The organism is Streptomyces sp. NPDC008238 (assembly GCF_042956445.1).
Lineage (GTDB): Bacteria > Actinomycetota > Actinomycetes > Streptomycetales > Streptomycetaceae > Actinacidiphila.
The window spans coordinates 1-115,343 of the sequence record NZ_JBIBGK010000013.1; the positions used below are offsets into that span (position 1 = coordinate 1).

Genomic DNA, 115,343 nt, shown 5'->3' on the forward strand with positions numbered 1-115,343 from the left:
TCGGCACAGGTCGACCTGCTGGAGGAAGAGCTCGGGAAGTTGCTGGCGCCGATCGTGCCGGGTGAGGCGCAGGTGCCGTTCCTGTCGACGGTGACCGGCGAGTGGATGACCGGCCCGGAGATGGACGGCGGCTACTGGTTCCGGAACCTTCGCCAGACGGTGGAGCTGGAGCAGGCGGTACGCACCCTGCTGGAGCAGGGCTTCGGCGTGTTCATCGAGTCCAGCCCCCACCCTGTCCTCACCGTCGGGCTGCAGGAGACCGTGGAGGGCTCCGGTCGTGAGGCCGCGGTCCTGGGTTCGCTGCGCCGCAATGAAGGCGGTCTGGAGCGGTTCTGGCTGTCGCTGGGTGAGGCCTACGTGCACGGCGCGTCCGTGGACTGGCAGGCGGTCTTCGCCGGGACCGGCGCGCGCCACGTCGACCTCCCCACCTACGCCTTCCAGCGCGAGTACTACTGGCTGGAGAGCGGAACCCCCGAGGCTGTTGGGGCCGCCGCCCCCGCCGACAGCGTGGAGGCACGCTTCTGGGAGGCCGTCGAACGCAACGATGTGGCCGCCCTGACGGCCGAGTTGGACGTGGACGGCGACCAGGCGCTGACCGCGCTGCTTCCGGCGCTGTCCTCGTGGCGTCGGCAGAGCCGTGAGCAGTCCACCGTCGACGGCTGGCGCTACCGCGTCACGTGGAAGCCCCTGCCCGAGCCCGCCTCCCCTCGCCTGACCGGCACCTGGCTGCTCACCGTCCCCGAGACGCTCACCGGCACCGACGAGGAGTGGGCGGCCGCCGTCGAGCGCACGCTCATCGACCGCGGCGCTGACGTGCGGCGAATCGCCGTCGTCCAGAGCGACGACACGCGCGCCGAACTCGCCGTACGCATACGAGAGGCGCTCGCCGACGGGCCCGCCGTGTCCGGTGTCGTCTGCCTGTCGACGCCCTCGGGCACCGCGGCAGGCACTGTCGTGACCACGCTCGCCGTCGTCCAGGCGCTCGGTGACACCGAGGTGACCGCGCCGCTGTGGTGCGTGACCCGCGGCGCCGTCGCCGCCGGCCGCTCCGAGCGGCTGGAGCACCCGACGCAGGCACTGATCTGGGGTCTCGGCCGCGTGACCGCGCTGGAGCACGGCGAGCGCTGGGGCGGCCTGGTGGACCTCCCCGGCACGGACGACGTGGACGACCGGGCGCTCGCCCGGCTTGCCGGCGTCCTGGCGGGCGACGCGGCCGAGGACCAGGTCGCGGTACGCCCGGGCGGCCTGTTCGCGCGGCGTCTGGTGCGTGCGCGGCTCGCGGAGACCAGCACCGTCCGCGAGTGGCGACCGCAGGGCACGGTGCTGGTCACCGGCGGTACGGGCGCGCTCGGCGCGCACGTCGCTCGCTGGCTCGCGTCCAACGGCGCCAAGCACCTCGTGCTGACCAGCCGCCGGGGCATCGACGCCCCCGGCGCCGCGGAGCTGCGTGACGAACTGACCGCGCTCGGTGCCGAGGTGACCGTTGCCGCGTGCGACGTCGCCGACCGCGACGCCCTCGCCGCGCTCATCGGGGCCGTCCCCGCCGACCGCCCCCTCACCGCCGTCGTCCACACCGCCGCCGTCCTCGACGACGGTGTCATCGAGGCGCTGACCCCCGAGCAGGTGGAGGCGGTACTGCGCGTCAAGGTCGACGCGACCCTGCACCTGCACGAACTGACCCGTGACCTGGACCTGTCCGCCTTCGTGCTGTTCTCGTCCTTCGCCGCGACCTTCGGCGCGCCCGGGCAGGGCAACTACGCGCCGGGCAACGCCTTCCTCGACGCGTTCGCCGAGTACCGCCGGGCGGCCGGTCTGCCCGCGACCGCGATCGCCTGGGGCCCCTGGGGCGACGGCGGAATGGCGGAGGGCGCGGTAGGCGACCGCATGCGCCGCCACGGCGTCATCGAGATGGACCCGGAGCGGGCCGTCTCCGCGCTCCAGCACGCCCTGGACCGGGACGAGACGACGCTGACCGTCGCCGACATGGAGTGGAAGCGCTTCGTCCTCGCCTTCACCTCCGGCCGGTCCCGGCCGCTGCTGCACGACCTGCCCGAGGCGCGCGCCGCCGTCGAGAGCATCCGTGCCGACGCCACCGAGGGCGCGGGCGACGCCGGTGAGTTCTCCCTGCGGATCGCCGGTCAGCCCGCGGCCGAGCAGGAGCGGCTGCTCCTCGACCTCGTCCGCACCGCCGTCGCCGCCGTGCTCGGATACGCCGGCCCCGAAGCGGTCGAGGCGGGGCGCGCGTTCAAGGAGCTCGGCTTCGACTCGCTGACCTCCGTCGAGCTCCGCAACCGCCTGGTCGCCGCCAGCGGTCTCAAGCTCCCGCCCACCCTCGTCTTCGACTACCCGACGGCCACCGTCCTCGCCCGGTACCTGCGCGAGGAGATGTTCGGCCGGGACGGGGACAGGGCGTCCGCCGTCGTGACGCCGAGCGCCGCTGTCCTCGACGCCGAGCCCGTGGCGATCGTCGCGATGGCGTGCCGCTTCCCCGGCGGGGTGCGCACCCCCGAGGAGCTGTGGCAGCTGCTGGTCTCCGACGGCGATGCCCTCTCCCAGTTCCCCGCCGACCGCGGCTGGGACATCGAGGCGCTGTACGACCCCGACCCCGACGCGCAGGGCACCTCGTACACCCGCGAGGGCGGGTTCTTGTCCGGCGCGGCTGAGTTCGACCCCGGGTTCTTCGGGATCTCGCCGCGTGAGGCGCTGGCGATGGACCCGCAGCAGCGGCTGCTGCTGGAGACGTCCTGGGAGGCGTTCGAGCGGGCGGGCATCGACCCGCAGACGCTGCGCGGCAGCCAGGCCGGCGTCTTCGTCGGTACGAACGGCTCGGACTACGCCGAGCTCGCCCGCACCGCGACCGAAGGCCTCGAAGGGCACCTCGCCACCGGCAGCGCCGGCAGCGTCGTCTCCGGCCGCATCTCGTACACCTTCGGTCTCGAAGGCCCGGCGGTCACCGTCGACACCGCCTGCTCCGCCTCGCTCGTCGCCCTGCACCTCGCCGTCCAGGCGCTGCGGGCGGGCGAGTGCTCGGTGGCCCTGGCGGGCGGCGTGACGGTCATGTCGACGCCCGGCACCTTCATCGAGTTCAGCCGCCAGCGGGGACTGTCCACGGACGGCCGCTGCAAGGCGTTCTCCTCCGACGCCGACGGCTTCAGCCCCGCCGAGGGCGTCGGCATGCTGCTCGTGGAGCGGCTGTCGGACGCGCGGCGCAACGGCCACCCGGTGCTCGCGGTCGTCCGCGGCTCCGCCATCAACCAGGACGGCGCCAGCAACGGCCTCACCGCCCCCAACGGCCCGTCCCAGCAGCGCGTCATCCGCCAGGCCCTCGCCAACGCGCGCCTCACACCCTCCGACGTCGACGTCGTCGAGGCGCACGGCACCGGCACCACCCTCGGCGACCCCATCGAGGCGCAGGCGCTGCTCGCCACCTACGGCCAGGACCGCCCCGAGGGCCGGCCCCTGCTCCTCGGCTCGATCAAGTCGAACATCGGCCACGCCCAGGCCGCCGCCGGTGTCGCGGGCGTCATGAAGATCGTGCTCGCCATGGAACACGGCGAGCTGCCGCGCAGCCTCCACATCGCCGAGCCCACCCCGCACGTCGACTGGACCGCGGGCGAGGTCGACCTGCTGACCGAGGCACGGCCGTGGCCCGAGACCGGACGCCCCTGGCGCGCGGGAGTCTCGTCGTTCGGCTTCAGCGGGACCAACGCGCATGCCATCATCGAGCAGGCCCCCGACGCCGCTCAGGGGTCCGCGCAGGACACGACCCCGGAACCGGAGCGGACACCCCTACTGACCGGGGTGACCCCTGACGGTTCCCCGTCGGGCCCGTCCACCGCCCTGCCGTGGACCCTCAGCGCGCGGACTCCGAAGGCCCTGCGGGGTCAGGCCGAACGCCTGCTGAACCACCTCGCCACCCACCCTGACCTGCGACTTGTCGACGTGGCCGGTTCCCTGGCCACGACCCGCGGCGCTCTGGACCAGCGCGCGGTCCTCGTCGCCCGCGAGCGCGCCGACGTCGTCACTGCCCTGACCGCCCTGGCCGCCGGGGAGACCTCACCGGTCCTGGTGCAGGGGTCCGCGATCGGGGGAAGGACCGTGTTCGTCTTCCCCGGACAGGGGTCGCAATGGGTAGGCATGGCGGAAGGGCTGTTGGACGCTTCAGCGGTGTTCGCTGCCCGGATGGAGGAGTGCGCTCAGGCGCTGGAGCCGTTGACCGGCTGGTCGCTGCTCGATGTGCTGCGTGGTGTGGAGGGCGCTCCGTCGCTGGAGCGCGTGGACGTGGTGCAGCCTGCGCTGTTCGCGGTGATGGTGTCGCTGGCGGAGGTCTGGAAGGCGGCCGGCGTGCGTCCGGCCGCGGTGATCGGGCACTCGCAGGGCGAGATCGCGGCGGCCTGTGTCGCCGGGATCCTCTCGCTGGAGGACGCGGCCCGCGTCGTGGCTCTGCGCAGTCAGGCGATCGGCCGGGTGCTGGCCGGTCTCGGTGGCATGGTGTCGGTGGCGCTGCCGGCCGCGCAGGTCCGGGAGCGGATCGCGGCCTGGGGCGAGGAGCGGATCTCCGTTGCCGCGGTGAACGGCCCGTCCTCCGTGGTGGTTTCCGGCGAAGTGCAGGCGCTGGACGAGCTGCTGGCCTCCTGCGAGGCGGACGGCGTGCGGGCGCGGCGGATCGCGGTGGACTACGCCTCGCACTCCGCTCAGGTCGACCTCCTGCGGGACGAGCTGGCCGAGCTTCTGGCTCCGATCACCCCGGGTGACGCGCAGGTGCCGTTCCTGTCGACGGTGACCGGCGAGTGGATGACCGGGCCGGAGCTAGACGGCCGTTACTGGTTCCGGAACCTGCGGAAGACCGTCGAGCTGGAGCAGGCGGTCCGGACGCTGCTGGAGCAGGGCTTCGGAGTGTTCGTCGAGTCCAGCCCGCACCCCGTCCTCACCGTCGGGTTGCAGGAGACCGTCGAGGACGCGGGCCGTGAGGCCGCCGTCCTCGGCTCCCTGCGCCGCAACGAAGGCGGCTTGGAGCGGTTCTGGCTCTCCCTGGGTGAGGCCTACGTCCACGGCGCGTCCGTGGACTGGCAGGCGGTGTTCGCGGGGACCGGCGCGCTGCGCGTGGACCTGCCCACCTACGCCTTCCAGGCGCAGCGGTTCTGGCCCGAGATCGCGCCCGCGCCCGCGTTCGAGGCGCCGGTGGAGAGCGAGATCGACGCGCGCTTCTGGGCGGCCGTCGAACGCGAGGACCTCGACACGATCACCTCTGAACTCGCCATCGAGGCCGACCAGCCGCTGACCGCGCTGCTCCCGGCGCTGTCGTCGTGGCGCCGGCAGAGCCGTGAGCAGTCCACCGTCGACGGCTGGCGTTACCGGGTGACGTGGAAGCCGGTGTCCGAGCCCGCCTCCGCCCGCCTCACCGGGACCTGGCTGCTCGCCGTCCCCGGCACGCTCACCGGCGCGGACGAGGAGTGGGCGGCCGCCGTCGAGCGCACGCTCACCGACCGCGGAGCGCAGGTGCGCACCGTGCGGGTCGACCACGGCACGGCCGACCGCGAGCAGCTGACAGCGACCGTGAATGCCGCACTCGACGGCACCGCGCCCAGCGGTGTCCTCTCCCTCCTCGCCCTTGGCGGCGACAGCGCCCCGCTGCGCGAGCACGCCGGACTGCTGGCGACTGCCGCCCTGGTCCAGGCACTCGGCGACGCCGAGGTCACCGCGCCCCTGTGGTGCGTGACCCGCGGCGCGATCGCCACCGGCCGCTCCGAGCAGGTGACCGATCCCGCCCAGGCACTCATCTGGGGCTTCGGCCGGACGGCCGCCCTGGAGTACCCCGACCGCTGGGGCGGTCTCGTCGACCTGCCCGGCACGGACACCGCGGACGACCGTACGCTCACCCGCCTCGCGGGCCTGCTGGCCGGGGACGGCGCGGAGGACGAGGTCGCGGTCCGGGCCTCCGGCGTCTTCGCGCGCCGGCTCGCCCACGCGCCCGCCGCCGACGTGCCCGCCGGAAAGGCCTGGAGCCCGCACGGCACGGTGCTGGTGACCGGTGGCACGGGTGCGCTCGGCGCTCACGTCGCCCGCTGGCTCGCGAAGAACGGTGCCGAGCACCTCGTACTGACCAGCCGCCGGGGCATCGACGCCCCCGGTGCCGCCGAGCTGCGCGACGAACTGACCGCGCTGGGCGCCGAGGTGACCGTCGCCGCCTGCGACGTGGCCGACCGCGACGCCCTGGCCGCGCTCCTTGGCGCCGTCCCCGTGAACCGTCCCCTGACCGCCGTCGTCCACACCGCCGGTGTGCTCGACGACGGTGTCATCGACGCCCTCACGCCCCAGCGGTTCGCGACCGTCCTCGCCCCCAAGGCGGAGGCGGCGCTCGCCTTGCACGAGCTCACCCGCGACCTGGACCTGTCCGCGTTCGTGCTCTTCTCCGGGGTCGCCGGCACGCTCGGCGACGGCGGGCAGGGCAACTACGCGGCGGCCAACGCCTATCTGGACGCCCTCGCGGAGCAGCGGCACGCCGAAGGACTGGCCGCAACCTCCGTGGCATGGGGCCGGTGGGGCGACAGCGGACTGGCGGCGGGCGGCGCGATCGGCGAACGCCTCGACCGCGGCGGCGTGCCGGCGATGGCGCCCGGTTCCGCGATCCGCGCGCTCCAGCAGGCCCTCGACCTGGGCGACGTGACCGTCGCGGTCGCCGACATCCAGTGGGAGCGGTTCGCGCCCGGCCACACAGCTGTGCGGCCGAGCCCGTTCCTGGCCGACCTGCCCGCGGTGCGGCGGCTGGCGGAGGCGGCCCGTTCCGGCGGGGCGGACGGCGATCCGGCCGGTGCCGGGCTCTCCCCGGCGGAGGCCCTGCGCCGCCGCCTGGCGGTCATGCCCCGGGCCGAACAGGGCCTGGCCGTCGCCGAGCTGGTCCGTACCCACGCGGCCGCGGCCCTCGGCCACCCGACCACCGACGAGGTCGGCGCGCAGCGCGCGTTCAAGGAGCTCGGCTTCGACTCCCTCATCGCGCTGGAACTGCGCAACCGGCTGAACGCCGCGACCGGGCTGCGGCTCCCGGCCACCCTCGTCTTCGACCACCCGAACCCGGCCGTCCTGGCCGACTTCCTGCTCGGCGAGATCGTCCCGGACGGCGGCCCCGGCGCCGCCCCCGGCTTGGCGGAACTCGACAAGCTCGAGTCCGCGCTGTCCGTGCTCGACCCGGACGCCGCGGACACCCCGACCCGTACCGACATCGCGCTGCGTCTGCAGGCCCTCCTGGCGAAGTGGGGTGAACCGCACACCGATTCCCGTGGCGAGGCCGTCACAGAAAAGCTCCAAGAGGCCACGCCCGACGAGCTCTTCGCCTTCATCGACAAGGAGCTCGGGATTTAAGCAGGCCGACAGCAGGCAGCACGCAGCAGGCAGCAGCAGCGCGAAGGTGTGACGAGAAGCATGGGTGAGGTTCCAATGGCAGATCAGGACAAGATCCTCGGCTACCTGAAGCGGGTGACGGCCGATCTGCACCAGACCCGGCAACGGCTCCGCGAGGTCGAGTCGGCGGAACCGGAGCCGATCGCGATCGTCGGCATGAGCTGCCGGTTTCCCGGCGGCATCACGTCGCCGGAGGGCCTATGGGACCTGGTCGCCCAGGGCCGCGACGCCATCACCGACTTCCCGTCCGACCGCGGCTGGGACATCGACTCGCTGTACGACGCCGACCCCGACCAGGAAGGCACCAGCTACACCCGCGAGGGCGGATTCCTCAACGGCGTAGGGGAGTTCGACGCCGCGTTCTTCGGGATCAGCCCTCGCGAGACCCTCGGCATGGACCCCCAGCAGCGCCTGCTGCTGGAGACCGCCTGGGAGACCTTCGAGCGGGCCGGGGTCGACCCGGGCACCCTGCGCGGCAGCAAGGCCGGTGTGTTCATCGGCACCAACGGCCAGGACTATCCCGAAATGCTGCACGACGTCCCCAAGGGCGTCGAGGGATACCTGATGACCGGCAACGCGGCCAGCGTCATCTCCGGCCGCCTGTCGTACACCTTCGGCCTTGAGGGCCCGGCGGTCACCGTCGACACCGCCTGCTCCGCCTCGCTCGTCGCCCTGCACCTGGCGGTCCAGGCGCTGCGCAACGAGGAGTGCACGATCGCCCTCGCGGGCGGCGTCACCGTCATGTCGAGCCCGCGCGCCTTCATCCAGTTCAGCCGGCAGCGCGGCCTCGCCCCCGACGGCCGCTGCAAGCCGTTCGCCGACGGCGCCGACGGCACGGGCTGGGGCGAGGGCGTCGGCATGCTGCTCGTCGAGCGGCTCTCCGACGCCCGCCGCAACGGCCACCCCGTGCTGGCGATCGTCCGCGGCTCCGCCATCAACCAGGACGGCGCCAGCAACGGCCTCACCGCCCCCAACGGCCCGTCCCAGCAGCGCGTCATCCGCCAGGCGCTGACCAACGCCGGGCTCAGCCCCGCGCAGGTCGACGTCGTCGAGGCGCACGGCACCGGCACCACCCTCGGCGACCCCATCGAGGCGCAGGCGATCCTCGCCACCTACGGCCAGAACCGTCCCGACGGGCGCCCGCTGTGGCTGGGCTCGGTCAAGTCGAACATCGGCCACACGCAGGCCGCCGCCGGTGTCGCGGGCATCATCAAGATGGTGCAAGCGATCCGGCACGGCGTCCTGCCCAAGTCGCTCCACATCGACGCGCCCTCCACCAACGTCGACTGGACCTCCGGCGACGTCGCCCTGCTCACCGAGTCGGTGCCGTGGCCCGCGACCGGGCAGCCGCGCCGCGCCGGCATCTCCTCCTTCGGCGTCAGCGGCACCAACGCCCACACCGTCATCGAGGAGGCCCCGAGCGCCGACGAGCCGCAGGAGCCCTCCGCCGAGGACGCCGCCCCCGCGGCCGAGGCCGTGCAGGGCGCCGACGGCCCGGTGCCGCTGCTGCTGTCCGGCCACGGTGGGACCGCCCTGCGCGCGCAGGCGGAGCGCCTCGCCGCACACCTGCGCACCCACCCCGAACTGGCCGCCGACGCCGCGGGCCTGACCGACCTCGGCTTCTCGCTCGCCACGAGCCGCGCGGCCCTGGACCGCCGGGCCGTGCTGTTCTCCGCCGACCGCGACGCCCTGCTCGCCGGCCTCGACCTGCTCGCGGACGCCGACCGTGCCGAGGAGCCCGCGGAGGCCGTCCTCGGCACGGCGGGCGAGGGCAAGACCGCGTTCCTCTTCACCGGACAGGGCAGCCAGCGCCCCGGCATGGGCCGCGACCTGTACGCGACCCACCCCGGCTTCGCCCGCGCCCTGGACGAGGTCCGCGACGCACTCGACCGGCACCTCGACACCCCGCTGTACGACGTGCTGTTCGCGCCGCAGGACAGCCCGCGCGCCGCCCTGCTGGACCAGACCGCCCACGCCCAGACCGCGCTGTTCGCGGTCGAGGTCGCCCTCTTCCGGCAGCTCGAACAGTGGGGCGTGGCCCCCGACTTCCTCATCGGCCACTCCATCGGCGAACTGACCGCCGCCCACGTCTCCGGCGTCCTCACCCTGCCCGACGCGGCCCGCCTGGTCGCCGCCCGCGGCCGGCTGATGCAGGCGCTGCCCACCGGCGGCGCCATGATCGCCGTCGAGGCCGCCGAGGAGGAAGTGACGCCGCTGCTCACCGGCCGGGTGGGCATCGCCGCCGTCAACGGCCCGCGCTCCGTCGTCGTCTCCGGCGAGGAGGACGCCGCCGAGGCGGTCGCCGCGCAGCTGCGCGCCCAGGGCCGCAGGACCAAGCGCCTGACGGTCAGCCATGCCTTCCACTCCCCGCTGATGGACGGCATGCTGGAGGCGTTCCGCGACATCGCCGGGACCATTGACTACCGGCCGCCGGTCATCCCGATCGTCTCCAACCTCACCGGCGCCTCCGTCACCGCCGACGAGATCGGCACCGCCGACTACTGGGTCCGCCACGTTCGCGAGGCCGTCCGCTTCCACGACGGCGTGCGCCGGCTGGCCGCCCAGGGCGTCACCGCCTTCGTCGAGGTGGGACCCGGGGGGGTGCTGACCGCCCTCGCCCAGGAGTGCGTCGACGACCCGGACGCCCTCTTCGTGCCCGTGCTGCGCGCCGACCGCGCCGAACCGGCCGCCCTGGCCGGCGCGGTCGCGCAGGCCCACGTCCACGGTGTCGCCGTCGACTGGCGGGCCGTGTTCGCTGGCCGTAGCGCCGGCCGCGTGGACCTGCCCACGTACGCCTTCCAGCGCGAGCTGTTCTGGCCCGAGCAGCCCACCGCCTGGGCGGGCGACGTCACCGCCGTCGGTATCGGCTCCGCCGACCACCCGCTGCTGGGCGCCGCCATCGCTCTGGCCGGCGGCGACGGCCACCTCTTCACCGGCCGGCTCTCGCTCGCTACCCACCCTTGGCTCGCCGACCACACGGTGATGGACACCGTGCTGCTGCCCGGCACCGCCATGGTGGAACTCGCCCTCCAGGCCGGCGACCACACCGGCTGCCCCCTGCTGGACGAACTCACCCTCGAGGCGCCGCTGGCGCTGCCCCCGCACGGCGGCGTGCAGATCCAGCTCGCCGTCGGCGCGCCCGACGCCGAGGGCCGCCGCGCGCTGACCCTGCACTCGCGTCCCGAGGACGCGGCCGACGACACCTGGGGCGAGGGCGCCTGGACCCGCCACGCCACCGGTGTCCTCGCCCCCGCCGCGCCGGGCGCCACCCCGTCCGCCGGCGACCTCGCCGAGTGGCCGCCCGCGGGCGCCGACGAGGTCGTCGTCGACGGCCTGTACGACTACCTGACGGAGTCCGGCTTCGCCTACGGCCCCGTCTTCCAGGGCCTGACCGCCGCCTGGCAGCGAGGCGACGAGGTGTTCGCCGAGGTCCGCCTGCCGCAGCAGGCGCACGCCGAGGCCGGCCTGTTCGGCGTCCACCCCGCGCTGTTGGACGCGGCCCTGCACGCCGTCGGCATCGGCTCGCTGCTGGAGGACACCGAGCACGGCAGGCTCCCGTTCTCCTGGAGCGGTGTCGCCCTCCACGCCGTCGGCGCCCGCGCCCTGCGGGTCCGGCTCGCGCCCGCGGGCAACGACACCGTCTCGGTCACCCTCGCCGACGAGACCGGCGCCCCCGTCGCCTCCGTGGACGGGCTGCTGCTGCGGCCGGTCTCGCCCGAGCAGGTGCACGCCGCGCGCACGGCCTTCCACGAGTCGCTGTTCCGCGTCGAGTGGACGGGCGTCCCGGCGCCCGCCGCGACCACCGTCGCCGCCGGCCAGTGGGCCGTGCTGGGCGAGGCGGGCGGCGCGTTCACCGGCGCCCTGCCCACCGCGGCCGTCCATGCCGGCCTGGACGCGCTCGGTGCCGCCCTGGCGGCCGGCGGTCCCGTCCCGCAGGCCGTCGTCGTGCCCTTCGGCGACGGAGGGGAGACCTCCCTCGACGCCGACCTGCCGGGCGCGGTCCGCACCGCCCTGCACGACGCCCTCGCGCTCGCCCAGGCCTGGCTCGCCGACGACCGATTCGCCGCCTCCCGCCTGGTGTTCGTCACCCGCGGCGCCGTCGCCACCACGGCCGGGGCCGACGTCGCCGACCTCGCCCACGCCCCGCTGTGGGGCATGCTGCGCTCCGCCCAGTCCGAGCACCCCGACCGCTTCGTCCTGGCCGACCTGGACGGACGCGAGGAGTCCCTGCGCGCCCTGCCCGGCGCGCTCGCCCTCGCCGGCGCGGAACCCCAACTCGCCGTCCGCGAAGGCAAGGTCCTCGTCCCGCGTCTGACGCGGGTCGCCGCGACGCCCGAGCAGCAGGCGCCCGCCCTCGACCCCGACGGCACCGCCCTCGTCACCGGCGCCACCGGCACCCTCGGCGGGCTCGTCGCCCGCGACCTCGTCACCCGGCACGGCATACGCCGGCTGCTGCTGACCAGCCGCCGCGGCGAGGCCGCCCCCGGCGCCGCCGAACTCCTCGCCGACCTGCGCGAGCTGGGCGCCGAGGTCACCCTCGCCGCCTGCGACACCGCCGACCGCGACGCGCTGGCCGCGCTGCTGGCGACCGTGCCCGCCGACCGTCCGCTGACCGCCGTCGTGCACACCGCGGGCGTCCTCGACGACGGCATCCTCGAAGCGCTCACCCCCGAGCGCGTCGACCGCGTCCTGCCCGCCAAGGTCGACGCCGCCGTGCACCTGCACGAGCTGACCCGCGACAACGACCTCGCCGCGTTCGTCCTGTTCTCCGCCGCCGCCGGCACCCTCGGCGGCCCCGGCCAGGCCAACTACGCCGCCGCCAACGCCTTCCTCGACGCGCTCGCCCACCGCCGCCACGCCGAGGGGCTGCCCGCCACCGCGCTCGCCTGGGGCCTGTGGGCCGAACGCAGCGGCATGACCGCCGACCTCGCCGACACCGACCTGGAGCGGATCTCCCGCGCCGGCGTGGCCGCGCTCTCCTCCGAGCAGGGCCTGGCGCTGCTCGACACCGCCCGCGCCGTCGGCGAGCCCACCGCCGTCCCCATGCACCTGGACCTGGCGTCCCTGCGCCAGGCCGACGCGAGCATGGTGCCCGCACTGCTGCGCGCACTGGTCCGCCCCGCGGCCCGCCGCGCCGCCGACACCGCCGAGGCCGCCCCGGCCGGCGGGCTCGCCGGCCGGCTCCTGCCGCTGACCCCCGCCGAACGCGACCGCCTCCTGCTGGACACCGTCCGCGTCCAGGTCGCCGCCGTCCTCGGCTTCCCCGGCCCCGAGGCCGTCGACCCGGCACGCGCCTTCAAGGAACTCGGCTTCGACTCGCTGACCGCCGTCGAGCTGCGCAACCGCCTCGGCTCGGCGACCGGGGTGCGCCTGCCCGCCACCCTCGTCTTCGACTACCCGACCCCGAACGCGCTCGTCGCGTTCCTGCGCACCGAACTCCTCGGCGACGACGTCGACTCCGCCCCGGTCAAGGCCGTCACCGCCGTCACCGCGACCGACGACGAGCCGATCGCCATCGTCGGCATGAGCTGCCGCTACCCGGGCGGCGTCACCACCCCCGACGAGCTGTGGCAGCTCGTCGCCGGCTCGGTCGACGCCATCACCCCGTTCCCCACCGACCGCGGCTGGAACCTCGCCGCGCTCTACGACGCCGACCCCGGACGCGCGGGCACCAGCTACACCCGCGAGGGCGGATTCCTCCACGACGCCGCCGACTTCGACCCGGACTTCTTCGGCATCAACCCGCGCGAAGCCCTCGCCATGGACCCGCACCAGCGGCTGCTGCTGGAGACGTCCTGGGAGGCCTTCGAACGCGCCGGCATCGACCCCACCTCGATGCGCGGCAGCCGCACCGGCGTCTACGCCGGCGTGATGTACCACGACTACCTGACCCGGCTGGCCGCCCTGCCCGAGGGCCTGGAGGGCTACCTCGGCACCGGCACCGCGGGCAGCGTCGCCTCCGGCCGCGTCTCGTACACCCTCGGCCTGGAGGGCCCTGCGGTCACCGTCGACACCGCGTGCTCCTCCTCGCTGGTCGCCCTGCACCTGGCCGTCCAGGCGCTGCGCAGCGGCGAGTGCGACATGGCCCTCGCCGGCGGCGTCACGGTCATGTCGACCCCCGACACCTTCATCGACTTCAGCCGCCAGCGCGGCCTGTCCACCAACGGCCGCTGCAAGTCCTTCTCCGCCGACGCCGACGGCACCGGCTGGGCCGAGGGCGCCGGCATGCTCCTCCTCGAACGGCTCTCCGACGCCCGCCGCAACGGCCACCGCGTCCTCGCCGTCGTCCGCGGCACCGCCGTCAACCAGGACGGCGCCAGCAACGGCCTCACCGCGCCCAACGGCCCCTCCCAGCAGCGCGTCATCCGCGCCGCCCTGGCCGGCGCGGGCCTGACGACCGCCGACGTCGACGCCGTCGAGGCGCACGGCACCGGCACCACGCTCGGCGACCCCATCGAGGCGCAGGCGCTGCTCGCCACCTACGGCCAGGGCCGCGCCGCGGACCAGCCGCTGCGCCTGGGCTCCATCAAGTCCAACATCGGCCACACCCAGGCCGCCGCAGGCGCCGCCGGCATCATCAAGATGGTCCTCGCGATGCGGCACGGCGTCCTGCCGCAGTCCCTGCACATCGGCGAGCCGTCCCCGCACATCGACTGGTCCGCCGGCGCCGTCTCCCTGCTGACGGAGGCCGAGCCCTGGCCGGCGGCGGACCGCCCCCGCCGCGCGGGCATCTCCTCCTTCGGCGTCAGCGGCACCAACGCGCACGTCATCATCGAGGAGCCCCCGGCCGACGCCGCCGACGTCACCGCGCTCGCCCCGGCGGCCGTCCCCGCGACCGCCCCGCTGCCCTTCGTGCTGTCCGGCCGCACCCCCGCCGCGCTGCGCGCCCAGGCCGCCCGCCTGACCGCCCACCTCGCCGAGCGGCCCGACGCCGCTCCCGCCGACGTGGCGCTGTCGCTGGCCACCACCCGCACCGCCCTGGACCGCCGGGCCGCCGTCGTCGCCCACGACCGCGACGGGCTGCTCGCCGGCCTCGCCGCGCTCGCCGACGACCAGGACGGCGCCCACGTCGTCCGCCACACCGCCGCCGACGGCAGGACCGCGATTCTGTTCACCGGACAGGGCAGCCAGCGCCCCGGCATGGGCCGCGAACTGTACGACACGTACGCCGTGTTCGCCGCCGCGATGGACGCGGTGTGCGAGGAGTTCGCCCCGTACCTCGAACGCCCCCTGAAGGACGTGCTGTTCGCGTCCGACGGCGACGAACTCGACCGCACCGCGTACACCCAGCCCGCTCTGTTCGCGCTGGAGACCGCGCTCTACCGGCTCGTCGAGTCCTGGGGCGTCCGCCCCGACTACGTCTCCGGCCACTCCATCGGCGAGATCACCGCGGCCCACGTCGCCGGTGTCCTCACGCTCCCCGACGCGGCCCGGCTCGTCGCCGCCCGCGGGCGGCTCATGCAGGCCCTCCCCGAGGGCGGCGCGATGATCGCCCTGGCGGCCGCCGAGGACGAGGTGCTGCCGCTGCTGGCCGGCCACGAGGACCGGATCGGCATCGCCGCCGTCAACGCCGCCGACGCCGTCGTCATCTCCGGCGAGGAGACCCTCGCCGTGGAGATCGCCGCCGAGTTCGAGCGCCGCGGCCGCCGCACCCGGCGCCTGACCGTCAGCCACGCCTTCCACTCCCCGCTGATGGACGGCATGCTCGACGACTTCCGCGAGGTCGCCGAGTCGATCACCTACCATCGGGCGACCGTCCCCGTCGTCACCAACCTCACCGGGCGGCTCGCCGGCGACGAACTGCGCACCGCCGGCCACTGGGTCGCGCACGTCCGGGAGGCCGTCCGCTTCCTCGACGGCATCCGCACCCTGGACGCCGAACACGTCACCACCTACCTCGAACTCGGCCCCCAGGGCGTGCTGTCCGGCCTCGGCCGCGACTGCCTCCCCGAGACCGCCGACCCCGCCGACGCCCCCGTCTTCCTGGCCGCCCTGCGCCGCGACCGCGGCGAGGCCGACGCTCTGACCGAGGCGCTGGCCGCCGCCCACACCCGGGGCATCGCGATCGACTGGCAGGCGTACTTCGCCGGGACGGGCGCGCAGCGCGTGGACCTGCCCACGTACGCCTTCCAGCGGGAACGGTTCTGGCTGGAGACGCCGGCCGGATTCGTCGGCGACGTCGAGTCCGCCGGCCTGGGCGCCGCCCACCACCCGCTGCTCGGCGCCGCCGTCGCCCTCGCCGACGGCGAAGGGTTCCTGCTGACGGGCCGCCTCTCCCTCGACACCCACCCCTGGCTCGCCGACCACGCCGTCATGGGCTCCGTCCTCCTGCCCGGCACCGCCTTCGTCGAACTCGCCGTCCGCGCGGGCGACCAGGCCGGCTGCGACCTGCTGGAGGAACTCACCCTCGAAGCCCCCCTCGTCCTCGCGCCCGGCGCCGTCGTCCGCATGCAGCTCGCCGTCGGCGCCCCCGACACGACCGGCCGCCGCGCCCTGGACATCTGGTCCACCGACCACGACGCCCCCGCCGACGAGCCGTGGACCCGGCACGCCACCGGCGTGCTCACCACCGGAGCACCCGTCCCCGCCTTCGACCTCACCGCCTGGCCGCCACCGGGCGCCGAAGCCGTCGGCGTGGACGGGCTGTACGACCACCTCGGCCAGGGCGGCTTCGCCTACGGCCCGCTCTTCCAGGGTCTGCGCGCCGCGTGGGTGTCCGGCGACGACGTCTACGCCGAAGTCGCCCTGCCCGACGACCAGCAGGGCGCAGCCGCCCGCTTCGGCCTGCACCCGGCACTGCTCGACGCCGCCCTGCACGGCACCTTCGTCCAGCCCGCCCCCGACGGCGAACGCCCCGGCCGGCTGCCCTTCTCCTGGCGCCAGGTGTCCCTGCACGCCGCCGGCGCCTCCGCACTGCGCGTCCACCTCACCAGCGGCGGCGAGGACACCCTCTCCCTGCGCATCGCCGACACCACCGGCGCGCCCGTCGCCACCGTCGGCAGCCTCATGGTGCGGCCCGTCTCCGCGGACCGGATCGGCAGCGCGCGTTCCGCCCACCACGAGTCCCTGTACCGCGTCGACTGGGCCACCCTGCCCCTGCCCGCCGACGCCCCCGCCGCCGGCGCGCCGTGGGCCTGCGTCGGGCCCGTGGCGCTGGACGTCCCCGGCGTCGACACCACCGCCCACAGCGGCCTGGACGCCCTCACCGCCACCATCGAGGCGGCCGGCGCCCCCGCGCCCGCGTACGTTCTCGCCCACCTCGTCCGCGCCGCGGCCCCCGACGCCCTTGCGGACTCCGTGCACGCTGCCGCACACGAGGTGCTGGTCCTGGTGAAGAGCTGGCTCGCCGACGACCGCCTCGCCGCTTTGCGCCTGGTGCTCGTCACCCGGGGCGCCGTCGCCACCCAGAGCGACTGGGACGTCGCCGACCTGGCCCACGCGGCCGTGTGGGGCCTGGTCCGCACCGCGCAGTCCGAGAACCCCGACCGGTTCGTCCTCGTCGACCTCGACGGCGACCCCGCCTCCGCGCAGGCGCTGTCCGCTGCCCTCGCCACCGGCGAACCCCAACTCGCCGTCCGCCGCGGCACCGTCCACGCGCCCCGCCTCGCCCGGGTCCCCGCCACGACACCGCTGACCCCGCCCGCGGACACCACCGCCTGGCGCATGGACATCCAGGACAAGGGCACCCTGGACAACCTCACCCTGCTGCCCAGCCCCGAGTCCGAGGCGCCGCTGGCGCCGGGAGAGGTGCGGGTCGCCGTCCGAGCGGCCGGCCTGAACTTCCGTGACGTCCTCAACGCCCTCGGCATGTACCCGGGCGACCCGGGCCTCATGGGAAGCGAGGGCGCCGGCCTCGTCGTGGAGACCGGCCCCGGCGTCACCGATCTCGCCCCCGGCGACCGCGTCATGGGCATGCTGCCCGGCGCGTTCGGTCCGTTGGCCGTCGTCGACCGGCGGATGGTCGCCCCGATGCCGGACGGCTGGACCTTCGCCGAGGCGGCGTCGGTGCCGATCGTCTTCATGACGGCGTACTACGCGCTGCACGACCTCGCGGGACTGCGCGGTGGCGAGTCCGTTCTCATCCAGGCGGCGGCGGGTGGCGTCGGTATGGCCGCCGTCCAGCTGGCCCGCCACTGGGGCGCCGAGGTGTATGCCACCGCGAGCCCCGGCAAGTGGGACACCCTGCGCGGACTCGGCCTGGCCGACGACCGCATCGCCTCCTCCCGCACCCTCGACTTCGAGGACGCCTTCCGCACCGCCACCGGCGGACGCGGTGTCGATGTCGTCCTGGACTCCCTGGCGCGGGAGTTCGTGGATGCTTCGCTGCGGCTGCTGCCGCGCGGCGGACGCTTCGTGGAGATGGGCAAGACCGACGTCCGCTCGCCCGAGGACGTCGCCGCCGCTCACCCCGGCGTCACCTATCAGGCCTTCGACCTGACCGAGGCCGGCCTCGACCGCATCCAGGAGATGCTCACCGAACTGCTGGCCCTCTTCGACGCGGGCGCCCTGCGGCCGGTCCCGGTCTCCGCCTGGGACCTGCGCCAGGCCCCCGAGGCCTTCCGCTACCTCAGCCAGGCACGCCACGTCGGCAAGATCGTGCTGACCCTGCCCACCGCCTGGGACCCCGAGGGCACCGTCCTCATCACCGGCGGCACCGGCACCCTCGGCGCGCTCGTCGCCCGGCACGCCGTCACCGCGCGCGGCGCCCGCCACCTGCTGCTCACCAGCCGCCGCGGCGCATCCGCCGCCGGCGCCCGCGAACTCGCGGACGAACTGCGCGCCCTGGGCGCCGAGGTCACCGTCGCCGCCTGCGACACCGCAGACCGCGACGCACTGGCCGCCCTGCTCGACTCCGTACCGGCCGAGCACCCCCTGACCGCCGTCGTGCACACCGCGGGCGTCCTCGACGACGGCGTCATCGACTCCCTCACCCCGCAGCGCCTCGACACCGTCCTGCGTCCGAAGGTCGACGCGGCGCTCCACCTGCACGAGCTCACCCGCCGGTTCGACCTCGCCGACTTCGTCCTCTTCTCCTCCGCCGCCGGCACCTTCGGCGGCGCCGGCCAGGCCAACTACGCCGCCGCCAACGCCTTCCTCGACGCCCTCGCCCGCCACCGGCAGGCCCACGGCCTCGCCGGGACCTCCCTCGCGTGGGGCCTGTGGGCCGAGGCCAGCGGCATGACCGGCGAACTCGACACAGCCGACAAGGACCGCATGACCCGCTCCGGGGTCCTCGGCCTGTCCTCCGACGAGGGCCTGGCCCTCCTCGACACCGCCCGCGGCACCGGCGACGCCCTCCTCGTCCCCATGCACCTCGACCTCGCCCCGCTGCGCCGGGCCGACGCCAGCATGGTGCCCCACCTCCTGCGCGGCCTGGTCCGCACCACGACCCGCCGCGCCGCCGCCGGTGCACCCGCGGCCGGCGGCGGAACGCCGCTCGTCGACCGGCTCGTCCGCCTCCCCGAGGACGAACAAGACGCCCTCCTGCTCGACCTCGTCCGCGGCCAGGTCGCCGCCGTCCTCGGCCACGCCACCCCGGACGCCGTCGAACCCACCCGCGCCTTCAAGGACCTCGGCTTCGACTCGCTGACGGCCGTCGAGTTCCGCAACCGGCTCGGCGCGACCGCCGGCATCCGCCTGCCCGCCACCCTCGTCTTCGACTACCCGACGCCGACGGTGCTCGCCGGCTACCTCAAGGACGAACTCCTCGGCTCGCAGGCCGCGGCCGCAGCAGCCGCCGCCGTCCCCGGCCGGGCCGCGAACGCCGCCGAGGCCGACGACCCCATCGCGATCGTCGCCATGAGCTGCCGCTTCCCCGGCGACGTCCGCACCCCCGAGGACCTCTGGAGCCTGCTCGCCGACGGCCGCGACGGCATCGGCCACCTCCCCACCGACCGCGGCTGGGACCTCGACGGCCTCTACAACCCCGACCCCGACAGCCCCGGCACCTCCTACGCCCGCGAAGGCGGCTTCTTCTACGACGCCCACCACTTCGACCCCGCGTTCTTCGGGATCAACCCGCGCGAGGCCCTGGCCATGGACCCCCAGCAGCGGCTGCTGCTGGAGACGTCCTGGGAAGCGTTCGAGCGGGCCGGCATCGACCCGGGCGACCTGCGCGGCCGTCAGGTCGGCGTGTTCGTCGGCCAGATGCACAACGACTACGTCTCGCGGCTGAACACGGTCCCCGAAGGCGTCGAGGGCTACCTCGGCACGGGCGGCTCCAGCAGCATCGCCTCCGGCCGCGTCTCGTACACCTTCGGCTTCGAGGGCCCGGCCGTCACCGTCGACACCGCGTGCTCCTCGTCGCTGGTCGCCCTGCATCTCGCCGCGCAGGCCCTGCGCAACGGCGAGTGCACGATCGCCCTCGCGGGCGGCGTCACCATCATCACCACGCCCGACGTCTTCACCGAGTTCAGCCGCCAGCGCGGCCTCGCCGCCGACGGCCGCTGCAAGCCCTTCGCGGCCGCCGCGGACGGCACCGCGTGGGGCGAGGGCGCCGGCATGCTGCTCGTGGAGCGGCTGTCGGACGCCCGCCGCAACGGCCACCCGGTCCTGGCGGTGGTGCGCGGCTCGGCGGTCAACCAGGATGGTGCCAGCAACGGCCTCACGGCCCCGAACGGCCCGTCCCAGCAGCGGGTGATCCGCGCCGCGCTCGCGAACGCCGGCCTGACGGCCGCGGACGTCGACGCGGTCGAGGCGCACGGCACGGGCACGACCCTGGGCGACCCGATCGAGGCCCAGGCGCTCCTGGCCACCTACGGCCGCGACAAGACCGATGACCAGCCGCTGTGGCTGGGCTCCATCAAGTCCAACTTCGGCCACACCCAGGCCGCGGCCGGTGTCGCGGGCATCATCAAGATGGTCCTCGCGATGCAGCACGGCGTGCTGCCGGAGACCCTGCACGTGGACGCGCCCAGCCCTCACGTCGACTGGTCCGAAGGCGCGGTCTCCCTGCTGACCGAACAGATGGACTGGCCCAACACCGGCCGCCCGCGCCGCGCCGGCATCTCCTCGTTCGGCATGAGCGGCACCAACGCCCACGCCATCATCGAGCAGGCCCCCGACACGGTCCCGGCCTCGGTCCCGGCCGGGGACGCGCCCGCCGCGCGCACCCTCCCGTGGCTCCTGTCCGCCCGGACGCCGGAAGCGCTGCGCGCCCAGGCCGGCGCACTGCACGCCCACGTCGAGGCCCACCCCGACGCCCGCCCCGCCGACATCGGCCACTCCCTCGTCACCAGCCGCGCCCTGTTCGACCAGCGTGCGGCGGTCGTGGCAGCGGACCGGGACGAGCTGCTGCGCGGCCTGGCCGCGCTGGCGGCGGACGGCCCGTCGGGAATGGTGACGCGGGGCGCCGCCGGTGCCGGGAAGCTGGCGTTCCTGTTCACGGGGCAGGGGAGTCAGCGGCTGGGGATGGGTCGTGAGCTGTACGACGCCTATCCGGTGTTCGCGCAGGCGTTGGACGCGGTGCGTGAGCGGCTTGGGCTGGATGTGCTGTTCGGTGACGACGCGGAGGCGTTGGACCGGACGGAGTTCGCGCAGCCGGCGTTGTTCGCGGTGGAAGTTGCCTTGTTCCGGCTGCTGGAGTCCTGGGGTGTGAAGCCGGACTTCGTGTCCGGTCACTCCATCGGCGAGATCGCCGCCGCCCACGTCGCCGGGGCGCTGTCACTTGAGGACGCCTGCACGCTGGTCGGGGCTCGCGGAAGGCTGATGCAGGCGCTGCCTTCGGGTGGTGTGATGATCGCCCTCGAAGCGGCCGAGGACGAGGTTCTGCCGCTGCTGAACGAGCGGGTGAGCATCGCCGCCGTCAATGGCCCGCGGTCGGTAGTCATCGCGGGTGACGAGGATGCCGCGGTCGCGATCGTGGAGTCCTGCGGTGACCGGAAGTCGAAGCGGCTGACGGTCAGTCATGCATTCCACTCGCCGCACATGGACGGCATGCTGGACGCGTTCCGCGAGGTGGTCGAGGGGCTGTCGTTTGAGGCCCCGCGCCTTCCGGTCGTCTCGAACCTGACCGGTGCCGTCGTCACGGACGAGATGGCCTCGCCCGAGTTCTGGGTGCGGCACGTGCGTGAAGCCGTGCGCTTCCTGAACGGCGTCCGGGCCCTGGAGGCCGCCGGCGTCACCACGTATCTCGAACTCGGCCCGGACGGCGTCCTGTCGGCCATGGCGCAGGAGTGCCTGACCGGCGAGAACGCCGCCTTCGCCCCGGCTCTGAGGAACGGTCGTCCGGAGGCCGAGACGCTGCTCACGGCGGTCGCGACCGCCCACGTGCGCGGTGTTCCCGTCGACTGGCAGACGTACTTCGTCCCCGACCGCCCCCAGCGCGTCGACCTGCCGACCTACGCGTTCCAGCGCTCGGTCTACTGGCTGGACGCGGGTCGCTCGCAGGGCGACGTCGCGTCGGCCGGTCTCGGTGCGGCGGATCATCCGTTGCTGGGTGCGGCAGTTGAGCTGCCGGATTCGGACGGGGTGGTGTTCACCGGTCGTCTGTCGCTGAGCACGCACTCGTGGCTGGCCGATCACGCGGTCATGGGCTCGGTGTTGCTGCCGGGTACTGCCTTCGTCGAGTTGGCGGTACGTGCGGGTGAGCTGGTCGGGTGTGAGGTCCTGGAGGATCTGACGCTTGAGGCGCCGTTGGTGCTGCCGGAGCACGGTGGTGTGCAGCTGCGGCTGTCGGTGGGCGCCGGTGACGGTGAGGGCCGGCGGGCGCTGGTGCTGCATTCGCGGTTCGAGGGTGCGGCGGAGGATGCGTCGTGGGTGCGGCATGCCGCTGGTGTGCTGGCCGAGCGAGGCGCGGTGCCGGGCTTCGACCTGGCGGTGTGGCCGCCGGCCGGGGCCGAGCCGGTCGCGATGGACGGGCTGTACGAGGGCCTGGCGGATGCCGGTTTCGGTTATGGGCCGGTGTTCCGTGGGCTGCGGTCGGTGTGGCGTCTGGGTGAGGACGTGTTCGCCGAGGTGCGGCTGCCGGAGTCGGTGGAGGCCGAGGCGGGAGCGTTCGGAGTGCATCCCGCACTGCTGGACGCGGCGCTGCACGCGTTGGGCGTGAGCGGTACCGACAGCGCGGACGGTGAGGCGAAGCTGCCGTTCTCCTGGCAGGGCGTGACCGTGCACGCCGTCGGCGCGTCCGCGCTGCGCGTGAGGTTCACCTCCGTCCACGGCGACGAGGCCGCCCTGCAGATCGCCGACGCCACCGGTGCGCCGGTGGCGTCCGTGGCCGGCCTCGCTCTGCGCGGTGCGAGCCGCGACCAGCTGAGCACGGCCCAGGACGTCACCCGCGAGGCCCTGTTCCGCCTGGACTGGCCCGAGCTCCGGACCGCCGATGCCGCCGGTTCCGTGGCCGACGACTGGATGCTGCTGGGCGCCGGATCCCAGGCGTTCGCCGACCTGGCGGCGCTGCGCGGCGTGGCCGCCGAGGGTGGGACCGTCCCGGCGGTGCTGGTCGTACCGTGCGAGACGGACGAGCCGGCGAGGGACGTCGCGGATTCCGCGCACGGCGCCGCGCAGCGGGCGCTGGACCTCGTGCAGGAGTGGCTGGGCGACGAGCGCTTCGGCGACTCGCGTCTGGTGTTCCTGACGCGGGGCGCCGTCGCCGCCCTGCCGGGTGAGGACGTGGCGGACCTCGCGCACGCCTCGCTGTGGGGCCTGGTGCGGTCGGCGCAGTCGGAGAACCCGGGCCGGTTCGGCCTGATCGACGTCGACGAGGACAACGACTCGCTCGCCGGGGACGTACTGTCCAAGGCGCTGGCGACCGCCGAGGCCCAGCTCGCCGTACGCGGGGACACGCTCCGCGTGCCGCGGCTGGCCGCCGCGGTGGCGGGCGACGACATCGTGCGTGGGCTGGACGCACAGGGCACGGTGTTGGTGACGGGTGCCAGTGGTGAGCTGGGCGGCCTGTTCGCCCGCCATCTCGTGTCCGAGTACGGGGTGCGCAACCTGCTGCTGGTCAGCCGCCGTGGCGAGGATGCCCCGGGTGCTGCGGACCTGACCGCTGAACTGGCCGAGCTGGGTGCGTCGGTGTCGTGGGCGGCGTGCGACGTCGCCGAGCGCGATGCGCTGGCCGGGGCGCTGGAGGCGATTCCGGCGGAGCGTCCGCTCACGGCTGTGGTGCATACCGCGGGTGTCCTGGACGACGGTGTCGTCGCATCGCTCACGGCGGAGCGTCTGTCGGCGGTGCTGCGTCCGAAGGTGGACGCGGCGTGGAACCTGCACGAGCTGACACGGGACATGGATCTGGCTGCCTTCGTCCTGTTCTCTTCCGCCGCCGGTGTGTTCGGCGGCGCCGGCCAGGCGAACTACGCCGCCGCGAACGTCTTCCTGGACGCGCTCGCCGCGCACCGCAGGGCACAGGGTCTGGCCGCCACGTCGCTGGCCTGGGGCCTGTGGGACGGCGGCATGGGCGGGGACCTGGGGGAGACCGATCGCGGACGGATCAACCGGGGCGGCATCACCGTCCTGGCCCCTGAGACCGGCCTCGCTCTCTTCGACGCCTCACAGCGCACGACCGAGCCGCTGCTCGTTCCGCTGCCGCTGGACATGCCCGCCCTCCGTCTCCAGGCGCGCAGCGGGATGCTTCCCGACCTGCTGCGCGGGCTCGTCCGCGTCCCGGCCCGCCGGGCGGCCGCGCACGGTGCCGCGGCCGGCGCGTCCGCGTTGCGTGAGCGGGTGGTCGGACTCGCCGAGAACGAGCGCCTCGCCGCGCTGCTGGACGTGGTGCGGGGTGAGGTGGCGGGTGTTCTGGGTCATGGTTCGGTTGATGAGGTGCCGGCGGATCGTGCGTTCAAGGAGTTGGGCTTCGATTCGCTGACCGCGGTGGAGTTGCGGAACAGGTTGGGTTCGGTGGCGGGTGTGCGGCTGCCGGCGACGCTGGTCTTCGACTACCCGACGGCCGGGGCGCTGGCGGAGTTCTTGCTGGGTGAGGTGCTGGGTCTGGTCGAGCCGGCCGGTGCGGCGTCGGTGCCGGTGCGCGCCGGGGTGCTGGACGATGAGCCGATCGCGATCGTCGGCATGAGCTGCCGGTATCCGGGTGGGGTGGAGACCCCCGAGGATCTGTGGCGGCTGGTGCTGGGTGGCGGCGATGCCATCTCGCCGTTCCCGCAGGGTCGTGGGTGGGATCTGGACGCGTTGTTCGATCCGGACCCGGACGGCCGGGGGACGAGCTACACGCAGTCGGGCGGGTTCCTGCACGACGCCGGTCGCTTCGACCCCGCGTTCTTCGGGATCTCGCCGCGTGAGGCGGTGGCGATGGACCCGCAGCAGCGTCTGCTCCTGGAGACCTCGTGGGAGGCGTTCGAGCGGGCCGGCATCGACCCGGCCGCGATGCGCGGCAGCCGTACCGGCGTCTTCGCGGGCATCATGTACCACGACTACGCCACCCGGATCACCTCCGTGCCTGACGGCGTCGAGGGATACCTCGGCACGGGCAACTCCGGGAGCATCGCCTCGGGTCGTGTGTCGTACGCGTTCGGGCTCGAGGGCCCGGCGGTCACGGTCGACACGGCGTGTTCGTCGTCGCTGGTGGCGCTCCACTGGGCGATCCAGGCACTGCGCAACGGCGAGTGCACCATGGCGCTCGCCGGTGGTGTGACGGTCATGGCGACGCCGGGCACCTTCACCGAGTTCAGCCGGCAGCGTGGTCTGGCTCCCGACGGCCGGATCAAGTCCTTCGCTGCGGCGGCGGACGGTACGAGCTGGGCCGAAGGCGCGGGCATGCTGCTCGTGGAGCGGCTGTCCGACGCCCGCCGCAACGGCCACCCGGTGCTGGCGGTGGTCCGGGGTTCGGCGATCAACCAGGACGGTGCGAGCAACGGCCTGACGGCGCCGAACGGCCCGTCGCAGCAGCGGGTGATCCGCGCCGCGCTCGCGAGCGCGGGCCTGTCGGGTGACGAGATCGACGCGGTCGAGGCCCACGGCACGGGCACGACCCTGGGCGACCCGATCGAGGCCCAGGCCCTCCTGGCCACCTACGGCCAGGAGCACAGCGACGAGCAGCCGCTCTGGATCGGCTCCATCAAGTCCAACATGGGCCACACGCAGGCCGCGGCTGGTGTCGCGGGCATCATCAAGATGATCATGGCGATGCGCCACGGCGTGCTGCCGCAGACCCTGCACGTGGACGAGCCGACCCCGCACGTCGACTGGTCCGAGGGCGCTGTCTCCCTCCTGACCGACTCGGTTCCGTGGCCCGAGACCGGCCGCCCGCGCCGCGCCGGCATCTCGTCCTTCGGCATCAGCGGCACCAACGCCCACACGATCATCGAGCAGGCCCCCGACGACCTCGCTCCGATGACGAAGGCTCGGCCGACCCCCGCCGCGCCGGCAACCACCGCACTGCCCTACGTGCTGTCGGCGAAGACCGAGGAGGCAGTGCGCGACCAGGCGGCCCGCCTGCACACGCACCTCCTCGAAGAGGCCCCGGAGATCAGCACCGCCGATGTGGCCTACTCCCTGGCCACCAGGCGCGCCGCATTCCAGCAGCGTGCGGCGGTCGTGGCAGCGGACCGCGACGAGCTGCTGAGCGGCCTGGCCGCCCTGGCCGAGGGACACGCTGCAGCGGGCCTGGTGCGGGGTGCGTCCCCGACCTCGGGCAAGCTGGCGTTCCTGTTCACGGGGCAGGGGAGTCAGCGGCTGGGGATGGGTCGCGAGTTGTATGACGCCTATCCGGTGTTCGCGCGGGCGTTGGACGCGGTGCGTGAGCGGCTGGGTCTGGATGTGCTGTTCGGTGATGACGCCGAGGCGCTGGACCGGACGGAGTTCGCGCAGCCGGCGTTGTTCGCGGTGGAGGTCGCTCTCTTCCGGCTGCTGGAGTCGTGGGGTGTGAAGCCGGACTTCGTGTCCGGTCACTCCGTGGGTGAGATCGCTGCCGCGCATGTGGCGGGGGTGCTGTCGCTTGAGGACGCGTGCACGCTGGTCGAGGCTCGGGGAAGGCTGATGCAGGCGCTGCCTTCGGGTGGTGTGATGATCGCGTTGCAGGCGTCGGAGGACGAGGTCCTGCCGCTGCTGAACGAGCGGGTGAGCATCGGCGCTGTCAACGGCCCGCAGGCGGTGGTCATCGCGGGTGACGAGGATGCCGCGGTCGCGATCGTGGAGTCCTTCGGGGATCGGAAGTCGAAGCGCCTGACGGTCAGTCATGCATTCCACTCGCCGCACATGGACGGGATGCTGGACGCGTTCCGCGAGGTGGTCGAGGGGCTGTCGTTTGAGGCCCCGCGCCTTCCGGTCGTCTCCAACCTCACCGGTGCGGTCGTCACGGATGAGATGGCCTCGCCCGACTTCTGGGTGCGGCACGTGCGTGAGGCTGTGCGCTTCCTGGACGGTGTCCGCGCCCTGGAGGCCGCGGGCGTCACCACGTATCTCGAACTCGGCCCCGACGGTGTCCTGTCGGCGATGGCGCAGGAGTGCCTGACCGAGGACGGAGCCACCTTCGCCCCGGCACTGCGCGGCGGCCGGCCTGAGGTCGGCACTCTGACCGCTGCTCTGGCCCAGGCCTACACCGCCGGAGTCACCGTGGACTGGGAGGCGTACTTCGCGCCGACCGGCGGTCGACAGGTCGAACTGCCAACTTACGCCTTCCAGCGCGAGTGGTTCTGGCTCGAGTCGGGCGGCGCACAGGCCGGCCCCGGCGATGCCACAGGATTCGGTCTCGGTGCGGCGGATCATCCGTTGCTGGGTGCGGCGGTCGAGCTGCCGGATTCGGATGGGGTGGTGTTCACCGGTCGTCTGTCGCTGAGCACGCACCCGTGGCTGGCCGATCACGCGGTCATGGGCTCGGTGCTCCTGCCGGGTACCGCCTTCGTCGAGTTGGCGGTGCGTGCGGGTGAGCTGGTCGGGTGTGAGGTCCTGGAGGATCTGACGCTTGAGGCGCCGCTCGTGTTGCCGGAGCACGGTGGTGTGCAGCTGCGGCTGTCGGTGGGCGCCGGTGACGGTGAGGGCCGGCGGGCGCTGGTGCTGCATTCGCGGTTCGAGGGTGCGGCGGAGGATGCGTCGTGGGTGCGGCACGCCGCTGGTGTGCTGGCCGAGCGAGGCGCGGTGCCGGGCTTCGATCTGGCGGTGTGGCCGCCGGTCGGAGCTGAGCCGGTCGCGATGGACGGGCTGTACGAGGGCCTGGCGGATGCCGGCTTCGGTTACGGGCCGGTGTTCCGCGGTCTGCGGTCGGTGTGGCGTCTCGGCGACGATGTGTTCGCCGAGGTGCGGCTGCCGGAGTCGGTGGAGGTCGAGGCGGCTGCCTTCGGGCTGCATCCGGCGCTGCTCGACGCGGCGCTGCACGCGTTGGGCGTGAGCGGGACCGACAGCGCGGACGGTGAGGCGAAGCTGCCGTTCTCCTGGCAGGGCGTGACCGTGCACGCCGTCGGCGCGTCCGAGGTACGGGTGCGGTTGGCGCGTACGGGCCGTGATGTCGTCGCGCTGGAGCTGGCGGACGCCGAGGGTGTCCCGGTGGCGTCCGTGGCCGGTCTCGTGCTGCGGGCTTTCTCGCCGGAGCAGTTCACCGGGCCGGGTGCCGGTCAGGGCGATGCACTGTTCCGCGTCGAGTGGTCGCCGGTGTCGGCCGGCGGTTCGGTCGACGACTGGACGCTGGCGAGTGCCGGACTCGAGACCTTCGAGGCTGAGAGCGGCGCGGTTCCGGCGGTGCTGGTGGTGCCGTGTGTGGCCGACGAGTCGGTGCCGGATGTTGCCGGTGCCGTGCATGCGGAGACCGGCCGGGTGCTCGCCCTGGTGCAGGAGTGGCTGGGCGACGAGCGGTTCGCGGACTCGCGTCTGGTGTTCCTGACCCGGGGCGCGGTGGCCGCTGCACCCGGCGACGAGGTCGCGGATCTGGTGCACGCCCCGGTGTGGGGTCTGATCCGTTCGGCGCAGTCGGAGAATCCGGGCCGGTTCGGTCTGGTCGACCTCGACGGTGAGATCGCCCCGGAGATCGTGGCGGCGGCGCTGGCCACCGGTGAGCCGGAAGTCGCCGTCCGGGACGGCGCGTTCCTGGCGCCGCGCCTGGCGCGGGCCGTCGCGGATCCCGACGCCGAACCTCCGGTGGTGGATGGCACAGTGTTGGTGACGGGTGCCAGTGGTGCGCTGGGCGGGCTGTTCGCGCGTCACCTGGTGTCCGAGTACGGGGTGCGGGATCTGCTGCTGGTCAGCCGTCGCGGCGAGGACGCTCCGGGCGCCGCGGACCTGTCCGCCGAACTGGCGGGCCTGGGTGCGTCGGTGGCGTGGGCGGCGTGCGATGTGGCCGACCGGGACGGCCTGGCGGCGGTGCTCGATGCCATTCCGGCGGAGCGTCCGCTGTCGGCGGTGGTGCACACCGCTGGTGTCCTGGACGACGGTGTCATCGCGTCCCTGGACCAGGAGCGCCTGTCGGCGGTGCTGCGTCCGAAGGTGGACGCGGCGTGGAACCTGCACGAGCTGACGCAGGGCATGGACCTGGCGGCCTTCGTCCTCTTCTCCTCCGCCGCCGGTGTCTTCGGTGGCGCCGGTCAGGCGAACTACGCGGCCGCGAACGTCTTCCTCGACGCACTCGCCGCGCACCGCCGGGAGCAGGGCTTGGCCGCGACGTCGCTGGCCTGGGGCCTGTGGGACGGCGGCATGGCAGACGAGGTGGTGCGTTCCGGTCGGGGCGGCGTAGACGCTCTGACGGAGGACGAGGGCCTCGCCCTCTTCGACACCGCCCACGCCACCCAGGCCCCAGTCCTCGTGCCCATGAAGCTCGACCTGGCCGCGCTCCGCGCCCAGGCGGGCAGCGGGATGCTGCCGCCGCTGCTGAGCGGCCTGGTGCGCGTTCCCACTCGCCGCGCCGCGAAGGCCGGTTCGGCCGCGGCGGGCAAGCTCGCCCGGCAGCTCGCAGCGCTGCCCCAGGATGAGCGGGCCGAGGCCGTACTCGATGTGGTGCGGGGTGAGGTGGCGGGTGTTCTGGGTCATGGTTCGGTCGACCAGGTGCCCGCGGATCGTGCGTTCAAGGAGTTGGGCTTCGATTCGCTGACCGCGGTCGAGCTGCGGAACCGGTTGGGTTCGGTGGCGGGTGTGCGGCTGCCGGCGACGCTGGTCTTCGACTACCCGACGGCCGGGGCGCTCGCGGAGTTCTTGCTGGGCGAGGTCCTGGGTCTGGTCGAGCCGGTCGGTACGGCGTCGGTACCGGTGCGGGCCGGGGTGCTGGACGACGAGCCGATCGCGATCGTGGGGATGAGCTGCCGGTATCCGGGCGGGGTGGAGACCCCCGAGGATCTGTGGCGGCTGGTGCTGGGTGGCGGCGATGCGATCTCGCCGTTCCCGCAGGGTCGTGGCTGGGATCTGGACGCGCTGTTCGACCCGGACCCGGACGGCCGAGGCACCACCTACACCCAGTCCGGCGGCTTCCTGCACGACGCCGGCCGGTTCGACCCCGCGTTCTTCGGGATCTCGCCGCGTGAGGCCGTTGCGATGGACCCGCAGCAGCGTCTGCTCCTGGAGACCTCGTGGGAGGCGTTCGAGCGCGCGGGCATCGACCCGGCCGCGATGCGCGGCAGCCACACCGGTGTCTTCGCCGGTGTGATGTACCACGACTACTCGAGTCGTCTGACGGCTGTTCCCGAGGGGGTCGAGGGGTACCTCGGTACCGGTAATTCGGGGAGCATCGCGTCGGGTCGTGTGTCGTACGCGTTCGGGCTCGAGGGTCCGGCGGTCACGGTGGACACGGCGTGCTCGTCGTCTCTGGTGGCGCTGCACTGGGCGATCCAGGCGCTGCGCAACGGCGAGTGCACGATGGCGCTCGCCGGTGGTGTGACGGTCATGGCGTCACCCGGCACGTTCACCGAGTTCAGCCGTCAGCGTGGCCTGGCCCCCGACGGCCGGATCAAGTCCTTCGCGGCCGCTGCCGACGGCACCAGTTGGGCCGAGGGCGCGGGCATGCTGCTTGTGGAGCGGCTGTCGGACGCCCGCCGCAACGGCCACCCGGTCCTCGCGGTGGTCCGCGGTTCGGCGATCAACCAGGACGGCGCCAGCAACGGCCTCACCGCCCCCAACGGCCCCTCCCAGCAGCGCGTGATCCGGCAGGCCCTGGCCAATGCCCGGCTCACCGCCGCCGAGATCGACGCGGTCGAGGCGCACGGCACGGGCACGACGCTGGGTGACCCGATCGAGGCCCAGGCCCTGCTGGCCACCTACGGCCAGGAGCACGCCGACGAGCAGCCGCTGTGGCTCGGCTCCGTCAAGTCCAACATCGGTCACACGCAGGCCGCGGCAGGCGTGGCCGGCATCATCAAGATGATCATGGCGATGCGACACGGCGTGCTGCCGCGGACGCTGCACGTGGACGAGCCGACCCCGCACGTGGACTGGTCCGAGGGCGCGGTATCCCTCCTGACCGAGCAGACGGACTGGCCGGAGACCGGACGCCCGCGCCGCGCCGGCATCTCGTCCTTCGGCATCAGCGGCACCAACGCCCACACGATCATCGAGCAGGCCCCCGACGACCTCGCCCCGAGCCACAGCGCCGCCGAGGCTCCCGCCGAGGGCGACGGTTCCGTCCGCGCTTACGTGCTGTCGGCGAAGACCCCGGACGGCCTCCGCGACCAGGCGGCCCGCCTGCGGGCCCACCTGGAAGAGGCACCCGGCGTCGCCGCCGCCGATGTGGCGTTCACCCTCGCCACCCGGCGCGCCGCCTTCGAGCACCGTGCGGTCGTCGTCGCTCCCGGCCGGGACGAGCTGCTGCGCGGTCTCGCGGCCGTGGAGGCCGACGGCCCGGCAGCCTCGGTGGTGCGGGGCACGGCAGGCGCCGGAAAGCTCGCCTTCCTCTTCACCGGGCAGGGCAGCCAGCGACTCGGCATGGGCCGCGAGCTGTACGACACCTACCCGGTGTTCGCCGACGCGCTCGACGCGGCCTGCGCGCACCTCGATGTGCCGCTGAAGGACGTGCTGTTCGGCGACGACAGTGACCTGCTGAACGAGACCGCGAACACGCAGCCGGCGCTCTTCGCCGTCGAAGTGGCGCTCTACCGACTCGTCGAGTCCTGGGGCGTGAAGCCGGACTACCTCTCCGGCCACTCCATCGGCGAGATCGCCGCCGCGCATGTCGCCGGGGTGCTGTCCCTGGCGGATGCGTGCACGCTGGTCGAGGCGCGCGGACGGCTCATGCAGGCACTGCCCACCGGCGGCGTGATGATCGCCCTCGAAGCGGCCGAGGACGAAGTCCTGCCGCTGCTGAACGAGCGGGTGAGCATCGCCGCCGTCAACGGCCCGCGCTCGGTCGTCATCGCGGGTGACGAGGACGCCGCGGTGGCCATCGCCGCGGAGTTCCCGGACCGCAAGACCAAGCGCCTGACGGTCAGCCACGCGTTCCACTCCCCGCACATGGACGCCATGCTCGCGGACTTCCGGAAGGTCGCCGAGGGCCTGTCCTACACCGCGCCCCGCATCCCCCTCGTCTCCAACCTCACCGGCGCCCTGGTCACCGACGAGGTGACGTCGCCCGACTTCTGGGTCCGGCACGTCCGCGAGGCCGTCCGCTTCCTCGACGGCGTACGCGCCCTTGAGGCCGCGGGCGTCACCATGTACCTCGAACTCGGCCCCGACGGAGTCCTCTCCGCCATGGCCCAGGACTGCCTGACCGCCGAAGGCGCGGCCTTCGCCCCGGCACTGCGCGGCGGCCGGCCCGAGGCCGAGACCGTCACCACCGCACTCGCCCAGGCCCACGCCACCGGAGTGACCGTGGACTGGGAGGCGTACTTCGCACGGACCGGCGGCCGGCAGGTCGAACTGCCCACCTACGCCTTCCAGCGCGAGTGGTACTGGCTGGAGTCGGGCGGCCACCTCATCGGGGACGTCACCTCGGCCGGACTCGGTGCGGCGGACCACCCGCTGCTCGGCGCGGCGGTCGAGCTGCCCGACTCGGACGGGGTCGTCTTCACCGGGCGCCTGTCGCTGACCACCCACCCGTGGCTCGCGGACCACGCGGTCATGGGCTCGGTGCTCCTGCCGGGCACCGCCTTCGTCGAACTGGCGCTGCGCGCCGGCGAGCAGGTCGGCAGCGAGGTACTGGACGACCTGACGCTGGAGGCGCCGCTGGTGCTGCCGGAGTCGGGCGGTGTGCAGCTGCGGCTCTCGGTCGCCGGCGCGGACGACGACGGCCGCCGGGCCGTGGCGCTCCACTCGCGCGGCGAGAACGCGCCCGCCGACGAGCCGTGGACGCGGCACGCCGACGGTGTGCTCGCCCCCGCGGCGGCGGTCCCGGCCCCCGCTTCCGACCTGGCGGCCTGGCCGCCGCCCGGCGCCGAGCCGGTCGCCATCGACGGTCTGTACGACGGCATGGCGGCCGCCGGATTCGACTACGGCCCGGTCTTCCAGGGCCTGCGCGCGGCCTGGCGACTCGGTGACGAGGTCTACGCGGAGGTGAGCCTCGACGAGGACGCGGCAGCCACGGCGGAGTGGTTCGGTCTGCACCCGGCCCTCCTCGACGCCACCCTGCACGCCGCCGGCCTCGGCGGACTCGTGGAGGACACCGGGCAGGGACGTCTGCCGTTCGCGTGGGGCGGAGTGCGCCTGCACGCCACCGGCGCGGCGGCGGTACGGGTCCGGCTGGCGCCAGCCGGCCGCGACACGGTGTCCCTGCACCTGGCCGACGCGACCGGGGCGCCCGTCGCCTCGGTGGAGTCGCTGGTGCTGCGGGCCGTCTCGCCCGAGCAGATCGGCGCCGCGGCACGCGGCGGGCGCATGGAGTCGCTCTTCGAGGTCGACTGGACGGCGCTGCCCCTCGCACCGGTGCCGGCCGCCCAGCAGCGCCCCGTGGCACTGCTCACCGCCGACGGTTCCGGCCACGCGGGTCTCGACGCCGCAGGCGTCCGCTACGAGACGTGCGCGGGCCTGACCGCCCTCGGCGCCGAGGGCGAGGCCGTGCCGGAGGTCGTCGTGGTGCCGCTGGCCGGCGCCGCGTCCGAGGACCTGCCGGGTGCGGCGCACGCCGAGACCGGACGGGTGCTCGCACTGCTGCAGGAGTGGCTCGGCGACGAGCGGTTCGCCGACGCGCGGCTGGCCTTCCTGACGCGGGGCGCGGTGGCCTCCGTCGAGGACGACGAGGTCGCGGACCTGGTACGCGCCCCGGTGTGGGGCCTGGTGCGGTCGGCGCAGTCGGAGAACCCGGGCCGCTTCCTCCTGATCGACACCGACGACGCCGAAGCCTCCTACCAGGCGCTGCCCGCCGTGCTTGCCGCGGGCGAGCCGGAGGCCGCGGTGCGGGAAGGCGCGGTCCGCGTGCCGCGCCTCGTCCGGGCGGTCGTGGCACCGGACGCCGAGCCGCTCGCCCTGGACGGCACGGTGCTGGTGACGGGTGCCAGTGGTGCGCTGGGCGGCCTGTTCGCCCGCCATCTGGTGACCGAGTACGGCGTACGGGACCTCCTCCTGGTCAGCCGCCGCGGCGAGGACGCCCCGGGCGCTGCGGACCTGACCGACGAACTGGCGGAACTGGGTGCGTCGGTGGCCTGGGCGGCGTGCGATGTCGCCGACCGGGACGGGCTGTCCGCGGTGCTGGACGGCATCCCGGCGGAGCGTCCGCTGACAGCGGTAGTCCACACCGCCGGTGTCCTGGACGACGGCGTGATCGCGTCCCTGGACGAGGAGCGCCTGTCGAGGGTCCTGCGTCCGAAGGTGGACGCGGCGTGGAACCTCCACGAACTCACGCAGGACATGGACCTGTCCGCGTTCGTCCTGTTCTCCTCCGCCGCCGGTGTCTTCGGCGGCGCGGGCCAGGCGAACTACGCCGCCGCCAACTCCTTCCTGGACGCCCTCGCAGCGCACCGCAGGGCGCAGGGTCTGGCGGCCACGTCACTGGCGTGGGGTCTGTGGGACGGCGGCATGGCCGGCGAGCTGGAGGCCGGCGAGGTGTCCCGCCTCGGACGCGGTGGTGTCAACGCCCTGTCCGAGCAGGAGGGCCTGGCCCTCTTCGACACCGCGGCCGCCTCGGCGACAGCGGCCTTCGTACCCGTCAAGCTCGACCTGACCGCCCTGCGCGCCCAGGTCACCGGCGGGGGCATGCTGCCGCCGCTGCTCAGCGGCCTGGTCCGCGTCCCCGGTCGGCGCGCGGCGGGTACCGCCGACGCCGGTGCGCAGGGAGGCGCCGCCCTTCGGGAGCGCCTGGCCGGCCTGTCGCAGGAGGGACGGGAGGAGGCGCTGCTGGAGCTGGTCCGCGGTCACGTCGCGGGCGTGCTCGGCTTCGCCGGTCCCGAAGCGGTCGACGGCGCACGGTCGTTCAGCGACGTCGGCTTCGACTCCCTCACCGCGGTCGAGCTCCGCAACCGCCTGGGCGCGGCCACGGGAGTGCGGCTGCCGGCCACGCTCGTCTTCGACTACCCGACCCCGAACGCCATCGTGGAGTTCCTGCGGGACGAGCTCTGGCAGGGCGGCGCCGCGGCGGTTCCCCCGCTGCTCGCCGAACTGGACCGCCTGGAGCGGACGCTCGTCGAAGCCGTACCGGACGACGACGGCCGGAACCGGATCACCGAGCGGCTGCAGGCACTGCTGGCGGCCTGGAGCGCGGCCGGAGAGCCGGCGGGACCCGCCGGCGCCGACGTGGCCGAGACGCTGGAGACCGCCACCGATGACGACCTCTTCGACTTCATCGGCAAGGAATTCGGGATCTCCTGACGCGACGGTCCGGCCCGCCCACCCGACGACTCCGCCTTTCTGACTTCCGTACGAGGGATGCAAGCATGAACGAGGAAAAGCTTCGGTACTTCCTGAAGCGCGTGACGGCCGATCTCCACGAGACCCGCCGCCGCCTTCAAGAGGTCGAGTCGGCGGAGCCGGAACCGATCGCGATCGTCGGCATGAGTTGCCGTTTCCCGGGCGGCGTCGAGTCGCCCGAGGGCCTGTGGCGGCTCGTGTCGGAGGGCACCGACGCCATCTCCCCGTTCCCCACCGACCGGGGCTGGGACATGGAGCGGCTGTTCGACGCGGACCCCGACGGGCAGGGCACGAGCTACGTCCAGCAGGGCGGTTTCCTGCACGATGCGAACTGGTTCGACCCCGCCTTCTTCGGGATCTCGCCCCGCGAGGCCGCGGCCATGGACCCCCAGCAGCGGCTGCTGCTGGAGACCTCGTGGGAGGCGTTCGAGCGGGCCGGCATCGACCCGGCGACCCTGCGCGGCAGCCGGACCGGTGTCTTCGCGGGCGTCATGTACCACGACTACGCGGCGCGGCTGCGGGCCATCCCCGAGGAGGCGGAGGGGTACCTCGTCACGGGCGCCTCCAGCAGCGTCGCCTCGGGCCGTGTGTCGTACACCTTCGGCCTGGAGGGACCGGCGCTCACCGTCGACACGGCCTGCTCCTCCTCCCTCGTCACCCTGCACCTCGCCATGCAGTCGCTCCGCAAGGGCGAGTGCTCCCTCGCCCTCGCCGGCGGCGCAACCGTGATGGCCACGCCCGGCACCTTCACCGAGTTCAGCAGGCAGCGCGGCCTGTCCTTCGACGGCCGCTGCAAGTCCTTCGCCGACGCCGCGGACGGCACCGGCTGGGCGGAGGGCGCCGGCATGCTGCTGGTCGAGCGCCTCTCGGACGCCCGGCGCAACGGCCACCCCGTACTGGCGGTCGTGCGCGGCTCCGCCGTCAACCAGGACGGCGCGAGCAACGGCCTCACCGCCCCGAACGGACCGTCCCAGCAGCGGGTGATCCGCGCGGCCCTGGCCGACGCGCGCCTCACGCCCTCCGACGTCGACGCCGTCGAGGCGCACGGCACAGGCACGACGCTCGGCGACCCGATCGAGGCACAGGCCCTCCTGGCCACCTACGGCAAGGAGCACAGCGACGAGCAGCCGCTGTGGCTGGGTTCCATCAAGTCGAACCTCGGTCACACGCAGGCCGCCGCCGGTGTCGCGGGCATCATCAAGATGGTCATGGCGATCCGCAACGGCAGGCTCCCCAGGACCCTGCACGTCGACAAGCCCTCGACCAACGTCGACTGGTCGGCCGGTGCGGTCTCGCTGCTGGCCGACCCGGTCGCGTGGCCGGAGACCGGCCGCCCGCGCCGGGCCGCCGTGTCGTCGTTCGGTGTCAGCGGCACGAACGCGCACATCATCATCGAGGAAGCCCCCGCCCCTGCCCCCGATCCCGACGCCCCGGAGCCCGAGGGCGAGGGCGTGGCCGGCGACGAGGTGACTCCCGAGGCGGAGCCGCAGCCCGCCCTGGTCGCGGCGACCCACGATCCGTCCACGTCGGACCCGTCGCACTCCCTGCCCTGGACCCTGACGGCCAAGACCGAGAGCGCGCTCCGCGGCCAGGCCGAACGCCTCCTCGCGTATCTGGACGCCCACCCCGGCCTGCGGCCCGTCGACGTCGGGCACTCCCTGGCCACCACCCGCGCCGCACACGCACGGCGCGCGGTCCTGGTCGGCCGCGAGCGCGCCGACTACGTACGGGCCCTCACCGCTCTCGCGGCGGGCGAGCCGTCGTCCCACGTGGTTCAGGGAGCCGTCCTCGGTGGCAAGACGGTGTTCGTCTTCCCGGGCCAGGGTTCGCAGTGGGTGGGGATGGCGGGGGAGCTGCTCGACTCCTCGCCGGTGTTCGCCGCCCGGGTGGAGGAGTGCGCTCAGGCGCTGGAGCCGTTGACCGGCTGGTCGCTGGTCGATGTGCTGCGCGGTGTGGAGGGTGCTCCGTCGCTGGAGCGCGTGGACGTGGTCCAGCCTGCGCTGTTCGCGGTCATGGTCTCCCTCGCGGAGGTCTGGAAGGCCGCGGGGGTGCGCCCGGCGGCGGTGATCGGGCATTCGCAAGGTGAGATCGCGGCGGCCTGTGTCGCCGGGATTCTCTCGCTGGAGGACGCGGCTCGCGTGGTCGCGCTGCGCAGTCAGGCGATCGGCCGGGTGCTGGCAGGCCTCGGCGGGATGGTGTCGGTGGCGCTGCCCGCGGAGCAGGTGCGCGAGCGGATCGCAGCGTGGGGCGAGGAGCGGATCTCCGTTGCCGCGGTCAACGGCCCCTCCTCCGTGGTGGTTTCCGGCGAAGTGCAGGCGCTGGACGAGCTGCTTGCCTCGTGTGAGGCGAACGGCGTCCGGGCGCGGCGGATCGCCGTCGATTACGCCTCGCACTCGGCGCAGGTCGACCTGCTTGAAGAAGAACTCGGGAAGCTGCTGGCGCCGATCACCCCCGGTGAGGCGCAGGTGCCGTTCCTGTCGACGGTGACCGGCGAGTGGATGACCGGCCCGGAGCTGGACGGCGGCTACTGGTTCCGCAACCTGCGTCAGACCGTGGAGCTGGAGCACGCGGTACGCACCCTGCTGGAGCAGGGCTTCGGGGTGTTCGTCGAGTCCAGCCCCCACCCGGTCCTCACCGTCGGGTTGCAGGAGACCGTCGAGGACGCCGGCCGTGAGGCCGCGGTCCTGGGTTCGCTGCGCCGCAATGAAGGCGGTCTGGAGCGGTTCTGGCTGTCCCTGGGCGAGGCCTACGTGCACGGCGCGTCCGTCGACTGGCAGGCGGTGTTCGCCGGGACCGGCGCGCAGCGCGTGGACCTGCCCACCTACGCCTTCCAGCGCGAGCACTACTGGCTCGACGCCGGAACCATCGGCTGGGACATGTCCTCGGCGGGCCTCCGTTCCGCCGACCACCCGCTCCTCGCGACGTCCGTGGTCCTCGCGGACGCCGACGGCCTGCTGCTCACGGGACGGCTGTCCCTCGACACGCACCCGTGGCTCGCCGACCACGCCGTCTCCGGCACGGTCCTGCTCCCCGGCACAGCCTTCGTGGAACTGGCGGTGCGCGCCGGCGACCAGGTCGGCTGCGGCCTGGTCGAGGACGTCACCCTGGAAGCGCCGCTCGTGCTGCCCGAGGGCGACGGAGTCGAACTGCAGATCAGCGTCGGGGCGCCCGACGAGTCGGGCCGGCGGCAGGTCGCCTTCCACTCCCGCGGCGACCGCGCCGCCGAGGACGAGCCGTGGGTGCGGCACGCGACCGCCGTCCTGGCGGAGCGGGCGGAGGAGCCGGCGTTCGAGTGGGCCGCCTGGCCCCCGGCCGGTGCCGAGCCCGTCGCCATCGACGGACTGTACGAGGCCCTGGCGGTGGCCGGGTTCGAGTACGGTGCGCTCTTCCAGGGGCTGCGGGGCGTCTGGCGCCGGGGCGAGGACGTCTTCGCCGAGGTGACCCTCGGGGAAGAGGCGGAGCCGGGCGCCGAGCACTTCGGCCTCCACCCGGCACTCCTGGACGGCGCGTTGCACGCCATCGGCGTCGGCGGTCTCGTCGACGACGCCGGGCAGGGACGTCTGCCGTTCGCGTGGTCGGGCGTGACCGTGCACGCCATCGGGGCGTCCGAGCTGAGGGTGCGGCTCTCCCGCGCGGGCCGTGACACGGTGGCGCTGGAGGTGGCGGACGCCGAGGGCGCGCCGGTGGCGACCGTGCGCGGTCTCGCGCTGCGGACCTTCTCGCCCGAGCAGTTCGCCGGCCCGGGCACCGGGCAGGGCGACGCCCTCTTCCAGGTCCAGTGGTCGCCCCTCCCGTCCGGCGGTACGACGGTCGCCGCCGAGGACTGGACGACCCTCGGTCCCGAAGGGGCGTACGCCGACCTCGCCGCGCTGGGCGCGGCCCTCGCGGAGGACGGCACCGTCCCCTCGGTGGTGGTCGTGCCGTGCGCGACCGACGAGCCGGTGCGGGACGTGGCCGGTGCGGTGCACGCGGCGACCGGCCGCGTGCTCGGCCTCGTGCAGGAGTGGCTCGCCGACGAGCGCTTCGCCGGCTCGCGCCTGGTGTTCCGGACCCGGGGCGCCGTGGACGCCCTGCCGGACGAGGACGTGAAGGACCTGGTGCACGCCCCGGTGTGGGGCCTGATCCGGTCGGCGCAGTCGGAGAACCCCGGGCGCTTCGGTCTGGTCGACCTCGACGCTGAGGGCGACGCCGAGGCCGACGCGCGGGCACTGTCGTCGGCGCTCGCCTCCGGCGAACCGGAAGCAGCCGTGCGCGACGGTGTGGTGCGGGTGCCGAGGCTCACCCGCGCGGCGGTGGAGCCGGAGGCCGAGCTCCCGGTCCTCGAGGGCACGGTGCTGGTGACGGGTGCGAGCGGCCTGCTGGGCGGCTTGTTCGCGCGTCATCTGGTGTCCGCGTACGGGGTGCGGGATCTGCTGCTGGTGAGCCGTCGTGGTGAGGACGCGCCGGGCGCCGCGGAGCTGACGGCGGAGCTCACGGAGCTGGGTGCGTCGGTGTCGTGGGCGGCGTGCGACGTCGCCGACCGCGATGCGCTGTCCGCGGTGCTGGCGGAGCGTCCGCTGTCGGCGGTGGTGCACACCGCCGGTGTCCTGGACGACGGTGTGATCGCGTCGCTGGACCAGGAGCGGCTGTCGGCGGTGCTGCGTCCGAAGGTGGACGCGGCGTGGAACCTGCACGAGCTCACGCAGGACATGGACCTGTCGGCGTTCGTCCTGTTCTCCTCCGCTGCCGGTGTCTTCGGCGGCGCGGGCCAGGCGAACTACGCGGCGGCCAACTCCTTCCTCGACGCTCTTGCCGCACACCGCAGGGCACAGGGCCTGGCCGCCACGTCCCTGGCCTGGGGCCTGTGGGACGGCGGCCTCGCGAGCGAGCTGGAGGCCGATGACGTGTCGCGGCTCGGACGCGGTGGCGTGAACGCCCTGTCCGAGCAGGAGGGCCTGGCCCTTTTCGATGCCGCCTGTGCCTCCGGCACCGCGCTCTTCGTGCCGGTGAAGCTGGACCTCGCCGCGCTGCGTGCCCAGGTGGCCGGCGGGGGCATGCTGCCGCCGCTGCTCAGCGGACTGGTGCGCATGCCCGCTCGGCGTGCCGCGCGGGCGGGTTCGGCCTCGGCGGGCAAGCTGGCCCGGGAGTTGGCCGCGCTGCCGGTGGCGGAGCGGGAGGCTTCCGTGCTGGAGCTGGTGCGTACGCAGGTGGCGGCGGTGCTCGGGTTCACGGGTCCGGAGGCGGTCGAGCCGGGGCGTGCCTTCAGCGAGGTGGGCTTCGACTCGCTGACCGCTGTCGAGCTGCGGAACCGGCTCGGCACGGCGACCGGTGTGCGGCTGCCCGCGACCCTCGTCTTCGACTACCCGACACCCACCGCCCTCGCCGGTTATCTGTGCGCCGAACTGCTCGGCCGGCAGGACGCGGCGGCCGCGCCCACCGCGATCGCGGTACGCGACGACGAGCCGATCGCGATCGTGGCGATGGCGTGCCGCTTCCCTGGCGGCGTCCAGACGCCCGAGGACCTGTGGGACCTGGTGTCGGAGGGCAAGGACGCCATCTCCGACATGCCGGACGACCGCGGCTGGAACCTCACGGACCTGTTCGACCCCGACTCCGACCGGCCGGGCACCAGCTACAGCATGAACGGTGCGTTCCTCTACGACGCGCACCACTTCGACCCGACGTTCTTCGGCATCTCCCCGCGTGAGGCCCTTGCGACCGACCCGCAGCAGCGGCTGCTGCTGGAGACCTCCTGGGAGGCGTTCGAGCGGGCAGGTATCGACCCGGCCGCGGTGCGCGGCAGCCGTACGGGCGTCTTCGCGGGCGTGATGTACAACGATTACGGGACGCTGCTGCACCGCGCGCCGGAAGGGCTCGAGGGCTACATCGGCACGGCGAGTTCGGGCAGCGTCGCCTCGGGCCGGGTGTCGTACACCTTCGGCCTGGAGGGCCCCGCGGTCACGGTCGACACGGCCTGCTCGTCCTCGCTGGTGTCACTGCATCTCGCCGCCCAGGCGCTGCGCAACGGCGAGTGCGATCTGGCGCTGGCGGGCGGTGTGACCGTGATGGCGACGCCGGGCACCTTCGTGGCGTTCAGCATCCAGCGCGGGCTGTCGGCCGACGGCCGCTGCAAGCCGTTCGCGGCCGCCGCCGACGGCACGGGCTGGGGCGAGGGCGTCGGCATGCTGCTCGTGGAGCGGCTGTCCGACGCGCGCCGCAACGGTCACCCGGTGCTGGCCGTGCTGCGCGGTTCGGCGATCAACCAGGACGGCGCCAGCAACGGCCTGACGGCGCCGAACGGCCCGTCCCAGCAGCGGGTGATCCGCGCCGCTCTCGCGAGCGCCCGCCTGTCGGCCGGCGAGATCGACGCGGTCGAGGCCCACGGCACGGGCACGACGCTGGGCGACCCGATCGAGGCGCAGGCGCTGCTGGCGACCTACGGCCAGGAGCACAGCGACGAGCAGCCGCTGTGGCTGGGCTCGGTGAAGTCCAACTTTGGTCACACGCAGGCCGCGGCCGGTGTCGCGGGTGTGATCAAGATGGTGATGGCGATGCGGCACGGTGTGCTGCCGCAGACGCTGCACGTGGACGAGCCGTCCCCGCACGTGGACTGGTCCGAAGGCGCGGTCTCGCTGCTGACGGAGCGCATGGCCTGGCCGGAGACGGGCCGCCCGCGTCGCGCCGCCGTGTCGTCCTTCGGCATCAGCGGCACCAACGCCCACACGATCATCGAGCAGGCCCCCGACGACCTCGCCCCGAGCGACAGCGTCGCGCTGGCTCCCGCCGAGGACGACGGCTCGGTGCTGCCCTACGTCCTCTCGGCGAAGACCCCGGACGGCCTCCGCGACCAGGCCGCCCGTCTGCGGGCCCGCCTCGAAGCGGCGCCCGGCCTCGCCGCCACCGACGTGGCCTACACGCTCGCCGCCAAGCGTGCGGCCTTCGACCACCGTGCGGCGGTCGTGGCCGCCGGCCGGGACGAACTGCTCCGCGGGCTGGCCGCCGTGGAGGCGGACGACGCGGCGGGGCCGGTGGTGCGGGGGACGGTGAGCGCCGGGAAGCTGGCGTTCCTGTTCACGGGGCAGGGCAGCCAGCGGCTGGGGATGGGCCGGGAGCTGTACGCCACGTACCCGGTGTTCGCGCAGGCGCTGGACGCGGTGTGCGCGTGGTTCGATGTGCCGTTGAAGGATGTGCTGTTCGGCGAGGACGCAGAGGCGCTGGATCGCACGGAGTTCACGCAGCCCGCGCTGTTCGCGGTGGAGGTGGCGCTGTTCCGGCTGCTGGAGTCGTGGGGTGTGAAGCCGGACTTCCTCTCCGGCCACTCAATTGGTGAGATCGCCGCCGCGCACGTGGCCGGGGTGCTGTCCCTGGAGGACGCGTGCACGCTGGTGGAGGCGCGTGGGCGGTTGATGCAGGCCCTGCCCGCCGGTGGTGTGATGATCGTGCTGCAGGCGTCCGAGGACGAGGTCCTGCCGCTGCTGACCGACCGGGTGAGCATCGCCGCCGTCAACGGACCGCAGGCCGTGGTGATCGCTGGTGACGAGGACGCCGCGATGGCGATCGTGGAGTCCTTCGAGGACCGGAAGTCGAAGCGGCTGACGGTCAGCCACGCGTTCCACTCCCCGCACATGGACGGCATGCTCGACGCCTTCCGCGAGGTGGTCGAGGGGCTGTCGTTCGGGGCTCCGCGCATCCCGGTCGTCTCGAACCTGACCGGCGCCGTCATCACCGACGAGATGACCTCGCCCGAGTTCTGGGTGCGCCATGTCCGTGAGGCCGTCCGTTTTCTGGACGGCGTCCGTGCCCTGGAGGCCGCGGGCGTCACCACGTACGTGGAGGTCGGCCCGGACGGCGTGCTGTCGGCGATGGCGCAGGAGTGCGTCGACGCTGACACCGCGGCGTTCGTGCCTGCTCTTCGCTCCGCCCGGCCGGAGGCCGAGACGGTGAACGGTGTCCTGGGCTTCGTGCAGGTGCGCGGTGGCCGGGTGGACTGGGAGGCGTACTTCGCGGGCGCCGGTGCGCGGCGGGTGGATCTGCCGACGTACGCGTTCCAGCGGGAGCGGTACTGGATCGACGTGCCGGTGTCGCAGGTGGGTGATGTGGCGTCGGCGGGTCTGGGTCGGGCCGAGCATCCGTTGCTGGGTGCGGCGGTGGAACTGCCCGATTCGGAGGGGTTGCTGTTCACGGCCCGGTTGTCGCTGGAGTCGCACCCGTGGCTGGCCGACCACGCCGTGTCGGGTGCGGTGCTGCTGCCGGGGACGGCGTTCGTCGAGCTGGCCCTGCACGCCGGTGGGCGGGCGGGTACCGGGCTGCTGGAGGAACTCACCCTGGAGGCGCCGCTCGTCCTGCCCGAACGCGGCGCGCTCCAGTTGCAGATCAGCGTCGGGGCTGCCGACGCGTCGGGACGACGGCCGGTCGCCTTCCACTCCCGCGCCGATCGTGCGGTGGACGAGGTGCCGTGGGTGCGGCATGCCTCCGGTGTGCTGGCCGTGGACGAGGCGGAGCCGGTGTTCGACCTGGCGGCATGGCCGCCGGCAGGGGCGGAACCGGTCGCCGTCGACGGACTGTACGAGGCCCTGGCCATGGCCGGGTTCGAGTACGGAGCGGTCTTCCAGGGCCTGCGGTCGGTCTGGCGTCTCGGTGACGACGTGTTCGCCGAGGTCGGGCTCGGGGACGAGACGGCGGCCGGGGCGGAGCGGTTCGGTCTGCATCCGGCGCTGCTCGACGCGGCCCTGCACGCCATCACCCTCGGCGGTCTCGTCGAGGACACGGGACAGGGACGTCTGCCGTTCTCGTGGTCGGGCGTGAGCGTGTATGCGGTGGGCGCGTCCGAGGTACGGGTGCGGTTGTCCCGTGCGGGCCGTGACGTGGTGGCGCTGGAGCTGGCGGACGCCGAGGGCGCGCCGGTGGCGTCGGTGCGGGGTCTGGCGCTGCGGGCGTTCTCGCCCGAGCAGTTCGCCGGGCCGGGTGCCGGTCGGGGTGACGCGCTGTTCCGGGTCGAGTGGTCGACGGTGCCGGCCGGTGGCTCTGTCGGCGACTGGATGCCGCTGGGGGACGGGTCCCAGGCGTTCGCGGATCTGGCGGCGCTGGGTGCGGCGGCCGCCGAGGGCGGTGCCGTTCCGGGGGTGCTGGTGGTGCCGTGTGTGGCCGACGAGCCGGTGCCGGACGTGGCCGGTGCGGTGCATGCGGAGACCGGGCGGGTGCTGGCGCTGGTGCAGGAGTGGCTGGGTGACGAGCGGTTCGCCGCGTCGCGTCTGGTGTTCCTGACCCGGGGTGCGGTGGCCGCTGCGCCGGGCGACGAGGTGGCGGATCTGGTGCACGCCCCGGTGTGGGGTCTGATCCGTTCGGCGCAGTCGGAGAATCCGGGCCGGTTCGGTCTGGTCGACCTCGACGGTGAGATCACCCCGGAGGTCGTCGGGGCGGTGTTGGCCGCCGGTGAGCCGGAAGTCGCGGTCCGGGACGGGGGGTTCCTGGCGCCGCGCCTGGCGCGGGCCGTCGCGGATCCCGACGCCGAACCTCCGGTGGTGGATGGCACAGTGTTGGTGACGGGTGCCAGTGGTGCGCTGGGCGGGCTGTTCGCGCGTCACCTGGTGACCGAGTACGGCGTACGGGATCTGCTGCTGGTCAGTCGTCGCGGCGAGGCTGCGCCGGGCGCTGCGGAGCTGGCGGCGGAGCTCACGGATCTGGGTGCGTCGGTGGCGTGGGCGGCGTGCGATGTGGCCGACCGGGACGGCCTGGCGGCGGTGCTCGATGCCATTCCGGCGGAGCGTCCGCTGGCGGCGGTGGTGCACACCGCCGGTGTCCTGGATGACGGCGTCATCGCGTCCCTGGACCAGGAGCGCCTGTCGGCGGTGCTGCGTCCGAAGGTGGACGCGGCGTGGAACCTCCACGAGCTGACGCAGGACATGGACCTGGCGGCCTTCGTCCTGTTCTCCTCCGCCGCCGGTGTCTTCGGCGGCGCTGGTCAGGCGAACTACGCGGCCGCCAACGTCTTCCTGGACGCACTCGCCGCGCACCGCAGGTCGCAGGGCCTTGCGGCGACGTCGCTTGCCTGGGGCCTGTGGGACGGCGGCATGGCCGGCGAGCTGGAGGCCGGAGAGGTGTCCCGTCTCGGGCGCGGTGGCGTGAACGCCCTGACGGAGGACGAGGGCCTGGCCCTCTTCGACAACGCGGCCGCCTCGCCGACGGCTGCGTTCGTTCCCATGAAGCTGGACCTGGCCGCGCTCCGCGCCCAGGTCGCCGGCGGCGGGATGCTGCCGCCGCTGCTCGGCGGGCTCGTCCGGATGCCCGCTCGGCGTGCCGCGCGGTCGGGTTCGGCCTCGGCGGGCAAGCTGGCCCGTCAGCTGGCCGCGCTGCCGGTGGCGGAGCGGGAGGCGTCCGTGCTGGAGCTGGTCCGAACGCAGGTGGCGGCGGTGCTCGGGTTCACGGGTCCGGAGGCGGTCGAGCCGGCGCGTGCCTTCAGCGAGGTCGGTTTCGACTCGCTGACCGCCGTCGAGCTGCGGAACCGGCTCGGCACGGCGACCGGTGTGCGGCTGCCCGCGACCCTCGTCTTCGACTACCCCACCCCCGCTGTGCTGGCCGAGTACCTCTGCTCCGAGCTGCTGGGCGTACAGGAGCCGATCGACGCGCCGGTGGCCGTCGCGGTACGTGACGACGAGCCGATCGCGATCGTGGCGATGGCGTGCCGCTTCCCCGGCGGCGTGCGCACGCCCGAGGACCTGTGGGACCTGGTGACGGAGGGCAGGGACGCCATCTCCGCGATGCCGGACGACCGCGGCTGGAACATCGCCGAGCTGTTCGACCCCGACTCCGACCGGCCGGGCACCAGCTACAGCATGAACGGCGGGTTCCTGCACGACGCGCACCACTTCGACCCGACGTTCTTCGGCATCTCGCCGCGTGAGGCGCTGGCCACCGACCCGCAGCAGCGGCTGCTGCTGGAGACCTCGTGGGAGGCGTTCGAGCGGGCCGGCATCGACCCGGCCTCGGTGCGCGGCAGCCGTACGGGTGTGTTCGCGGGCGTGATGTACAACGACTACGGGACGCTGCTGCAGCGTGCGCCGGAGGGGCTCGAGGGCTACTTGGGCACCGCAAGCACCGGCAGTGTCGTGTCCGGTCGCGTGTCCTACACCTTCGGCCTGGAGGGCCCCGCCGTCACGGTCGACACGGCCTGCTCCTCGTCCCTCGTCACCCTCCACCTCGCCGCCCAGGCGCTGCGCAACGGCGAGTGCGATCTGGCGCTGGCGGGCGGTGTGACCGTGATGGCGACGCCGGGCACCTTCGTGGCGTTCAGCATCCAGCGCGGTCTGTCGGCCGACGGCCGCTGCAAGCCGTTCGCGGCCGCCGCCGACGGCACCGCGTGGGGTGAGGGCGTCGGCATGCTGCTCGTGGAGCGGCTGTCCGACGCGCGTCGCAACGGCCACCAGGTGCTGGCGGTGCTGCGGGGCTCGGCGATCAACCAGGACGGTGCCAGCAACGGTCTGACGGCGCCGAACGGCCCGTCCCAGCAGCGGGTGATCCGGCAGGCCCTGGCCAATGCCCGGCTCACCGCCGCGGACGTGGACGTCGTGGAGGCGCACGGCACGGGTACGACGCTGGGCGACCCGATCGAGGCGCAGGCACTGCTGGCCACCTACGGGCAGGAGCACAGCGACGAGCAGCCGCTGTGGCTCGGCTCGGTGAAGTCCAACTTCGGTCACACGCAGGCGGCGGCAGGCGTGGCGGGCATCATCAAGATGGTGATGGCGATGCGCCACGGCGTGCTCCCCAGGACGCTGCACGTGGACGAGCCGTCCCCGCACGTCGACTGGTCCGAGGGCGCCGTCTCGCTGCTGACCGAGCAGAGGGACTGGCCGGAGACGGGCCGCCCGCGCCGCGCCGGCATCTCGTCCTTCGGCATCAGCGGCACCAACGCCCACACGATCATCGAGCAGGCCCCCGACGATCCGGCGCTGCTGATGGGCTTGACGTCGCCATCCGCGGAACGCGCAGAATCCGTTCTGCCCTACGTGCTGTCGGCGAAGTCCGCTGACGCGCTGCGCGATCAGGCGGCCCGCCTGCGGTCGCAGCTCGAGGACGCCCCGGAGACGGGGAGCGTCGACGTGGCCTACACGCTCGCCACCAAGCGCGCGGCCTTCGAGCACCGTGCGGCGGTCGTGGCCGCCGGCCGGGACGAGCTGCTGCGCGGTCTCGCGGCCGTGGAGTCCGACGGCCCGGCGGCATCGGTGGTGCGGGGGACGGCAAGCACTGGCAGGCTCGCGTTCCTCTTCACCGGGCAGGGCAGCCAGCGGCTCGGCATGGGTCGCGAACTGTATGCCACGCACGCCGTGTTCGCGGACGCCTTGGACGCGGTCTGCGCGCGGCTCGATGTGCCGCTGAAGGATGTGCTGTTCGGCGAGGACGCCGAGGCGCTGGATCGCACGGAGTGGACCCAGCCGGCGTTGTTCGCGGTCGAGGTGGCGCTGTTCCGGCTGCTGGAGAGCTGGGGTGTGGGGCCGGACTTCCTGTCCGGTCACTCCATCGGTGAGATCGCCGCCGCGCATGTCGCCGGGGTGCTGTCCCTGGAGGACGCCTGCACGCTTGTCGCCGCTCGCGGACGGCTGATGCAGGCGCTGCCCTCCGGTGGCGTGATGATCGCACTGGAGGGGGCCGAGGACGAGGTCCTGCCGCTGTTGGACGAGCGCGTGAGCATCGCCGCCGTCAACGGCCCCCAGTCCGTGGTGATCGCGGGTGACGAGGACACGGCCGCGGCCGTCGTGGAGCTGTTCCCGGACCGCAGGTCGAAGCGGCTGACGGTCAGCCATGCCTTCCACTCCCCGCACATGGACGGCATGCTCGACGCCTTCCGCGAGGTCGCCGAGGGCCTGACATACGCCTCCCCGCGCATCCCGGTCGTCTCCAACCTCACCGGCGCCCTCGTCACGGACGAGATGTCTTCGCCCGAGTTCTGGGTCCGCCACGTCCGCGACGCCGTCCGCTTCCTCGACGGCGTCCGCGCCCTGGAGGCCGCAGGCGTCACCACGTACGTGGAGATCGGCCCCGACGGCGTCCTGTCCGCCATGGCTCAGGAGTGCGTGACCGGGGAAGGCGCCGCCTTCACCCCCGTCCTGCGCTCCGCCCGCCCGGAAGCCGAGACGGTGAACGGTGCCCTGGGCTTTGTGCAGGCGCGGGGTGGCCGGGTGGACTGGGAGGCGTACTTCGCCGGCACCGGTGCCCGCCTGGCGGACGTCCCGACGTACGCGTTCCAGCAGGAGCGGTACTGGATCGACGTGCCGGTCGCGCAGGTGGGTGACGTGGCGTCGGCCGGTCTCGGGCGAGCGGATCACCCGCTGCTGGGCGCGGCGGTCGAACTTCCGGACTCCGAGGGCCTGTTGTTCACCGGCCGCCTCTCGCTCGATGCCCACCCGTGGCTGGCCGACCACGCCGTCTCCGGCGCCGTGCTGCTGCCGGGGACCGCGTACGTCGAGCTGGCCCTGCACGTCGGCGGGCGGGCGGGCACCGAGCTGCTGGAGGAACTCACCCTGGAGGCACCGCTCGTCCTGCCCGAACGCGGCGCGCTCCAGCTGCGGTTGTCGCTGGCGGAGCCGGACGCGAATGGCAGGCGCGCGCTGCACGTGCACTCGCGCACCGAGGCCGCGAGCGGCGAGAGCGCCCAGGACGTGCCGTGGACCCGGCACGCGAGCGGTCTGCTCGGCACCGGGACCGCGGTGACCCCGCCGCAGGCGCAGGATCCGGCGGTCTGGCCGCCGGCCGGGGCCGAACCCCTGGACGTGACGGGACTGTACGACGGCTTCGCCGCCGTCGGGTTCGCGTACGGCCCGGCGTTTCGCAACCTGCGGGCGGCCTGGCGCCGCGGTGACGAGCTGTTCGCCGAACTGCTGCTGCCCGAGGAGACCTTGGCCCAGGCGGCGCAGTTCGGGGTGCACCCGGCGCTGCTGGACGCGGGGCTCCACGGCATCGTGCTGGGTTCGTTCCTCACCGCCGACGACGAGGAGCCGGGTGAGGAGGGCCCCCGGATGCGGCTGCCCTTCTCCTTCGGCGGCGTCGGCCTGCACGCCGTCGGCGCGGGCGCGCTGCGGGTGCGGCTCGCCCCCGCCGGCTCCGGCGCGGTGTCGCTGGCGGCCTTCGACGAGCGCGGCGAACCGGTCGTGTCGGTCGAGTCGCTGCTGCTGAGGGAACTCGACCCCGCCCGGCTGCGGGCCGCGGCCGGCCCGGCGTTCCATGACTCCCTGTTCCGGCTGGAGTGGCCCGCCGTGGTCGGTGCCGGGGCCCCCGAGGGCGGGACCTGGGCCGTGGTCGGCACGGACGCGCTCGGCCTGGAGGCGGTGCTGCGGGCAGCGGGTGCGGCGGTCGACGTGTACGCGGACGTGGACGCGCTGGCCGGTGTGGTGGCGGCGGGCAAGCCGTCGCCGGACACCGTGCTGGTGTCGTACGCCCCGGCCGGCGCCGGGAGCGCGGCGCGGGTCGCGGAGGAGGCCCGGCACGCGGCGCACTCCGCGCTCGGGCTCGTGCAGGCGTGGTCGGCCGAGGAGTCGCTCGCCGCTTCGCGCCTCGCGTTCGTGACGCGCGGCGCGGTCGAGGCCCGGCCCGGCGAGGGCGTGCGGGACGTGGCCCGGGCGGCGGTGTGGGGCCTCGTGCGCTCAGCGCAGTCCGAGAACCCCGGCCGCTTCCTGCTGCTCGACCTCGACGCGGAGGACGACGACGGCGACGCCCCGGCGAAGCTTGGCCCGCTCCTAGCGGCCGCCGCTGCCGCGCAGTCGGCCGGCGAGCAGCAACTCGCCGTCCGCGGGGGAGCGCTGCACGCCGCACGGATGGCGCGGGTGCCCGCGGCGCGACCCGGGAGCGACGAGCCCGCCGAGTCCGAGTCCGCAGAGGACGCCCTGGACGCGCGGTTCCCCGTGCTCGACCCGGACGGCACCGTTCTCATCACCGGCGGCACCGGTGTGCTGGGCGGTCTCCTGGCCCGGCACCTGGTCACCGAACGGGGCGTGCGGCGCCTGCTGCTGACGAGCCGGCGCGGCCTCGACGCCGAGGGCGCCGCGGAGCTCGTGGCCGACCTCACCGCACTGGGAGCCGAGGCGACCGTCGCCGCCTGCGACGCGTCCGACCGGCAGGCCCTGGATGCGCTGCTGGCGGGCGTACCCGCCGAGCACCCGCTCACCGCGGTCGTCCACGCCGCGGGGCGTCTCGACGACGGCCTCGTGCCCTCGCTGACCCCCGAGCGGATCGACACCGTCCTGCGTCCGAAGGTGGACGCCGCACTCCACCTGCACGAGCTGACGCAGGACGCGGACCTCGCCGCCTTCGTGCTGTTCTCGTCGGTGGCCGGCACGCTCGGCAACCCCGGGCAGGCCAACTACGCGGCGGCGAACGCCTGTCTCGACGCCCTGGCCCAGCACCGGCGCGCGGCGGGGCTGCCCGCGGTGTCGATGGCGTGGGGACTGTGGGAGACGCCCAGCGGGATGACCGCCGAGCTCACGGCCGCCGACGTGCAGCGCCTGGCGCGCGCCGGACTGTCCCCGCTGACCTCGGCGGAGGGCCTGGCCCTGTTCGACACGGCCTGCGCCCTCGCCGCGACGGACGAGCGGACGGACACACCCGCGGACACACCGGCGGACGGGGCCGGCAACAACGGCGTCCTGGTCGCCATGCACCTGGACACCGCGCCGCTGCGGGCCCGGGCGGAGACCGGCGGCCTGCCGGCGGTCTTCCGGGGCCTGGTCCGCGGTGGGCCGCGCAGGGCCGCCGGGCACAGTGCCGGTGAGGCGGCGGCGTCGGCCGCCGCGCGACGGCTCGCGGAGCTGCCCGGGCTGCCGGAGGAGGAGCAGGAGAAGGTGCTGCTCGACGTGGTGCGCGCCCAGGTGGCCGCCGTGCTGGCCTACCCCTCGCCCGACGCGGTGGGGGAGTCCCAGGAGTTCCTGGAGCTGGGTCTGGACTCGCTGACCGCCGTGGAGCTGCGCAACCAGCTGAACGCCGCGACGGGTCTGCGGCTGCCTCCCACGCTGCTCTTCGACTACCCGACCCCCGTCCTGGTCGCCGGACTGCTGCGCTCCGAGCTCGCCGGGGCCGCCGGCGGCGCGGCGTCGCCCGCCGCGGGAGACGCCGGGAACGCCGGGGAGGAGGGCGACGGCGGGGTGTTCGGCGCGATGCTCCACGAAGCCGGCGCGCAGGGCACCTCGGGGCAGTTCATGGAGATGCTCATGCAGGCCTCGCGGTTCCGGCCCTCGTTCTCCTCGCCCGCGGAGCTGCGGAAGGCACCCGCCTTGGTGCGGCTCTCCCGGGGCGAGACGCGGCCCGGAGTGGTCTGCTTCCCCTCGATCCTGTCGATCTCCGGCCCGCACCAGTACGCCCGGTTCGCCTCGGCGTTCCGGGGGCGCCGGGACGTGTGGGCGATGGGCGTGCCGGGCTTCCTGCGGGGCGAGCAGCTGCCGACGAGCGTGGAGGCGGTCATCGACGCGCAGGCGGAGGCCGTCCTGCGGCACACCGACGGCGCGCCGCTCGTGCTGCTCGGTCACTCGTCGGGCGGCATGCTCGCCCACGCGGTCGCCGCGCGGCTGGAGGACCAGGGCGCACGCCCGGAGGCGGTCGTGCTGATCGACATCTACTCGCACGACGACGACGCGCTGGTGGGCCTGCAGCCCGGCCTCGGCCAGGGCATCGCCGAGCGCCAGGACAGCTACGTGCCCGTCGACGACACCCGACTGCTGGCCATGGGTGCCTACTTCCGGCTCTTCGCGGGCTGGAAGCCGACGGCCGTGACGTCGCCGACGCTGCTGGTCCGGGCCGGTGAGCGGTTCTTCGACTGGTTCCGGCCCACCGACGGCGACTGGCGTTCCTACTGGGACCTGCGGCACACCGCCGTGGACGTGGAGGGCGACCACTTCACCATGATGGAGCGGCACGCGGCGACGACCGCGCGGGCCGTCGAGGAGTGGCTGACCGACACGCTGTGACGGCGGCCGCCGGCCGGAACGACCGAGGGCCGGACCCCACCACTCCCGGTGGGGTCCGGCCCTCCGCCGTCGTTCCGGGCGTTCCACATCAGGCGCGCCGCGGGCGCTCCCGTTCCCGTTCCCGGGAGCGCTTCTTCGGCAGCCCCACCGTCACGACCTCGAAGGAGTCCTTGGTGAGGTCCAGCCGGTGGAAGAGGTTGTCGGGCCCGGTGACGCAGACCGTGCCGACACCGAGCCCCTTGAGGCCCGCCACCACGTTCGGCCAGTGGATCGGCCGGTCGAAGGTGTCCAGCATCATCGTGCGCAGCGCGGCGGCGTCGCGGACGACGGTCCCGTCCACGTCGTTGACCACGGGGAGTGCGGGGTCGGCGAGCTCGTACGCCCCGAACACCTCCGCCTCCGCCTTGCCGCGCAGCGCCGAGAAGGACGCGGCGTGGACGGCGGGCCGCATGGAGTACATGGAGTAGCCGCCCGCGGCGCTGATGAGGGCCTTCAGCCCGTCGAGTTCCTTCTCCTGCACCGACAGCATGTGGAAGCCGGCGTCGAGGCGCCCGGAGACGTCGTACCAGGCGCCGCGTTCGTCGAGGTCCGCGAGGATCGCGTCGAACGGCTCCTGCGGCACGCGGACGAAGCAGTGGGTGACGACGTCCTGGTAGGAGCCGGCGAAGTAGTCCTCCTCGCAGCGGGCGCACTCCTCGGTGAGCCGTACGACCTCGGCGAAGGAGAGCGAGCCGACGAAGGCGGCGGCCGCCTTCTGGCCGAAGCTCGGCCCGGCGCACACGTCGGGGGAGACGCCCAGGGAGTCCACCGCCCGGTCCGCCATGGCCATCGAGGCGATCAGGAAGGCGATCTGCGAGTAGGCGGAGTAGTCGTCGTCCGCGGCACGGAACCGGTCGAACAGCGAGTAGCCGAGCGCTTCGTCGGCCTCGGCGAGCCGCTCACGCGCGTAGGGGTCCAGCAGCAGGAACTTGCCGATCTCGGGGAAGGACGAGGGCCCCATGCCGGGGAACACGATCGCCGTGCGGGTCCGGCCAGCGTCGTCGCCGGAATGCGGCGGACGGGCGGCGGCGCCGCTGTCGGTGTCGGGGGTCAGCTCGGAATTGCTCATGGTGTGGATGCCTTTGCCGCCGGCCGGTTGCCCGGTCATGGTCGCAGTACGTCGGGAGCGGGTCGGAAAGGGCCCCGTGCACCCGGTCGCGCGCGGGGTGCGCGCGACCCGGTCCACGAGGCCCTGGGAAGTACGGAGGACGCAGAGGGGAGGGAGGAGCCGGGAACCCGGGACGCCGGGCGCCGTCAGTCCTGGGCCCTGCGCAGGAAGCCCGCGATGCCGATCGCCCCGAAGATCACGATCGCCCCGCTGAGCGCGAGCAGGTCCACCCACAGCGGGATCGAGGCCGGGCCCGCGGCCGGCAGCATCAGGTCCCGGATGCCCTCGCTGACGTACGTCAGCGGGTTGACCGTGCACAGCACCTGGAACCACCGCATGTCGGACAGGGCCCGCCACGGGAACTGGGTGCACCCGGTGAACATCAGCGGGGTCAGCGTCACGGCGAAGACCACGCTGATGTGCCGGGCCGGGGCGAGGGTGCCGATGGTCAGGCCCACCGTGCTGCCCGCGAGCGCGCCCATCAGGAGCACACCGAGCGTCGGCAGGAAGGTGTCCAGGGGCCAGGAGACGTCGTCCAGGACGAGCAGGCCGATCGGGATCATCACGAGCGAGGCGATGACGCCGCGCAGCGCGCCGAAGACCAGCTTCTCCACGGCGACCAGGGTGGTCGGGATCGGGGCGAGGAGCCGGTCCTCGATCTCCTTGGTCCAGGAGAAGTCGATGACCAGCGGCAGCGCCGTGTTCTGCAGGCTGACCAGGAAGCTGTTGAGCGCCACGACGCCGGGCAGCAGGACCTGCTGGAACCCGCCCGCGGTGAAGCCCAGGTCGCCCAGCACCTTGCCGAACACGAAGAGGATGAACAGCGGCTCCACGAGCACCTGGGCCAGGAAGATGCCCAGTTCGCGGCCGGTGACGAAGACGTCCCGCCACAGGATGAAGAAGAACGTGCGGGTCGCCGTGCGCACGCCGGCGCGGGCGGGCCGCAGCTCCTCGGGGAAGCCGGCGACGGGGTCGGGGGCGGTGGTCGTGGTCATCGCAGCTCCCGGCCGGTCAGATCGATGAAGACGTCCTCGAGGGTGGCGGTGCCCACGCTCAGGTCCTTGATGTCGCAACTGGCGTCCGCCAGGGCGGTGATGACGGTCGGCAGCACCGAGCCGGACGGCGCGTCGCTGTAGAGGCGCAGGCGCACCAGGGCCTGCGCGTCGGCCTGCTCCTCGGTGTCCTCCTGCTGCACCACCTCCACCCGTTCGACGGTCTCGATCCCCTCCAGCAGGCGAACGACGCCCTCCGGGCCCGGCTGCGCCGGCTGCACGGTGAGGGTGAGCGCGGTGCTGCTCAGGCTCTTCAGCAGTGCCTGCGGGGTGTCGAGGGCGAGCAGCCGGCCGTGGTCGACGATGCCGACGCGGTCGCAGAGCTTGGCGGCCTCGTCCATGTCGTGGGTGGTGAGCACGGTGGTCACGCCCCGCGCGCTCAGCTCGGCGATGCGCTCGTGGATGAACAGGCGGGCCTGGGGGTCGAGCCCGGTGGACGGCTCGTCGAGGAAGAGCACGTCGGGGCGGTGCATCAGGGCGCGTGCGATCATCACCCGCTGCGCCTGGCCCCCGGACAGTTCGTCGCCGCGCGCCTTGCGGCGGTCGGCGAGCCCGACCCACTCCAGGCACTCGTCGGCGAGCCGGTTCCGCTCCGAGCGGCTCATGCCGTGGTAGCCGGCGTGGAAGACGAGGTTCTGGCGCAGGTTCAGGGACCGGTCCAGATTGTTGCGCTGCGGTACGACGGCGAAGGCGCGGCGCGCCCGGGCCGGGTGGGCGGTCACGTCGACGCCCTGGACGAACGCCCGGCCCGAGGTGGGGGCGACCCGGGTCGTCAGGACGCCGATCGTCGTCGTCTTGCCCGCGCCGTTCGGTCCGAGGAAACCGAAGACCTCGCCCCGGCCCACCGAGAAACTCAAACCGTCCACCGCGGGACGGTCGCGCCCCGGGTATTTCTTGACCAGCCCGTCCACCACGACGGCGGAATTCGTGGTCTGATGTGTTGTCATTGACGCCTACGAATCGTGCGGGACGCGGCAACGGCAGTCCGGGGATTCGCACGGGAATGTCGTGTGACCGGCCGCGCGTCGAGCGCCGACTGAATAGGGCATGGGTGTGGTGCGGATCCTGTCTAGCAGAAGGGGTTTCGCCGGATAACGATTTCTTGTCGGTCTAGGGGGGCGGCAGGGAATTCTAAGGGTGATTAGGGGGACGGTCGTTCGTTCCCGGCACGCTTTTCGGGCCGCGTGGGCAAACATTGGGGAAAGACGTGTTGCGGCCCGGTCGGGAATCCCTCTAGCATCGCCGCATGATCGCGCCGAATTGCATCGCGGGAATTGAATTTCCCGCGGGTCGTGCTCGTGCGAGTTTTTCCGCGGCTTCCGGATCGCCGTCGCGGACGGTGCCCGGCGCGACCTTCGCCGCCGTCCTGCGCATGCTCCTCCCGGGCGGGGAGACCCCGTGAAGGCCCTCGTGGTGCCGGCGAACGGACCGGCCCTGCGGCACGCCCTGCGGGGGATCGCCGACGCGGGCGTCGTGGACGTGGGCGTCGTCGTGGCCGGCCCGGACGACGGCGTCAGGGCCGAGGCCGGGGACGGCTCCCGCTTCGGCGTCAGCATCACCTACCTGCCCGGGCACCAGGGACGGGCGGGTGTGGCCGGCGCCGTCCGCAGTGCGCGCGAATGGCTGGCCGACGACGACTTCGTGCTGTGCGCGGGCGACGGGTTCCCGGCCGGCGGGATCGGCGCGCACCTGGAGGAGTTCCGGGTCCGGCGGCCCGCCGCGCAGATCGTGGCGGACCGGAACCCCGGCCCTCCCCCTTGGGAGGTGTACTTCTTCACCTCGGCCCTGCACACGGCCGTGGAGGCCGCCGGGCCCCAAGCCCAGCCCGCCGCCGGTCCCCAAGCCGGTCACCAAGCCGGGCCCCGAGCCGACCCTCCCGCCGAGCCGGAGGCCCGGTCCCCCGCCGGGAGCGGGCCCGGACTGTCCGACGCCCTGCGGTGGCTGTACGACCGGGGACTCGGCGTCACCGCCTGCGTGGGCCCGGCCGACGACCACGGCGAACCGGTAGGCACGGGCTCCGCGCCCGGGGCGGCCGAGGCGGGGACCACCGGGGGATGAGCAAAGAGGGCAGCAGCCACGCCCGCGCCGTAGCGGACGTCGCGCTCGACGACGTCGTGCTCATCCGGATCCAGCAGCCGGCGGTCCCGAGCAGGTACCGCCTGGTCTGCTTCCCCGACCTGCCCGACGCGGGGAACTCCTCGGTCTGCTACCTCGCCATGTCGGAACTGTTGCTGCCCACCGTCGAGTTACTGATCGTCCAGTACCCGCTGCCGGCCGCCGCGGAGGCCGGGCCGGCCGGTAACTGCCCCGGCCTCGCCGACAAGATCTACGACGCGGTGCGCGACTGGACCGACCGCCCGCTGGCCCTGTTCGGACACGGTCTGGGCGCCGAACTCGCCTACGGGGTCGCCCAGCGGCTGGAACGGGAGACCGGCACCGTGCCGCTGACGCTCTTCGTGTCCGGCCGCCCGGGCCCCGGTCACCGCGGCTTCCTGGGCCCGCCCGCCCTGCGCTGCCGTGTCGTCGCCCTGACGGGGGACCACAACCCTCAGGCGCCGCTGCCGGGCGTACGGGCCTGGCGGCGCTGCACCGCGGGCCGGTTCGACCTGGAGGTCTTCCCCGGCGCGCCCGGCTACCTCGACTCGCACCGCCGCGAGGTCGTCAACCTCGTGCACGACCAGCTGATCTCGCTCCACGGACCGGAACCCGACCGCACGGCGCCGAAGCAGGGGCCCTAGGGGGCGGAACAGGGGTACCCCGCCCCGTCCCCTGGTCCCTAGCGTGAGGTGCGGAGAACCGCGTCCACCGGACGGGACCGACCGACCGCACCCCCGTCGTGCGGGCCCGCGCATCCCGTCCCCGCGATCCCCCTACGGGTCCGGACACGCCGTCGGCACCGCGCGGACCACGTCAGCACCGGCCACGTTCGGCCCAGAGGAAGGACAAGTGCGACCGATGACCGCGAAGATCTTCGCAGCAGACTCGGTACGACCCGTCGACGACTTCGAGCAGGACGCCGTCCGCGTCGCCGACGTGCTCAAGGAACACGGGATCGGCCCCGGCGACCGCGTCATGCTGAAGGCCGGGAACTCCGCGAGCTACGTCTGCGTGCTGTACGCGCTGATGGACGTCGGCGCGTCCATCGTCCTCGTCGACCAGCAGGAGCACGTCGAGGAGACCCGGCGGATCGCCCTGCGCACCGGCGTCAAGGTCACCATCGTCGACGACGAGACCCCCATCGACCAGGGCGCCGACCCCCTGTACCTGTACGAGCTGATGGTCGCCACGGCGGGCCTGCCCACCGTGCCGCGCACCCTGTCGTTCGAGACGTGGGGCGAACTGCCCGACGGCCTGATCATGTGGACCTCCGGCTCGACGGGCTCGCCCAAGGGCGTGGTCAAGTCCGGCGCGAAGTTCCTGCGCAACCTGCGCCGCAACGCCGAGCAGGTCGGCCACCGCCGCGACGACGTGCTGATGCCGCTGCTCCCCTTCGCCCACCAGTACGGGCTGTCGATGGTCCTCATCGCCTATCTCACCCGCTGCTCCCTGGTCATCGCCCCCTACCGGCGTCTGGACCGCGCCCTGCGCATGGGCCGCGACGCCGGCGTCACCGTCGTCGACGCCACCCCCTCCAGCTACCGCAGCATCCTGAGCCTGGTGACGCGCAAGCCGGCGCTGCGCGAACACGTCGCCGGCGCCCGGATGTTCTGCGTCGGAGCGGCACCGCTGGACGCGCCGCTGGTGGCCGGCTACGTCGAGGAGTTCGGCCTTCCGCTGCTGGACAGCTACGGCTCCACCGAGCTGGGCAACATCTCCTTCGCCACCCTCGACAACCCCGTCGCCTGCGGTCGCGCCATGGACGGCATCCGGCTGCGGATCGTCGACGAGGACGGCGCGCAGGTGCCCGCGGGCCGGCCCGGCGAGATCGAGGTCGACACCCCCGACGCGCTCGAGGGTCGGATAGCCGACGACGGCTCCGTCGTCCCCGCCCCCACCGGGTGGCAGCGCACCGGCGACCTCGGCCACCTCGACGAGGCCGGGAACCTGCACGTCCTGGGACGCAAGTTCGCCGTCCACCGGATGGGCTACACCCTCTACCCCGAGCTGATCGAGCGGAAGGCCTCGGCCGCCGGCTGCCCCACCCGGATCGTGCCGCTCCCCGACGAACTGCGCGGCTCCCAGCTGGTGTTCTTCGTCGAGGACGAGGAGCAGCGGGACGCCGGCTACTGGCGGGAGCGGCTGTGCTCGCTGCTGCCCGCGTTCGAACAGCCCAACCGGGTCGTCGTGCTGGAGCAGTTCCCGCTCAACCGCAACGGCAAGCCGGACAAGAAGCAACTCGCGCGGATGGCCGCCGAATGACAAGGCGTCCCCCCGCCGGGGGCGGCGCGTACGACCAGCACGTGAAAGGACGCCGGTGTGCTTCCCGAGCAGTTGACCTTCGTCGTCGGTACCGGGCGCTGCGGCTCGACGGCGCTGTCGGCGGTGGTGAACCTGCACCCCGGCGTCCTCAGCCTCAACGAGCTCTTCGCGAGCGTCACCGACCCCGGTGCGTTCGGCGAGGAGCCGTTGAGCGGAGCCGAGTTCTGGGGCTGCCTGGCCCGCCCGAACCCGGTCAGCGACAGCCTCGTCCGCAACGGCGCGCCGCCCCCGGAGTTCCTCTACCACCGCCACCCGCAGGGGCGCTACTCCGCGGAGACGACGGGCATCCCCGCCATCAGCATGATGGTCCTCCCGCACCTCACCGACGATCCCGACGGGCTGCTGGACGAGCTGGAGCCCGAGGTCAGCGCCTGGCCCACGCGCCCCGCGCCGCTGCACTGGCAGGCGTTCTTCCGCACCCTCGCGGAGCGGTTCGGCACCAAGGGCGCCGTCGTCGAACGCTCCGGGCTCTCCCTGGGCAGGGTCGAGGAACTGCACGCGCTCTTCCCGCGGGCACGCTTCGTGCACCTGTACCGCAACGGCCCCGACTGCGCCCTGTCCATGAGCCGGCACATCGCCTTCCGGATGATCCCGATGATCGCGGAGATCACCGAGCGCTGCGGCGTGGACTCGCCCTACGAGCTGACCGCGGACCACTTCGCCCAGCTCCCGCCCGACCTCGCCCCACTGCTGACCGGCACCTACGACCCCGCCCTCGTCATGGACCGGCCGATCCCGCTCACCGTCTTCGGCGAGATGTGGTCGCGCTGGATCGTCGACGGCGTACGGGCTCTGGACGGGCTCCCCGCCGGCACCCACACCTCGCTGTCCTACGAGCGCCTCCTGGAGCGGCCGCACGAGGAGCTGACCCGGCTGGCCGGGTTCATCGGCGCCGAGGCCGACCCCGGCTGGCTGGAGGCCGCCGCCCGCCACCTCGACGGCGACGGCCGCCGCGGCTCCGCCCTCCGGCTCGGTCCGGCGGAACTGGAGGAGCTGCGCGTGTCCTGCGCGGAGGGCACCGCGGCGCTGGAGGACGGTGCCGGCCGGCCGTAGTCCGGCGTCCGGCGGCGACGCGTACGGGGGACCCGCGCCTCAGGCGTCGTAGGGCAGGTCCAGGGGCGCGAGGGCTTCGAAGAGGTCACCGGGCCCGGGATTGTCCGGGTGCGTGGTCCCCCCGAGGTGCTCCAGGACGCCCCACACGGCGTTCAGCGCCGTCGTGACCGCGCCCTCGGCGAAACCGGCCGTCCACGACACGTCGTCGCCGCACAGGAAGAAGCCGCGCTCCGCGGCGGGCAGGCCGCGCTGCATGAACTGGGTGAACAGCCGCCGCTGGTAGCGGTACTGGCCCGGCAGGTTCGCCTTGAACGCGCCCATGAAGTGCGGCTCGGTCTCCCACGTGATCGTCAGGGGGTCGCCGACGACGTGGGAACGGATGTCCAGCCCGGGGTAGACGAGGGCCAGCTTGTCCAGCAGGACGTCCAGCCGCTCGTGCGGGTCCAGCGTCGCCATCTTCAGGGAGTCGTCGTTCCACGTGTACGACAGGCACATCACCCCGGGGCGGTCCGGGCCGTCGTCGAAGAGGTAGACCCCGCGCGGCATGCGGTCCGTGAGGGTCATGCTCATCACCGGCTCGCCGGTGAGCGGGTCCCGGTCGTGCCAGAACGGGCGGTCCGTCAGCACGAACAGCTTGGAGGCGCCCATGTAGTGGGTGCGCTCCACCGCGGTCCACAGCGGCTGCGTCAGCAGCGCCGGGTCGCACTCCACGCGGTTCAACAGCGTCCACAGGTGCGGGGTGAACACCACCGCGTCGAAGCGGTCCTCGCGCCCGGAGGCGTCGGTCACCCGGAAGCCGCCGCCGTCCCGGACGACCGAGCGCACCCGGGGCCGGACCGAACCGCCGTTCAGCGACATCAGGGACGTCCCCGCCGGCCAGTGCGCGCACCGCTGCGGCCGGTGCTCCCACAGGCCGTACGGCAGCCGCTGGGAACCGCCGGTGATGGCGACCTGGTTGTCGTCGGCCTCGGTGTAGACCACGCGCAGGATCTCCAGCAGCGAATTCGGGAAATCGGTGTCCCAGCCGCCGGTGCCGAATCCCACCTGGCCGAAGATCTCCCGGTGCCGGAACGACTGGAACGCCGAACTCGTCGCGAGGAAACCGTAGAAGGACTGGTCGTCGAATTCCCGGACCAGCCGGTTCCACACCCGTTTCAGGGTCTCGGTGTCACGCCGCTGGACGGCGTCGCGCATCGTGGCGAGTTCGGCCCGCTCCTGCAGCGCCTTCTCCCACGCGGAGGCCACCTGCTGGTAGACGTCCGGGAGGTCGTCGGCGACCTCCGCCCGGTGCCGTTCGCCCATGAGGTGGACGAGCGTGCTCGGCGTGCTCGTCGCCAGCGGATTGGGGAAGGGCGTGGTGCGCAGCCCCAGCAGGTCGACGTAGTGGAACAACGCGCGGGCGGAGAGCGGGAAGCGCATCGCCCCCATCTCCGCCACGCGGTCCGGCTGCCCGGGGAAGGGCACCGAACGCATCCGGCCGCCGATCTGCTCCGCCTCGTACACGACCGGGCGCAGGCCCAGCCGCATCAGCTCGTATGCGGCGGTCATGCCCGCCATGCCGCCGCCGACCACCGCCACCGGTGTCCCCAGGCGCTCCGGCGGCAGCGCGCCGAGCCCGGCCGGATGGCTCAGCCAGCCGTCGTAGGGGAACGGGAAGTCCGGCACGAGCATGGTGACGGGGGCCGGGCTGACTGACGTCATCGGGAATACCTCTCGGGCCGATTCCACAGCGCTTCCAGGAAACCGGAGACGATTCGAGCGGAGCCGGGAAATCACAGCGCGAACCGCTGGTCCCGCAGAACGGGAGGCCGCGGTCCGCGACTGCGCAGTCGCGCCGGTAATGCCACGCTATTTCGGCGGCCGACGGCGCTACAACCCCTATCCACCCTGGTAACGGACCGTACCCGGACGGCTTTCCGCCGCCGCCGTCGGGGCGGGAAAGGCGATGGCCGTGACGACGATCCCGCGGTCCGCCAGCCAGCGGCCGGAGAACCGCTCGACGAGCCGGCCGTCCGGAGCGCGCCGCGGGCGCAGGACGCGCGCCGTGAACGTGCCCTGCGGGCGGCCGGCCGCGCCGTCCTCGCGGAAGGCGATGTCGGCGTCGTCGAAGTCCAGTTCGGTGCCGATCAGCGGGTACCACGTCTTGTAGACCGCCTCCTTCGCGCTGAACAGCAGCCGGTCCCGGCTCACCCGGGAGCGGGTGCCGCCCGCGCGTGCCCACGCCAGTTCGCCCGGCAGCGCGATCGACTCCAGCACACCGTCGGGCAGCGGCAGGTCGGGCTCGGCGTCGATGCCGATCATCGCCAGATCGGTGTCCCGGGCGAGCGCCGCGGCCCGGTAGCCCTCGCAGTGGGTCATGCTGCCGACGACCCCGGCCGGCCACCGCGGGACGTTGCGCACGCCGGGCAGCACGGGGGAGGGCGGCAGCCCGAGCTCCGCGAGGGCCCGCCGGGCGCACGCGCGCACCGTGGCGAACTCCTCGCGGCGCCGGTCCGGCGTGCGGGCGACGACCGCCGCCTCCTCGGGGTAGAGCGTCGCGGAGCCGTCGGGCCCGAAGGACTCGCCGGTGGCCGCCGCCTCGGGCAGCAGTGCCTCGATCACGTCCGCGCCTCCCGCGCTCCGGGCCCGGCGGCCGCCTGCGGTTGCCGGGAGTCGGCGTACGGCAGGATCTGCCGCAGCAGCCCCTTGGGGTGGCCGCGGCGCCGCCACTCGCGCGGGTAGCCGATCGACACCTCCTCGAACCGGACCCCGTCGTACCAGGTGGTCCGCGGGATGTGCAGGTGCCCGTAGACCACGGCGGCGGTGGTGAACCTGCGGTGCCAGTCGGCGGTCAGCACGGTGCCGCACCACTGGGCGAACTCCGGGTGCCACAGCACCTGCGTGGGCCGGCGCACCAGCGGGAAGTGGTTGACCAGCACCAGCGGCACCGACGGGTCCTGCGCGGCCAGGCGCCGGCGGGTCTCGGCCACCCGGGCCCGGCACCAGTCGTCGCGGGTCCGGTACGGATCGGGGTGGAGCAGGTACTCGTCCGTGCACACCACGCCGGCCTCGTGCGCCCGGGCCAGGGACTCCGCCTTGGTCGAGGTGCCCGCCACCCGGAACGTGTAGTCGTAGAGCAGGAACAGCGGCGCCACCCGGACCGGCCCGCCGGGACCCTCCCACAGCGGCCAGTCGTCCTCCGGGGTGAGGACGCCGAGCCCGCGGCACATCTCCACCAGGTAGCGGTAGCGCTCCTCGCCGCGCAACTGCACGGCGTCCTCGCGCGGCGTCCACAACTCGTGGTTGCCCGGCGCCCACACCACCTTCGCGAACCGCCCGGCCAGCAGGCCGAGGGCCCACGCGATGTCCTCGGTCAGCTCGCCGACGTCACCGGCCACGATCAGCCAGTCGTCCTCGTGGGAGGGCCGCAGCGACTCCGTGATGGGACGGTTGTCGGCCATGCCGACGTGCAGGTCGCTGACGGCGAGCAGCCGCGGCCCCGGAGGCGGCGCGCCTCCCGGCGCGCCTCCCGGCTCGGTGGGGGAGTGGAGCGCGGCGGGGTCAGGCGATATGGGCGACATCGAGGTCCAAACTGACGGGCAGGTCACGACGGTGAGAGATGTTGATCTTCCGGTAGACGCGGGTCAGGTGCTGCTCGACGGTGCTGACCGTGATGAACAACTTCGCCCCGATCTCCCGGTTGGTGTAGCCCTGCGCGGCCAGCGAGGCCACTCTGCGCTCCGCGTCCGTCAAGGCGGCCGCGGCCGCCGGCTGCGCCCGCTCCGGCGCCTTCGGCGCGGCGGCCTGGCCGGGCTGCTCGGGCTGCAGGGAACGGCCCAGCTTCTGCGCGCCGCAGCCCTCGGCGATCCGCCACGCCCGGCGGGTGTGCAGCTTGCTCTGGACCGGGTCGCCCAACTGCTTGTGGGCCTGGCCCAGATCGGTCAGCGTGCGCGCCAGCTCGTACCAGTCGCCGACCGCCTGGAGGAGCGTGACCGACTCCGACAGCAGCCGCGGCCGCTCGCCGACGGGCCGGGCCGCCGCCAGCGCGCGCAGCGCGATCCCGCGCACCCGCGGTCCGGCGTCCCCGGCGAGCTGCTCCCGTGCGAAGTGCTCCACCTGGTCCCGGCTGCCCAGGGCGAGCCAGGCCTCCGCAACCCCGACCCGCCAGGGTGCCAGCGTGGAGCGGTCCATCCGCCAGCGCCGCATCAGCCGGCCGCAGGTCGTGAAGTCCGTGAGGGCCGCGTGCGGCCGGCCCGTCTCCAGTTCGTGCCGGCCCCGCGCGTACAGGTACTCGATCCCGAAGCGGGTGGTGAACATCTCCTCGGGCACCGGGCGGTCCACCAGTTCGGCGGCGGCCTCGTGGTCGCCCATCGCGGTGCTCGCCTCGATCAGCACCGCCAGCGGGGCACCGATGCCCACGCCCCAGCAGTGCGGGGGCAGTTCCTCGAGGGCCTGCTCGGCCATCTGGCGCGCCTGCGCCAGGTGCCCGTGCCGCAGCGCCATCTGCGCCCGGAAGGCCCGCAGGATCGCCGTCGAACTCGCCGGCCAGCGGGCGGTGACCTCCGCCAGCAGCCGGTCGGCCCATTGCGTCGCGGTCCCCAACTGGTCGGCGTACACCAGGGCCAGCAGGCAGATGTGCACCGTCGGCTCGGTCTCCTCCGTCAGCTGGAGGGTGGCGAGGATGCGGTCCGCGGTGTCGGAGAGGCGGACGTCCTCCTCGTCCGGCGGCGTCCCGCCCCCGGCCGCACCGCCGGACAGCACGCCGTGCAGCGCGGCCGCCGCCGCGAGCCGGTTCTCCTCCGGCCGGGAGACCGGGACCTCCACCGCGTTCTCGTGCAGCGGCGCCAGCGCCGCGTCGACCCGCTCCAGGACCTCGGGGTAGGTGCTCGCCAGGACCGACCGCAACCACCGCACCTGCGCGGCGAGTTCGGAGTCGGGCCGCGAGGCCGCCGTCGTCATGTGCCGCATCGCCGTGACCGCGTCGTCGGCCCAGCCGTTCCACAGCAGGTCGGCCGCGAGCCGCAGCGCGTCGACCGGCTGCAACTGCCCGGCCCGCGCCGCCCCGGCCAGCGAACGCACCTGCCGCGGCCACGCGGAAGGGGTGACCCGCCAGATGATCCCGGCCAGGGCGATCCTCACCTGCGCGCGCTCGCGCTCGCTGCGGCAGCAGCCCTCGGCCATGCGCAGACAGCTCACCGCGAAGCCCACCCGCTGCGCCGCCATCGCCTCACGCGCGGCGTCCGCCAGCACCTGGGGCACCCACTCCTCGTCGGGCGGGCTCATGTCGTGCCCCAGCAACTGCTCGGCCACCAGCAGCGGGGGAGCACCGTCCTCGTACAGCAGGCGGGCGGCGCGCCGGCGCAGCCGCGTCACGGCCTCGTCGTCCAGGCTCTCCGCGACCGCCGCGCGCACGCCGGGGTGCCGGAAGCAGCCGTCGTCCAGGACGCCGGCCTCGGCCAGCGCGGACACCACCTGCCGGACGGCGCGCTCCTCGACCTCCACCAGCCGGGCCAGCAGCGGCAGCGGTGCCTCGCCGCCGAGCAGGGCGATCCCCTGGGCGACCCGCAGGCCGTCGGCGCCGACGCGGTGCACGATCAGCAGCGCGCTGCGCAGGAAGCGTTCGCCCGCGAGGAGCGGCCCGTCCGGGGTGCCGTCGTCGTCGGAAGGGGCCGACGGCCGTTCCTGGGCCTGGGAGAAGTGGTCCTCGACCAGGCCGTGGACGAGCAGCGGATTGCCACCGGTGGCCGCGTGCACGGAACGGGCCAGCCGGCCGGTGGGCGCGGCGCCGGCCGGGCGTTCGCCCGGTTCGCCCCCGTGGGCTCGGGCGGTGAGCAGCCGTTCCACCCCGGCGACGCCGAGCGGGCCGACCCGCACGTGCAACCCCCGTGTGGGGTGCAGCAGTTCCTCCAGCACCCCGGGGGGCGTCCGGCGTGCGTCGGCGCCGAGCGTCACGATCACCGAGACGGCGCCCGCGCCCGTCGAGGGGAACCGGCGCAGCGCGTACGACAGGACGTGCAGCGACTGGGGATCGGCGTACTGGACGTCGTCCAGGGCGATCAGGACCGGCCCACGCGCGGACATCCTGCCCAGTTCGGCGTGGAAGCTCTGGAGGATCTCGGCCGCCACGGGTTCCCCGCAAGAGCCCGGATCGCCCGCCCGTGGCGCGCCGACGAGTAAAGGCGGCAGGGGGCCGTGGGCCGGCTGCCGGGCGTCGCGCAGCAACTGCTCCATGACGCCGAACGGTATGGCGTGTTCCGCCGGGGAGCCGACGGCCGTGAGGAGCGTGTGCTCGGCGACCACGTGGTCCTCCAGGACGCGGTGGAGCAGTGCCGTCTTCCCGGACGCCACGGGCCCGCTGATCACCGCCGTCCGCCCTGACCCGAAGGCCGTGCCGGGGCTCTCACCGGAGGCGAAGGCGACAAGCCTTGCGATCTGCTCATTTCGTTCCACTAGCACGACGTGCAACCCTCCGCAATGCGATGTGAAATAGCGCCACGGTGGGCATGATTTCCGATGTCCGGCCACTTCGCGTGGTTCCGTGTACGGGATACCGGAAATGACGCTGCGGTAACATAGGGAAACTCGCAGATGCTCACAAGGCGCACTGACACCCCCCGGTCATTCCTTTTCGACCCCGTTCCGGACTGTATCAACGTCCCAGAGCCGACGCCGTCTCAATCTGTCGTCCGGGTATTGCCGCAGAGTGAGCAACCGGTGGACGCCGGGTGGCGGGGACGATGTGTGTTGTCGCAGGTCACAGATGTGCGCCCGAGAAGGGGAGGGCGGTAACCTCAATAGAACCTCAAATGTGGAACAGGGTCTTCGAGAACGGGGTCCGGGTAGACCGTTCCGCGGCGCGGACCGACATAGGGGGGTCCTCGCGGAGAATAGGGGTGAGCGAGGCGGGGCGATTGGTGCGCCACGCGTCCCGAGGGGTCCCGAATTGATCCCCCCGTCGATCTCGCCGGGCGGGTGGCGTGGAATGGCCCGCAAGAGGGCTGAGGTGCGCAATCCGCACCCGCCGGGCCTGGATGATCTTAACCGCGGCCCTTTGCGGAGTAATAGCGGGGCGCCGGTGAGGAAGATCACGTTTGTCTGCCAGGCGCCGGGAGCCGGGTCCGTACGTCCGGTCGCGCGCGGCTCAGCCGTACGTCGAGACGGGGGCGGACGCCTCCGCCGGGGCACGGTCCCGCGGCCGGCGGAAGCAGAGGCCGGTCAGGCAGAGCAGCACGGCCCCCGCGAGGAACGGGGCCCGCGGCCCGATGCCGTCGTAGGCCAGCCCCGCCAGCAGGGTCCCCAGCGCGCCCGCGCACATGGAGGTCATCTGGAAGGACATCGTCACCCGGCTCAACAGCCCCTCCGGTACCTGGGACTGACGCAGCGACACCGCGGTGGCGTTCCACACCAGGCCCACCGCGCCGTACACGGCGATCAGCGCCGTCGCCACCGTGAAGGACCGGGCCGAACCGATGCCGGCGCAGAGCACCGCGGTGGCCACCATGCCGATCGGCAGCACCCGGCGGGCCCCGATCCGGGCCTCCAGCCGGGGCGCGAGCGGCACTCCCGCGATGCCTCCCAGGGCGTAGGCCACCGTCAGCACCGCGTAGCCGGGGCCCTCAAGTCCCAGCGTCTGGCGGGCGTACAGCACCAGGACGGACATCAGGCCGACCACGACGAGGTTGCCCATGGCGGCCACCGCGCACAACTGCCGCAGCAGTCGGTGCCGCCACAGCCAGATCAGCCCCTGCAGGGCGTCGTCCCGCAGCGATCGCCGCACCGGGGCGCCGTCCTCGGGAAGGGCCCGGGCGCGCCCCGCCATCAGCAGGATCAGCGCCGCCGAGCACGCGTACGACACGGCGTCGACGGTGAGCGGGAGCACCGGCGTGACGCCGAACAGGACCGCCCCGACCGGGGTGCCCAGCATGGTGCCGGCCAGCAGGGCACTGACCTGCAGGCGCGCGTTCGCCTTGGTGAGCCGTTCGGGCGGCACCAGCGCCGGCACGATGCCCGACCAGGCTCCGTTGAAGAGGGTCTGCCCACAGCCCAGGAGGAAGGCCACGCCCGCCAGCACCGGTATGGACAGGCCGTCGACGAGGGTGAGCAGCGCCAGGCCCGCCATCACGACCGCACGGGTCACGTCGACCAGGCACAGGATGCGCCGGCGTTCGAACCTGTCCGACAGCGCGCCGGACGCCAAGCCCACGAGAAGCCACGGGAGTTGTCCCGCGAAGGCCACCAGGGCGACCTGCCGGGCGTCCTCCGTGAGGCCGGCGGTGAGCAGCGGGAGGGTGATCAGGCGCATGCCGTCGCCGATGCCGGAGATCGTCACCGAAGCCCACACGGCGTAGAACGGGCGCGGCAGTCGGACGCGGCCGCCGGACGTGGGAGTGCTCATGGCTGGGTCGCAGTTCCTCGGAGCCGGAGGTGGACGGGTCGCGTGTCGGACTCGGCCGCAGCGCATCCGGAACGAGCGACATGCTGTTCGGGCGTGCCCAACGAACGGGGACATCGGGGGCGACGTCCGGTTGCCGGCGCGTTAATTCACGGGTGCGGGACCGCGGGCACGCCGCCAAGAGCGGTTGTCCGGCGGCGCCTTCGCCGACGCGACGGGCGCGCGGTCGCCGGTGGGCGACGGCGTTCCGGCATCCGGACGACACCGGGGCGCACACCGGTGGCCGCCTGCGTCCGTCCCGACGGCGCCGCGTACGGTGCGGTGTGCGATCCGGCACCCGCGAGGAGGCGGGGAAGATCGTCGCCGCTCCCCGGGGCCCCGCGACGCTGAACGGCCGGTCAACAGCGGGCGTGCGGTCGGCGAAGAGCGTGCGAACCGAACCGGAGGACCACAACCCCGCCCGGAGGCGGGAGGTCTTGGCCGGTGGCGTCGGGCGGCTCGGCGTCCGTCAGCAGTGGACTAGGGAGAGTTTCGTGGTGCGAGCGTCGTGGCCTGCCGAGAGCGTGAGGCCTGCGCCGGAGTCCCCACCGCCGGCCAAGGGCGACGGCGAGGGTCCGGGGCCGGCCGGCGGCGGGCCCCAGGAACCGCCGGCCGCGGGCGGCCGGCTGCGCTCGGACATCCAGGGACTGCGCGCGCTCGCGGTCGTCCTGGTGGTGCTCTCGCACGCCGGGGTCCGCCGGCTGGCGGGGGGCTACATCGGGGTCGACGTGTTCTTCGTCATCTCGGGCTTCCTCATCACCTCGCTGCTGTCACGGGAACTGGCCAGGACCGGCCGCGTGTCGCTGCGGCGGTTCTACGCCCGCCGTGCGCTGCGACTGCTCCCCGCCTCCACCGCCGTGGGGCTCGTCACGCTCGTCGGGGCATGGCTGTTCCTGTCGAAGGTCCGGTTCAGCGAGTACGCCGGGGACGCGCTCAGCAGCACCTTCTACGCGGTGAACCTCCGGCTGGCGAGCGCGGGCACCGACTACCTCAGGGCGGACAGCCCGCCCTCGCCGTTCCAGCACTTCTGGTCCCTTGCGGTCGAAGAACAGTTCTACCTGCTCTGGCCATTGCTGCTGTGGGCGAGCTGGCGGCTCGCCCGGCGGCGCACGGCACTGCTGGCGGCGCCCCTTGCCGTGCTGTGCGTGATCTCCTTCGTGCTGAACGTCTCGATCACCGCCGACTCGCCCTCCTGGGGGTACTTCGGTTCCCACACCCGCCTCTGGGAGCTGGGCACGGGCGCGCTGCTCGCCCTCTCCGCGAGCAGGCTGGAACGGCTGCCGGCCCGGACGGCCGCGGCCATGAGCTGGACCGGCCTGGTGTCGTTGCCGGCGGCGGCCCTGCTGTTCGACGACGACACGCCCTTCCCCGGGTGGTACGCCCTTGTACCCGTGCTCGGCACCGCGCTGGTGCTGGCCGGCGGTTGCCCGCCCGTCCGGTCGGGCGCCGGTCGGCTGCTGTCCCTGCGCCCGGTCACATGGGTCGGCGGTCTGTCCTACAGCTGGTACCTGTGGCACTGGCCGGCGCTGATGATCCTTCCGCGGGCGCTGAACAGACCGCCGGGCGTCGGTTTCGCGCTGGTCTGCGCGGCGGTCGCGCTCCTGCTCGCCTGGGCGACGCTGCACCTGGTGGAGAACCCGGTTCGGTTCCACCGCGTGTTCCGCGGCCGTCCGGTACGGGCGCTGGGGCTCGGGGCCGGGCTGACGGCGTGCGCGGTCACGGCGGCGCTGGTCGCGACGGCCTTCCCGCCGTCCATCGACTCGGGTGTGGCGGCGCCGCGGCTGAGGAGCGTGCTCGACGGGGCCGCCGACCCGCAGGCACGCCTGACCGAGCTGCTGTCGCAGCCGTCCCCGAGCCTGCCGGCCAACCTGCGGCCCGGACTCGCCCGGATCAAGTCGTCGTCGTCCGCCGTCTACCGGGACGGCTGCCACATCGGCTACGAGAGCGAGGCGACCCCGCGGTGCGTCTACGGCGACCGGTCGGCGCCGAAGACCGTGGTGCTCTTCGGGGACTCGCACGCGGCCCAGTGGTTCCCGGCCCTCGACCGGCTGGCCCGTGCGCACCACTGGAGGCTGGTCTCGCTGACGAAGGCCTCGTGCAAGGTCGCCGACGTCACCACCGTCTACCAGGGCAGGCCGTACACCTCCTGCGACCGGTGGCGCACCAGGGAACTGGCCCGGATCAGGTCCCTGCACCCCGCGCTGGTCGTCGCCGCCTCCTCGGACGCGGCCGACCTGGCCGGGCCGTCCGGCGACCCGCGCGCGCGGTGGACGGAGGGCTTCGAGCGGACCTACCGCGAACTGAGGGCCTCGGGCGCCGAGGTGCTGGCCGTCGAGGACACCCCCTGGCCCGACGCCGACGCGGTCGAGTGCGCCGGGGAGCATCCCCTGGAACTGCGGCGGTGCGCCTCCGAGATCGGGCGCGCGGTCAGGGATCCCGACAAGAAGCGCGAGATCACCGAGGCGGCGGCGGCCACCGGCGTCACGGTCCTCGACCCGGCACCCTGGCTCTGCGGCGCGGGCGGGGTCTGCCCCGTCGTGGTCGACGACACCTTCGTCTACCGCGACGACAGCCACCTCAGCGAGTCCTACGCCGAGGCCATCGCCCCGGTACTGGACCACGCGATCGCCGGCCTCTACGGAGCCGACCTGAGCCGGCATCCGTGACCGGCCCCCGCTTCCGCTTCCGCTCCCGACCCCGGGACCGGCACCGCGGCCGGTGACGCGCCCGGGCCCGCCGGCATCGTCCGCGAGCAGCCCGCCGACAGCGGCGACGCCCTCGGTGATCGCGCGGCGGCCGGTGTTGCCGAAGCCGAGCACCAGGCGGGGCCGCCCGCCGGCCGCGTCCGGCGCCGCGTGGTGTCCGGCCATCCCGTAGAGGCCGACCCGCCGGGCCCGGGCCGCGGCAACCACCCGTTCCTCGTCGCGGCCCGGCCCGAGGTGGGCGACGGCGTGGAAACCGGCGGCCAGCCCGGTGAGCCGCACGCCGGGAGCGTGCGCGGCGAGTGCCTCGACCAGGGTGGCGCGCCGGGCGGCGTACTCGGCGCGCATGCGGCGCAGGTGGCGGTCGTAGCGACCGGAGGTGATCAGGTGGGCCAGGGCGATCTGGTCGAGGGTGGGCGATCCGCGGTCGTCGGCGGCCTTGAACGCCACGACGGCGCCGAGGAGGGCCGGCGGGCAGAGCAGCCAGCCCAGCCGGAGCGCCGGTGCGAGGGACTTGCTGACGGTGCCGATGTTCAGCACCCGGTCGGGGGCGAGGCCCTGGAGGGAGCCGACGGGGTCGCGGTCGTAGCGGAACTCCGCGTCGTAGTCGTCCTCGATGACGAAGGCGTCCCGCCGCTGCGCCCAGTCGATGAGCGCACGCCGCCGCCCCGCGGTCATGACGACGCCGGTCGGCCACTGGTGCGCCGGGGTGACGAGGACCGCCCGCGCGCCGGTGGCCTCCAGGGCCCGTACGTCGACCCCGTCCTCGTCCACCGGCACCGGTACGGCCGTCATCCCGGCGTGCACGGCGGCCCGGGACGTCGCGGCGGGCGCGCCGGGATCCTCGTGGGCGAGGGTGGTCACACCGCGGGCGGCCAGCGCCCGCAGGGCCAGCGCGAGCCCCTGGGCGTAGCCGGTGCAGATGACGGTGCCGTCCGCGTCGGCGGCCGCGGCCCGTACCCGCCGCTGGTACCCGGCCACCACCTCGCGCGCCAGGGGCGCGCCGTGCGGGTCGCCGTAGTCGAGGGCGGCGGTCGGCAGGGTGCGGGCGGCCTCACGGACCGCCCACAGCCAGTCGGCGAGCGGGACGGAGGCGAGGTCGGGGACGCCCGAGCGGAAGTCCGCGACGAGCGGCGGCCCGTCCGGCCGTTCCCCGGACGGCGTCCGCCCGGGCGGCGCGGCGGGCGCGGGCCGGGGGCAGGCGCGGGCGGCGACGGTGGTGGCGGCGCCGATGCGGCCGGTGAGGTAGCCCTCCGCCTGGAGGTGGGCGTAGCAGTCCTGGACCAGGCCGCGGGAGACCCCGGTGCGGCGGGCCAGTTCGCGGGAGGACGGAAGGCGTTCGCCGACCTGCAGACGGCCGGCCCGGATGGCGTCCCTGATCTGGCGTTCCAGCTGCGCGCGCAGCCCCTCGCCGCTGTTCCGGTCCACGGTGAGCAGCAGTTCGGGCGACAGACCGGACCACTCCAGCGGCATGGAATTGGAGCTTACCGGGGGACCGGTGGGCTTCTAGCGTCGATGCCATGACCACGCCACCCAGCACGCCGCCCGGCATCCCACCCCGTATCCCGCCCACCACCGCGGGCGACGGCACCGCCCCGCGCGTCCCGGCGCCGACCCCCTCGCCCGCCCGCCCCCCACTGGTGACCCGTCAGCTGCTGCTGCGCTTCTGGACGGTGGTCGGAGCCTCCGCGAGCTTCTTCCTGCTGCTGTCGGTGGTGCCGCTGTACGCCGAGCGCGGCGGCGGCGACGCGGGCCTGGCCACCGGCGCCCTGATGTTCGCCACCGTCGGCGGCGAACTGGCCACGCCCCGCCTGGTGGCCCGCTACGGCTACCGGACGGCGCTGGCCGCGGGCCTGGTCCTGCTCGGCGCGCCCGCACTGGTGCTCACCGCCGGGGACGGCATGGCCTGGATCGTCGCGATGTGCCTGCTGCGCGGGCTGGGCTTCGCCCTCACCGTCGTCGCCGGCGGCGCCCTGACGGCCTCGCTGATCCCGGCCGCCCGGCGCGGCGAGGGGCTGGCGCTGGCCGGGATCGTGTCGGGCGTGCCGTCCCTGGTGGGCCTGCCGCTCGGTGTCTGGCTGGCCGCGCACATCGGGTTCACGCCGGTGTGCGTGGCCGGTGGGCTGGCGGCGCTGGCCGCGGTCGTGGTGGTGCCGGGGCTCCCGGGACGGGAACCTTCCACCACCCGGGACGCGGGAGTGGGCGTGGTCGCGGGTCTGCGCAACGGTGCCCTGGCCCGGCCCACGGTGGTGTTCGCCACGACCGCGCTCGGCACGGGGATCCTCGTGACGTTCCTGCCGGTCGCCGTCCCCGCGTCGCTGTCCGCCCTGGTGACGATCGCGCTCTTCGCGCAGCCCGCGACGTCCACCGCGGCCCGCTGGTTCGCCGGCCGGTACGGCGACCGCCACGACCCCGCCCGCCTGGTGCTCCCGGGCCTGCTCGCGTCGGCCGCCGGTCTGCTGCTGACGGCGGCGACGGGCAGTCCGGTGGCCGTGCTCGCCGGGGTCACGCTGTTCGGCGCCGGCTTCGGGGTCGCGCAGAACGCGACGCTCACGCTGATGTACGCCCGGGTCCCGGAGTCCGGGTACGGCACGGTGAGCGCGCTGTGGAACGTGGCGTACGACGGTGGCATGGGGGTGGGAGCCCTCGCCTTCGGCGTGGCGGCGGCCCACACCGGCTACCCGGCCGCCTTCGCGCTCACCGCCGCCGTGATGCTCGTCGCCCTGGCCCCGGCCTTGCGCGACCGTTGAGGAGGGCGGCCGCCACCGAGCGCGGTCCCCGGCCCGGAGCCAAAGAGGCGCGCCCCGTCCGTCGCCGTTTGCTCGCGGGGCTTCGCGTCGCTGAGCTCACCGATATCAGTACTTGACTCGTCAAGCAATGACCGCGGCGGGGTGTGCGAGCGGTCACCTGTCGCGGCCGTTCGCGGTGCACGCGCAAGCCGGTGATTTCGCACCGGCACGTTCCCGGGGATCCGCCGCGGGTAATTCCACGTGCCTTTCCCGTCGTTGCGCCGTCCGTGTCGCTCGCCCCCCTCAACGGGCCGCAATGCGCCCGGAATCGGGAAAGCGTGACGCCCTGCCGTGCAATCGGAACGTCCGCGCAAACCATTCCGTCGATATTCTTGACGGTGGTTACGCACCCCGCCCAGCCTGGTGACCAACCGTCATGACCCCACGTCACGGACTGGGATGGTGGGCTCGCATTCCGGTTCTCGTCAGGCACTGGATCTGTTTTCGTCATCTCCCGTCCGCCCGGGAGGCGACGCTCCTGACTAACGTCGTTGGTGTTTGAAACTATCGACCCCAGAAGGGCCCCCTCATGTGCATTCACGATGACAACCCGTCGCACGAGCCGGACGGGCAGAGTCGGCGGGGGTTCCTCCGCAACGCCGCACTGGCCGGTGCGGGGGCGGCGGCCGCGGGCGCCGGTGTGTCCGCGCTCGTCGGTACGCCCGCGTTCGCCGCGGACGCGAGCCGGAGCGGCAGGACCGGCAGTTGGAGCCCGGACCCGACCGCCCTCCAGTTCACCCTCGCGGTCATGCCGGACACCCAGTTCCTCTACTGGGGCAGCCAGGACAGCGTCAACCGGACGCCGCAGGAGGAGTCGTTCCGCTACATCATCGACAACAGCGGCGAGGGCACCGACAACATCGTCTTCATGGCGCACCTCGGTGACCTGACGCAGGACGCCGACGCGTCGTCCTTCGCCCAGGTCGACAAGGCGTTCGCCCTCCTGGACTCGCACGGCGCGGCCTACAGCGTGGTCGCCGGCAACCACGACGTGAGCGGTGACGACTCCCGCGGCGACACGCCGTACCTGCAGGCCCTGGGGCCGCGGCGGTTCAAGCGCTCGAAGACGTTCGCCGGTTCGGACCCGACCGGCTACAACACCGCCCACGTCTTCAAGGCCGCTGGCCTCTCCTGGCTGGTGCTGGCCCTGGACTGGCGGACCACCGACCAGGGCTTCGCGTGGGCCAACGACGTCATCAAGGCCCACCCGAAGATGCCGGTGATCCTCACCGCGCACGACATCGTCTACTCGGACTACGACGACAACGTCTTCCCGTACGAGTCCGGCAACCCCGAGGACAACGCCGACCTCTCCGGCTACGGGCAGACGATCTGGGACAAGCTGATCAAGGACAACGACCAGATCTTCCTGACCCTCAACGGCCACTACTGGCCGTCCGGGCGCACGACCAGGAAGAACACCGCCGGCAACGACGTGCACCTGCACATCACGAACTACCAGAACCGCTACTTCGGCGGCGGCGGCATGATCCGGCTGTACCACTTCGACCTGGCCCGCAACACCATCGACGTCGAGACCATCAACCCGTGGATCCTGGCCCAGGACCCGGAGTCCCGCAACAAGCTGGCGGCCGAGCACGCCCGGATCACCGGCGCGGTCGACGACTTCTCGGTGCCGATCGACTTCGAGAAGCGGTTCTCCAGCTTCATCCCGATCCCGGTCCGCCCCGCCCGCCCGGCGAGCAGGCAGCTGGTCAAGGGGACGCTGGCCTACTGGCGTTTCGACGGCCAGGGCGCGCCCGGCACCCCGCTCACCGCGGGCGACACGATCCGCGACCTGTCCGGCAAGGGCAACGACCTCACCGTGGTGACCGTGCCGGGCAGTGCCGCCGACGCGCTGACCTGGTCCGACGACCACCACCCCGACCAGCCCGCGCACGCCAGCCTGAAGTTCGCCGGCGGCAGGAACCCCGTCAACGGCTCCTACCTGACCACCGGGGCCAAGGCCCCGCTGAACGCCGAGACGTTCAGGTCCGGGTACACCTTCGAGGCGTTCGTGCGGATGCCGCTCGACTGGGACGCCGGCAGGAACGGCAACGCGTCGATCCTCAGCCGCCGGGGCTCGGCCGGGGCCGCGGGCAAGCACGGTAAGAACACCGACGCGAACGAGCCCCTGGCCCAGTTCGCCATCACGAACAACGGCCGCGAGGCGCAGTTCAACCACTACCCGCTCAACAACACCTACCCGACGACCAACTGGGGTCACGGCATGGTGGAGCTGAAGTGGTGGCACGTGGCGGTCGTCAACGACGGCCGCTACACCCGGATGTACGTCGAGGGCGCGCCCGTCGCCGACAACCCGAAGCGCGTGTCGCAGGGCCTCACCACGCTCGGCCTGCCCTGGCTGGTCGGCGGCCACGAGTACGCCGGTGCCGTCGACGTCGTCTTCCACGGCAACGTCGGCGACATCCGCATCGTCAACCGCCCGCTGTCCGTGGACGAGTTCCTGACCGCGGAGTAGTCCTTCGCCCTTCCGCCTCCGGCCCACCCGCCGGAGGCGGAAGGGATCCCCGCGGGGGCGCCGGCCCCTCGGCGGAACCGTCCCGCATGAGCCTCGGGGAACCTGACTACGCGCCGTCCGCGCCGCTGAGGGCGAGCATGGCGGTGGCCGCCTCCTCGGCCTGCAGGGGCGACCGGCGCCCGAGCCCGCACGATGTGGCGATGTCGACCCGCCGGCCCAGCGCCTCCTCCGCGAGGCGGAGCGCGGTGCGCTGGTCCTCGCGGGACTGGGCCTCATGGGCGATGCCCGCGACGAGCGCCGTGTCGGTCCGCGCCCCGAGCCGCCGGAGCGGCGCGTAGTACCGGGGGTCGACCGAGGGCGGTTCCTGTGCCGCCGCGAGCGGCAGGTGGACGTACTCCAGCGTGCGGCCCTTCGGCCACCGCCGGATGAGCGCGTCCGCCAGTTCGGCGACCGCGGCGGCGTCGTGAGGCCGGCTCGCCGCCCGGTGCCCGAGATCGCCGAAGCACAGGTGGACCCCGAACCGTGAGCCCCGGGGCGCCGCGGCGGCCTGACGGGCCACCAGGCGGGCCAGGAGCCGCGCCGCCGGACGTCGCAGCGGGCGCGGCATGGTGTTCACGGCCACCAGGGCCGCCGGGGACTCGAGCTGGAAGACCACCGTGTCGCCCGCCGCCGCGTGCACCGTCCGGATCTCTGCCGCGAGTGCCTGGAAGAACGCGTGTACCGCGCGTGCCATGCCCACGGGGCCGAAGGTGAACAGCGCCATGTCGAGGTAGCCGGGTATCCCCACCTGGAGCGGCAGTCCGGCGGTGGCGGGGTGCCCCATGGCCGCCAGGGCGTGGAGTTCCTCGGCGGCGAACCCGGCGAGCCGCAGGGGGACGTCCGCACCTCGCAGCCGTTCACCGCGGCGCACGGCCAGACGGTCGGTGTCGTCGTAGCCGCTCCAGTCGCCGTCCCGTACGACACGGACCTTCGGTGAGACCTTCAACGCCTTGACGACGGGGACGAACCACAAGAGGCGGTCTCCGGTCTCGCCCCCGCACAGACGCCGCAGCCGGCCGGCGAGGTCGCCGACCTGCCAGCGCAAGGCCTGCTCCGCGGTGCGGAACTGGGGCAGGCTGCCCACGAAATGGAGGTGCCGATCCGGCGAGGCCTGCGCCTCGGGATCGTTCGCGGGGGCCGCCGTCACTGTGGTTCCTCGGATCGCGCGGGGTCAGGGGGAGTGCCCCCGGCCGATGGCAGATGATCGTATCGTCCGCGCGGTGTCCTGTTGATCACCTCCGGGGTCCCTCCACGAGGAATCCCCGGAAGCTGCGCCCGGTCTCCCCTCGGGGACCGCGGTTCCCGAGAAGCCGGCCGGACCGCCTCTTCTCCCGTACCGGCACCTCGCCCAGGGCCCTGCGTGAGGATCGCGGGGCCCTGGGCCGGGGCGGGAGGATCGGCCGGGTGCCGGTCGTACGTGTTCCGGCCGCCCGGCGCGCCGTTCCCTCACGCGCTGCGGGCGGTGATGTCCCCGTGCGGGGTGGTGGCGTGGATGTGGAGTTCGGTCGCGCCGTCGTTCTTCAGGGCGTTGCTGACGCGGCCGTGGCCCGTGCCGGCGTCCAGGGCGGCGGACACCCCGGAGGCGGCGGTGACCGTGATGTCGCCCATCTGGGTACGGAGTTCGACCGTGCCGCGGACGGCCTCGGTGATCCGTATGTCGCCCCGCGCGGTGCTGATGTTCGCGGGGCCGGTGAGCCGGCCGACCTCGACGTCGCCGTCGACCGCGGTGAGACGGACGCCGGAGGCCTCGTCGATCTTGATCTGCCGGTACGCGCCGTCGAAGACGACGTCGCCGAGCCGGCCGACCCCGCGGAGCTCGCTGCCGGAGGTCTTGCCCTCGACGCGCGATCCGGTGGGCAGTTGGACGGTGACCTCCAGGGCCCCGGAGGGGCCGAGGAGCCGGTTGCCGGAGGCGGTGCGGATCTGCAGGACGCCGTCGGAGTAGGTGACGGTGGTCTGCTCCGCGGTCCGGACGTCGCGGCTCTTGGCGGGGTCGGCCGGCAGGACCTCGACGACGGTGTCGGCGCGGTCGGCGGCGATGAACTGGACGCGTCCGGCCGGGATCTCCAGGACGGCGGAGATGGGGGCGGTGGTGTCGAACTTCTGCATCGTGCACTCCCGTGCTCGCTGTCGGTTTCTGACATGGGAAACGCTACGTTGCTTTCCAGTCGGCGGCAACGTTCTTGTTGCGTCAAATCCCCATCACCGCAGGTGAGATAAAGGAATTTGTTGCAACGATCCTGAAGATAATGCAACGTCGGCCGCTTCGATCATTGCAATGGTCGGGAAGTGAACGCTATGGTGCGGGAATCGGGGACATCGCGCGCGATCACCAGGGAGATCACGATGCCGGGAGGCAGACTCACCCAGCAGGAACGCCAGCAGATCGCGTCGGGGCTGGCCGACAGCCTTCCGTACGCCGAGATCGCCCGGCGCCTGGACCGTCCGACCTCGACGGTCACGCGCGAGGTGATGCGCAACGGCGGCCCCACCGCCTACCGCGCCGACCTCGCCCACCGGGCCACCGAGCGCCGGGCGCACCGCCGCAAGCCCGCGGCCGTCAGGGGGGCGCGGTCGGCCCCTCCGGCGCACGGACGTGACCCGGAGGCCGTGGCCGAGTACGAGGAGACGTTCACCACGGTCATGATGGCCTCGGGTCTCAACAAGATGGGGGCCCGGGTGCTGACGTGCCTGTTCACCACCGACGCGGGCAGTCTGACCGCGGCCGAGCTCACCCAGCGGCTCCAGGTCAGTCCGGCGTCCATCTCCAAGGCGATCGCCTTCCTGGAGAGTCAGAGCCTCGTCCGCCGGGAACGGGACGAACGCCGCCGTGACCGCTACCTCGTCGACGACGAACTCTTCTACCAGGCGACCATCGCCAGCGCCCGGGCCAACGACCAGCTGGTGGCGACGGCGCGCCAGGGCGTGGCCGTCCTCGGCCCCGACACCCCGGCCGCCGCCCGCCTGGAGAACATCGCCCGCTTCCTCGACTTCATCAGCGAAAGCGTCACCCGCGCCGCCGAGCAGGCCCGCGCCGTCCTCCACACCAGGCCTGACGCGACCTCACGCGACGCGCCGCAGCCGGGCCGGGACGCGTGAGGGACCCGCGGCCACGGGGGTGGGCCTGGGCAGGAGAGTCCCGGGACCGGAACGGGGCGGGTGTCGTCAGCGCTGCTTGCGGATCACCTGGTAGCGGCGCTCCACGTCGGCCATGAACCATTCCGGCACCTCGCCCACGGCGCGCAGGTGCCTGCGCTCCTCGGGGGAGAGGCCCTGCGCGGCGTCGTCCACGGCTAGCGCGTAGTCCGCCATCCTGTCCGACGCGTACTCGCGTCTGAGGTCACCGCCCGTCGTGGTCGCGCCGTCGTTCCTGCTGAACAGGACCGTGATCCACCCGAACACGCGCAGTCTGCCCGCCTTCTTGCGCAGCTCGTCGCGAACGACGAGCCAGCACAGGCGCTCGTCGGTCACGTTCGGCATCGCTCGTGCCTCCGCCATGCGCCCTCCCCTCCCCGCACGCGTTCACCTGATCCGCGTGGCGGCGGGAGCCTACCGGCCGGGGAGCCGCCGTGCCGCGCCATTTATCGCGCGCACCGCCTGACGTGCCTCAGGTCCCGACCCGTCTCAGGCGGCGACCTTCGCCAGGAACGCGGCGAGGTTCGCGAGAGTCCGCTGGATCTTCTCCTCCAGGGTGAGGGTCTCGTGGAGCCGCGCGCCGATGCCCGCGTCCTTCTTGCCCCGTACGTACAGCGGGCAGGCGAGGTCGCTGCACATGTAGGCGCCCACGGTGTTGCCCTGTTGCCCGGCCTTGCCGGCCCGCGGGGCGACCATGAGGGAGACGCCCCCGGAGTGGGTGGTCAGGCACATGGAGCACATGCTCAGCCGCGCCTGCCAGGAGGCCGTGTGCGACGAGCGCAGGACGACCGCCGTCGTGCGCCCGTCCAGCTCGGTGACGAGGTACGACCGGTCCGGCGCCTGGGGGTCGCGCCAGCCGAGGAAGTCCAGGTCGTCCCAGGGCTGCTCGGCCAGGTCACGGGGCACGTGGAGGCGCTTCGCCTCGCCCTTGCTGCAGTTCACGAAGGCGTCGCGGATCTCCCGCTCGGTCAGTGGCTTCATGAACGGCAGGCTAGTTTGCCTAAAGGTATTAGGCAAATTATTAATGTATGCAGCTATGACGTAGGGGCGTGATGGTTCGGGGAGGCGCGGCGCTCACCGGCCGGTCGCCCTGACGGCAAGGGGTGCGATGGAGCGCCGGCTCAGCGGTAGTCCTCGGGGTGGCCCTGCATCCAGCGGTTGATCCGGTCGCGGGTCGCCACGAGGTCGTCCTGGTGCTCCTTGAGGTTCTCGAAGGAGGTGTCCGTGCCGAGGGTGCCGTGCAGTCGCGCCATCCACGCGAGCGGCTCGCGGAAGTGCCCGGGGCCCTGGGGGTCGGCCTTCATGGCCTCGTCGAGTCCGGCGAGTTCGTCGTGCACCCGGTTGAGGAAGTACGCGCACTCGCCCTGGGACGTGGTGGGCGTGCAGCCGGAGTGGTAGGTCGCCTGGAGGGTGGCGAAGGCGTCGCGCACCTTCTCCACCGGGACCTCCGGCTGTCCCGCCAAGGGGGACTCGGACCCCGCCGGTGCCGACTCGGAACCGGCCCCCGGAGCGGACGCCCCGGCCGGCTCCGAGGCGGACACGGGCGTACGGGTGCCGCCGGCGGTGCGGTCCGCGCCGTCGTCCGACGGCGCGGAACACGAGAGGAGGAGCGCCACGAGCGGGACGGCGAGCAGCGGGGCGGCGGGAAGGCGCCGAGCGGTGGGTTCCTTGATCATGGCAGGTACGACGTGGGGCGGGGCCGCGCGGTTCCCCCGCCGCCTCCGCAGATCCGCCGGTGCCTCAGGCCTGCAGCGTGTAGCGGAAGACGCGGGTGTCCCGGACGAGGAAGCCGAGACGTTCGTACAGCCGGTTCGCCGCCTGCCGCGAGGGCCGGGACGTGAGGTCCACCGTACGGGCTCCCGCGACGTCGGCCAGCCGGATCGCCTCCTCGGTGAGGGCGGCGCCGACGCCGTAGCCGCGGGCGGCCTCGTCGACCACCACGTCCTCGACCCAGGCGCGCATCCCGGTCGGCAGGGGGAACATCGCCAGCGTGAGCGTCCCGACGACGCGACCGTCGACACGCGCCACCAGCACCGTGTTCGCCTCGGCGGCCAGCAGCCTGCGCAGCGATTCACGGTCCGGCGGCGCCGCGCTGGCGGACAGTTGGGGGAGCAGGCGTGTGAACGCCTCGACCAGCTCGTCGTCCGCCTCGCGGACGACCTCTACCTCAACGCTCATGATCCGGTTCCTGTCCAGGTGTCTCGGCACCGGGTGGCGTCCGCGGTGCCCGGGGAGCGGCCTGGCGCGGCCGCGGGCTCCAGTCTTCTCAGGAACCCGACGGCGGGCCATTCCTGCTCATCCACCCGTGGCCGGTGCCGTGGGCGCGTCCACGGCCGGGGGTTCCTCCGTCGCTTCGTGCGAGGGGACGCCGGGTCGCGCGAGCGCCGCCAGCCGGTCGGCGGCGGTGTCGACCAGTTGCAGGTCGGTCTTGGTGTGGGCGATGGCGGCGTCGATGAGGAGGGCGACGAGGGGGTCGTCGGTGTGGGTGCGGCGCAGGCGGGTGAGGGCGGCGAGTTCGGAGAGGTAGGTCTGCCGCTGGTTCGCCACGAGGGTGTCCAGGGCCTCGGGGCCGAGCGAGGCCGCGCCGAAGAGCTTGAGGAAGAGTTCGTCGCGGTATCCGCCGGTGCGGACCCAGGCCGACGTCGCCCAGTTGTCGAGCTCGTCGAGTCCCTGGTGGGTGAGGGTGTAACGGGTCTTGTCGGGGCGGTCGTTCTGCGTGACGTGCGACCGGGTGACGTGGCCGTCGCGGACCAGCCGTTCGAGGATCTGGTAGAGGTGCCCGATGTTGAGGCCGCCCCACTGCGGGCCGATCGCCTCCTCGAAACGGCCCTTGAGCTCGTAGCCGTGACTCGGTCCCTCGGCCAGCAGCGCGAGCACCGCGTGGTGCAGTGGCATTTTGCATCCCCTCTGTGTTGTGACAATGTACCCGTGCATTGCCGCAATGCAGGAGGGGTGGTCGGAACCATGGGCGTGACCTTGCGGGGCGTGACTCGCCGGCATCCGGGGGTGGTGGCGCTGGACGGCGTCGACCTGGAGATCGGGGACGGCGAATCGGTGGCCCTGACCGGCCCGTCCGGCGCCGGGAAGTCGACCGTCCTCCACCTGGTGGGCGGCATGGATATGCCGGACTCCGGCACCGTCGAGGTCGACGGCACCGCCCTGGCACCGGGCGGGCTCGACGCCCACCGCCGCCGGATCGGCTTCGTCTTCCAGCGCTTCCACCTGCTGCCCGCCCTCACGGTGCTGGACAACGTGCTGGCGCCGGTGCTGCCCCGCCGGGTGGACTTCGACCGGCGCGCCCGAGGCATGGAACTGCTGGAGGCCGTGGGCCTGGAGCGGCGCGCCGGCGCGCTGCCCTCGGAGCTGTCGGGCGGTCAGCAGCAGCGCGTGGCCGTCGCACGGGCGCTGGTCAACCGGCCCGGCCTGCTGCTGGCGGACGAGCCGACCGGCAACCTCGACAGCGCGACGGGCCGGGAGATCATCGACCTGCTGCTGTCCCTGACCGCGCAGTTCGGGATGACGCTGCTGGTCGCGACCCACGACGTGGAGGTGGCCGCCGGCTGCGACCGGATCCTGCGCCTGCGCGACGGGAAGGTCGTGACCGACGAACGCGTCACGCCCGCGGCCGACGTCCTGGACCGGCTCGGAGGCCTGCGCCCGTGATCGCCATGATCTGGTCACAGCTGCGCCGGCACCGGGCCCGCGCGCTGGCCCTGGCCGCGGGCATCCTCGTGGCCGCCACCAGTTTCACCCTGCTGACCTCGACCGTGACCACCAGTCAGGCGCGGACCACCGAGACCGTGCGGAAGAACGCCCGCTCCGCGTACGACGTCCTGGTCCGCCCCCACGGCAGCCAGACCGCCCTCGAACGCGGCGACCAACTCGTCGGGGCCAACTTCCTGTCCGGGATCTTCGGCGGCATCGGCACGAGCCAGTACGAGCGGATCAAGCAGATGCCCGGGATCGAGGTCGCCGCGCCCGTCGCCAACGTCGGCTACCTGATGGTGCAGGGAACGCTGAAGGTGGACCTGTCGTCGTTCGTGGACGGGGAGGCACAGGGCCAGATGCTGAGGATCGAGCCGACGCTGACCGCGGGGCTGGGCCGCTACCGTGTCGCCGACCAGTACCTGTACGTGAGCCGCAACCCGATCGAAGCGTCCGAGACGCTCTCGGACTCCACGTTCCCCGGCCTGCAGGAGGAACGCGCCGACCACCGGACCTATCCGGTGTGCTGGTACTACAACTACAACAAGACCGACATTCACGTCGAACACACCGACGACGGCGAATTCGGTCCGCTGCAACCCAACCTCATACGCGAGGACCGTCGCGAGAAGTCGCCCTTCGACCCCGACATGAACAGCTGGCTCACCTGCCGGTCGGCGGGGGGCAAGGCGGTCGCCGAGATCCCCGTCTCCTACCCGGTGCTGCTGTCGGCGGTGGATCCCGCCGCCGAGGACCGGCTGGTGGGCCTCGGGCACGCCGTCACCTCCGGCCGCATGCTCACCGAACGGGACAAGCCCGCCTGGGGCCGCAAGGAGAACTGGTCCAACGAGTCCTACTGGACGATCCCGATGGTGCTCAGCGACCAGAGCCTGACCTCCGGGACCGTGAACGCCACCGTGGAACGCCTGGACACCGGCGACCCCGCGACCCTGCGCGGCAAGCTCGGCAGCCCCGCCGCCCACGACTTCGTCAACGACCTGCGCGGAACGCCGGTCGGACGCGTCAGCGCCGAACTCGAGCAGGGCTTCCCCGGCAGCTCCCTGTTCGCCCCGCAGGCCGACAGCTACTGGACGGTCGGCCCCGTCGACTACCGCCGCACCGGCACGGACCTGGCGCCGCGCGCCCGCGCCGACCAGTCCCCGGAGCTGTGGCGCACCAACAGCGACCGCCAGTTCATCCAGCTCGTGCCCGAGGAGAACACCGGCGCCCAGTTCCGGGAGGTCGTCAGCCACCCCGGAACCGCCTGCTGGGGCACCCGTACCTGCGCGCACGAGGACTACGGAAGGACCCCGGTCCCCTACCTGAAGCCGGTCGGCCGCTACGACGCCACCGAACTCCCCGGATTCTCCACGCTGTCCGCCGTGCCGCTGGAGACCTACCGCTCACCGCAGGTCACCGGCGCCGACGACGCCGGGCGGGCGGCCCTGCACGACCGGCCGCTGCGCCCGGACCGCAACCTCGGCGGCTACGTGGCCGCACCGCCCACCATGCTCACGTCCTTGGACGCGCTGCCCGTACTGACCGGCAGCCGCCGGCAGCCGAGCGTGCAGGACAAGGCCCCCATCAGCGCCATCCGGATCCGGGTCGCCGGCGTGACCGGCGTCGACGCGGCGTCACAGGCGCGGGTCAACGCGGTCGCGGGGCGCATCCGCACCGCGTACCCCGGCCTGCAGGTGGACATCACCATCGGCAGTTCGCCGGCGCCGCAGACCATCGCGCTGCCCGGCGTCCACGTGGTGGAGAACTGGACCGCCAAGGGCGTGGCCCTGCGCATCCTCAAGGCCGTCGACGCCAAGAGCGCGGTGCTTTTCGTGCTGGTCCTGATCGTCTGCGCGCTGTTCCTCGCCCAGGCCGCCCTGGCGTCGGTGCGTTCACGGCGCATCGAGATCGGCACCCTGCGCTGCCTGGGCTGGAGCCCGCCGGAGATCATGCGCCTCATCCTCGGCGAACTCCTCGTCATCGGCCTGGGCGCGGGAGCCCTCGGCGCCGTGCTGGCCTACGTCCTGGGCGTGGTGCTGGGACTGCCCGACGCGGGGCGGAAGGCGGCGCTCGTGCTGCCCGTCGCGCTGCTGCTCGCGGTCACCGCGGGGCTCTTCCCGGCCTGGCGCGCCACCCGGCTCAAGCCGCTGGACGCGATCACGCCCCCGGTGACCGCCACCGGACGGGCCGCGCCCGTCAGCTCCGTCCTCGGGCTCGCCGTGCGCAACCTGCTGCGCTTCCCCGGCCGTACCGTGCTCGGCGCGGCCGGACTCGCCCTGGCGGTGGCGGCCTTCACCGTCCTGCTCGCCCTCACCCTGGGCTTCCGCGGAGAGGTGGCCGGCTCCCTGCTGGGCAACGCCGTCGTCGCGCAGGCCCGGACCGCGGACTACCTGAGCGTCGCGCTGTCGCTGCTGCTGGGTGCCGCCGGTGCGGTCGACGTCCTGGTCCTGTCCATGCGCGAACGCGCCGCGGACCTGGCCGTGCTGCGGGCCACCGGCTGGACGACGCGTGAACTGGCCCGGCTCAGCTACTACGAGGGTGCCCTGCTCGCCGTGCTGGGCGGCCTGGCCGGCGCGGTCACCGGGCTGGCGGCGGTCCTCGCCATCGGGTGGGGCACGCTGGGCGGGCGTCTTCCGGCCGTCGGCGGCGCGGCACTGCTGGCCACCCTGGCCGCTGTGGTCCTGGTCTGCGCGGCCCTGGCCCTGCCGGTCCGCGCGCAGTCGCGCGTCGCGCCCGCGCGTCTGCTGGCCATGGGGTGACCACCGCCGCGGGCAGGCGCGGTGGGGCCGGTCCCGGCGGACCGGCCCCACCGCGCCGTTGCGCCTAACGCCTGGTCAGGACCACATCCGCGGTGACGGCGTCACGACCGCCCGGCCGCACGGTGCGCTCGGCCGTCCGGTAGCCCTCGGCACCGACGCTCAGCGCGACGGTACGTCCGGCCGCCGGGAGCCAGAGCTGGTAGGTGCCGTCGACGGCGGTGCTCAGCGTGTGCGCACCCGTCCCGGTCCCGACCCGCACCGTGGCCCCGGCCAGCGGCGTGCTGCCGCCGTGCCGCCCCGCGCCGCTGACGGTGCCGCTCAGGTGCGTCCACCCCGGCGGCGCCACCACGGTCATGGTGACGGGCACGGTGACGGAGCCGTACGGCCCGTCGCTGTCGACGACCAGCCGCGCGCGGTGCACACCCGCGTCTGCCGGGCCCATGCCCCGGGCGTCGACGGTGACCCTCAGTTCCGCCGTCCCGCCCGCGGCGACGGACGCGGAACCCGCCTTGCCCGCCAGCCACGCCACGTCCCCGTGGGGGGAGTCGTAGCCGGGCAGCTCCAGGGCGGAGCTCTGCATCACCCGGTCGGCGCTCAGGCCGCCCAGGACGGACCAGCCGGGTGCTCCGGCCGCCGCGTACAGCGGCTGCGGCAGGTTCGGCAGCGCGCTCCACGCGTTCGTGCCCGGATCGTAGGCGTACGCCTCGTTGGTCACCGCGGCGGCCCCGACCAGCACACCGCCGGCGGCCATGAGCCGGCCCGCCCCGACGGCCGTCGCGGCACCCCAGAAGTCCACCGGCGGATCGGCGATCGGGGTCCAGCGGCCCGCGGCACGGTCCAGGGCGTACCCGGCCGCCGTGGCGTGCGGAGGCTGCCCGTCGCCCTGGTGGACGCCGCCCGCGCAGTACAGCGTCCCCTCGACCGTCCCGCAGCTCTGCCAGGAGGTCGGCAGGGGGTAGGCCGGGCCCGCGGACCACGTGTCGCTCGCCGGGTCGTAGACCTGCACGTCGCGCGAGCCGCAGGTGAAGCTCGTGCAGCCGCCGACCACGTAGAGCCGGTCGCCCACCGCCGCCGCGGCGGAACTGCCGTACGCCTTGGGCGCGTCGGCGATCCGCGACCAGGTGTCGGCCGCCGGGTCGTAGACCTCGCCCCCGGCGATCGGCGCGCCCGCGCGGTTCTTGCCGCCGACGACGTACAGCTTGCCCCGGACGAATCCGTAGGCCGCGCCGGTGCGCTTGGTGACGGCCGGCGCGAGGTCCTTCCAGGCCGCCGTGGCCGGGTCGTAGGAGCGCAGGGCGGTGGTCCACTGGCCGTCGGGCGTCTGGCCGAGACCGGCGTAGAGGACGCCGTCGTACGCGGCCGCGATGCCCCCGCTCATCGGCTGCGGGAGATCCGCGAGCGGCTGCCACGCCTGCCCGGCGGTCGCCCCGCCGGCCCGGCCCTCGGCCGCGACGGCGGTCGCCGTGGTGCCGAGCGGATCGGGGCTCGCCGCCGTCCGCTCCCTGGCGGCACCCGCCGCACGCGGGGCGTCCGCGACGGCCTGCTCGCCGACGGCGAGTGAGGCGGGGGCGCCTCCGGTGTTGCGGACCTTCACGGTGACGGTCCTCTTCCCACCCCACGGAACGGTGACGCCGACCGAACCCGGGACGGCCTTCAGCCGGGACGGGTGGAGGGCGAAGTCCGCGGCGGTGACGGCGCCGGCCTTGACCGTCACGCCGGACGTCCGGGCCGGGTAGCCGAAGGCGGGCAGCCCGGCCGTGAACTCCTGGCGGCCGGTGCGGGAGGAGAAGGCCCAGTACAGCCCGTCGCCGACGGCCGGGTCGTCCGGCGTGGCGATGCTGCGCCCGCCGTCCTGCGGGGCCTCGGCGGCCGAGACGGCCGCTCCGGCGATCCCGGCACCGGTGTTGGCGTCCGTCACCCGGCCCGTCAGCAGCCCTCCGGGCACCGTGACCAGCGAACGGGTGCCCACGGCGACGTTGTCCAGCTGCCAGATGCCCGTCAGCGAGCCCGCGAAGTGGAAGCGCAGCCGCACCGAGGACTTTCCGGCGTAGTCCGTGAGCGGAACCGTCTGGTGGGAGGGGCCCTCCACGACGTCCGTGTGGTGCCAGAGATTCTCCCAGTTGTCCCCGCCGTCGGTGCTCACGTCGATGTCGGCCGTCGGGTCGTTGAAGCGCCACAGACTGGGCAGCGCGGTGTCGAACTCCAGCGCCGGCCGGGTCTGCGCCGAGAAGTCGTAGGAGGGACTGATCAGTTCGGTGTCGACCTCGCCCCAGCCCAGGGCGTAGTCGTCGACTTGGGCGAAGCCGCCGTCACCACCGCTCTGGTTGCCGCGGGTCAGCGGGTCGTCGAAGCCCCAGCCCCCGGCGCCGGTGTGGTTGACGACGCTCCACCCGGCGGGCGTGGCGGCGGTGTCGAAGGACTGGAAGCCGCCCCCGTGGTAGTCGACGGCGTAACCGGGCGGGAGGGCACCGGAGCCGACCAGCGGGAGCGCCAGGTCCGCGGTCCGCGGGGACGAACCGAGCACGACCTGCGTCTCGGCCGGCCGGTAGCCGGGGTACAGGCCGGTGGCGCGCAGCGTGTACGTCTTGCCGCGTTCGAGGCGGACCGAGTAGCGGCCGGTCGCGGGATCGGTGTACACGGTGCCGGGGACGCCGTCGACGGTGAGCCGGGCGTAGACGCCCCATCCGTGTCCGCCGCCGTCACGCACGGTGCCGGAGACCGTGGCGGTCGGCACCGCCGCGAGCGCGGCGTTCCGGGTCAGCTCCGCTCCGTCCGCGAGGGCGACGGTGCCCAGGTCCTTACGGTCGTAGCCGAAGGCGTCGACCGTCAGCGCGTACGAGCCGGCGGGCGCCGCCAGCGACCAGCGGCCGTCCGCCGCGGTGCGTGCCGTGAGCGTGCCCAGCCGTACGGTCGCCCCGGACAGCGCCTTCCCGGTGGCCCGGTCGGTGACCTTGCCGCCCACCGTGCCGTGCGGGCCCGCCCGGAAGGCGTCCACGCCCTTCGGGGTGCCGAGGCCCGTCGGACCGTCGTAGCCGGGGCCCGCGACGCAGCTGTTCGCGGGATCGCACGGGGGTGCCGTGTCCGGGTCGCAGGGCGCGTCGTCGGAGCAGTGGGCGTTGCTGCCGGCGGTCACGTCGTTGAGGGCGTCCGGCGTGCGGTACGGGTACGCGGCCGGGTAGGTGCCCGCGACGGGCGTCCCGGCCAGCGCGTACAGACCGGCGATGATCGGGGCGGAGGCGCTGGTGCCGCCGTACACGCCCCAGCCGCCCCCGGAGTAGGTGTTGTAGACCGCCACGCCGGTGTCGGGGTCGGCGACCGCGCTGACGTCCGCCACCGAACGCCGGTCGCATCCCGTGCCTGTCTGGAACGCCGGCTTCGGCTGGTACGCCGAGCACCCGGAGCCCGTGCCGCTCCACACCGTCTCCGTCCAGCCCCGCGCACCGGTGTCGCTCCTGCGGAGCGAGGTGCCGCCGACCGACGTCACGAACGGGGAGGAGGCCGGGTAGCTCAGGCCGTGGCCGTAGTCGCCGGAGGCGAACACCACGGCGGTCCCGGGGTGGTCGAAGTACGCGGCGTCCAGGGCGGCGAGGTCGGGTCCGTCGTAGTAGGCGCCGTAGGAGTTGGACACGTAACGCGCGCCCAGCGCCACCGCGGTGTTGACGGCGGCGCCCAGGTCGTCCGTGGCGGAGCTGTCGGCCTCGACCAGGAGGATGTGCGCCTTCGGCGCGACGGCCGAGACCATGTCCAGGTCCAGGGAGATCTCGCCGGCCCAGCCGTCGTTGGGCAGTGGGAGGTCGGTGCCCCCGCGCTGGTCGACCTTGCGGAAGCAGCCGTCGTCCGCCGTGCAGGGCGGCAGCCCGTACCGGGCCCGGTAGGCGGCGAGGTCCTGTTCGGCGTTGGGGTTGTCGTACGCGGCCACGACCGCGACGGTCGCCCCGGCGCCGCCGTCCTCGGGCAGGCCGTACGCCGAGCGCAGGTCCGCCGGGCCGAACCCCTCGGGCGCGGCGGAACGCGCGCCGGCTCCGCCCGCGCCCTGCGTCTGCCGCACCGCGAAGCAACCGAAGTGCCCGGGCTGCGGCGTGCCGCACAGCGACTCCGTCGCAGGCCCGGTGTCGTCGGCGACGGCCGGGCTCTGCTGCGGGACCTGGACGGCGAGAACCGCCAGCAGCAGGGCCGCGGCGGCGCCGGTCACACGTTGCCACGGGGATCCCGTCGGCCGGGCGGGGACACTCCTCGGGAACCGGAGGAGGCGTGAGGGGCGGGGAACGGGCACAGGGCGACTCCGATGGAGGGCGGAGCGGACAGGACAGTACGCCGACGACGCGGCCGGACGACTTCACGATTGCCGGAAGAAAGATCGCGTGCCCACGACAACCAGGTCAATGGGCGGACTTGGCGTCTTGGCGCCGTGTGTCGTATTCACGCCGCGCCGCGCTCCGCGCCGACCCGGTGGTTCCGTACCGCGCTCCTTCGCGCGCCCGACGCCCACGCCGTGCCCACCGGCCGCACGTCAGCGGAGGATCACCTCGGCGTGGCGCCTGCCGAAGATCTCGAGCACGACGTCGAAGAACGTGCCGCCGTAACCGCCGTAGAGGGATTGGGGCTTGGTCAGTCGCGACCTTGCGAGGTCCGAGTGGTTCCACTCCAGCGTGAACGGGGTGGACGCGCCCCAGCCGCCGATGAGGCAGTCGTCCAGGGCCGCGGTGTTCCAGCAGATTTATGACGACCCGTACTTCCCTGATCACGTGGTCGACCACGGGAAGGCGATCCTGCTGCGGCTGTGCGAGCAGATCGAGGCCGAGCAGCCGTCGGACATGGAGAGTCTGTACGCGCTCGCCCAGGCCGCGACGGAGGAGTTCAACCTGCTGGACAAGGAGTTCGTTGCGGCCGGGAGTGAGATCGAGACCGTCGCGCGTGAGTGGATCTGTGATGAGTTCTGGTTCGTCGCGTCGGCATACGGGTTCACAGAGGCGGATGCGGAGGAGTTGACCGCCGGCCGGGACTGGTGAACGAGGACGGGAAGGCCGCCTCTGTCAGAGCCGACGAAGCGACATCACTGGTCGACGCAGTCAACACATCTGCGCGCCGCGGGCGCTCACTGATCAGGATCCGGCGGTCGCCGGACGCAAAGGAACAAAAGCTGCGGGCTGCTCCGGCTTGCGGGCCAGCAGGCAGGCGCGCGCTCTGCCCGCCCTCCCGCCCGGCTCCTGCTCCAGCCTCGCGGTGACGACGAGTCCGGCCCGCTCCATCAGGCCGATCACGCGGTTCAGGGGCAGCAGGTACGACTCGTAGGACACGGGATGGCCGTAGCCCTGGGTCGGCCGCAGCCGTTCGTCGCCGACGTAGTCTCCCCAGAGCAGGTGACCGCCAGGCGCGAGCGTGCGGTGGAACTCGGCGAACACCGCAGGCAGCCACTGCGGTGGCGTGTGGTGGGTGGAGTACCAGGCCAGGATGCCGCCGAGCTCGCCGTCCCCCGTCTCCAGCGCGGTCATCGAGCCCTCGGTGAACCGCAGGTCCGGATACGCCTGGCGGGCCAGCCCGATCATCTTTGGCGACAGATCGACGCCGAAGGCGGACACTCCCAGCCCGGCCAGGTGCGCCGTGACGCGGCCGGGGCCGCATCCCAGGTCCGCGACCGGCCCGAGGCCGGCCGTCCGCACGAGTTCGGCGAACGCCGCCAGCATGCCGCGGGACAGCGGGTCCATGGCCGCCGGCGGCGGAATGCGTTCGACGTAATCGGCGGCGACCGTGTCGTACGACTCGCGGACGGCGCTCAGATAGGAGGGCTCAGCCATGCCGGCGACCCTAGACGAGCGGTCCGACAGGCGGCGTCGGAGATAGTCGGATGCGCCCTCGTGGATCGCGGCCTACCCTCGCACGATGGCCAGCTTCGAGACCCATCGCCGACGTGTGCACGACGCGGATCTGCCGGTTCGCGCCCGCCACAACGCCCTGCGCACCTGCGTGGTGAGCTTCGCTCCGTACGGGTTTCGCGCGACGTACCACCACTTGTGCCGCAGCGCCCGGATCCCTGTCGTCCTGGAGGACGATCCGGCGGCACTGGTCCGTGCCGTGGAGGAGCTCCGGTCCGCACGCCGGCTCTGGCTCGCCAACGAGGCCGCCTACGTGACCCGCCGCCGGCGGGAGAAGGACCTCGGGCGACGTGTGCCACGGCCGGACGGCGGCTGGCGGGACCAACGACGGGGACCAGAGGGCTCTCTGGCCTTCTGCCCCGATCCCGAGTTCCACCCCTCCGAGCCCCTGCCGACCGTGGTGGGACGCGTCCTCGCCTCCGCGATCCCGCCCGGAACCGACAGCCCGCGATGCCGAGCCTGCGGCAGCGACGCGAAGACGTGCTCCTGGAAGAGCGGCTTCCACGTGTACCGCCTGTGCGCGCGATGCGGAGTGAGTCTCGGCTCACGTCCGTCGGACGTCAACCGGCGCCTCCTCGCCGCCAGGTCCCTGCGATGGAAGGAACTGTGGAAGCGCGCGGCCTGACCGACGTGGGCCCGTCGCGCCCGGCGAAGTCCCGGGAAGTCCCGGGAAAGCCCGTCAGATGCGCGCCGGAAGCCGCGGAGAACACGGCCGTTATCCGGATATGGCACCCGGCACGCACCTTCTGTGCGATCTTTGTTCGCTTCCCGTATGCCTTCGGCGTATCTGATGATCGAAGGCCGTGAACGCGGCGGGGGTGTGAACCCGTGCGTCCACTGCCGTCTCGCTCTGGGTTGCACGCCCGGCGTCCCGGGCTGACAACGTTGTCTTCGGGTGGACCGATCCGTGCGTGCGTACTGCGACGCTGGAGAGGTCACGTGTCCATCAGATCCCAAGTCCCCTTGCCCCGCGCGGTTCCACCCGGAACCGCCCCCCGTCGTGGCCGCCCCCTGCGCGCGACGGTCGCCGCGCTGCTGTCGGGCGCGCTCGGCCTCGCCGCACTCGCGGGCGGCGGCGCGGCCGCGGCCGTACCCCTCGCGACCTCGTCCGCGGGGTCCACGGGAAGCTCCGGAAGCGGGGGCACGGACTACACGAAGCTGGTCGACCCCTTCGTGGCGACCGCCGGCGACGACGGCAACGACCTGCCGGGCGCCCAGGCGCCCCACAGCCTCGCCAAGGTCAGCCCGCTGACCACGCCGAACCGCAACCATCCCGGGTACGACTACAACGAGGACCACATCGCCGGGTTCACCGCGACGAACCTCGACGGCGTCGGCGGCTCGGGCGGCGGCGGCGACCTGCTGGTCGTCCCGACCTCCGTGCGGTACGACAAGCGCCCCGCGCCCAGCACCTACGCGCACGCGTACAGCCACGACGACGAGACCGCGACGCCCGGCTACTACCAGGTGGGCCTCGGCGCCATCTCCGGAACCGGCTCCGCGGTGACGCAGGACCCCGGCACCATCAAGGCGGAGGTGACCGCGACCACGCGCACCGCGCTGGAACGGTACAGCTTCCCCGCCGGTTCGGAGCCCGAGCTGGTCCTGGACCTCGCGAACAACTTCACCAGCCGCACCCGCTCGACCGTGCAGGCGACGACGCTCCCGGACGGGACCACCTCGCTCAGCGGGCTCATCGCGGGTTCGTTCAACGGCGCCTCGTACAAGCTGTACTACAACGCCACCACCAACGTGCCCGTGACCTCGCTCAAGAGCTGGGGCAACGACGGCAAGCTGAGCGACGCGACCGCGCAGGACGGCTCCGACACCGGCGTCGTCCTCGGGTTCGACACGTCCCACGGGAACGACGTCGAACTGCGCGTCACGCTGTCGCCGATCAGCGCGGAGCAGGCCGCGACCGACCAGCGCAACGAGGTGGGCGACCTCACCTTCGACCAGGCGCGCGCGAGGACGAAGGCGGAGTGGAACAGCGCGCTCGGCGCCGTCGACGTCCGCGCCTCGGCGAAGTCCGACCCCGGGTCGACGCTCACCAAGGAGTTCTACACGCACCTGTACCGCATGTACGCGCTGCCGGTGAACGCCACGAGCACCACCGGCACGTACCGCGGCGCCGACGGCGCGGTGCACAAGACGAACGGCTTCACGTACTACGACGGCTGGTCGACCTGGGACGACTTCCGCAAGTACTCCGTCGAGTCGTACATCGACCCGGCCACCTACCGCGACATGATCCAGTCGCTGATCGAGCTGTTCGCCGACGCGCGCGCCTCCGGCAAGAGCCTCGGCAGCCTGACCCACTCGGTCCCGACCGTGCGCTGGGAGCGCTCGGCCGTGCTGGTCGCCGACGCGCTGTCGAAGGGCTACAAGAACTTCGACCGGCTCGACGAGGCGTACCCGGCGCTGCTGCAGTACAGCGGCTACTACACGGGTGCTCAGCTGCGGCAGGGCTACGTCACCGGTGACCCCGGCACGACCGTCCAGCGCGGCTACGACCAGTGGGCGCTGTCCGTCATCGCCGACGCGCTCGGCAAGGAGGACGACGCCAAGAAGCTGCGCGCCCAGTCGACGATGGCGATCGACAACCTCGTGAAGTCCGGCGCCTGGACCGCGGCCGACGGCACCGAGGTCGGCCTGCTGACCCCGCGCGCCGCGAACGGCGACTGGCAGAGCGCCGACTACGAGAAGTTCGAGGCGGCCGGTCTCTACCAGGGCACGCTCTGGCAGTACCACTGGTACGACGCCTACGACATGGGCGGCCTGATCGAGGCGATGGGCGGCCAGAAGGCCGGCAAGGCCGCGATCAAGCACATGTTCGGCGAGGACTCGGCCGTCGGCACCGACGATGGATCGACCATGCTGCACTCCAACGCGAACGAGATCGACCTGCAGGCACCGTACCTCTTCAACTACGTCGGCGAGCCGAGCCTGACGCAGAAGTGGGTGCGCGCCATCTACACCGGTACGACCTGGAACCGCTACATCGCGACGGGCTCCACGAACGAGGCCCCCAGCTCCGGCGGCGAGTTCCGCCCGCCGGTCAAGACCCAGGTCTACAAGCTGTCCCCGAACGGCTTCCTGCCGACCATGGACAACGACGCCGGCACCATGTCGACCATGTTCGTCGGAGCCGCCCTGGGCCTGTTCCCGGTGACCGCCGGCTCCAGCCAGTTCCAGATCGGCAGTCCGTTCTTCGACTCCACGACGATCAGCTACGCCAACGGCTCCCGGTTCACGGTGAAGGCCGACGGCGTCTCGCCGGGCAACTACTACGTGCAGAACGCGACCCTGAACGGCAAGCGGTTCGACAACACGTGGCTGGACTACTCGCAGATCATCGCGGGCGGCACCCTGGACTTCACCATGGGCTCCAAGCCCTCCCAGTGGGGCGCCCACACCGAGCCCGCGTACTCGCTGGACACCGACTCGGGCGACACGGGTGACGGCGGCACGGGCAAGGGCGACACCGTCCTCACCGCCCGCCCGGCCACCGTCGGTACCACCGCCGACGGCACCGTCGACGACAGCGTGAAGCTCACCCTGTCCGGACCGGCGTCGTTCGCCGCCCACAAGGGAACCAGCCTCACCAAGACCGGCGCCGCGAGCGTGACCGGCCTGCCGAAGGGGGTCACGGCGGACCTGCGCGTCAGCGACGCGCGCACGGCGACGCTGTCGCTCACCGGCACCACCAAGGTCGACGCCCGCTTCGGCATCACCTTCCGCGACGCGGCCTTCGCCCACGGCGTGCGCGCATCGACGGTGAAGGGCACCGGGATCTCCCCGACCGACCCGCTCGTGATCTCCGCAGCGGCCGTGCCCCGCAAGGCCCTCGCCGCACTCGTCGACCAGGCCTCCCTGGTCCGCAGCGCCAACTACTCCGACGGCTCCTGGAACCTGTTCCGGTCGGCGCTCGAACGCGCGCGGACCGTCCTCGCGGACAGCACCTCCGCGACGGGCACGATCATGGCCGCGGACGACGCGCTGCACACCGCCATCGACTCGCTCACCATCGACGAGGGCGGCTACGCCGTCCTGCAGGCCGAGGCCCCCGACCAGATGGAGGGGCCGAACCTGGTGAAGGAGGCGTACTACTCCGACGGCGACCTCGGTGGCGTCACCGAGGGCGCGTGGGAGCGGTACGGCAAGCTGGACTTCGGCGGGGTCGCCCCGCGGAGCATCTCGGTCCGGTACGCGAACTCGCAGCCGGCGGACGCCAAGCCGAGCAGTGTCGACGTCCACGCCGGCGCGGCCGACGGCCCCGTCGTCGCCACCGTCCCGCTGCCCGGAACCGGCGGCTGGCAGTACTACACCACGGTGCAGGCCGCCGTCACCGACCCGGACGCCCTGCTGAACGCGAAGAGCGCCACGTTCGTGTTCCACGCCCCGTCCGGTCAGCAGTGGGTGTCGAACTTCGACTGGTACCAGTTCTCGCCGAACGGGGTCTCCACGTCCCCGACGACCACGCTCGCCACGCTGAGCGCGGCGAACAGCACCGCGACCGGCAACGGTTCGCTGCCGCTGAACCTCGCCAACGGCCTCTTCGAGAACGTGACGAACGGCGCGTGGGCGCAGTGGAAGGACACCAACCTCCGCAGCGGCGCCGACACCGTCACCGTCCGCTACGACAAGCCCCAGTCGCGGGCGGCGTCGGACTCGCACATCGAACTGCACCTCGGCGCGAAGGACGGCGCGAAGAGCGTCGACATCCCCCTCGACTACAGCGGTTCGGGCTGGGGAACCATCGCCACCACCAGCGTGCGGCTCGACCCGAACGTCTTCACCGGCGTCCAGGACGTGTACGCGGCCTTCGTCTCCAGCACGCAGACCTCCGCCCAGCCCTACGTCGGCAACGTGTACTCGCTGACCCTGACGCAGACCGCCGACGCCCCCGTGGGCTTCGACGCCACCGCGTGGCGTGCCAACAGCGGCGGCGGGCTCAAGAGCGAGCCCGTCGGCTGGACCGGCGCGGGCTCCGCCACCGACCTCGGCGGCACCTACAACGGGGCCTGGCTGGGCTACGGCGACATCGACTTCGGGAACTCCCCGAAGAGCACCGTCACCATCACCTACGCCAACAACTCCGCCCGCTGCGGCACCGGTTCGGCCGTCCAGCTCTACCTGGACTCCTTCGACGCCGCCAACCCCGGCACGCCGTACGCGACCGTGCCGCTGCCCGTCACCGGAGCCGCCTGGTCGTCCGGCGGGACGACGAGCCTGACGCTGCCCAAGGAGATCACCGGCACGCACACCGTCTACCTGCGGCTGACGACCACCCCGGACTCCTCGCACCCCTACGTCGCGAACCTGGGCCGGATCACCTTCAACCACGTCGAGACGCCCGTCGCCACGGACAAGTCCGCCCTGCGGAAGGCGATCGAGCAGTACGAGGGGCAGGCCGGCCACGCCGACCGCTACGACGCGATCGACTTCGGGGTGTACAGGCGTGAACTCGCCGCGGCACGCGCCCTGCTCGACGCCGACGACGCGGCCCAGCTCGAGGTCGACACCCAGACCCGCAGCCTCACCCTGGCCGCAGGCCAGCTGATCCCTCTCCCGCGGCTGAAGCTGGAGGACCTGGTCACGACCGCGTCGGCCCTCGACAACGACCGCTACACGGACGCGTCGTGGAAGGCCTTCACCAAGGCGCTCGCCGACGCGAAGACCGCGATCGCCGATGCCGCGGCCACGGACCAGACGCTCACGGCGCGGTACGACACCCTGCGCCACGCCATGGCCGCGCTCACCACGAAGCCCAGGACGGTGCCCGCCGCGCCCGACGCCGTGTCGGCGACCTCGTCCGGCACGAGCGTGACCGTCGCCTGGTCCGAGCCGCAGGACACCGGCGGCTCACCGGTCACCGGTTACAAGATCTCGCTCAGCGACGGCCACCAGGTCGAGGTCCGCGACCCGGGCAGCCGCAGCACGACGTTCACCTGGCTGCGGGCCGGCAAGTCGTACACGGCGCGCGTCCGGGCGGTGAACCTCGTGGGCACCTCGCAGCAGAGCGCGGCGACGGCACCCGTGGTCACCGGCGGCGGCAAGCCGCAGAAGCCGGCCGTGACCGGTGTGGTCACCGACGGCAAGCAGGTCCGCGTGACCTGGCGCGCCGCCGGCGACGGCGGGTTCCCGGTCATCGGCTACACCGTGGCCCTCGACGACGGAACCACCGCCCACCTCCCGGCCACGACGGACACGGCGTTGCTCACGGCCGCGGGCAAGGCCAAGGCGCACACGGCCACCGTCACCGCGGTCACCCTCGCGGGAACCTCGGACGACCCGGCCGGAACCGCCACGACCGTCACGGCGAACCCGGCGGACGCCGCCGACCCGGCCTACGAGCCGTCGCCCTTCCCGGACGACACGCTGAACGCCACCTACACGTCGGACAAGTGGCCGGGCTCCGGCGACGGGACCGACTACTTCTACGGATTGCTGGGCGGCTTCGACCACCTCGGCTCCGACATCCTCGGCGCCAACACCAAGGTGCCGGGCGGCACCCCGCCGACCGCTGAGAACGACCGGATCGCCGTGCGCATCAACAACGCGGCGACGCAGAAGGAGGTGGACCGGGCCGAGGTCGACGCGACCAACAGCTCCACCGTCACGATGGCCGACGGCCTCGGCTCCCGGCTCGGCCAGGTCTACCTGGACGCCCTGAACGGCGGCCGGCTGCCGAAGACCAGCGCGCTGTTCTCGCGCGTCACCAAGGGCCTCGACATGGGCGGAGCGGCGAAGGACCACTTCGGCTACAAGCGCCCCTACGTGCGGTTCGGGTTCGTCGGCGACGGCGGCGCCGTCTACGAGTCGCAGGACGGCTCCTACGGCAGCCTCACCACCAGCGGTTCGTACCCCAGCGGCCACACCTACGGCGGCTACGAGGCGGGGACCATCCTCGCCACGCTGCTGCCGGAGCTCGCGCCGTCGATCCTCGCCCGTACCTCCGAGTACGGCGACAACCGCATCGTCCTCGGGTTCCACTACCCGCTCGACGTCATGGGCGGCCGCATCGCCGCCCAGGCCACCGTCGCGCACCGGTGGGCGGACCCCGACTTCGCGAAGCTGCTGACGCAGGCCCACACCGAGACGGAGAACGTGCTGCTCGCCAGTTGCGAGAAGGCGGGCTACGGCGACACGCTCGAGGCCTGCGAGGGCGACTCCTACGCGGGCCTGAGCACGGCGCAGCACGTCGACCTGTACACGCAGCGCCTGGACTACGGGTTCTCCCGGGTCGGGAAGTCGGGTCAGGCCCTGAAGGCGCCGTCCGACGCGGCGGCCCTGCTGACCACGGCCTTCCCCGGCCTGACCACCGAGCAGCGCACCCAGGTCCTCGAGCAGACCGCGACGGATTCCGGCTCCCCGCTGGACCTCACCGGCGACGGCGGGGCGAGCTGGGAGCGGATCAACCTGTCGGCGGCCATGGCGGCGAAGGTCGTCGTCGGCGCCGACGGGTCGGTCAAGGTGACGAACCACCCGGACGCCACCAAGGCCGCCGTCGCCGACGCCAAGGCGATCAAGGTCGGCGGCGTCGCGATCGACGGGTTCGACCCGGACGTGTCCACGTACGTCGTGGACTGGCCGAACAACGCGAAGACCCCGTCCGTCTCCGCCGTGCCGGCCCAGTCCGGCGCACGGGTGAAGGTCACGGAGGGCAGTTCGGTCCTCTCGTCGGACGGCCACCGGTTCACCACCCGCACCATCAAGGTGACCTCGGCCGACGGCTCGTTCACCCGCACCTACACGGTCGGGTTCGAGCGCACGGACCGCGACCACCGGCCGATGGCGGCCGGCGGCGACGGCCGAGACGAGGACGACCGCCTCACCGCGGGACCGGGCCTGCCGGGCGGCGGCCACGACGGGACCGGCTCCGACGACGACGCCGGATTCTGGGCGACGGTCACGGAGTGGGCGACGCACACGTGGATTCCCTGGTCGTAGGGCACGCCACCACCGCCGGACCTGCCGCGCCCCGTGCGGGCGCGGCGGGATCCGGCTGATCCCAGCAGGCGCCACACCGCCGAGGGCCCCCGCGGGTGAACAGCGTTCGTTCACCCGCAGGGGCCCTCGGTCCGTGCGGCGCCCGTGCCCGGCCCCGGCCTCCCGCGCCCGCGGGAGGCCGGGGCCGCGTCGCATGTCCGTGCCGTGTGCGCAGGAAGCACCCGAGACGTGGCCAGTCGTGGACATCGTGCGTATCACCCTTGCACCGCCGCATAGTTGGGCATACTGCGAGTCAGGTACACACGGATCTCTGTGGGGGGCACCGTGGCGGGGGACACGCGGATCGCACAGCGGCTGGTCACCTACTTCTGCTGCGACGAGGAGACGGCGCGGTACGGGCCCTACCTCCCGCTCGATCCGGACGGCGAACCCGCCTGCAGGGCCCTGCTGGACGGGCGGATGTACACCTGCCAGCTGCTCGAGGGCGACGACGTCTCCGCCCGCATGATCAACGTCGACGTCTACCTCGGGCTCTCGAGCCTCGGCGGTCTCCTGTGGGACCAGGAGATCCGGGCGCTCTCCCGGCTGTCCGGCCTGGACCACCCCGCTCTGCCCCAGTTGCTCGCCGGCGGCTACCAGGACCCGGAGACGGTGCGGGAAGCGGGCGCCGACGTCGACGGCGTGGCGTTCGTCGCCACCGAGGGGTCCGACTACACCCTTGCCGAGGAGGGGCCGGGACCGTACCGGCGCGACCAGGTCAAGGCACTGCGGCAGTTCGAGCACCTCGCCGACGGCCTGGCCGTCCTGCACGACCTGCGGCTGGCGCACCGCAACCTCTCGCCCCTGACGATCGACGTGGTGCCCGAGTACGGCGCCGGAGCGGGGGAGACCCACCTGCGGCTGGCGCGGTTCGAGATGAGCGCGTTCGTCTCCAGCCTCCTGGACACGGCCACCGTGGACTCCACCGCCGCTCCGGAGGACCTTCGCCGGCTCGCCCTCGGCGGCCCGGAGCCGTTGCCGTACCTTCCGCCCGAACGGGTGCGCCACCTGCTGCCCGCGGAGGGCGACGACGCCAACCGGAGCGAGTCCGTCCAGGCCGACGTGTACGGGCTGGCGGCCATCGCCTGGGAGTGGTTCGTCGGCGCCTTCCCCCCGGATCTGGTGCCCGACCGGGTGCCCGACGACCCGTCGGCCGTCGCGGCGACCCGCGAGCGGTTGCGGCGCCTGGGGGAGCACATGCGCGGTGCGCTGCGTACCACCGGGCTGCCACCCGCCCTCGCCTCCGTGCTGCGCCGGATGCTGGACGAGGATCCCGCGCAGCGGCCCACCGCGGCGGAGGTGGTCAACGAACTGAGCGAGAACCACGAGGACAACGTGGTGGCGCTCGGCCAGGAACGCAGCAGCCGGCCGTTCCTGGTCGCCTTCATGCCCGAGAGGTGCGAGGAGACCCTCGGACGATGGGGATGGCTGGAGAACGAGGCCGTCAGCCCCGAGGGCGTACGGGAGATCGCGGATCTCCTCACCGGGGAACTGCGCGGTGCGCAGGCGCTGTTCTCCCAGGAAGGCGCCGACCCCTACGTCGGAGGCGGGACGAGGGACGCCAAACGTGAGGCGACCACCGTCCTCGTGGGCCGGCGCGCCCTGTGGTTCGGGCAGCTGATGCGCCCGCAACAGGCGCAGGCGCCGGGTGTGCCGCTGCGGGAGGTCCTCCTCGTCAAGTACGTGGCGCAGCGCGACGCACCCGGCATGGAGGCCCGGCTGGACGACCTGCAGTCGCTCTCCCGCAGCCGGCGGCTGCCCGACGTCCAGGTCGTGGACCACCGGATGCCGCGGGCACGGCTGACCGCGCTGCGCCAGGGACGGCCCTCCTGGGCGGCGGTCATCGACGCGCTCCGCCCCGTGGGCGGTGCGACGACCGCGCAACTGGACTACCAGCGGGCCATCGACTGGCTGCTGGAGTTCCAGGGCGTGGAACTGCAGGCCCGCCGCTACCCCTACGAACTCGACCCCTACGCCCCGGGGGACAACGACGCGGAGGTGCTGGTCTCCTGGGACCGCGGACGCGACCAGGACCGCATCTTCCGCCAGCCCCTGTTGACCAAGTACGCCCGCCACCCCGACCTCCGCCCCGACTTCGGCGACTTCTTCGGCCGCCTGGAGAGCGAGGAGGGCGGCAGCGCCGACGTCGAGCTCTACGGCGGTGACAGCGACCGCAAGGACGCCGGCACCCGGGCGGTGCACGCGCAGGTGGTCCGCAGCGAGGGACAGGACCGCATCATCCTGCGCCGCAAGCACGGCGAACCCGGCATCCCCCGGCGGGGCTGGATCCGGCCCGCCGACGACGTGGGTTCCGAGGCCGTTCTCCGCCGCCAGCTCGACGCGCGCTGGGAACTGTTCGGCCTGCGCCCCCTCCTCTCCCAGATACGCAACCCCCGGTCCATCAGGACGCTGCCCCACCGGTGGGCGCGAGCCGGCGAAGGACTCCTCGGGGGCGGTCGCAAGGCGGTGCAGGACATCCTTACCCACCAGCAGTTCTTCGCCCTCCAGGGGCCCCCGGGCACCGGCAAGACGACGGTGACCTCCCGCGCCATCGCCGCCTACCTCGAGCAGCACTCCACCCACCGCATCCTGGTCTCCGCCCAGTCCAACTTCACCCTCGACAACCTCGCCGCCCGCATCCTGCGGGACATCGGGGCCCTCGACGACGACGGGCCGACCGACCGGCTCGGCGACGTGCCCATCGCGCTGCGCATGGTCTCCCAGCGCAGCAGCCCCGACGACACGGTCCGGCCGTGGCTGCGCGACGAACTCGCCGTACGCCGCGCCCGCCAGATGGGCGCCCACGTCGACCGGTCCATCGCCGCGGGCGTCGACCCGTGGCTGCGGCCCATCCTGGAGAGGTGGCGGCAACTGCTGCGCGAGAGCGACGGCGTCTCGATCCTGCCGGAGCTCGCGGACCGCCTCCAACGTGGCGCCAACATCGTCTTCGCCACCTGTGCCACCGCCACCCCGCGCAACGTGGGAGCGGCCGACGGGGCCTCCGCCTTCGACTGGGTCGTCGTGGAGGAGGCGGCGAAGGCCTGGCCGACCGAACTCGCCATCCCCCTCGTCCGCGGCGTGCGGTGGACGCTCATCGGCGACCACTACCAACTGCCGGCCCACAGACGCGACGAGGTGGTGCGCTTCCTCGCCGCCTGCGTCGGCGACCCCAACACCAGCCTTGCCGAGGACGGCGAGAGGAGCGCCGCCTACCTGGAGGCCTTCGACCTCTTCCGCAACCTCTTCGAGCCGTCACAGGCACCGGCGGGCAAGTCCGTCGAGCGGCCCACGGCGATGCTCTCCACCCAGTTCCGCATGCGGAAGCCGATCGCCGACGTCATCAGCCGCGTCTTCTACCCGCGGGAGCTGCGGGACAACGAGACACCGCCGGCCGACGGCCTCAAACCCGGGGGCCTGGCCACCCGCCACGACGAACAGCCGCCACCACTGCGCTTCCCCCACTGGCTCCGCGGCCGCGCCCTGGTGTGGGTGGACACCGCCGGAATGGCCCGCTGCGCCGAGCAGCCCCACTGGCGCAACGAGGGCGAGGCCGAGATCGTCAACGCCATCGTCTCGGCCATGGAGCCCCGGCCGGAACCACGCAGGGACGGCTACAGCGCCGAACCGCTCGCCGTCATCACCCCCTACCGGCAGCAGGCCGAACGCCTGCGCCAGTACGGCGAACTCGCCCACCGCGTCCAGACGATCCACGCCTTCCAGGGCAGGGAGGCCGACATCGTGATCGTCTCGCTCGTCCGCAACAAGGTCCGTGGCGGCGGGAGCACCGCGGAGAGCTACGGCCACCTCAGCCGGCGGGACCTCATCAACGTGATGTTCTCCCGGGCCAGACGGCTGCTGGTGATCGTGGGGGACTGGGAGCACTACGCGCGCTACGACGCGGAGGACGACTTCTGGCGGCAGGTGTGCCAGTGCGTCGACACCGACGGGCACATCGTCAACGCGACGGACGTCCTATCCCTGGAGGGCCGATGAGCGCGGTGGTGATCGTCCACGTGCCGTGCGAGGTCGTCCGCGTGCACGTGCGGGTCGGCTTCGGCGACACCGTCTCCCCGATCGAGGACCTGGTGCTCCGCGCCGTGCACGGGGGACTCAACGAGGTGGGCGCACTGGAGCAGCGGCTCGGGCTGGGACGCCGCATCATCGACGACCTGATCTACGACCTGTGGCGCCACGGCCACCTCACCGTCGACCACCGGGCCGCCACCGTCGCCGTGTCGGACCAGGTCGCCGCCTGCGTGGAGGCCGACGACCTGAGCCGGCTGGGCGGGGCGGAAGCCGTCCAGCAGGCCTGCGACCTCATGATCGACAAGCTCACGCTGCGCGTCCTGCCCGCCAGGGGCCGGCAGCGGCCGCCGCATCCCCGGCTGTGCGTCCCCGCCGACGACCGGCGCGTGGGCCTGGAGGACCTGCCGCAGCACAGCGTGCTCCACGCCCTGAACGAGGCACTGCGGCGCACGGAGCCGGAGGAGCCGTCGGACCGTACGCGCACCCGGATCCAGGGGCGTTCCCGCATGGTCCAGTCCTACCGGATACCCCCGCCGGGGCTGCGCGAGTCGATGGGGCGACGCTGGATCGAGATGAAGGTCCATCCCCACTGGGACGAGGAGCGGCAGAGCCTGACCGTGACGGTCGTCGACGACCTCGTTCCCGCCGAACTGCGCGAGGCCGCCTCCGACAGGCTCACCGAGCTGTGCGCGCAGAGCCCCCGCAGCGCCGTCTACGCCGAGCTCCGGCAGGGAGCCCAGGGGGCACTGCTCGAACCTCCCAGCGCGGAGACGGCGCTGGCCAGACTGGCGGGGCGGGTGGAGAGGGCCCCCGACATCCCGGCCGGCCGGCGGCACGCGTGGCACGAGGAGATGGCGGACGACGCGCGGCAGCTCGACGGCCTGCTGCGGGACCGGGTCGAGCGGGAGATGCGTGTCACCACCGTGTGGGCGGAGGAGCACCGGACGGTGGTGGACCGGCTCATAGCCGACGCGCAGACCCAGCTCGTCATCGTCAGCCCCTGGATCAGGTACCGGGCGCTCACCGGGCATCTCGACGCGCTGGGCGCCGCCGTGCGGCGCGGCGTGCGCATCGTGCTGGTCTGGGGCGCCGACGCCGACAGCGCCTACGACGACGCCCTCGACGAGCAGACTCGCAACGCGCTGGAGGACCTGGCGCGCCAAGCCCCGGCCGGCGCCCTGGAGAGCGTCGTCATCCCGCGCACCACCTCCCGCACCCACGCGAAGCTGGTCGTCTCCGACCACCACACGGCGTTGGTCACCAGCAGGAACGTGCTGTCCGGCGCGGGGGACCGGCCCGAGGCCGGCGTCCTGCTGGAGGCCGGGGGAACCGGCGGCTCGATCGTCGTGAGCGAGCTGCTCGGCTGGGTCCGTTCCGTCATCCCCTCCTATCCCCAGAGCCGGGAGGTACGGGTCCGCGCGTCCAAGGAGGCAGCGCAGGAGACCGCCGCTCCCCACCCCTCCGCCCCGGCGCACGACGGCCCGGCCCGGCGCCCCCAGGTGCCCGCCGCCACGCCGGCGGAAGCGCAGGCGCCGCCGGCGCTGGCCATCCAGCCACCCGCTGAGCACCGCGACGCCGAGGCGTCCGTACGGGTGTGGACCCGTGGCTGGCTCGAGCACGTCGAACGCACCCGGGACTTCCTGGAGGACCGCGCGCTGCCCTCCCTCCGCCTCGTCACCGACGAAGCGCACCGCAGCCTGCTCCGGCACGCCCTGGACAAGGCCGCGCACCGCCTGGTGATCGCCTCCGACGGGCTCTCCGCCGAGGTCGTCGACCAGGGCATGCTGGGATCACTGCGCGCCTGCCTCGAACGCGGCGTGCACATCACCCTCAGCCACGCCGCACCCGACCGCGGCACCGGGACACGCCGCGAACGGTACGAGGAAGCCCGGACGGCGCTCGTGGCCCTGCGCGGCGAACATCCTGAGGGCATGGAGATCCTGGAGGGCACCAACCACGCCAAGGTCCTGCTGTGGGACGACAACGCCGTGGTGGGCAGCTTCAACTACCTGTCCTTCGAGGGCCGGTACGGACGTCACCGGCTCTCCTCCGAGCTCAGCGTGCGTCTCACCGGGCGGGCGATCGCGGACACGCTGGCCACCGCGCTCGGCGCGCCCGCGACGCGCCCCGCCCTGCGCGCGGCACAGCCGCGGCACACCTCCGTCGTCGCGTCCGGCTCCGCCTACGCCGGCGCCCAGGACCTCCTGAGCGCCTACATCCCCGGTGTGCCCCCCACGCCGGCCCTCCTCCGGGAAGCGCTCACCGCCTCCGGCGACCCGTGGGCCGTCCTCAACGCGCTCGGTGAGGAAGCGCCCGCCGAGCTGGTGCGCCCCGTGGCCGCGCGCTGTCTCGCCGACCACGGCGCCGCCGGCTCCAGGGCGGCCGACGCCGAACGCTGGCTGCGCTGGCTGATCGCGGACTGCTGGCGTGAGGCGCGCTACGTCGAGGCGGCCGTCCTGCGCCAGGCCCTGCCCGCACCGCAGCACCGGCCACGGGTGCCGCTGACACTCCTCGCCGCCGCCAGGGACACCCCGCTGCTCGCCGAGACCCTCACCGAACTCGCCCTGGACAACCCCGACGAGGACGAGCGGAACACCGCCCTCGCGGCCGCCGTCACGGCCACGCTGCTGCGCGGCGACCCGGAGGCCCTGGACGTCGTCCTCCTGCTCACCGGCGAACTCCGCGACGTCTGGGCGGAACTGGCCGAGCGGACGACCGCCTACTGGCAGCGCGCCTACCAGCCCATACCGCTCGCACAGGTGCGGCGCTCCCTGGGCGGATCCGAGCGGGAACGCACCCTGGACGAGGCGTGGCAGACCCTCCAGCGGCTGCTGCACCACGCGAAGGCACTGACGTTCGAGAACACCACCAGCACACGCACCCACCGCCACCTGTTCGACAACGTCGACGGCGAGTTCGCGCAACTGATCCGCGTCGCCGAGGAACGCACCGCCGGCGGGCTGCAGGCCTGGCGCGAGACCGCCGGGGCCGTCCACGATCCCGTGCGCCTGGTCGAGAGCACCGGCACGCTCGTCTCACCCCAGCACCCGCCCATGCACGGCGCGCACCTCAAGCGCTACCTCAACCGGCTCGAACCGGTCATCGCGCAGACCCGGTCCCTCGTCGCGCTGTACGCGGACGAGGACGGCACACAGGCCGCGCTCCCGCCCGGCGCCGAGTCGTTCGGCCGCTGGCTCGCCTCCCGCTGGGAAGCGCTCGGCGAGGCCACGGCGCAGATGACCGGTCCCGAACGCCGGCTGACCCGAACCTTCCTCGACGACATCGAGGAACTGGCCCGCTGGGGGTCCCGTTGACACACGCCCTGCACCAGATCCTCGCGTCGTGGCCCGGACGCTGGCGCTACCCGCGGCTCGCCCGCGCCGTGCACACCGGCGGACCGCTCGACGACCGTGCCGTCACCGACAGCATCCTGGCCGGGATCGCCGAACCGCTGAGCGTCACGGAAGGCATCGGACACCTCATCGCGGACGGTGAGCTGGCCGTCGTCGACGAGCTGTTCGCCGGCGAGGACGCGACCGCGTCCATCTGGACCGGGATACCCGCCGCCGCGCGCCACCGCGTCGAAGAAGCCCTCGCCGACGCCCACCGGGCCAGGCAGGCCGCCATCGACCAGGAGACGGCCACCCTCATCGAACGGGCCCGCAGGGCGGGCCTCGGCCTCGGCTCGCGGCTCACGACGGCAGGCACCCCCGACGACACCGCGGCGGCGCTCGCCTCCACACGACGCCTCGTCGAGGAGGCGGAGGGCGCGCTGCGCGCGGAGCTGCTGGCGGAAACCGACGCCGCATCCCTCGACCCCCATCACGCCGCGGCCGTCAAGGCCTGCGTCGAGGCCGGCGAGTTCCCCACGGCCCGGCAACTGCTGCGCGCGAAGGTCACCGACGGCTACAGCGGAGGACCCGCGACGGTGGCCCGGCCTCCGCTGTGGGAATCCGCGCTCGGCCGCGACCTGGACATCGTCCTGCTCCACTACCGGCCCAACGTACGACCGCCGCTCCCACCCCACCTGGCGCGCGTCACGGAGGTGGACGCCGCGGGCCAGGAGGTGGTCGACACCCTGCGGCATCTGGCGGCCCATTTGGACGCCCCCACCGCGGGGGCCTTTGCGACCGCCCTCGGACGGCTCCTGGGAGAGGACGTCCGCTCGCCCGTCACCCCCATGGGCGACGGCTTCGCCACCACACTCGTCGGTCTCGGAGACGCACGGCTGCCCGGCTTCCGCCTCACCCGCCGGGCCGGCCTGCCCCTGTGGGTGGCGGGCCCGCACACGCCCCCACCGGCCGAGCTGGCCGGGCCGGTCATCTGGTTCGTACGGGACGTCGGCCACCCCGAGCGCACACCGCCGGAAGGCGCCGGCGACGGCGGCGGTACGGCCGTGCTGACCGCCACCCAGCTCCTCGCCCTGCTGGCGCGCCCCGCACGCGGCACGAACCGCAGCGCCCCGACGTACCGCATCAACCTGCTGCGCCACCTCGTCCCGCAACTGGCGCACGCACAGCTCACCTCCCCCGACGACGGCATCGTGCTCGACTCCGGAGCGGCCCCGCGGGAAGCGCTCGCCTGGTTCCTCGACCTGTGCGGAGTGGCCGCCGACGCCGTGGTCATCGACATTCTGCTGTACGAGACCGGCGGGCATCCGGCCGTCCTCCGCGAGGTGCTCAGCCGGCTCCTCACCCCCCTGCCCGCGCACTCCCGCCGGCTGGAACTCCCGGCGCTCGAGGCCATCCGCGGCGCCGGTACCCGCGACGCGATCCGCCGGCAGGCGCTCATCGCGCTGGAACCGGAGGACCGCGCGATCCTGGGCATCGCCTACACCCTGCACCGCGGCGAACCGTTCGGCGAGGACGACCTCCTCACCGACCTGCCCCTGATGGGCGTCACCGAGGAGGCCGGCGAGCGGGTGGCCCGGCAGCTGGCTCCGGACCGCTCGCTGTCACGGCTGCAGAACGCGGGGCTGCTGCGGCGCGACCGGCAGACCTACGCGACACTCGACTCCGGACTCGGCGCGCTGCTCGCGGAAGGCGCGGAGACCCTAGCCCGCGAAGCGCTGCGGGAGTTGTCCGAGCGTGCGGAGGACGCACAGGCCCACGCCCGGACCGCCCTCGCCGAGCAGGCCGTCGCCACGATCGGCCACCGCAACGACAACATCGTCGCGGGCGTCATCGGAGACCTGCGCGAGGTCGCGCAGGCAGCCGACGGGCAGACCCGCGGCATGGTCGACCGGCTCATCGACCAGGTGAAGCAACTCAGCGGGGAGCAGTACCGGCAGGCACTCGAGGAGTACGGCCAGCCCCCGGCACCGCTCGACCTCGACGAGGTGACCCGCGCGCTCGCCCGACGGGTCGAGTTCACCACCGGGGTACGCATCCGGCACTCCGGCGAAGGCCCCCTGCGGGTCCACGCCGTCCGTTCCTACATCGAGATCTCACTCGAGAACCTGCTTGTCAACGCCGTCCAGGCACTGCGAGCGGCGCCGCCCGACCTCCCGCTGGTCACGATGCGGATCCACACGGCGGAGACCGGGCCCGAGGGGCAGGACGGCCAGTGGTGCGTGGTGGACGTGGAGGACAACGGGCCGGGACTGACCGACGACGAGCGCACGGTCCTGCTGGGAGGGGGAGCGTTCTCCCGGCACGGGAGCGCGGGCTCGGGACTCAGGTCGGCGCGGCAGATGATCCGCGAGAGCGGCGGAACCGTCGACATCCTGACGCACTCCGCATTGGGGGGCGCCCACCTGCGGGTCTGGCTGCCCCGGCTCGTCGCGGCAACCGGTCAGGAGGCGCCCGACGTTGACGTGAGGCCGGATGACGGCCGTCCCCCGGAGTGAGAGCCCCCGGGCCCCGGGCCTCCGTCTCCGGGCGTACGGGCCCCTCCGGCGTGAGACACCGCCGCACGCGGCGTACGGGGCTGCGCCGCCGTGGAACCGGTCGACGTCACCGCAGGGTGGAGGACCCCTGCCGGTGCTGCCAGCGGTCCACGAACTCGCGCACCGCCGTCCGCGCCTGCCACAACTCCCCGGTCCTCACCTCGCGCAGTGCGGCCTCGGCCTCCCGCTCGCACTCCTGCAGCCGCCGCCTGGTCCGATCCGTCGGCGGGGTGGCCAGCCTCTCCTGGGCGTGGAAGCGGGCCCAGGCGACGGAGGTGTGCAGTCGTGCCCGGACGTGCCGGTCCTCGTCGGAGGTCAGCACGCGGGCGGCGTTCCTGATGCCCGTCACGTCCAGCCCGTCACGTCCCTTGTAGATGATCTGGGTGAGGCGGTAGCGGGCCCGCTGGACCTGTGTGCCTTCCACGAGGTCACCGGCCGGTGGGGCCATCGTCATCAGGGCCGCCGGCGTCGTCGTGTGGTCGGCCAGCCACTCCGCTATGTCCAGGCCCTGCTCGTCGCGGTAGCCGTCGGTCAGATGCAGGTCGATGAGGGCGCCGTCGAGCCGCAGCAGGTCCTCGCGGCGGGAGTTGACCAGTTCGTACCAGGCGTCACGCCCGGCCACGGGCAGGCAGTCGTAGCCGTCCAGCGCACTGACGACGAGGGAGAGGTTTTGGTCCTCGACGACCAGCAGCCGCTTGCGGGCCTGCTGCTCCAGCCGGTTCCGCAGCGCGGCGCAGGCCCGGTCGGAAGGGAACAGGGCGACGAAGTCCGCGAGTTCCGGGGAGGTGGCCGTGCCGTTGCCCTCGACGAGCCGCAGCAACTGGTCACGGACCCGGAACAGACGGTCCCAGCGGCGCGGGGCGACACGGTCGTGGACCGCGCGGGGGTCCCCGGTCCACAGCGCCAGGAGGTCCGCGATCCCCCGCTCCGTAGGCTCGGCGGGCAGGTTCGCCACCCCGGCGGCGAACTCCCACGCGTCCACCGCGACGTCGTCCGGCAGCGCGTAGCCGTCGGTGACCAGCGAGCCGTACTTGGGGATCGGCACGCCCAGTTGGCGCAGGTCCGAGATGTGCCGCTCCAGGGTGTTGCGGCGGCGCATCGCCTGCTCGCCGCGGCGTGTCGTCACCGAGCCGAGCAACTCGCCGACGTGGAGCCCACGGTGGCCGGCGACCGCCAGCGCCGTCAGCACCGCGGAAGGCAGGGGCCCCGGTGCGGCGACGGGCACGCCGTCCTTCGTCAACGCCAAGGGACCCAGCACACGGATCCGCCACAGACCAGCCGACTCGCTCATGCACCCACCCCCGGACAACGGGCACGGCCTGGCTGTCCCACCATGTCAAATCATGTCATGTTCCGGTAGATGCTGACGGCGTACTGAGGATTTCCGGAGGAACCCCGCGACGCCGGGCGAAAACCTCAGCGCGGGCCGCCCCCCGCACCACGGTCGGCGGCGCTTTCCTGTCCTCATCCCCGCCCGGCGACATCCCGGGCCGAACCGGAAGGACAGCATCATGCACGAGATACGCCTCACCCGCGACGAACAGCCCATCCCGGGCACGGTCCTGTACATCGGCCCCTTCGGCACGAAGGCCCTCCAGGACGGCACCTCCTTCGACTTCGACTGGCTGTACACCGAGGTCGTCAGCGCCACCATCAGGGAGGCCGGCATGAAGCCGGTCCGCGCCGACTCGATCTACGGGCCGGCGTCGGTGCTGGACGCCGTCTGGCGCGCCATCCAGCAGGCCGAGGCGGTGGTCTGCGACTTCTCCTGCCGCGCACCGAACGTGGCGATGGAGTACATGGCCGCCAAGCTCATCGGCAAGCGCATGGTCTACCTCTCCCAGAGCGCCGAGGACATCCCCAGCGACATCCGGGGCCTGCGCCACATCCCCTACAGCAACAGCTACGCGGACATGTCGCACATGCGCGACGAACTGCGGGTGCAGCTGAAGGCGGTCTGCGAGGAGCCGGTCCAGGAGATGGCACTGATCCCCATGGCCACCGGTGGCACGGTGCCGGCCCGCGCCCAGGTCGTCTCCGTCAGCCGCGAGTTCGTCGTCGTGCGCGGCGACGACGGCGCGCACGGCGTGCTGGGCGGAGAGGACGTGGACTGGGCGCGCATCGTCCCCGACATGACCCGGCACTACAACGTCGGCGATCGGCTGGACGGCGCGTTCGAGATGTCACCGAGCGGCGGCGCCAAGTACACCCTGCTCACCGGGCGGCCCAACCCGTGGCAGGAACTGGCCACCACGCACCCGGTGGGGCACACGTTCACCGGCACGGTGCACAGCGTGCGCGAGGCCGGCGTGTTCGTGCGGGTGGCGGGGCCGCTCAACGGGCTGGTACCCCGCAGTGTCCTGCCGCCGGGCTTCCACACCGTTCCCGGAGGCAGGCTGCAGGTCGCGGTCACGGAGATCGAGGCGCGCCGGCGGCGCATCACGCTCCACCTCGACGGCCCGGTGCCGCAGCGCACCTCACCGGCCGTCACGCCGGACCGCGCCGCCTCCGGCCCCGTCCCCTCGGTCGGCGACCGGCTGGAGGGCGAAGTGGTGAAGGTGGCCCCGGAAGGACAGGGCGGCTACCTCCTGCTGTCCGTCGAGGGCCGTAGGCGGCCGGTGTTCCTGCACTGCTCCGTCATGACGGCGGAACTGCGCCGGGACCTGAACGCGGGCGGCGTCGACCGCGGTGAGGTGCTCGACGTCGAGGTCATCGAGGTAGACCCGGAGCGCGACCGGATCTCCGTCCGCGACATCGCCGACCTCGACGACTCCGACGACTCCGACGACTCCGAGCCGACCACGACCAGCTGACACGACACGGTCCGCCGGTGGCCGCGGGCGCGGCCACCGGCGGACCGGGAAGGAGCGACACCATGACCAGCGAGCCCTCGACCCTCGTGGAGCTCCACCGGACGGCGGTGGAGAGCGCGGACCGGCTCTCCGCCCGCCGCGCCACCGCGAACGCCTACTTCCTGACCGTGCTGACCGCCCTCACGGGCCTGGCGCCGGCGCTGCCGCTGACCTGGCCCGCGGCCGTCCTCCTGTGGGCGTGGGGCCAGTTGATGTGCCTCCTGTGGTGGTGGCAGCTGCGGACCTACCGGCAGATCAGCCGCGGACGCTTCGACGGGATCCTCGCCCTGGAGGCGCGGCTGCCGGCCGCACTCTTCCGCGACGAATGGACGGCGAGGCCCCGCGGGTACGTCGAACTCGGCTTGGCCGAGCGGATCATCCCGTGCGCCTTCGCACTGCTCCAGACGGCCGCGGTGGTCCTCACCCTGACCGCGTAGCACCCCGTGGCGGCCCGGGCCGGCGTCCCCCACGTCGGCCCGGGCCGTTCGGACGCTCGCCGGCGCCGGACGCGAGGGGGTGGCCGGGCGCCGTGCTCGGGGATACGGCGCCCGGCCCGCCGACGGGACGAACCCGTCGCGGCTGTGTCGAGGGTCCCGCCCGGCCGTCGGGGCGGTGCCGCGGCGCGCCCAAGGGAGCGCGCCGATCGTCCGGTCGGACCACGGCGGCGGCCGCGTACGGCCTCCGGCCCGCGCGCGACGGAGGGGCGCGGGACCCCGGCGTCCCGCGCCCCCCGGTGCGCTACGCCCGTTTCAGGGTGACGTCGTGGGTGACGACGACTCCCTTCTTGAGCCGGACGGTGGCCACGGTCGGCCGGTACCCGTCCTTGGCGACGATGACGGTCAGCGGGTTGTCGCGGGTGTCGAGCCACAGTCCGAAGGTGCCGTCGGGGCGCGTCGTCAGCGTGTACGAGGCGGCCCAGCCGTCGATCTGCACGGTCGCGCCGGCCAGCGGGGCCGACCCTCCCGAGGCGGTCGCCCCGCGGATCGTCCCGCTGATGCCGCCCCAGGTCTTCGGCGGGTCGACGTGCAACGAGACGGGGATGTCGGGCAGGGCGTACGGGGTGTCGCTGAACAGCGCCAGCCGGGCCCCGTACGCGCCGGGCTGCGCCACCTCCAGTGCCGTGGTGTCGAAGGTGAGCGTGAGCACCGTCTTCTGGCCGGGGGCCAGGGTGATCTTCTTGCTGGACTCGCCCAGCCAGCCGACCTCCGACAGCCCCGCCTGGTCGTATCCGGGCAGGAGCTCGACCGCCGTGGTGGGGGAGAGCTCGTACGCGTCGACGGTGCCGCCGACCTTGTAGAAGCCCGACGCGCCGCCGCTGCGGAACGTGGGGGTGTTGGCGTTGGGCAGCGCCTCCCAGGTGCCGGTCGCGGGGTCGAGGGCGAAGCCCTGGTTCGTCAGCAGACTGTCGTCGGTCACCCCGCTGGAGATCAGCAGCAGTCCGTTGGCCGCGGTGTGCGCCGCCCCCCACAGCGGGATCGGCATGTCGGTCAGGGCCGACCACTTGTCGGTGGCGGGGTTGTAGACGTACGCGGCGGACACGGCGACGGCGCCGCCGCTCTCCCCGCCGGCGCAGTAGATCCTGGTGCCGATGGCGGCGCAGGACTGCCAGGCGATGGGCTCCGGGTAGGGGGCGATCTCGGACCAGCTGTCGTCCCCGGGGTCGTAGACGGAGGCGTCGGTCGTGCCGCAGCTCGTGGCCGCGCAGCCGCCGATCATGTACAGCTTGCCGTCGAGGACGGTGCTGCCCGAGCCGGCGTACGCTCTGGGAGCCTTCGCGCCGCTGCTCCAGCGGTTGCTGACGGGGTCGTAGACGTCGAGGCCCGGGTCGATGCCCCCGGTGCTGCTGCCCCACCCGCCCGCGGCGTAGAACTTGCCGCCGATGAAGCCGTGCGCGGGTGCGCGGCGCGGGTGCGGGGACGATGTGAGCCGGGTCCAGGCGCCCGTGTCGGGGGAGAGGCGGTACAGGTCCCCGGTGTCGTCCTCGCCGTCGTAGCCGTAGGCGGAGTAGACCTTGCCGTCGTAGGTGTCGACGGCGTTGTCCATGATGGCCGCGGGCAGGTCGGCGACGGGCTTCCAGGCGTCACCCGACGGTCCGGTCCCGCGCGTGGCCGGCGCGTGCCCGCCGCCGCGCGTGGTCCGTCCGTCGATCTGCGCGGTGTCGCGGCCGTCCGCACCGGGCGAGGGCAGTCGGCGCGGGGCGGAACGCCGGAGGGGCGCGCCGTCCTCGGTGCCGCCGGAGCCCGCGCGTTCCGCAAGGGTCAGGGTCGCCGGGGCGCCTCCGGTGTTGCTGACGGTCAGCTGGTGGGTGGTGGTCCTGCCGAGGACGGCGGTCGCCTCGATCGGGTCCGTCGTCAGGGACAGCCGGCCCGCCTTGAGCCTCCAGGTCGAGGCGACGGCGGAGTCGGCGCGGGCGGTGACCGTCTTGGTCTGCCCGGTGTAGTGCGGTGTCTCGGCGGTGAGGGTGTGCTTGCCCAGCGGTGCGGTCAGGGTGAAGAAGCCGTCGCCGAGGTTGGGGTCGTCGGGTGTGGCGGCCGTGATAGCGCTCAGGGCCGGCCCGTCGCCGCCGGTGACGGTGGCGGACACCAGTCCCGCGCCGGTGTTGGCGTCGGTGACGGTTCCGGTGATGAGGCCGGCCGGGGTCGGCGTGAGGCCGCGATCGCCGATGAACACGTTGTCCAGGGCCCACCACAGGGCGTAGGAGGCGGTGTAGTGGAACCGCAGCCGCACGGACGGCTTGCCCGCGTACGCGGCAAGGGGGACGTCGAGGTGCTTCGGGCCGGCCGCGTCGGTGGTCAGGGAACGGACGTTCTTCCAGGTCTCGCCGTCGTCGGTGCTGGCGTCGAGGTCGGCGGTCTGCCCGAAGAAGGGCATCAGGTCGGTGTCGAAGGCCAGTTCGGGAACCGTAACGTCCGTGAAGTCGAACCGCGGACTGACCAGGCTGGAGTCCTGGGCGGCCGGGTAGCCGTAGTGGTCGCTGTCGACGATCGCGAAACCGCCGTCCCCGCCGGTGGTGTTGGACCGCCCTCCGGGGTCGTCGAACGCCCAGCCGCCCTCGGTGCCCT

40 protein-coding genes and 1 pseudogene (1 of these 41 running past the window's edge) are annotated in these 115,343 nt (G+C 73.4%); 21 read left to right on the forward strand and 20 right to left on the reverse strand.

The window, feature by feature from the left end:
* The 3 genes from ACFZAU_RS24675 to ACFZAU_RS24685 all read left to right on the forward strand — a co-directional run.
* The coding region (locus ACFZAU_RS24675; protein ID WP_500553970.1) for a type I polyketide synthase at nucleotides 1–7,359 on the forward strand (7,359 nt) is incomplete at its 5' end.
* Between the two features lie 75 nt (nucleotides 7,360–7,434).
* Nucleotides 7,435–34,992, forward strand: a complete 27,558-nt coding sequence (locus ACFZAU_RS24680) for an SDR family NAD(P)-dependent oxidoreductase (protein WP_500553971.1) — start codon at nucleotides 7,435–7,437, stop codon at nucleotides 34,990–34,992.
* Between the two features lie 65 nt (nucleotides 34,993–35,057).
* Complete coding sequence (locus ACFZAU_RS24685) at nucleotides 35,058–51,959, forward strand: type I polyketide synthase (RefSeq protein ID WP_500553972.1); 16,902 nt, start codon at nucleotides 35,058–35,060, stop codon at nucleotides 51,957–51,959.
* A gap of 88 nt (nucleotides 51,960–52,047) precedes the next feature.
* Here ACFZAU_RS24685 and ACFZAU_RS24690 read toward each other — a convergent pair whose 3' ends face one another.
* The 3 genes from ACFZAU_RS24690 to ACFZAU_RS24700 form a co-directional block, all read right to left on the reverse strand.
* Nucleotides 52,048–53,067: an ACP S-malonyltransferase gene (locus ACFZAU_RS24690; protein WP_500553973.1), complete on the reverse strand. Its 1,020-nt coding sequence runs from the start codon at nucleotides 53,065–53,067 to the stop codon at nucleotides 52,048–52,050.
* Between the two features lie 185 nt (nucleotides 53,068–53,252).
* Nucleotides 53,253–54,101, reverse strand: a complete 849-nt coding sequence (locus ACFZAU_RS24695) for an ABC transporter permease (protein ID WP_500553974.1) — start codon at nucleotides 54,099–54,101, stop codon at nucleotides 53,253–53,255.
* Nucleotides 54,098–55,024, reverse strand: a complete 927-nt coding sequence (locus ACFZAU_RS24700) for an ABC transporter ATP-binding protein (RefSeq protein WP_500553975.1) — start codon at nucleotides 55,022–55,024, stop codon at nucleotides 54,098–54,100. Before ACFZAU_RS24700 ends, ACFZAU_RS24695 begins: the two co-directional genes overlap by 4 nt.
* A 532-nt stretch (nucleotides 55,025–55,556) precedes the next feature.
* Here ACFZAU_RS24700 and ACFZAU_RS24705 point away from each other — a divergent pair.
* The 4 genes from ACFZAU_RS24705 (at nucleotide 55,557) to ACFZAU_RS24720 (ending at nucleotide 59,630) form a co-directional block, all read left to right on the forward strand.
* Nucleotides 55,557–56,216 carry a sugar phosphate nucleotidyltransferase gene (locus tag ACFZAU_RS24705; RefSeq protein WP_500553976.1) on the forward strand — a complete coding sequence of 220 codons (660 nt, stop codon included), beginning with the start codon at nucleotides 55,557–55,559 and terminating at the stop codon, nucleotides 56,214–56,216.
* Nucleotides 56,213–56,896 carry a thioesterase II family protein gene (locus tag ACFZAU_RS24710; RefSeq protein WP_500553977.1) on the forward strand — a complete coding sequence of 228 codons (684 nt, stop codon included), beginning with the start codon at nucleotides 56,213–56,215 and terminating at the stop codon, nucleotides 56,894–56,896. Before ACFZAU_RS24705 ends, ACFZAU_RS24710 begins: the two co-directional genes overlap by 4 nt.
* Before the next feature lie 217 nt (nucleotides 56,897–57,113).
* Nucleotides 57,114–58,517, forward strand: a complete 1,404-nt coding sequence (locus ACFZAU_RS24715; protein ID WP_500553978.1) for a class I adenylate-forming enzyme family protein — start codon at nucleotides 57,114–57,116, stop codon at nucleotides 58,515–58,517.
* Between the two features lie 57 nt (nucleotides 58,518–58,574).
* Nucleotides 58,575–59,630 carry a sulfotransferase gene (locus tag ACFZAU_RS24720; protein ID WP_500553979.1) on the forward strand — a complete coding sequence of 352 codons (1,056 nt, stop codon included), beginning with the start codon at nucleotides 58,575–58,577 and terminating at the stop codon, nucleotides 59,628–59,630.
* A gap of 39 nt (nucleotides 59,631–59,669) precedes the next feature.
* On the opposite strand, the gene ACFZAU_RS24725 is transcribed toward ACFZAU_RS24720, so the two are convergent.
* From ACFZAU_RS24725 to ACFZAU_RS24745, 5 genes are all read right to left on the reverse strand, one after another.
* A complete protein-coding gene (locus tag ACFZAU_RS24725) occupies nucleotides 59,670–61,331 on the reverse strand; it encodes a flavin monoamine oxidase family protein (RefSeq protein WP_500553980.1) in 1,662 nt (553 codons plus the stop codon).
* Nucleotides 61,332–61,508: 177 nt separating this feature from the next.
* A complete protein-coding gene (locus tag ACFZAU_RS24730; protein ID WP_500553981.1) occupies nucleotides 61,509–62,231 on the reverse strand; it encodes a 4'-phosphopantetheinyl transferase family protein in 723 nt (240 codons plus the stop codon).
* The gene (locus tag ACFZAU_RS24735; protein ID WP_500553982.1) at nucleotides 62,228–63,190 is read right to left on the reverse strand and encodes a metallophosphoesterase family protein; all 963 of its coding nucleotides are present in this window, start codon (nucleotides 63,188–63,190) and stop codon (nucleotides 62,228–62,230) included. Before ACFZAU_RS24735 ends, ACFZAU_RS24730 begins: the two co-directional genes overlap by 4 nt.
* Complete coding sequence (locus ACFZAU_RS24740; RefSeq protein ID WP_500553983.1) at nucleotides 63,171–66,065, reverse strand: helix-turn-helix transcriptional regulator; 2,895 nt, start codon at nucleotides 66,063–66,065, stop codon at nucleotides 63,171–63,173. The genes ACFZAU_RS24735 and ACFZAU_RS24740 overlap by 20 nt, the downstream gene beginning before the upstream one ends.
* A 685-nt stretch (nucleotides 66,066–66,750) precedes the next feature.
* Entirely contained in the window at nucleotides 66,751–68,004 is a 1,254-nt protein-coding gene (locus ACFZAU_RS24745) for an MFS transporter (RefSeq protein ID WP_500553984.1), read from the reverse strand.
* A 560-nt stretch (nucleotides 68,005–68,564) separates the two neighbouring features.
* Between ACFZAU_RS24745 and ACFZAU_RS24750 the strand changes: the two genes are divergently transcribed.
* On the forward strand, nucleotides 68,565–70,706 hold the full coding sequence (locus ACFZAU_RS24750; RefSeq protein ID WP_500553985.1) for an acyltransferase family protein: 2,142 nt from the start codon (nucleotides 68,565–68,567) through the stop codon (nucleotides 70,704–70,706).
* A gap of 159 nt (nucleotides 70,707–70,865) precedes the next feature.
* On the opposite strand, the pseudogene pdxR reads toward ACFZAU_RS24750, so the two are convergent.
* A pseudogene (gene pdxR / locus ACFZAU_RS24755) lies at nucleotides 70,866–72,215 on the reverse strand (MocR-like pyridoxine biosynthesis transcription factor PdxR); the annotation flags it as partial.
* A 47-nt stretch (nucleotides 72,216–72,262) separates the two neighbouring features.
* Between pdxR and ACFZAU_RS24760 the strand changes: the two are divergent.
* Together ACFZAU_RS24760 and ACFZAU_RS24765 are read left to right on the forward strand one after the other, a co-directional pair.
* Nucleotides 72,263–73,492, forward strand: coding sequence for an MFS transporter (locus ACFZAU_RS24760; protein WP_500553986.1), 1,230 nt, complete (start codon nucleotides 72,263–72,265; stop codon nucleotides 73,490–73,492).
* Between the two features lie 568 nt (nucleotides 73,493–74,060).
* Nucleotides 74,061–76,013, forward strand: coding sequence for a LamG-like jellyroll fold domain-containing protein (locus ACFZAU_RS24765; protein WP_500553987.1), 1,953 nt, complete (start codon nucleotides 74,061–74,063; stop codon nucleotides 76,011–76,013).
* A 106-nt stretch (nucleotides 76,014–76,119) separates the two neighbouring features.
* Here ACFZAU_RS24765 and ACFZAU_RS24770 read toward each other — a convergent pair whose 3' ends face one another.
* Both ACFZAU_RS24770 and ACFZAU_RS24775 read right to left on the reverse strand, forming a co-directional pair.
* On the reverse strand, nucleotides 76,120–77,199 hold the full coding sequence (locus tag ACFZAU_RS24770) for a hypothetical protein (RefSeq protein WP_500553988.1): 1,080 nt from the start codon (nucleotides 77,197–77,199) through the stop codon (nucleotides 76,120–76,122).
* A 299-nt stretch (nucleotides 77,200–77,498) separates the two neighbouring features.
* Nucleotides 77,499–78,161 (reverse strand): DUF4097 family beta strand repeat-containing protein, encoded by a 663-nt coding sequence (locus ACFZAU_RS24775; RefSeq protein ID WP_500553989.1) that lies wholly within the window; start codon nucleotides 78,159–78,161, stop codon nucleotides 77,499–77,501.
* A gap of 237 nt (nucleotides 78,162–78,398) precedes the next feature.
* On the opposite strand from ACFZAU_RS24775, the gene ACFZAU_RS24780 reads away from it, so the two are divergent.
* Nucleotides 78,399–79,151: a helix-turn-helix domain-containing protein gene (locus ACFZAU_RS24780; RefSeq protein ID WP_500553990.1), complete on the forward strand. Its 753-nt coding sequence runs from the start codon at nucleotides 78,399–78,401 to the stop codon at nucleotides 79,149–79,151.
* A 66-nt stretch (nucleotides 79,152–79,217) separates the two neighbouring features.
* On the opposite strand, the gene ACFZAU_RS24785 is transcribed toward ACFZAU_RS24780, so the two are convergent.
* The 5 genes from ACFZAU_RS24785 to ACFZAU_RS24805 all read right to left on the reverse strand — a co-directional run bounded on the left by ACFZAU_RS24785 (nucleotide 79,218) and on the right by ACFZAU_RS24805 (nucleotide 82,082).
* Nucleotides 79,218–79,550 carry a hypothetical protein gene (locus ACFZAU_RS24785; protein ID WP_500553991.1) on the reverse strand — a complete coding sequence of 111 codons (333 nt, stop codon included), beginning with the start codon at nucleotides 79,548–79,550 and terminating at the stop codon, nucleotides 79,218–79,220.
* A gap of 126 nt (nucleotides 79,551–79,676) precedes the next feature.
* Nucleotides 79,677–80,168, reverse strand: coding sequence for an FBP domain-containing protein (locus tag ACFZAU_RS24790; RefSeq protein WP_500553992.1), 492 nt, complete (start codon nucleotides 80,166–80,168; stop codon nucleotides 79,677–79,679).
* A 140-nt stretch (nucleotides 80,169–80,308) separates the two neighbouring features.
* The gene (locus ACFZAU_RS24795) at nucleotides 80,309–80,863 is read right to left on the reverse strand and encodes a hypothetical protein (RefSeq protein WP_500553993.1); all 555 of its coding nucleotides are present in this window, start codon (nucleotides 80,861–80,863) and stop codon (nucleotides 80,309–80,311) included.
* 64 nt (nucleotides 80,864–80,927) lie between these two features.
* Entirely contained in the window at nucleotides 80,928–81,395 is a 468-nt protein-coding gene (locus ACFZAU_RS24800; protein ID WP_499601235.1) for a GNAT family N-acetyltransferase, read from the reverse strand.
* Nucleotides 81,396–81,482: 87 nt separating this feature from the next.
* Nucleotides 81,483–82,082: a PadR family transcriptional regulator gene (locus ACFZAU_RS24805; protein ID WP_500553994.1), complete on the reverse strand. Its 600-nt coding sequence runs from the start codon at nucleotides 82,080–82,082 to the stop codon at nucleotides 81,483–81,485.
* A 90-nt stretch (nucleotides 82,083–82,172) separates the two neighbouring features.
* Between ACFZAU_RS24805 and ACFZAU_RS24810 the strand changes: the two genes are divergently transcribed.
* Both ACFZAU_RS24810 and ACFZAU_RS24815 read left to right on the forward strand, forming a co-directional pair.
* The gene (locus ACFZAU_RS24810; RefSeq protein WP_500553995.1) at nucleotides 82,173–82,850 is read left to right on the forward strand and encodes an ABC transporter ATP-binding protein; all 678 of its coding nucleotides are present in this window, start codon (nucleotides 82,173–82,175) and stop codon (nucleotides 82,848–82,850) included.
* Between the two features lie 5 nt (nucleotides 82,851–82,855).
* A complete protein-coding gene (locus tag ACFZAU_RS24815; RefSeq protein WP_500553996.1) occupies nucleotides 82,856–85,651 on the forward strand; it encodes an ABC transporter permease in 2,796 nt (931 codons plus the stop codon).
* A 64-nt stretch (nucleotides 85,652–85,715) separates the two neighbouring features.
* On the opposite strand, the gene ACFZAU_RS24820 is transcribed toward ACFZAU_RS24815, so the two are convergent.
* On the reverse strand, nucleotides 85,716–89,843 hold the full coding sequence (locus ACFZAU_RS24820) for a carboxypeptidase regulatory-like domain-containing protein (protein WP_500553997.1): 4,128 nt from the start codon (nucleotides 89,841–89,843) through the stop codon (nucleotides 85,716–85,718).
* Between the two features lie 466 nt (nucleotides 89,844–90,309).
* Between ACFZAU_RS24820 and ACFZAU_RS24825 the strand changes: the two genes are divergently transcribed.
* A complete protein-coding gene (locus ACFZAU_RS24825; protein ID WP_500554092.1) occupies nucleotides 90,310–90,660 on the forward strand; it encodes a DUF5713 family protein in 351 nt (116 codons plus the stop codon).
* 93 nt (nucleotides 90,661–90,753) lie between these two features.
* Here the strand turns inward: ACFZAU_RS24825 and ACFZAU_RS24830 are convergent, their stop codons facing one another.
* A complete protein-coding gene (locus ACFZAU_RS24830; protein WP_500553998.1) occupies nucleotides 90,754–91,446 on the reverse strand; it encodes a class I SAM-dependent methyltransferase in 693 nt (230 codons plus the stop codon).
* An 85-nt stretch (nucleotides 91,447–91,531) separates the two neighbouring features.
* Between ACFZAU_RS24830 and ACFZAU_RS24835 the strand changes: the two genes are divergently transcribed.
* The 5 genes from ACFZAU_RS24835 to ACFZAU_RS24855 all read left to right on the forward strand — a co-directional run bounded on the left by ACFZAU_RS24835 (nucleotide 91,532) and on the right by ACFZAU_RS24855 (nucleotide 109,390).
* Nucleotides 91,532–92,149 (forward strand): hypothetical protein, encoded by a 618-nt coding sequence (locus ACFZAU_RS24835; protein ID WP_500553999.1) that lies wholly within the window; start codon nucleotides 91,532–91,534, stop codon nucleotides 92,147–92,149.
* Between the two features lie 314 nt (nucleotides 92,150–92,463).
* Nucleotides 92,464–99,477, forward strand: a complete 7,014-nt coding sequence (locus ACFZAU_RS24840) for a glycoside hydrolase domain-containing protein (RefSeq protein ID WP_500554000.1) — start codon at nucleotides 92,464–92,466, stop codon at nucleotides 99,475–99,477.
* Nucleotides 99,478–99,801: 324 nt separating this feature from the next.
* Nucleotides 99,802–103,509 (forward strand): AAA domain-containing protein, encoded by a 3,708-nt coding sequence (locus ACFZAU_RS24845; protein WP_500554001.1) that lies wholly within the window; start codon nucleotides 99,802–99,804, stop codon nucleotides 103,507–103,509.
* On the forward strand, nucleotides 103,506–106,856 hold the full coding sequence (locus ACFZAU_RS24850; protein WP_500554002.1) for a phospholipase D-like domain-containing protein: 3,351 nt from the start codon (nucleotides 103,506–103,508) through the stop codon (nucleotides 106,854–106,856). The genes ACFZAU_RS24845 and ACFZAU_RS24850 overlap by 4 nt, the downstream gene beginning before the upstream one ends.
* Nucleotides 106,853–109,390 (forward strand): sensor histidine kinase, encoded by a 2,538-nt coding sequence (locus ACFZAU_RS24855; protein WP_500554003.1) that lies wholly within the window; start codon nucleotides 106,853–106,855, stop codon nucleotides 109,388–109,390. The genes ACFZAU_RS24850 and ACFZAU_RS24855 overlap by 4 nt, the downstream gene beginning before the upstream one ends.
* Nucleotides 109,391–109,496: 106 nt before the next feature.
* Here the strand turns inward: ACFZAU_RS24855 and ACFZAU_RS24860 are convergent, their stop codons facing one another.
* A complete protein-coding gene (locus ACFZAU_RS24860) occupies nucleotides 109,497–110,720 on the reverse strand; it encodes an AfsR/SARP family transcriptional regulator (RefSeq protein WP_500554004.1) in 1,224 nt (407 codons plus the stop codon).
* 220 nt (nucleotides 110,721–110,940) lie between these two features.
* On the opposite strand from ACFZAU_RS24860, the gene ACFZAU_RS24865 reads away from it, so the two are divergent.
* Together ACFZAU_RS24865 and ACFZAU_RS24870 are read left to right on the forward strand one after the other, a co-directional pair.
* Nucleotides 110,941–112,242, forward strand: coding sequence for a S1 RNA-binding domain-containing protein (locus ACFZAU_RS24865; RefSeq protein ID WP_500554005.1), 1,302 nt, complete (start codon nucleotides 110,941–110,943; stop codon nucleotides 112,240–112,242).
* A 62-nt stretch (nucleotides 112,243–112,304) separates the two neighbouring features.
* Nucleotides 112,305–112,718, forward strand: coding sequence for a RipA family octameric membrane protein (locus ACFZAU_RS24870; RefSeq protein ID WP_500554006.1), 414 nt, complete (start codon nucleotides 112,305–112,307; stop codon nucleotides 112,716–112,718).
* A 301-nt stretch (nucleotides 112,719–113,019) separates the two neighbouring features.
* Here the strand turns inward: ACFZAU_RS24870 and ACFZAU_RS24875 are convergent, their stop codons facing one another.
* Nucleotides 113,020–115,343, reverse strand: the 3' portion of a protein-coding gene (locus ACFZAU_RS24875; protein ID WP_500554007.1) for a Kelch repeat-containing protein. It continues 1,885 nt past the right edge of the window; only the last 2,324 of its 4,209 coding nucleotides appear in the window; its start codon lies beyond the right edge, outside the window; it ends in the stop codon at nucleotides 113,020–113,022.

Bases quoted from the DNA above. Each gene is read 5' to 3' on its own strand.
- ACFZAU_RS24805 (WP_500553994.1), bottom strand. From the start codon at position 82,082: ATGCCACTGCACCACGCGGTGCTCGCGCTGCTGGCCGAGGGACCGAGT.
- ACFZAU_RS24850 (WP_500554002.1), top strand. From the start codon at position 103,506: ATGAGCGCGGTGGTGATCGTCCACGTGCCGTGCGAGGTCGTCCGCGTG.
- ACFZAU_RS24745 (WP_500553984.1), bottom strand. From the start codon at position 68,004: ATGAGCACTCCCACGTCCGGCGGCCGCGTCCGACTGCCGCGCCCGTTC.
- ACFZAU_RS24790 (WP_500553992.1), bottom strand. From the start codon at position 80,168: ATGAAGCCACTGACCGAGCGGGAGATCCGCGACGCCTTCGTGAACTGC.
- ACFZAU_RS24780 (WP_500553990.1), top strand. From the start codon at position 78,399: ATGCCGGGAGGCAGACTCACCCAGCAGGAACGCCAGCAGATCGCGTCG.
- ACFZAU_RS24690 (WP_500553973.1), bottom strand. From the start codon at position 53,067: ATGAGCAATTCCGAGCTGACCCCCGACACCGACAGCGGCGCCGCCGCC.
- ACFZAU_RS24785 (WP_500553991.1), bottom strand. From the start codon at position 79,550: ATGGCGGAGGCACGAGCGATGCCGAACGTGACCGACGAGCGCCTGTGC.
- ACFZAU_RS24815 (WP_500553996.1), top strand. From the start codon at position 82,856: ATGATCTGGTCACAGCTGCGCCGGCACCGGGCCCGCGCGCTGGCCCTG.
- ACFZAU_RS24710 (WP_500553977.1), top strand. From the start codon at position 56,213: ATGAGCAAAGAGGGCAGCAGCCACGCCCGCGCCGTAGCGGACGTCGCG.
- ACFZAU_RS24830 (WP_500553998.1), bottom strand. From the start codon at position 91,446: ATGGCTGAGCCCTCCTATCTGAGCGCCGTCCGCGAGTCGTACGACACG.
- ACFZAU_RS24735 (WP_500553982.1), bottom strand. From the start codon at position 63,190: ATGTCGCCCATATCGCCTGACCCCGCCGCGCTCCACTCCCCCACCGAG.
- ACFZAU_RS24765 (WP_500553987.1), top strand. From the start codon at position 74,061: ATGTGCATTCACGATGACAACCCGTCGCACGAGCCGGACGGGCAGAGT.
- ACFZAU_RS24680 (WP_500553971.1), top strand. From the start codon at position 7,435: ATGGCAGATCAGGACAAGATCCTCGGCTACCTGAAGCGGGTGACGGCC.
- ACFZAU_RS24870 (WP_500554006.1), top strand. From the start codon at position 112,305: ATGACCAGCGAGCCCTCGACCCTCGTGGAGCTCCACCGGACGGCGGTG.
- ACFZAU_RS24775 (WP_500553989.1), bottom strand. From the start codon at position 78,161: ATGCAGAAGTTCGACACCACCGCCCCCATCTCCGCCGTCCTGGAGATC.
- ACFZAU_RS24760 (WP_500553986.1), top strand. From the start codon at position 72,263: ATGACCACGCCACCCAGCACGCCGCCCGGCATCCCACCCCGTATCCCG.
- ACFZAU_RS24795 (WP_500553993.1), bottom strand. From the start codon at position 80,863: ATGATCAAGGAACCCACCGCTCGGCGCCTTCCCGCCGCCCCGCTGCTC.
- ACFZAU_RS24835 (WP_500553999.1), top strand. From the start codon at position 91,532: ATGGCCAGCTTCGAGACCCATCGCCGACGTGTGCACGACGCGGATCTG.
- ACFZAU_RS24715 (WP_500553978.1), top strand. From the start codon at position 57,114: ATGACCGCGAAGATCTTCGCAGCAGACTCGGTACGACCCGTCGACGAC.
- ACFZAU_RS24685 (WP_500553972.1), top strand. From the start codon at position 35,058: ATGAACGAGGAAAAGCTTCGGTACTTCCTGAAGCGCGTGACGGCCGAT.
- ACFZAU_RS24725 (WP_500553980.1), bottom strand. From the start codon at position 61,331: ATGACGTCAGTCAGCCCGGCCCCCGTCACCATGCTCGTGCCGGACTTC.
- ACFZAU_RS24860 (WP_500554004.1), bottom strand. From the start codon at position 110,720: ATGAGCGAGTCGGCTGGTCTGTGGCGGATCCGTGTGCTGGGTCCCTTG.
- ACFZAU_RS24865 (WP_500554005.1), top strand. From the start codon at position 110,941: ATGCACGAGATACGCCTCACCCGCGACGAACAGCCCATCCCGGGCACG.
- ACFZAU_RS24695 (WP_500553974.1), bottom strand. From the start codon at position 54,101: ATGACCACGACCACCGCCCCCGACCCCGTCGCCGGCTTCCCCGAGGAG.